The following is a 115,343-nucleotide window of genomic DNA, read 5'->3' as shown; positions in this document are numbered from 1 at the left end:
TACCGATTTTGAAATTGTTACGGCTTCTCTCAGTTTGTGCTCCCCAATATTTATCAGCAGGAACTTTCACTTCACCCATCGTATCTCGTTCGATTCTGTATTCCATGTGTTCTCCTCCTATGTTTGCACTATTCATTGAAGACCTTTTGCAAATGAAATGAATAATGTCGGATTATTCTTTCTCTCCATACATTGTACAAACTTTATTATTTTAAAGCAAAAATATCCCGCTGACCCTTTCCACTTTTTCTGAAAAATCCATGTTCCCTTCATGTTTATATGAAAATTCGATTATTCTTTTTAGACACATAAAGTGTAGACACCGCTAGGCTCCAATTGACCTGGTCATGAACATCAAAGCATTATCACTCCCAAAATGTCCTTGACAGTATTTTGTATATATAGTAAATTCAAAAGAAATTGAATAATCTAAACTCTTATCGAGAGAGGTAGAGGGAATGGCCCGATGACACCTCAGCAACCTTCATTTGTTTCAAACCAATGAAAAGGTGCTAATTCCACAAGTTTGTGAACTTGGAAGATAAGAAGAATGACTCGTCCCTACTTAATCAAAGTCTTCTTCTTAAAGAAGACTTTTTTTTATTTTATATAACTCAAAGGAGCAGTGAAAACCATGTACAAAACTGAAACATATCTTGCTCAATTAGGAAATCGCAGCGAAACGGCGACAGGAACAGTCAATCCGCCGGTATACTTTTCAACAGCTTTTCGTCACGAAGGAATTGGCCAATCGACGGGATTCGACTACACAAGGACAGGTAACCCTACACGCCAGCTATTGGAGCGATCCATCGCCGATCTGGAAAAAGGAGACCAAGGTTATGCCTGCAGTTCAGGAATGGCCGCCATCTCCACTATTCTCGCCCTTTTTAAATCCGGGGATGCATGGATTGTCAGCGAAGATCTTTATGGCGGTACATATCGTCTGTTAGAACAAGGTTTTAAAAAATGGGGATTGCAGTGTGACTATGTAAACACTTGTTGTTTGGAGGATATCGAAAAAGCCATCACTCCTCACACGAAAGCCATCTTCATCGAAACTCCCACTAACCCTCTTATGCAGCAAACGGACATTAGCGCCGTTGCCGCATTGGCCAAACAATATAATTTATTGTTAATCGTTGATAACACTTTTTACACGCCTCTTATTCAACAACCCATCCTGCTTGGAGCGGATATTGTGATTCACAGTGCAACCAAGTATCTCGGTGGTCATAATGATGTGCTCGCCGGACTGATCGTTGCTAGCGGCGCTGAATTATGTGATGCTCTTGCCTTCCATCATAATGGTACTGGCGCTGTCTTGAGCCCATTTGATTCTTGGCTGTTGATGCGCGGAATGAAAACCCTGGCATTGCGGATGGAGCGTCATGAAAAGAATGCCAAGATACTTGTAGATTACTTATCGGAACATGATTGTGTCACTGATGTATTGTATCCCGGCAGAGGCGGCATGATTTCTTTCCGCATCATTGATGAAGCGGCGGTCAACCCATTTTTACAATCGCTCTCATTAATTTCCTTTGCAGAAAGTCTTGGAGGAGTTGAAAGCTTCATCACCTATCCTGCCACACAAACACATGCCGATATACCGCTTGAAGTCAGAACGGCAAATGGGGTTTGTAATCGCCTACTCCGCTTCTCGGTTGGCATCGAGGATAGCGATGATTTGATTGGTGACCTGCAGCAAGCATTCGCACATGTAAAAAGGGAGGCACTACGATGACAGGTCATGATTTTAGCTTTGAAACGAAATTACTTCATAATCAACATAAATTCGATCCCGCAACGGGCGGTGTGAGCGTCCCCATTCAGCATGCATCGACTTTCCATCAAACCGATATCGATCAATTCGGCAAATATGACTACAGCAGAAGCGGGAACCCAACTCGCGAAGCACTTGAAGATATCATTGCCGAACTTGAGGAAGGCACTCACGGCTTTGCCTTTTCATCAGGTATGGCTGCCATTTCAACAGCCTTCCTGCTATTGTCTGCCGGGGACCATATCGTCATTTCCGAAGATGTGTATGGCGGAACGTTCAGGATGGTCACAAGCGTATTGACCCGTTTCAATATTGAGCATACCTTCGTTGACATGACGGACCTTGAAAGCGTCAAAGCGGCCGTTCAGCCAAATACCAGGGCCATATACATTGAAACGCCTTCAAATCCGTTACTTAAAGTGACCGATATTCAAGCTGTATGTGATATCGCAAAAAAAGCCGGTGCCTTAAGTTTTGTTGATAACACATTCTTGACGCCGGCATTGCAAAAACCGTTGAATCTGGGCGCTGATGTTGTCCTTCATAGCGCGACGAAGTTTTTATCCGGACATAGTGATGTGGTAGCTGGGCTTGCGGTCGTGAAAGATCCGGAATTGGCGGCAAGACTCGGTTCGCTCCAAAACTCCTTTGGAGCGGTCCTTGGTGTCCAGGATGCCTGGCTTGTAATGAGAGGTTTGAAAACCTTGTCAGTTAGAATGGAACATTCACAAAAAGGGGCAGAAAAGATTGCAGCCTACTTAAAGGAGCAGCCCTTGGTGAAAAAAGTGTATTATCCCGGCCTAGCCGATCATCCACAGCACGCCATCCAGAAAGGCCAGTCACTTGGAGCAGGTGCGGTCCTATCATTTGAATTGGAAAGTGAGGAAATCTTCCGTTCCTTCGTGAACACTGTCGAGCTCCCTGTTTTTGCCGTAAGCCTGGGAGCGGTCGAATCCATATTATCCTACCCGGCCAAAATGTCCCATGCTGCCATGCCTGCTGATGAAAGGGAAAAGCGCGGTATCACGAACAGCTTGCTCCGCCTTTCTGTCGGACTTGAAAATCCGGACGATATAATCAAGGACTTCGATGCGGCCCTCGTCAATATTGCCAAAGGGGAAGTAATTGCTGCAAAATGATCAAAGAATGGGTGCCTCATATATTATGGGCACCCTTTTTCCTTGCATCATTATTAACTCTATTTCTACCCAGTCATAAAAAAAGGCCATCGATTTCCCGATGGCTTGACTCTCATTTCTTCATATTATATTTATCCAGGAAGCGATCCACCCGTCCGCCTTTTTCAGCAAACTTCTGCTTTCCGGTATAAAAAGGGTGCGTATCCGAGCTGATTTCCACTTTTAATAATGGATATGTTTGGCCGTCTTCCCAAACGATCGTTTCATTGGACGTCTTTGTGGAACCTGTCAAAAATTTATACCCACTGTTGGTATCCATGAATACCACTTGTTGATAATCGGGATGAATTTCTTGTTTCACTATTATCACCTCATCGTCAGTATAGGTATATCTTAAACGTAATGATTACTATTATCAATATTTATGCTTGAAGGTACCAATAGTCGGCACCCTCATTATAGTTTAATCTTGATGATCCACCCTTATTCAATTGGGTTCAGCCAGCCATGCCTTTATGCGGACCAGCCTGCAGTTCATACATTTGATAGTACTTCCCTTTTAGTTCCATTAATTCCTCATGTGTACCTTGCTCAGCAATCCGCCCTTTATCCAGTACAAGAATTTGGTCGGCATTTTTTATCGTGGAAAGTCTATGTGCAATGATGAAGGTCGTTCTTCCTTTTTTCAGCACTTCCATTCCCTCCTGGATAATCGCCTCGGTTTCGGTGTCGATGCTCGCTGTCGCTTCATCCAAAATCAATATGGCCGGATTGAATGCAAGAGCACGGGCAAAAGAGATTAGCTGCCGCTGCCCGGAAGACAGCGTTCCGCCTTTTTCGATCACGGGTTCGTCCAGCCCTAAAGGAAGATGCTTCAGCACTTTGTCCCCCCCGACATCTCTTAATGATTTTTCAACCATTTCCCTAGTAATGCCTTTATGATTCAGACTGATATTGGAGGCGATAGTGCCAGTAAATAAATAGGGATCCTGAAGGACGATTCCCATATGCTCACGAAGCGTCTGATGAGGGATATCCAATATATTCGTGCCATCGATTTTAATTTGGCCTTCACTGCTGTCATAAAAGCGGAACAATAAATTCATTATGGAACTTTTTCCTGACCCAGTATGGCCAACTAAAGCGACCGTTTCCCCTTGTTTAGCGGAGAAGGAAATGTCCCTTAGCACATATTCATTATCCTTATAACCAAAAGAAACATTTTCGAATTGCACGTTTCCTTTGTATCTGGATATGTTTTCATCACTGACTGCCAATCCCTGCTCATCCAATAAACTGAATGCCCGCTCCCCTGCAACAAGCGCCTGTTCAAGATTAGCGAACTGATTGACGATTCCATGAAGCGGATGAAGCAGGCGGCTGATCAAATCAACAATTGCATACATCATCCCTAAGGAAATGGCCGAACTGGCTGTAAGGGAAATCCCGCCGAAATACCAGACGAAGGCCATTAGCGCCAAAACCTTAATGACGCCAATCAAGTTTCCACCCGTCAACGAATTCAAATGGAGCATTTTATTTTGATAGGAATAATGCTCCCGGTTCAGATTTTCAAAAGATTGCTTCGTCTCCTTTTCACGTCCAAATGCCTGAATGATGCTCATTCCAGAAATGGATTCATTGATCATCCCATTAATATCGCTGACCCGTTCCCGAATGATGTGATTATATTTCGAGGCGAATTTACGGTATACCATCGTCCAGATAACGATGATCGGAATAAGTAAAGTGCCAATGGTACCGACTCGTGGATCCAGAATAAACAAAGCAATTAGAACGCCGAAAATATTAATTGTACTCGAGAAGAAGTTGGCGAGCACGGTTACATATAATTCCCGGATCGCTTCCGTATCATTAGTGACCCTGGCTACAACTTTACCCGCTGGCATATTATCGAAATAACGTATCGGCAGACGGGAAATATGCGTAAAAATATCATTTCGCATCTTCTGTATGATTCGGTTCGCCGCTTTCTGTAAATAAAAACTCTGCCCATATTGAAAAATGGAGGAAAGGATGACAAGGCTAAAATAAAAAGCCACAAGCTTAATGATCCGAGGGATTTCCGGTTGGTAAAATCCCATCACTTCCTGACTAGTCAATTTCACTGCTTGCGCACGTTGCTCTTTCCCGTCCTTCCTGATGATCAATGATTGGTCCTCCAAGGTTCTGCGCCCATCGATAGGGACAGCTTCATTTACGAAGACAAATTGATTGCCAACCTGCAGAACATGGACTTCCCTGCCTTTCTTCTCACCTTTTGCAAAGTAATCAGCCCGTTTATACCAATTTCCATCATACTTGACAGCATCTTTTCCTTTACCCGCTTCATACCAGGAAGATTCAATGCCAAGTATATGTGAATCGATGATTTTCTTGGCAACGAAAGGACCCGTTAAATCGGCGGCTACCGAAAGTGCCAGCATGATCAGGGCTCCAATGATCAATTTTTTATAAAGAACAGCATAATTAAAAAGTTTCTTTACGACCTTCATGCCTTCACCTCCGTCCCTTCGTCAACCTGCTGTCGCTCATATTGCTCCTTATACCAGCCATCTTTAAGCAGCAAATCCGCATGAGTCCCCTCTTCGATGATCTCTCCGCTGTCCAACACGATAATCCTGTCCGCGTGCTGAACGGCTGATAAGCGATGGGTTGTGATGATGGTCGTTTTCCCTGCTCGTTCATTTTGGATATTTTCGATGATCGTCGTTTCCGTTTTTGCATCTACAGCGGATAAGGAATCATCCAATATAAGGATTTCCGGATTTTTGATCAGTGCCCTGGCAATCGAGATCCTCTGCTTTTGCCCTCCCGATAGTGCGACACCCTTCTCACCGACGAGTGTCTCAAGACGGTTTGGCAGCATCATTAAGTCCTTCTCAAAATCCGCAAGCCGGATAGCTTCAGCCAGTTCATCTTCCGTTGCATCCATTTTACCGAATAAGATATTTTCCCTAACAGACTTCGAGAATAAAAAATGGTCCTGTGGAACGTAGCCGATCCATTTACGAATATCTTCAAGGGTCAGTTGCTCCAGCGGCATGCCTGCAAAAGCGATTTCACCTTTTCCTAGAGGGTATTCCCGCAGCAATTGCTTCACGAATGTCGTTTTTCCACTACCTGTTTTCCCCACTATCCCCAATGTTTGACCGCGCTCAAGCTGAACGGAAATATTGGATAGATTCACAACCGTTGAGGAAGGGTATATAAAATACACTGAATTGAATTGGATATTTCCCGGATTCGCAATACTCTCCAGCCCCAATGAATTCTTCACATCCGCATCATGTGAAAGGGTATCCTGAACACGATCTAGCGAAGCATTTCCCCTTTGCATGACATTGATCAGTTCACCCACCGCGATCATCGGCCAGATTAACATGCCTAGGTACACATTGAACGAGACAAGTCCGCCAAGCGTTATGGCCTGTTGAAACACAAGATAAGCCCCATAGCCCAACCCGATTAAATAACTGATGCCGATGATGATGCTGATCGTCGGATCAAAGAGGGCGTCGATTCTTGCCACGGCTAGATTTTTGCGATATACATCCTCGGTCATTTCATCAAACTGCTTTTCATCTTCCCGTTCCTGGACATAGGCCCGGATAACACGGACACCTGAAATGGATTCCAGGACCTTGTCATTTAAAGTACCAAAGGCTGCTTGTGCATCCGTAAAACGTTTGTAAATTTTCTTCACGTAAATTTGCATCATGACTGCCATGATCGGAAGCGGCAGCACCGCCGCAATCGTCAACTGCCAGCTGATCGTGGCTCCCATCATGACCACTACCGTAATGGTGAACAGCACCGCGTCAACGAGGGTCAATATCCCGAAACCAGCTGTGAGGGATATTGCCTTTAAATCATTGGTTGCCCTTGCCATTAAATCCCCTGTACGGTTTTTTTCATAAAAGCTGGGCGTCATTTTCAGCAAATGGCCCATAAATCCGGACCTTAGTTTTCGTTCGACCAAGTTTCCGCCGCCGAATAACAGATAACTCCATAAGTAACCAAATAGGTAACTGCCGATCAGTACCATGAGCAAATAAATAACGTATTTCATGACCCCTTCCTGCGTCATGCTGCCATTGTTCATATCATCGATGGCATTCCCGACAAGTTTTGGCGGGATAACCTCCAAGATATTCACTAGACATAGAAATAAAATCGCCAAGGTATAACGCTGCCACTGTTCTTTAAAGAACCAGGACAGCTTTTTAAAAATCGCAAACATGAATTCCCCTCCCTTTTGGTCAAACCTTTCACTCGCTAACCGCTTTCTGGATCTCCCGGCTGCAATAAAATTTCCAATGTCTTTTGTCTCATTTAAATTCCTCCTATCTTTTATATGGAAAGGATGCTAATGCACCTGTATCCCAAATGCCAAAAAGCCCCCGCCAATTAGCGGAAGCTTTTTTAGATGCGTAATAACACATATAAAAGCGCAGGCCGCGAAAATTCCACAACCTGCGCTTTAAAATAATCAATGAACACGTCGGATCCCTTGTCTAGAAAGACAAGGTCTCAGGGCAGGCGGACGTATGATATTCGATTATGACATCACTGTGCTTAACTGATTTAGTCATGACGTTCGCCTCCTTTTTCATTAATTAATGGTAATTTTTAACTTATGTTTAAAGATTACTACGTTTGCATATTTTTGTCAATTGAGACTTTTCTAGATTATTGATGGATATTCCTTTATTCTTATAAGAATGACGTAACCTAAGGAGGTTCAGTATATGCAATGGAGAAAATATATACTCCTGGCGGTTCCCTTTTTATTATCAGCCATTTTCATCTTATTTGCCGTACCGGTCCAATATAGATTTTTATCCTTCATTCCTGTGTTTCTTTTCTGGATAGTCTATTATATATTATTGTACCGGGAAAAGAAGAAGAAAAGATGACATCACCTTGGGGGCGTTGCAAATGCAACGCCCCTTTCTTGACGGCCCTGCATATAATGATCGAAAAACATTCGTGGTGATTGTATGCTCTCCCAATATTTGCAAAAGCTGTTGGGTAAACACCCTGCCAAAACAAAACCCATCATCGATGCTGAAAGATATGGCACGCTAAAATCCCTTTTACAAAAAGAGCTCTTTCAGCCTTTTGATGAGTCAAAAGCTTTTTTCCCTGAGGAAACCGCTCTTATAAAAAGCATTCGAACCGAGACTGCTGCCTTGAACCGGAACAATATCACAAGAACACAAGCATATCTTGCCTTTTACAATCGTAATCCAGAGGTACATTGGGCCTTTTTAGCACATATGGTTTCGAGGAATGGAGGATACCATATGACTGACTTGAAAAGTTCAGCCATGACCCACCTCTTTGACCGAGCGGAACGGCAGAAATTCTTCCTGTTCCTTGAGCGCGCCAATTCAGCCATATTTGCTGATGCCTTCCCCCAGCTTCTTTTATATGAACATTCTAAACAAAAAGAACTTCCGCTAAGAAGGTATTTACCGGTATTCCGCATTTCAAGATTCATGGCCCCGATTTGGGAATCTTTCATTGAAGAGCCCCATTCACCCCTTTTGACAACGGCCCTTATCATTAATGAGCAAAGAATGCTTCAGGAAAGGATATTAAAACGTACCCGCCATGGTGAAATCCTCCGCAGGCTTGATTTTCAGCTGCAGGAATACTTGGGCTTCATGAAAGTGATCTTTCCTTATGCAAACAAGCAAAAAGGACTTCATTCCTTGACAGGCCTTACCGTTGAACGCTTTGCCGACCCGAAACAGCGTATTGAAACGGGGAAATCATTATATGAGCTTCTTTTTCAGCATCCGGTGGTTTTTCGCGGTGTTGGCCAATTTACAAAAGATATTCCCCACACGGGTTCCAGAGAGGATTACTGGGTAAGCATATATACCTCTGATGCATCCATGTCAAAAGATGATAAAGTCTACAGCCCCACTCTTCATGATGCATGGGAAGATCAACTATTCTTTCCTCCCCATTCCTTTGATTGGTTCACGAATGAAAGCTTCATAGAAGATTTACGAAGCTTACCGATCATTAAAAAGGCGGACCTGACCAACGAGGTGCTCGAAAATGTCAAGCATCTCAAAACCCTTAACGGAATGAAAGCCATTTTCTAGCATCAAGCCTCTTACTTTGAATATCCCTTCCCCCATTTGGCAAGAATGGTTAGCAAAAAGAATGGGTGAAGCAAATGAGAGGCATTGTACTATTGAATCCAAATTACAAAATCGGGGATTTACATACGGATGAAAGCTTTGCAATCCAAAAGATCGTGACGGACAAGTATATGGAAGAGAAGAATATTTCCCCGGTCATACTCAATCCGTATCAAATACACCCTTATTACACAATCCCGCATGAGCTTCTATTCAATTTACAAAGTAAAAAAACGGGTCAAATCGATTCCCTTGTGCTTCACTCCCTAGAAACGATCGAACGCTTCAACTATATTTACCCTGAAAAATGGCTTGAGCTATGCGGATATTTCAAAGAGATTATCAGTGTCACGACTCAAACTCCCGTTAGGAAATATGAAGCAAATTAATGCTTATCATGGTACTTAAGTCATTGTGAATGGATTCTAAGGTTTAAAGACATTTTTCATTCATTTACAAAATTTCCTTCCAAGCGCTTTGGCCACAAGAGCGACTCATAAATGCAGCTCTGCTCATGATTGTCGCTTTGCCGCTTCGCCCTCTCTTTATCTATTAAAACCCCCATTGACCTTTATATTTATATCAATTTTCCCAATTATAAGATTACTAGGGATTATATAACTTCAGAACAATCTTTTGGAAATATAGATAAATTTACGGATAAAGCATAGAAAAATAAGTTAATTTTATATATCATTGGAGATAGGAATTTTCTTATTTTTTACTTTTACTAGAAAGGAATGTTAATGATGGCCAAAGAAAAAAAGAAAAAAACCCCAATTCCTTTCCGACTGAACTTTATGTTCTTTTTAATATTCATTTTATTTTCAAGCTTAATAATCCGGCTTGGCATCGTCCAAATCGTGTATGGGGATGATTACCTCCGCGAAGTCGACCGAACGGAAAACGATGTGGCCAATACCCCCGTTCCCCGTGGCAAGATGTATGACCGCAACTTGAATCCGGTCGTTGATAATGAGCCACGCAATGCCATCACCTATACGAAATACCCGAATACAAAAACGGCCGATATGGTGAAGACGGCAGAGGTCCTTGCCACCTTGATAGAAAAAGATACCAAAAAGGTAACCCTGCCGGATAAAAAGGATTTTTGGATTTTAAAACATCCGAAAGAAGCAGAAGCCTTGATTACCAAGGCCGAGAGGAAGAAAGTAGTCGAAAAGAAACTGGAGCAAAAAGATTTATACAAACTTCAAATGGAACGGGTAACCGATGAGGATATCAAGGAATTCACCAAGGATGAAATGGAAGTGATCGCCATCTTCCGGGAATTCAATAGCGGCTATGCCCTTGCACCGTCGATCGTGAAGAATAAAGATGTCACCACTAAGGAATTCGCCAGGGTCAGCGAACATTTGGATGAAATGCCAGGCGTGGATGTAACGACGGATTGGGAAAGGACCTATAAGTATGACGAGACCCTCCGCTCGGTTCTTGGCAAGGTCTCTTCTTCCGAAGAAGGCATTCCCAGTGAAAATATCGACTATTATCTGGCACGAGACTATACCAGGAATGACCGGGTCGGAAAAAGTTATATCGAAAAACAATATGAAGATGTCCTGCGCGGTCAAAAGACGCGGATTGAAAATGTGCTGAGCAAAGGGGAAGTAATCAAAACGAATACCCTCACTGAAGGGCAAAGCGGAAAAGACTTGGTCCTTACAATTGATATGGAGCTGCAGCAGCAGGTTGAAAAAATCATCGAGAGAGAATTGTCGAAATCGAAAGCTAAAGGAAATACCTACTTATTGGATCGTGCCTTTGTCGTTTTAATGGACCCGAATACAGGCGAGGTGCTCACGATGGCCGGCAGGCAATACGGCCGGAACAGTAAAACCGGCTTGACCGAAATGAACGATTTCGCCCTTGGAAACATTACGACATCCTATACGATGGGGTCATCTGTTAAAGGAGCCACTGTCTACACGGGCTTTCAGACAGGAGCCATCGCACCAGGGTCAGCTTTTTTTGACAGAAAACTCCTTTTAGCAGGGGCTAAGAAAGGATCTTATAGTGATTTGGGTTATGTAACCGATGTCTCCGCGTTAAAGAAATCGTCGAATGTCTATATGTTCATGACGGCAATCAAAATTGCCGGCGGTCATTATATCCCTCACCGGCCGTTAGGAATCAACCGGGAAGCTTATTCCATCATGCGGAATCATTATGCCCAATTCGGATTGGGTGTCCGTACCGGCATCGACCTGCCTAATGAATCAGTTGGATTTAAAGGCGTCGACATGTCTACAGATGGATTGCTGCTGGATTTATCGATTGGGCAGTATGATACATATACCCCTATGCAATTGGCACAGTACGTATCGACGATTGCAAATGGCGGAAAAAGGCTTGAACCCCATATGGTCAGGGAAATCAGGAATCCTTCCAACGAACACCAAGAATTGGGCAGCGTTTTTAAAACAATGAGTCCTAAAGTATTAAACGACTTAGGCGGGAAAGACGTTTGGATGCAACGTGTCCAGGAAGGATTCAGACAGGTCGCACAGGAGCCAGGCGGGACGGCATATAAATATTTCGGCGGTAAATCCTACCGTGCGGCAGCAAAAACGGGTACTGCCGAGGCTTTTTACGACGGACCGCGGAGAAATCAATATAGCGCGCCAGTCCCGACTATCAATCTGACGCTTGTAGGTTATGCACCTCACAATAAACCGGAAGTGGCATTTTCTGTCGTCGTGCCATGGGTGTATCAAGGCCAGCCCTCTGATGATATTAACAAACGGATCGGGCGGGACGTAATGGACGCCTACTTTAAATTGAAGGAAAAAAGAGCAAAAGGTGAATCTGATGCAGATAAGTCAGTAGAAAGCACTCAATGATGATTACAAAAAAGGCCTGCTCGTAATCGAGCAGGCCTTTTTATGATGCCCATTTATTCCAGCTTTTGAACGAATTCCTTATAAAGGGCCCTAAGTGCATCTCCCCTGCTGATGATGCCGACAACTTTATCATTTTTATCCACGACGGGGATTTTCTTGAAATGATGCTTGGAAAGGACCTTTATCAATTCATCTAACGGATCTTCGGGGGATAGCTTTGTAATCCTTTTATTTTTAATGATTTGTGAGACTTTATCATTCATTTTGGATGTAACCTTTTCATCCAACTCTTCACCGGGAAGAACCGTAATGTAGGTGAAATATCCCATGATGGCTTCCTCAGCAGGTGTCAAATAACGGAGGATATCCCCGTCCGTCACCATTCCCAATAGCTTATCATGTTCATCCACAACGGGTACCCCGCCCACTTTATTTTCGATTAAGATCCGCAGAATTTCCTTTAATGTAAAATCAGGACGGGCTACGTAGACTTCCCTTATCATGAAATCCTTAACTAACATATTACCACCCCTTTTTTAAGTTTGTACGTTCTGTATTCATCTCTCCTCTATTAATACCCTTACTTACTCTATTTAAAAACCCTTGCCGCCTGAACTGCCTTTTTCCAGCCATTATATAAATCCTTCCGTTCCTGTTCTTCCATCTCGGGTTCGAATTTCTTATCGACTGCCCATAGCTTTGAAATCTCTTCCTGACTTTCCCAATACCCGACAGCAAGCCCAGCTAAATACGCGGCTCCTAACGCTGTCGTTTCACTAATGACCGGCCTTTCAACTGGTACATTCAAGAGGCCGCTTTGAAATTCCATCAAGAAATTGTTTTTGACAACGCCGCCATCGACCCTCAATGCCTTTAGGTTAATCCCTGAATCGACTTCCATGGCCTTAAGGACATCTTTTGTCTGGTAGGCCAGCGCTTCCAATGTTGCCCGGACGAAATGCTCCTTCGATGTCCCCCTTGTCAGTCCGAATACAGCTCCCCTGACATCACTATCCCAATATGGGGTACCTAATCCAACAAATGCGGGAACTACATAGACACCATCGGCTGAAGTAACCCGCAAAGCATACTTTTCACTGTCTTTCGGATCATGCAAGAGTTTCAGCCCATCCCTTAACCATTGTATGGCCGAACCTGCGACAAAAATACTGCCTTCCAAGGCATATTGGACTTTTCCATTCAGCCCCCATGCAATCGTGGTCAACAGTCCATGCTCTGATTTCACTGCCTTTTCACCTGTATTCATCAGCATGAAGCATCCGGTGCCATACGTATTCTTAGCCATTCCTTTTTCAAAGCATTCTTGGCCGAACAAAGCGGCCTGTTGATCTCCCGCTGCTCCGGCGATCGGGATTTCGTGCCCAAAGAAATGGTGTGGCGCTGTTTTCCCGTATATCTCCGATGAAGAACGAACATCCGGGAGCATCGATCCCGGCACTTGCAGGATTTCCAGCAGCTCTTCGTCCCACTTCAGGTCATGAATGTTATACATCAGCGTCCTTGAAGCATTCGAATAATCGGTTACATGTGCTTTACCACCCGAAAGTTTCCATATCAGCCACGTATCGATCGTACCAAACAATAAGTCTCCGTTTTCAGCCTTTTCCCGTGCCCCATCTACATGGTCGAGAATCCATTTCACCTTTGTACCGGAAAAATAAGCATCAATCAATAAACCGGTTTTTTGCAAAAATAAGTCTTCGAGACCTCCATCCTTCAATTGCGTGCAAATTTCGCTTGTCTGCCGGGATTGCCAGACGATGGCGTGATGGATCGGCTGACCTGTTTCCTTATCCCATACCACGGTTGTCTCCCGTTGATTCGTTATGCCAATTCCAGCGATCTGTTCAGGCTTTACATTCATTTCCGATAGACAGGAAGCGATTACCGATAGGATGGAACCCCAAATTTCATTGGCGTTATGCTCCACCCATCCAGGATTCGGGAAATATTGGGTGAATTCCTTTTGGGCAATATGCAAAACTTCCCCGCTTTTATTAAATAAAATGGCCCGGGAACTTGTCGTTCCCTGGTCCAATGATAATATGTAAGTCTCCATGGCTGTCTCCTCCTGCACTTAAGAAAAGGTTCATTCCCGCTTAAGTGTCATGCTGTTTTTCTTCCTACATTTTACTAGATATATCCGTGAAAACAAAAAATATATAAATCACGGCGAAAAATTGAAAAATATTGGCAGGTTAAGAGTTTATCTTTTACAATGAAAATAAGATTGATAGGAGGAATGGAAAATGAATAACCATGAAATAGATTTTAAATTATATGGAGATGACATGCAGTTTGTTGAAGTTGAATTGGATCCTCAGGAAACGGTGATTGCCGAAGCTGGAAGTTTGATGATGATGGAAGATCAAATCAAGATGGAAACCATCTTTGGCGATGGGTCTTCGAATGGTGACAGCGGAATGATGGGTAAGCTATTCGGTGCCGGGAAACGGCTCCTTACTGGTGAGAGTCTTTTCATGACGGCTTTTACGAATGAAGGACGAGATAAAAAACATGTTTCATTCGCCTCGCCTTATCCAGGTAAAATCATTCCGATGGATTTAAGCGAGCTCGGCGGGAAAATCATTTGTCAAAAAGACGCATTCCTGGCGGCAGCGAAAGGCGTTTCAGTCGGAATTGAGTTTCAAAGAAAGATAGGGGCAGGCTTCTTTGGCGGTGAAGGCTTCATCATGCAAAAACTTGAAGGAGATGGAATGACCTTCGTTCATGCCGGCGGCACGATCCATAAAAAAGAATTGGCTGCGGGAGAGATATTACGCGTCGATACAGGATGTTTAGTAGCAATGACTAGCGGGGTAGATTATAATATTGAAACTGTAAAAGGCGTGAAAACCGCTTTATTCGGAGGCGAAGGTTTATTCTTTGCAACATTAAAAGGACCCGGAACCGTCTGGGTGCAATCTTTGCCATTCAGCCGGCTTGCAAGCCGTGTATTTGCTGCAGCGCCGCAAAATGGAGGATCCTCCGAAGAAGGCAGCGTAGCTAGAGGCTTATTCAATTTATTCAACGATAAATAAGAACCGGACCAATGGCTGCCATCATGGCAGTCATTGATCTCTTTTGAAAAGGAAGGGTAGCTACATGCAGCTTGTTAAGTGGTCCTACATGAGACGCTATAATATCAAGGCAATTTTTGATCAATTCCCGAATTCGCCTGTTATTTTCCGAAAAATAAGAGATTACTATTTTGTTTATACCATTCACTGGACAGCTGCCGATGGCCCAATTGGCATAAAAGAGCTTGAAGAAATGGAACAGCTGCTCAACCGTGAACTCGGGACTGAACTGCAATATCTTTATCGGAAAAAATGAGATTACTCCTCGTACATCATTTTTCTTGTCATGCCTCCATCGACGATAAGATCCGCACCCGTAACGAAATCATTTTCCGGTGCCGTCAAATAAAGACAGGCCCTTGCAATATCTTCAGGCTTGCCAACCCGATTGGAAAAATGCTGCTGGTGATCTTTATCCCTCAGCGATTCATAATCTCGCGTTTCAATCCATCCCGGAGAAATCGAATTGACCGTAATGTTCTCTTTGCCTAAAGAAGCGGCAAGTGCATGTGTCAGTGCTTTGATCCCCCCTTTTGTCGCTGCATAGGATTCCGAATCAGGCTCAGACATCATCGCTCTGGTTGATGCCAAATTGATGATTGCACCTCCCTTTTCATTTTTCCGCATCGATTCTGCCGCAGCCCGGGAACAAAGGAAAACACTGCGCAAATTCGTATTCATCATATCGTCCCATTCCTCAATCGTCAGGTCATAAAGCGATTTGAATAATGCCTTTCCTGCATTATTGATTAATATATCAATGGTCTTATATGTTTTTAGAGTTACATCCATCAAATGATGGATGTCAGCTTCCTTGCGTACATCCGTTTTGACGAACATGGCTTCATGACCGTTACTTTTGAGCTCTTCCACATACCGAAGACCTTCCCGCTCGTCCAAATCTGCGAGAACGACTGAAGCGCCGCTTTCTGCATATCCCTTTGCCACGCCTCTCCCTATACCATTCGAAGCGCCTGTTACAATCACCGTTTTATTTTTGAAACCCATTATTCCATCCTCACTTTCACAGATTTGTCCCTATCATAATATCCAATTCGCTTCACTTCAAACAATTTCCTATCATCAATAACCTGCAGGACCCTTATATTTTTCTAGCTGCCCTAAAGTGATGTATGATAGATAGTAACAGCAAGAATGAACCAGAGTGAACTTCATCCGCTATTATCTTTCTTACGGTGTAAAAAACTTATATTGGAGGAATGTAAAAATGGACTTATTAAAAAATGTGTTTTCTTTAGGATTAGGTGCTGCCGCTGCTACAAAAGAGCAAATTGAAAAAGCAGTGGACTCTCTTGTCAAAAAAGGCGATATCAGCAAAGAAGACTCCAAGGTCCTTTTGAAGCAATGGGTCGAAAAAGGGGAACAAGCCCAAAAGCAGCTGGATGATTCCGTCAAGGCCAAAGTCAATCAAGCGCTCAATGGCCTAAACTTGGCAACTAAAGAAGAAGTTCAGGAATTGGAGCGCCGTATCGTAATTTTGGAGAAACAGAACCAAAACTTACAATCGTGACAGGAGGTACTTGAATGTTTCGCAAGCGACTGAAACACGCGCATCGTTACCAGGAAATCATTAATGCCTTCTTGAAAAATGGTTTCGGTTACTTCATCTATCGCCTGGGATTATCCGAGAGCAAAGCGGGATCGAAACTCCAACCCGATGAAAACCTGAACCTCCGCTCAATCGGAGAGCGGCTGCATAAGATATTACAAAGCTTGGGACCAACATTCATTAAACTTGGTCAGATTGCAAGCACGAGGCGTGATTTCGTTCCCGACGAGATCGTCCGCGAACTTGAAAAGCTACAGGACCAAGTGACCCCCTTTCCATTTGATAGGGTTCGCAAAATTGTCGAAGCCGAATTGGGTGATTCTTTGGAAAACATTTTTCTTGAATTTAATGAAACCCCTCTGGCAACCGCTTCAATTGGACAGGTCCATACTGCACGGCTTCCTTCACAGGAAGTTGTAGCAATCAAAGTGCAGCGGCCCGATATTCTGCCGACAGTGGAAACGGATTTGGAAATTCTCGATGATTTGGCAAGACTTATGGAAGCTCGCATATCTTGGGCAAGACGCTACCAAATCAGAAAAATGATTGATGAATTCGCTAAATCACTCCGCGCAGAACTCGATTATAACTCTGAGGGTCGAAACGGGGAAAGAATTGCCAAGCAGTTCATCGATGATCAAGGGTTTAAGGTACCAAGGATCCATTGGGAGTATTCCACAAAAAGGGTCCTGACGATGGATTTCATTCAAGGAATTAAGATCAATCATTATAAACAGCTTGATGATGAAGGTTATGATCGCCGGCAAATCGCGGAAAGATTAGCGAACTCCATGCTTCAGCAAATATTGATCGATGGCTTTTACCACGGCGATCCCCATCCTGGCAATATCATCATTTTGCCGGGAAATGTCGTCGCACTCATGGATTTCGGAATGGTGGGACGTCTGGAGGAGGAAACGAAGTATCAGTTCGCCTCGCTAGTCATCAACCTGAAACGCGGAAGCACCAATGGATTGATCAAGACGCTTTCAGATATGGGCCTCCTGACGGACGAAATCGATATGGCCCCATTAAGGGGGGATATTGATGAACTGCGAAACAAATATTATGATATCCCATTGAGCCAAATCAGTTTAGGCGGAGCAGTCAATGACCTGTTCACTGTTGCCAATCGGCATCAAGTCCAAATCCCTCCCGAATTCACGGTGCTCGGCAAGGCTCTGCTTACCATGGAGGCCATTGTCGAAGGGTTAGATCCGAATTTCAGCATCATGAAGGCAGCTGAACCTTTTGGGGAGAGGCTTTTTAAGGAACGCTACAATCCAAAAAACATTGCGAAAAACGCCTGGAATCAATTCATTGAGTCTGCTGAAGCCATTGCCGAACTGCCCAAGGATATCAAGGAAGTGACAGGTATCATTAAAAAAGGGAAATTGCGGCTCGATATCAACATTCCCGAACTTCAAGTATTTTTACATAAGCTTGATCAAATCTCGAACCGGCTGTCGTTCAGTATTATCCTGCTTGCATTCAGCATAATCATGGTCGGTCTCATTATCGGCTCTGCAATAGGCGGGGAAACCTTGATCCTATGGAAAATACCAGTTATCGAGATTGGATTTGTCGTTGCAACCCTGATGTTCTTACTTATGCTCTACACCATTTTCAGATCCGGAAAAATGTAACCCGAATTTAAAACAAGTCCTTATCCTTTGTATTTTCACTGCAATTCCCACTGGATTGAAGAAATTTGCGACACTCCTGCCGAATAACTGGCTAGCCGAAACCCTACTGACGCTTGCTTAAAGGGAGTGGATTTCTGAAAGCAGGTTTTCCAGCAGTCTTGAAGGGAACCCCTTTAATACAGGGTTCCCTTTTCTTGATTTGATTCATTGGTTATTTATCCGACGTTCATATGAAACGGCATACGCACTATGGCGAAAATGCAAGATCCGGTCTTCCGAGCACTCGATTCCTTCAGGAATATTGGTTGGATCAAACAATAAAGTATCTTTACATACTTCCGATTTTTTGGAGATCATTAAATGCCCTATCGTGATTACCTGTTTATCTTCCGACCAAGCTGTAGTCGGATCGTCAGTCGGGTCATTTTCCCCTCCTATTTGGATGTTCAATTTAAAGCCCACCGGTCCTTCTTTAAGCCTCTTTTCCATTTCTTCATCCAGATACTCCGGCGAATGCTCGGCCACCTCCCCTTTTTCTAACATACTAAGGCCGGCATCTGGCACCCACTCATACTTGATTGCCTGCCGCCTTCCTTCCTTGTTAATGAAATAGAATGCGTGAATGGAGTAATATTGGCACGTTGAAAAACTGGCTGGAGAACGCATTTCTTTAAGCATTTGCAGGCTTGCCTTGCTTTCTGGGTATTTCCACAGGATTTTTGCAAGCTCTTTCAGATTGGGAAAACCTTCCTTTGCAGATTGGAAAAAGCCAGCAATATCAACAAACGCTTGCGGTGTTTTCGCAAAGAATAACGGAATGGTCACAGTAATAAGATCTGACACCTTTCCATTCGGCAAATGAAACTTGACTGCCATGCCCTTTACAGGGGAAATGGCATCAGGATGGCTTGGAATCGGTGAGCTATTTGAAAACCGAATGATCACCGGCACGGCTTCATCCTGAAGATGCGAAGCCACCGTTAATGGGGACGCTTTTCCGTTTGGGGTAAAAACCCCCTCATAAACATATCCCCTTGCATGAACACGCCGATAACCAGGATGTGTTCCTGCTACATTTTCAATCACATTTACTGCTTCCTTGGCCAGTTCAGGTTTATAGTCGTCGGTTCCTTCCATATACCTCACCCCACCTTTTCAGATTATAATCCATTATTACATGTACCCCTTATTCCATTAGCTTATTCTTTCTTGAATCACCGAAAGCATTAATTGCAAAAAAATCACCTGGCGCTGCAAACATATGTCATACCTTTATGGACACGTGATTTTATCCATTAATTCAAGAACAGTTCAAAATGATCGGCATATACAGATCTCTTTTTCTTCCACTATAAAAATACTCATTCCTGTTCCGGCTCCACCTGTGAAAGGATCACATGGGTAACCGTTGCCGCAAAAGGAATGGTCCGATTGATGAATTCCTCCACTTCTTCAAGGCTCCGAGTGTGGATTTTCAGCATAAAGCAAGCCTGCCCGGCAATACGATAACAAAAGTCAACATTCGGCACCTTGGAGATATACTTTTTGAATTTCTCATATTCCCCATTTTTTATCGTAGCTTCCACGATACACTCAATCGGAAAACCGATCTTTTTATGATCAATCTCGGCAACATACCCTTTAATGATCCCGAACGACTCCATTTGCCGTACCCGTTCGGCAACGGTGGGGGCCGAGAGGTTTACTTTCTTTGCCAATTCCCTCATGGAGATTCGGCTATTCAACGTTAATTCGGCAAGGATGCTCTGGTCTTTTTCATCTATTTTCATTTTTAAATTATTCCCCTTCTTCTCTTTACATTCATTCATTATTAAACCGCATTACTTTACAAACGGAATTAAAATTCCAGGATTTTTATATTAGGATTATCTCAAAGGAGAGATGTTCATGACAAGAATAAAAAAATCATCACAGGGCTCCAGTCCATTTCAAAGATTATTTCATTCTGAAGAGATTTCGTATAAATGGTCGGACCTCTCAGATTGCATATCTGCAGATGGGAAACTTTCGGAGAAATTGAAGGAAAACGTCAGAAGGGTGCTGGCATACGGTAATGGCTGCTCATACTGTCAGGCAAAAGGGACTCCACTAAAGCCGGAAGATATGAAAGAAAGCTATGCAATCGCCTTTGCGGAAGTATTTCTCTTGCAACGTGAAAAAACGGAGGAAAAGTTTTTCCAAGTATTGAAGGAAGTGTTCAGTGATGAAGAGATTTCTGAACTATTGGCATTCATTTGTTTTACAACCGCCCAGCAATATTTCGGGGCTTTGATGGATTTACAATAACACCAAAAAAGGAACAGGCCTTCCGCCTCGTTCCTTTCTGTAAAAAACCTAAATTCTACCCTTCATTAGTTTGAACGGTACCGAACCCCTTTACCAGCATCAGTTGAATGACCGCCTAGGATTTCGCACCATGATCCTCCATTTCATTGATCCTTGGAAGAATGGAGCGGGAAGGTACCGGGGATGTCAAAACCACAGATGTATTCAGATGTCCATAGGGTATTAATCGATCTATCAGTAATCTCATGCTGTCCATATCAGCTAAAGCCGCTTTCAAAAAATATCCAACTGTTCCTGTTACACGGTGGCACTCGATAATGTCTAAATCATTTTTCACTAATTGCTCAAAATCGGAAACAGGAACCTTAAGTTCACTCACCTGAATGAACACAAGTACACCCCTTCCTATTGCCAAAGGTGAAACCCTTGCGCTGAACCCCTCAATGATCCCCTTTTCTTGCAGGCGGTACATTCGTTCAGAGATGCTAGGTCGACTGAGAGCCAATTTCTTCGATAGTTCACTAATCGTAATGCGTCCATCTTTTTGTAAAAGTTCCAGTAAACTGACATCTATTTCATCCATGAAGCAACCGCCTTTCATAATGAAGGAATATAAGCATATATTTCTTTAAAATGTTGTATGGATAGCGAAAAATACATTCTCTTTTGTATGTAATTTTAACAGTTAATATTCTATCATTAAAATAATCAAATAGAAAAAGAAAATTCAGAATTTACCAAAGGGAGGAACCTGCATTGACCTTTACGAAAATCCCGGTTCGACAAAACATCGAAAGCATTAGCCCATATGTTTCCGGCAAGCCAATTGAAGAAGTGCAACGTGAACTTGGTCTTGAAACGATCGTTAAATTGGCATCCAATGAGAATCCATACGGTTGCTCAACTCTAGCAAAAGAAGCCATGCTTACCGAAATGGAGCAAACCTCCTTTTATCCTGAAGGTATGGCACCGGCATTAGCTGAAAAGCTGGCAAGGAAATTGAATATCAATAAAGATCATATCATTTTGGGAAATGGTTCTGATGAAGTGATACGTTTGTTAACAAGAACCTATATTCAACAAAATGATGAAGTCATCATGGCTGATGTGACATTTCCACGGTATGAAACGAATGTATTGATTGACGGCGGCACACCTGTAAAGATACCTCTTATTAATGGTGTACATGACCTGCAGGGTATGTATGAGGCCATAACAGAAAAAACAAGAATGATATTTGTCTGTAATCCCAATAATCCAACAGGAACGATCGTTCAAAAAGAAAAGTTGCGCTCTTTTATCGAGAAGGTGCCAAAGCATATTTTGCTGATCGTTGATGAAGCATACTATGAATATGTCGAAGATGGAGAATATTTAGAAACCTTGCCACTCCTAAATATGCATTCAAATCTGGTTATCTTACGCACTTTTTCTAAGATTTATGGCCTGGCTGCATTAAGGATTGGATACGGTTTAATGGATGCTTCCATCATACAAGAGCTAGTTAAAGTGAAGGAACCCTTCAATACCAATCGTTTAGCACAGGCTGCGGCATTCGCTTCCCTCGACGACCATCCATTCGTTGAGAAATGTGTTCGTAAGAATGGGGAAGGAAGAAGATATTTAGAAAACGAACTAAGCAAGATGGGATTAACATTCTTCCCTTCACATGCCAACTTCTTGATGGTCAAATTGAACCAGTCTGGCAGGGACATTTTTGAGAAGTTATTAATTCAGGGTGTCATCATCCGTTCAGGTCATTTGCTAGGCTATGAAAATACTATCCGCGTGACCATCGGCACTCCGCCTGAAAACGAGAGATTCATAGCATCCTTACAACATATAATCAATAAAACGTCTGGTGCATGACCGGTCGAATTGAAGTTGCTGTATATCAATGATCATTAATGAAAGATACGACATGGACGCCTTTGCCCATGCCGTATCTTTTACGTGGATTTATTTAGCAATATCCTTTTCTATTATAGGTGTTTCCTGTGCATCCACACTTTTAAATTTAAAAATCGAAATCGAGATTAATGCAGCCAACACAATCAGGCAAGCAATGATACTGATCCGATTCTGTTCACTGAACACGAACGTGACACAAATGATGCTTAAGGTGATTACGGTAAACAAGGTTACATATGGAAAGCCCCATAATTTAAAACTCGGAGCCTTGGGATATGAATTGCGAAGTTTTAGCTGCGCTAAACAGATGCTGATCCATACAAGTGATACTACAAAACCCGGAAAAGCCATTAATAGAGTAAATGCCTGGTCCTGTGCAACGAAAGTAATCATGGAGCCGACGACCAATACTACTGCACTTAATATCAAACTATACAAGGGAACGCCATTTTTTGATACATAAGAGAACGACTTGGGAGCTTCCCCTTCTGCAGCTAAAGAATGCAGCATTCGGGTACACCCATATATTCCAGAGTTAGCGGCTGATAAGACGGCCGTAATCAAAATGAAATTCATGATATGTGCAGATCCTTGAAAACCTGACATTGACAAAACTTGTACAAACGGACTTGCCTGGTCGCTAATTTCGTTCCACGGAATCAAACCGCAGATTACAAGTATCGGTAAGGTGAAAAATAATACGACTCTCCAAATATAGTTTTTAATGACCTTCGGTAAAATGCGTTCCGCATCCTTTGCTTCCGTTACCGTCACCCCTATTAACTCGGAACCGCCATACGAGAACATGACAATCAGTAATGCCGAAAAGATGGACATCCACCCATTTGGGAAAAACCCTCCATGCCCTGTGAAGTTTTGCAGATAATTAGATCCGCCGCTTGGGATGACTCCAAATAAAATACAGGCCCCCAATATGATGAATAAGATGATCATTGTAATTTTGATGCCAGCAAACCAAAATTCGAATTCACCATAATTTTTGACATTCATCATGTTAATCCCAATGATGAAAGCCGCACACCCTAAACTTAATACCCATAGCGGGATTGCCGGGAGCCAATACTGCAAGAAGCTTCCTGCCACCACTACCTCAATGACACATACGGACAGCCACATGAAACAATACATCCAGCCTACGATGAAGGAAAAGCGCTTGCCGAATGCTTTCTGAACGAAACCCTTCATATTCGTATTTGGATAGACAATCGCCATTTCTGCTATAGCACCCATGACTACAAGCAGTAATAATCCTGCAAAAATATAAGTGAATATGACTCCTGGCCCTGCTAACGATATGGTTTCGGCACTTCCTTTAAAAATCCCAGTACCTATTGCCCCTCCCATTGCCATCATGCTAATATGCCGCGGCAATAATTTCTTTTGCAGTGACCCACCATTTGACTCCATTACATTTGCCTCCTTCATTCCATAATTTTCTCATATAAAAAATTAAACCCATTTCAATCGTTGAATGGCGAATAGATAAGTTATCTCATCAACCGTTATGGTTTAGGAGTGGAAGGATGCAAAGCCTTCTTGAAAACTCTTCTCATACTTCCCCAAAGTAAAAATGATATCAATAAGCCGTTAGTTTTACAAGAGGAATCATTGCAGGCTAATACGGCTCCCGTTTGGTCAAACGCCGGGTCAGATTTTCGAAATGGAGTGACTTGCAGATAGCCCTGCCTTACGGGGACCAATGACCGGGTTTCTGACTCTATTAAAATGAAACATTCTAATCGGGGACTACATTGGTAATCCCCATGATACATATTCCAGTTATGTTATTTATTTACGATATGAATCGCATGTCCCAAAACTGCCTCAGCCGCTTCCATCCACCCCTCGGTCAAAGTTGGATGAGGATGCATGCTGAGGGCTATATCCTCGACCCGAGCCGCCAGCTCAAGGGCAAGGACTCCTTCACCTATAAGGTTGGAAGCATCAGAACCTACCATATGCATCCCGAGCAATATGTGGCTATTAGCATCCACGATCACTTCAGCAAATCCCTCCGTTTCATTCGTTGCAAGCGCCCTTCCGTTGGCACTGAACGGAAATTTGCCGACCTTGACGCTGTATCCCTGCTGTTCAGCTTCTTCACGGCTTAAACCAACACCAGCTATTTGTGGTTCCGAGAAGATTACATAAGGAACATAAGGTGAGTCAACGGCACTTGGCAGCCCCCCTATCACTTCAGCTGCCACGATTCCCTGTTTGGACGCTCGATGGGCAAGAGCCGGACCAGGTGTAGTGTCACCGATGGCAAAGATGTGCGGCACATTTGTACGGCATTCCAAATCCACTGCTATATGGCCTTTCTCGCCAACCGTAACTCCAGCCCGATTCAGGCCAATTTCTTCAGTGTTAGGCATCCTGCCAATTGTAACCATGGTCTTTTCGCTCACGACCACTTCCGTCCCCTGTTCTTCCGAGGACACATGAAGATGTACTTGGCCATCCACTACTGTCGCCTTTTCTACCCTCGAGGAGGTTTTGATATTCATCCCAACCTTCTTGGCATTCCTTGTGACTTCCTTTACCAGGTTTTCAGCAACTTGGGGGAGTATGCGATTGGCCATTTCAATGATGGTCACTTTAGTACCTAGCTTTGCAAATGCCATACCCAATTCGATTCCGATATATCCTCCGCCAATGATTGACAAGCTTGAAGGAACTTCCTGCAGCTGCAAAGATGATGTCGAATCCAATATATATTCTCCATCGACTTTAATGAAGGATGGAATGAAAGGCCTGGACCCCGTCGCAATAATTGCCTGCTCAAACTTATAGGTTTCAAAATCGCCATCGGTTTCGACTCCAATGCGGTCATCAGATAAAAAGGTTGCTTGACCTTTAACCACCGTCACTCCATTTTCCTTACACAAATGGGCAATACCTTGCCTCAATTGAGATGTGATGCCCGCTTTCCAATCCTGCCAAACTCCCAAGTCCATAGTGGTTTTTTCCTGAGGCAGCCGGATTCCCATTTTCCCTAAATCGTTAAGCCTTTGGTATTGATCAGCTGCGTGAATTAATGCCTTTGATGGTATACAGCCCCGATTAAGGCATACCCCGCCCAGCTTATCCTTTTCAACAAGCACGACCGATTTTCCTAACTGGCCGAGACGGATAGCCGCAGCATATCCTCCCGGACCTCCCCCCATGATGACAACATCCGTCTCTACAGCAACTTCCCCAACTACCATTTATCTCATCTCCACAACTAAACGAATTGGATTTTCCAGCAATTCCTTGATTCTATTGGTAAAATGCACCGCTGTTACCCCATCAATCAAACGATGGTCGAAAGAAAGTGACATATTCATCATTAAACGGATAACACCTTCCAAATCGCGAACGACCATGCGATGTTCCATTTTATGCAAAGCTAATATGGCCGCTTCCGGATAGTTAATGATCGGGGTCGCGTGCATCCCTCCGATCGGTCCTACATTGCTGATGGTAAATGTACTGCCTGTGATTTGATCTATGTTCAACTTCCCTTCACGGGCTTGGGCTGCCAATCGCCTGATTTCATCAGCCAGTTGGAAAATGGTTTTTTGATCGGCATTTTTTATGACTGGAACAATGAGACCCTCTTTTGTATTCGTCGCAATCCCAATGTGATAATAATTTTTCAGGATTATTTCATTGGTTCTTTCATCAATTGAAGCGTTTAATGTTTTGAACTCCTTTAAGGCGATGACAATGGCTTTAACGAAAAATGGCAAAAAAGTCAATTTAATATCCTTATCATCGGAGTACTCCTTTAATTGATTTTTAAATTCCTTCAATTGGTCCATTTCCAATTCATCTACATGGGTTACATGAGGAATGGTCGAAACCGACTTTACCATATGCTCAGCGATTTTCTTACGAATGCCTTTAAGCGGAATCCGCTCTTCCCGCTCATCTTCCAAACCTTTTGCCTGGATGGCATCCTTCATCGGGGCCATATCTTGAACAATCCTGTCATCAAGCTGTTTGGCATTTTCCCGTGTAAACGAATTATTTTCTTTAAACTGCTTCAGGTCACTTTCGGTAATTCGCCCAGCTGGACCTGAGCCTTTAACCTTCTCGATATCAATCTTCATTTCCCTCGCCAATTGACGCACGAATGGTGTTGCCAGCGCACGCACTGCCTCATGATGCTGTTTAGTCGTAATATGCTCTGCATTCACTTTTACATCGCTAGATTGCACGACTTGGTTTTCTTCTTCAATAATGCCTGTATCCGGAACTGACATATCGTTCTCTTCCTGAATTGTGAATATTGTGGTTCCCACTTCCACGATATCCCCTTCGGAAAAAAATATCTTCTTGACCACTCCCGCTGCGGGAGCAGTCAATTCCGCATTGACTTTATCCGTTTGCACCTCAACAATAGGTTGATCCTGTTTTACCGCATCCCCTTCTTTGATGAGCCATTGGATAATTTCCCCTTCATGCATCCCTTCCCCTACATCAGGAAGTTTAAATTCCATCATGCGTCATCCTCCTTCTCCCTTAATCACAATTAAAAAGATATCGTTTCGACTATTCCTTGTTTTACACGGTCAACGGTCGGTAAATAATGATCTTCTATTGTAAATGGCGGAACCGGAACATCAAATCCTGTTACACGCTTAATCGGCGCTTTCAGGTAAATAAGAGCTTCATCATTAATGATGGAGATGATCTCCGCACCTAATCCGGCAGTCTTATGGGCTTCATGGACGATTAATGCACGACCTGTCTTTTTAATGGATTGCACGATCGTATCCCTATCCAGAGGGTATAATGTTCGTAGATCGACCACTTCACACTTCCAACCTTTTTCCGCTTCAATCTTTTTCGCGGCATTCAATGCCTCCCTTAGCATGGCCCCCCATGCAAAAATGGTCAGGTCGCTTCCCTCCTGGACCACTTTTGCTTTACCGATGGGTATTCGGTACATTTCGTCGGGAACTTCTTCCTTAAAGGCCCGATACAATTTAGTCGGTTCCAAAAAAATCACCGGATCTGGATCTTCGAGCGCTGAAATGAGCAGCCCTTTTGCGTCATATGGATTACTGGGTGCAACCACCTTTAAACCCGGAGTATGGGCAAAGAAGGTTTCGACACTTTCGGAATGAAGTTCAGGACCCCTGATTCCGGCACCATATGGAGTACGGATTACGAGGGGCACCCCAAATTGCCCACGAGTACGATATCTCATACGGGCAGCATGGGAAACGAGTTGCTCGAATCCCGGATAAATAAAGGCGAGAAACTGGATCTCCACTATGGGCAGCATTCCGTTAAGGGCTAAACCAATGGCAGAGCCGATGATTCCGGATTCAGCTAGTGGCGTATCGACAACTCGATCTTTTCCATACTTCTCATAAAGCCCTTCCGTCGATCGAAAAACCCCGCCATTCACTCCAATATCCTCACCCAAGATCATCACGCGATCATCATGACCCAGCATTTGGTCCAGCGCTTCCGTAATAGCCTGGAGCATCGTTAAATTTTTGCCCATTATTTCTTCCCGCCTTTCCTTAAGATTTGGTTCAATTCCTGCTTCTGTTCCTTTAAATGCCATGACTCCTTTGCATATACATGGTTAAACATTTCGAGCGGGTCGGATTTTGGATACCCTTCGGCTCTTTGAAGGTGGGCATCGATCAGTTCGTTGAATTGTTTTAACACCAATTCCTCCTGCCCTTCATTCCAGTGACCCTCTTTATTCAAATACTTTCTAAGACGTGTTATGGGATCGCGGTTTTCCCTCCAGAACGTTGAAATTTCGTCCTGATCGCGATATATGTTCGGATTGTCTGCAGTAGTATGGGCGCCATAGCGAAAGGTAATGGCTTCGATCAATGTAGGCCCTTCCCCTTTAAGCGCTCTTTCGACAGCCTCCTTTACAGTCAGCCATACTGCGAAAATATCATTTCCATCCACCCGCACCCCATGGATGTCATAAGCAGCAGCCCGCTGGGATATCGTTTTGGATGCCGATTGCTTTTCAAAAGGCACACTGATTGCGTAGCCATTATTTTGGCAGAAAAAGATTGTCGGGGTTTTATAAACGCCAGCAAAATTCAGTGCCTCATGAAAGTCCCCTTCAGAAGTGGCTCCATCACCAAAATAAGCAATGCTAATATTCTTTTCGCCTTTAAGTTTACTTGCCCAAGCCGTGCCAACCGCATGAACCATTTGAGTGGCAATGGGAACACTTGGAGGCATAATCCTTTTTCCTTCTGGACAAATTGTGCCGTCAAAATGTGCCATCCAGTATAGGAAGACACGGTATAATTCCTGCCCATGAATGATTGCCGCTCCATGATCACGGTATGTGGGAAACATCCAATCCCCTGCCGACAACGCTAAAGCGCTTCCTACCTGTGATGCTTCCTGTCCTTCGAAAGGTGCATATGTTCCAATCCTGCCTTGGCGCTGGAGATTAATTGATTTTCGGTCAAATGTTCTGAGCAGGAGCATGCTCTCATACATCTTTAACATAAGTGATTTATCGATTTTTCCATCAATCGTTTCAATGATTTCCCCTTCAGGAGTCAATACACGAAACATTTCCGGCTCAGTTCTGTCTGAATGCGCTTTCATTATTGGGTTTCCCGTCTTTTCCATTTCATTTCTCCCCTTAAGATAGATTTGATTCGCAAACTTACCAAGGTTTTGAACAGTCATGAAATAACAGCCCAAAATGTTTTATTGGTCTCTATGTCTGTGATTAAATGCTGTTTCATAAAATACATTTCCTTATATAAAAGGATAATACATCCAAGTTTTTAATAATATGTTAAATAGAATGAATTTTTCGTATATTACCTTTATTTAGAATATGTTTTCTGATACTTCACCTTCATTTTGAAAATGAGAACCTTAAATAGGGGGATTTCCATTTATCGCCTACAATTATTGATATGCTTGATCGATTCACGACCTCATCCAAAAAGTATCCAGCACAAAAAAAGACCCATTATATAATTATGGGTCTTTTTGCATTTCTAATTGATGGGGGTATTACACGCATCGGGAATATCTCATGCGATAAAAGCAATCCATTCACGGATACCCTACAAACAAAAATGGAGAGCTCTATTTTTCAAATGTTCCTTTCACGACTGCTTCACCATCCTTGACCATGATCTGCCCCATCGCGATAACACTATTTATTTCTAAAGTTTGTTTCTTCATTATGATGATATCGGCGTCCTTACCTGCCGCAAGCTGTCCCTTTGCAGAAAGTTTTAAAATGTTTGCCGGGTTGGCCGTCGCAACTCGTATGGCATCGGCAATTGTCACTCCATCCTCAAGGACCGCATCGACAACACAATCATATAAGGACATGCATGTACCAATGTTCAAACCCCGCAGGTTGCCGCTTCCATCGAAGTCAGGCAGGCTGGCTTGTCCATCTGAAGTTATGGTGATCTGCCCGATTTCAACGCCTTCTTCCAGTGCCCTTTTTATTGCTGTACTTGCTTTGACCTCCCCTTCTTCAAGGAACTTCTCGATCGTACTTGTCGTAAAATCGATATACCCCCCTTTTTTTGCATATTCCACCCCTGCATTGAATAAATGCGGATTTCGGTTTATATGTGTAGGATAGAACTGAGTTATCGGTATTTCCGTTGTCTCGACAACTTCCTCAATTACATGCAAATGATCAAGACTGTCCCCGACATGAATGTTGACGATACCGCTTTTCCCGGACAGCAGACCTCCATTACGCGCCTGAGAGGCCAGTTTAGCCAGCTCAGCTGCAGTCGGCTGCGAGGAACGGTGATCGGCAATGGCTATCTCGCCAACACCGATAATTTTATCCACAAGAATCAAATCATCTTCGATCTTACCGGTTAACGTCTTGACTGGAACTTGATAGGAACTAGTCTGAACGAAGCAGCTAATTCCTTCTTCTTCAAGCGCCCTCGCTTTAGCAAGCAGTGCAGGCATCGTCCTTGTCGTTCCATCTGTTCCGATGACCCCTACCAATGTCGTTATACCCGCTAAAGTGGCATCTGTTAATTGGATTTCAGGAGTCCTCGTTTTAAAGCCCCCTTCCCCGCCTCCGCCGATAATATGTACGTGACCATCTATAAAACCCGGAGCCACGATTTGGCCACTCGCATCAATCACCTCCAATTCAACGAAATTGGCAGGTACCTCAATCTTGTCCTCGATGAAGCCAATTTGCTTTCCAACCAAGAGGATATCTTTTTGGCCCATATATTCGGGACCATATAGCTCCCCATTTTTAATAAGTGTGAGCATTCTCCTTCTCCCTTCAAAAATAGAAATTTTCAAATAGGTTTCAAAATCTTTCACTCGGGTAAATATACAACATGACCCGCTAACAATTACATAAAAAAGACCAAACATACTTGTTCATTTTTTTAAAGTTGTAGCCGAATTGACATCTTGATTATGCTTTTCCAAAAGTATAAAAACAAAAGGAGCAAACGACATGAATAAAGTGATTTCTTCTGACATTAAAACAAATAAAAGATTATCCATGCGACAAATCATGAACCTATATCAAGTTACAAAAGAATTTAAAGGGAATATATATTTTATCTGCAACCATAAATTGGTCGATGCCAAGAAACTTTCGACTTTCGTATCCTTTGTGCTCATTCTTCAAGAGTGTGCAACAATGAAAGTCATCCTTGAAGGCGAGAATGTACATGCCATGCTAGAAAAAGTACAGGCTATTTGTAAAGAAAATGATGAAAGTGCATTCGCTTTCCAATCGAACCAAACCGTTAATATTTAAATGATTCCGACTACGTTATGAAGAAGGTGTATAGAAATGAGAACCATTTTAATGGTGATAGGCGCAATCGTCGTGATTGGCATAATAGCAAATCTAATTTTTTAAAATAAATGAAAAACTGTAGCCAAACGCGAGTTTGCCTGCAGTTTTTTTCTTTTACCTTTTTTGGCGGTTTACAAATTTATTCGCCCCTTCACCGCTCTTTATTCGGCCGTTCACGGATTTATTCGACCTTACCCGCTCTTTATTCGGCCTTACCTCATTATTCAGACTCCGGAGCATTTATTTTAAGGTCCACGTATTAAATCCGCTCCCTTTCGCCGACAAACTGAGACTGTCAAATGATTGACAGTCTCAGTTTGTTAATTTTATTTAATGAGCGTGTGCCATGCTTCCCTTACCTGAGAATCACCACGGAACCTCCCAGTCCCTCCATTTATTCAAACCTTCCCTAATCTCATTTCCTTTATCAATCCAATATTGTCTCCTTTTCTCCTCTTCTTCCTTTGCCTGTTGCTCAGCTATAAGAGCCTGCTGTTCAGCTATTAGCGGTCCGATATCCTGAGCTTTAAAAGATTGAGCCGCTTGATTCTGTAAAGCTTGCGCCATTATTTTTTGGAAGATGAGTGCACTTCCCTGACTGCTGTGTGTCGTTAGATAATGATTTTTGTCCGTCTTATCATATCCAGCCCATACAGCACCGACCAGCGAAGGTGAATAACCGATGAACCATTGATCTTTAACCCCTGATATTCCTTCGATGGGTACTTGTGTGGAACCCGTTTTACCTGCTATTTCATAACCGGAAACTGCCGCGTTTTTCGCTGTGCCATATTCCACTGTTCCAAGTAGCATGGCATTCATTTTATCGACGGCTCCTACAGAGGTCACTTTGGTGCTCTTCTCTTTCCAGGCGGCAACTTCTTTTCCATCGGCATTTTCTATTCTTACAATGGCATGGGTTTCCATCCGTTCACCTTTGTTTGCGAAAGCTGAAAAGGCTCCTGCCATCTGCAGCGGGGACACACCTTTTTCCATCCCTCCTAAAGCGATCGACAGGTTTCGATCATCCTTGTCATATGGAATCCCAAACCGCTTAAGTGAATCAAGCCCCTTATCGATGCCAATCTCATTCAATAGCCAAACCGTTGGTACATTCAAGGAATTCATCACCGCTTCATACATGGGGACTTCTCCTTTATATTCACCACTCAGGTTTGTTGGCTCATATTCACCAAAGCTCATTTTTTCATCCTTTAAAGGGTCAGTGATATCATATCCCTCTTCAACAGCTGGCGTGTAAACGACAAGCGGTTTAATGGATGAACCAGGAGACCTTGTCAGCTGGGTTGCCCGATTATATCCCATGAATTGATGTTCACCTCTCCCGCCGACAAGTGCTTTTATGCCGCCGGTTTCAGGATCAAGGAGGACAGACCCGCTTTGAACCAGTTCTTCTGTACTCGTTCCAACTGGAAAATTAGCTGCATTCTCATACACGGTTTCTGTAGCCTGCTGCATGGATTGGTCCAGAGTCGTGTAAATTTTATAGCCCTTTGAAAGCAGCTCCTCAAGCTTAATTCCATATTTACTCGATGCTTCCGATAAAACATGATCGACATAATAAGGATACTTACCTCTTAATGGATCGGTTTCCTTCTCCCCCATAAGAAGTGTCACCGCATCTTTTTTTGCAGCTGCTTCTTCATCTTTCGTCAAATAACCATGTTCCGCCATTCTCGAAAGAACCAAATCACGCCGCTTCACTGCCCCGTCTAAATTCTTGTATGGATCAAGTTTGGAAGGCAAGTTAATGACTCCCGCCAGCAATGCTCCCTCGGCAACGGTCAATTCAGAGACCTCTTTGGAAAAATAAATATTTGCTGCCTTTTTGATTCCCCATGCTCCATGGCCAAAATAAACTTGATTCAAATACATTTCCAGGATTTCATCTTTTGTATATTGATTTTCAACTTCCTGGGCGAGAAAAAACTCTTCTATCTTCCTCTTCAGTGTTCGATCCGATTCCAGCATCGTGATTTTCACAAGCTGCTGGGTAAGCGTGCTCCCGCCTTCAACAACACTTCCAGCCTTCGCATTTTTAACCAAAGCCCGCATAATCCCTTGATAATCTATGCCGTGATGTTCATAAAAACGGTGATCCTCAATGGAAACCACCGCTTGTTTCATATGTTCCGGTATTTCATCTATCGCAACACCTTCGGATTTATTTGCCGTGATCGTACTGGCAAGATTCCCATCCAGATCATAGATTCCTGTCGGTTGCTGAAGCTTATTTTCAAGATGACTTATATCAGCACCCTGCTTGAAATACAATAGTGAACCGGCGCCTAAAACCACTATCGCCAATATTATAATTAGACCTAATTTCACTAACCCTCTCATTTGTACCCCCATTTTCCCATCTGCGACATGTTTCATTAAAAATATTTTACCCTTTTTATTAAAGAAAACTCGTCGATTGAATAAAAGGCCGAAGCTAGGCGCCCTTTTCTTGTAGTACTATACTCGGATATCGGCACCCTTGATGATATTTCTTCATCGTCTGAGCATGACAACTAACTGAAGGACCAGATTTCATCCTACCATTTTAACTATGCTCGTATCTATCCTTTCCCCATAAATGGCAGTCTATATACAGATTAAAGGCGTGAAGCCATTTAAAAGTGGGTATAACACCTTTAAGGTCTTAAAAAGGGGAGAGATGATATTAATGAGGGACTTAAAACATATTGTCGTCGCTTTTGATGGAAATGAAGAGAGTAAACGGGCCGTCGAATATGGAGCAACATTGAAAAAGGCCTTTCCAAAAGCCGAGTTGACCGTAGTTCATGTCCTAAATGATAAGGTTGAACAGCGTATCATGGGAGACGCCTCTGCTCCAGGGTTCGTACCTGCTGCCGGATTTTATGTAGATCCAGTCCAGACACATCCTGTTTTTGAAGTTGATCAGCCACGAAATCAAAAGGTAAATGACACCCCTTCCGCCGTCGAGAATAGTATTCAGAACGCAGAAAGTAATACGTTGAGATTGTTAAGTGAATGTCAAGTCAAGGGAAAATTCGAACTATTGGAGGGATATGCGCCAGATTGCGTATGTGACTTTGCAGCAAGAACTTCAGCTGATCTTATCGTTGTCGGCAATAGCGCTAAAAGCGGTTTGGAAAAGTTCTTCCTTGGCAGTACAAGTAGTTCCATTGCGAAAAACGCACCCTGTTCGGTATTCATTGCAAAATGAAAATTGAGCCGGTTCACACTAGTTGAAAAAGGCCGGATTCTTTTAGAATCCGGCCTTTTTGTTGGATTTTTCAGTAATACATTGTCAACCAGTATTGCTTGTATCCAAAACCACATCCCTGCACCAGTTCGAACTGTTCACTCTCAGCCTTTTTGGCTCCCCTTTGGAAGTATTTAATTTTCGATCATCGGTTAGAATATTACAATTAAAGAAAATGCACATGTCATCAAAAGTTGCCATTCCCATTTTATGGCGATAATCTTTCATTTATCCAACTTCTTTACAGACCTTCAATACACCTGCTATTAACCAAGTTAGATGGCTAAATACGACAATTTTTCTATAGACTCACTAAGGTTTGATTTGGTATCTTTATTAAGCCTAATTTACATTGGGGAGGGAATGTGGACATGGATAAACATTCGATTTCAGCAGAAAAAGGCGCTTACATAAGCATCGCCGCTTACATATTCTTGTCTGCTCTTAAATTGTCATTTGGTTATTTCGGAGATTCTAAAGGGCTTTGGGCTGATGGTTTAAATAATACAACCGACATCATCGCTTCCATAGCCGTATTGATCGGTTTAAAAATTTCAAAGAGACCTCCTGATGATAATCATTCATATGGTCATTTACGGGCGGAAACCGTAGCCTCGTTGGTAGCTGCCTTCATCATGATCACTGTGGGCCTCCAGGTTGTATTCAGTGCCATTGAATCCTTCTTTCACCAAGATTCAACAACCGTTCCCAGTATGCTGACCGGTTATGTCGCTCTATTTTCTGCAATCTTCATGTACGGAATCTACCGTTATAACTTATCTCTAAGTAAAAAGATCAACAGCTCTTCCATCTATGCCGTAGCACAGGATAATCGATCCGATGCCCTTGTCAGTGTTGGTGCTTTCATTGGAATCATCGGCACCAAGATGGGAATCCCTTGGCTGGATGCGATAGCTGCAGCAGTTGTGGGGGTCATCATCTGCAAAACAGCCTGGGATATCTTTCGTGATGCCTCCATCTCTTTAACTGATGGTTTCGACGAGCAGCTCCTGCAAAAGATCGGACAAACCATTATATTGACAGAAGGTGTTAAAGAAATGAGTGAAATCAAAGCCCGGATGCACGGAAGTGAAATCCTGCTCGAAACTACCGTTCATGTTAACCCTCTTTTGACCGTCATTCAAGGTCATGATATCACGGTTAAAATCGAAGAGAATCTTTTGAAAGAATATAATATCCAGCATGTGATCGTTCACATCGAACCATATGCATTTCATAAAAAAGGTAACCGTCATTAACTTTACGGATACCTTTTTTTGTTATTAATTCCTGTAATTACCGTAATAAAACTGTGTCAAAAAAAGGTATTTATTGATTGATTGCCGAATATTTATCCAATTGACACATGTTAAAAGAACAGTAATCTGTTATCATGAAAACAACATGTAATTTTTTTGATATTTTGTAATTTTATTCTAATAAAGCACTTTCTCAAAAGTAAATTCATTTTCCTACAGTATGGAGGGCAAAATGGTATCTAATCGAGAAATGACCATTCACTTTTTATCTTCTCAAAAAACCAGCATCATTTCCAAATGGAAAGATGAGTTGCTGCATTTACCTGACGGATATCTGGGGTATTTTAAAGGAGAAGTGGAAAATATTTTTAATCTGCTAATGGATCAGCTTGGAAAATCGGATACTGAAATAGGCGATGTACTGAAGGTCGTAGGGGAAAAAATTGCGTCTGATCGAGTTAATAAGCAATTGGATATGGAAAATTTCTTTTCCACTGCAACCATCGGGAGATCCATCATCATTGAGCACGTATTGAATTCCGAAGCATCCAAAGAAGAAATATCGGATCTAATTAAGCAAATAAACGTTTACTTCGATAAACTCATTCATTTTGCATTATCCCATTATACCGAATTGAAAACGATGGAACTTGAAGAACGCTATCAATTCATAAGCCCAAACCATAAAGACCGTTTGACGCTACTTGGCCAAATGACCTCAAGCTTTGTCCATGAATTCAGAAATCCACTGACTTCCATCATGGGATTCATACAATTGTTACAGGCAGAACAGCCTGAGATAAAATACCTTGATATCATTTCAAAGGAATTGGATCAGCTCAATTACCGGATCACACAATTCCTTAATATTTCCAAAAAGGAAACTTCAGCATCACCACCTGATCTATTTTCCATTGCTCAGCTTGTGAATGAGGTAATCGAATTTTTATATCCGAGCATCTTGGAAGTAAATGCTTCCATTACATGTAATATTGCCGAGGATGCCGTAATTTCCGGTTCTAAAGAAGAATTCCGTCAAGTTTTACTTAATATTATTTTAAATGCTCTTGATGTGGTTGCAGGGATGCCTTCCCCATCCATTTACATTTCAGGCTCTGAATCACCACCCGGCATTCTTACTTTAAATATTTCGAACAACGGGCCGAAGATACCTGACGACGTTTTGCCGAATATTTTTGAACCATTCATCACCACCAAAAAAAGGGGAACGGGATTAGGATTATTTGTCTGTAAAGAAATCGTATTAAAGCATCAAGGAACCTTAACCTGCCACTCTACCGATTTCCTAACGACCTTTTCCATACAATTGAAAACTAAATAATGGATAAATAACCTTTTTTACTTAGGTTTTTAGTGTGAAATTTTTGACTGATTGACGTCCAGTTACTTATACTAATAGGTAGGTTCCACTACTAATCGAGGTGAATGATCCTATAGATTGAAAATATAAACCAGCATAATTTTCATACAAGATACACAAGACTTATTTTTCATCTAACATTTTATACACTAAATATCATTTCATTCATTATTGGTTTTGGGAGGTGACTGGGATAATTAAATCGTTTTGGCGATTCAATTAAGTCCCACACTAATTGGACATATTAAGTTTTTTATTCGTCATTATTTTAATCGCTTTAACGGCCTTTTTTGTAGCTTCTGAATTTTCGATCATAAGGGTTCGCAGCTCCAGGATCGATCAATTGATTGAAGAGGGAAATAAAAAAGCCATTGCGGCTAAGAAGGTTACATCCGATCTTGATGAGTACCTATCCGCGACACAGCTTGGTATTACCGTTACTGCCCTTGGATTGGGGTGGCTAGGACAACCGACCGTCCTCAAATTGGTTGGCCCATTATTCAATGCCTTGAATATCCCTCAAGAAGTCACAAGCATTCTGACATTCGTCATTTCATTTTCCCTGATTACGTTCCTGAATGTGGTTGTAGGTGAATTGGCTCCAAAGACGGTTGCCATCCAAAAGGCTGAGCAAGTGGCCTTGGCAATTGCCAGCCCGCTGATATTTTTCCATAAGATAGCCTTTCCCTTCATCTGGGCCTTGAATCATTCTTCCCGATTAGTTGTCGGCTTATTTGGCTTCAAGCCAGCATCCGAAAGCGAAATAGCCCATACGGAAGAAGAATTGCGATTCATCCTATCAGATAGCTATAAAAGCGGAGAGATTAACCAGTCGGAATTTAAATATGTAAACAACATCTTTGAATTCGATGATCGTGTTGCCAAAGAAATCATGGTTCCAAGGACGGAAATCATGACCATATCCAAAGATGATACGGTACAGGAATTCGTCGATGTCGCCAAATTGGAAAAATACACTCGATATCCTGTTGTCGAAGGTGATAAAGACCATGTCATCGGCTTAGTGAATTTAAAGGAAGTTTTCTCGGATCTTATTAAGAATCGGGAAATCCATATCAAAGCGATAGAAAATTACGCTCGTCCGATCATTCGGGTAATGGAAAATATACCGATTCACGATTTGCTGTTAAAAATGCAAAAAGAACGCATTCATATGGCTATTTTGATGGATGAATACGGCGGAACTTCCGGACTTGTCACAGTCGAGGATATCCTCGAGGAAATCGTTGGCGAAATTCGTGATGAATTCGATATCGATGAAGTTGCCTCGATCAGGAAAATTAAAGATGGACATTATATATTAGATTCTAAACTTCTTGTAAAGGAAGTGAATGATTTACTTGGCATTCACTTAGAAGAAGATGATGTCGATACGATAGGCGGATGGGTCCTTACTGAAAATTATGATGTGAAGGTAGGGGACATCATGGAAAAAGACGGCTTCTGCTTTAAAGTGATTGAAATGGAAGATCACGCCATTCGTTCTATCGAGGTGACAAAAAAGGTCGTACAGCTTCCTCTGGAAGAAGACCTTACCCAAGGATAATGATTAAAAACAGCCACGTAAAAGGTGATTTTACGTGGCTGTTTTTTCGATTGTTCATTTATCGGGAAACCGTCCCATTTTTTTGACCGTTACGATTGGAGGTGTACTCTTTTTTTTCCATAAAATATACAGCATGATAATGATAAAGGAAAAACCAACAGCCGGTATTAGATAAGGTTCCGTTATTTCCCGGATTTGCTGCCAATTCTCACCGAGGATCCTTCCTAAGGTCAGGAAAAAGATGGTCCAAGGTATGACAGCCGCAACCGTATAAAATATAAACTTCCATACGGACATCCTCGCAATTCCGGCAGGGATGGAAATGGCATGGCGAACCACTGGAATGAATCGAGCCGTAAAAATCACGCCTACACCATACCTTTGAAACCACTCTTCAGCATGTACAATATGATTTTCTTTAATTAAAATATATTTTCCATACTTCAAGAGAAAGGGCCGTCCTCCATAATAACCAGCCCAATAGAGAAATAGCTGTGCCATCGTTCCGCCTGCCACTCCTGCAAGAACAGCTCCCCAAAAATTCATTTTCCCCAGGCCGACCACATAACCACCGTATCCGAGAACAAGCTCACTCGGGATGATTTCAACCATCAGCCCCAATAAAATCCCCATATACCCCATTTCCGCAAACCAATTCAATATCGTCATAATAAGCTGTGATATCATGCTATCGGACTCCCCTTACCGCTAATTTCAAATTGTTTGTCCTTCTATCCTATTTCAGCTCATGAGGTTCTATTCGATTTTTCATATCCAGCTTCACAATGCATCACATTTGGAATGCACAAAAAAAGACCAGCTGATATGTACTCCGGTCTCATTGCATCAATATTCTTTTAGCTCCCGTTTTTGGGAAAATTGAGAAAAAACAGCTGTGGTGAGTAAGGATGAATCATTTTGTGAAACATTAGTGAAAATCTCCTGGCGTGATTTCGTTTTTTCAATATGAATCCCGAGATTTTTATACTTGTTGATTTTTTGATTATTCATGCTTACCCTCCCTTTCTGCTGTACCGTTATCCTTTAACTTCCCATTTAACGAAGAGATGAAACCTGTTTAAACGATTCATCCAAAAAACAATCAATTGACTTGAATCGTTTGCAGTTGGTGTTCGTGCACTTCGTCTTTTTCAACATGTACCTGCACCTTATAGGTTCCCGATTCTTCGAAAGATACCTTATTTAGATATGTTCCATTTCCATCTTCTTCAGCTTTGGTGAAATGACTCTCTTCGCTGCCTTCCTTCCAGACCTCGAAATTTACATCTGCATTTGTCAGTGGTTTCCCATTCAATTCAACGGTCGCTTCAAAGTTCGAACTGTTTCCTGCCTTTACAGGGTTACTTTGAAACTCGATGGATACATCCGTACTAGGATGAACCGATGCACCTTCACTTTCATGTTCAGGAACGACAACTTCTTTTTCAGGCATTACATGAAGGCCTTTGGCCGTTACATGGGAGACTACAATATATTTGCCTTGTTCTTCAAAAGTATGCATCACTTGATACATGCCACTTCCAGTATTCTTCGCTTCAAGCATTTCCCGTTTATCCTGTCCGGACTTTCTCACTTCAAACAGTACCTCATCAGCTTCATTCACCAATTGGCTTCCCTGTTTCACTGTCGTTTCAAGAATGACTTCTTTTCCAGGCTCCACTTTCCCTTTAATGACAATTGATGCATCCATCGATTCTGGAACAGCACTGTTCACTTCTTTATCCTCTGGCATTTCAGCCTCTTGACACCCAGCCAGCATAACTAACAATGCAGTACACATATAGAGTTTTTTCATATGAACGTCCCTTTACTATTTATTAGACTAAAAATCTGTCCTTTTCATATTGCCCATCCTTTCCATTTTTCAGATTTTCATACATAATTCAACACTAAATGGTTCGCATCACGGTGACTGAAGTCAGCATGGCTACCGCGATGATCGTTAAAAATGAATATAAAAAGATTGAAGTCCCCACAACGCTCAATCCGCAAAGCAATACGCATCCATCAATGAAAAAAATGAGCAGCCCTACATTGAGTCCACTTTTCCTGGAAAGGATCTGTGCCAGCATATCCGTTCCGCCTGTAGAGGTCCCATACCGAAGCATCAAGCCGATTCCAAGCCCAATCAACCCTCCCCCGATTATCGCACTTACATAAATGGGAAGATTCCATCCTGTGACAGCGTCGGAAAAAATGTCGATGCATAAAGAGGAAAAAAGCAAGCCATGCAAGCTGTTCAAAAATAATTTTTTTTCAAAATACCAAGCATATATATATAATGGAATGCTGCTCAAAATCACACCCAGTCCAGTCGGAAGTCCTATATAGTAATGAAAAATCAGCCCAATCCCTATCATGCCACCATCCAATAAATGATAAGGTATCAGAAAAAAATTGATTCCCACTCCTACTAGCATGCTGCCGGCAATGATCGCTGCCATCCTTTCCATGATTTTCATGGCTGCCACCCCCTTTAACCTTCATTTAAAACTTGTCTTGTTTTCTATAGAATATGTTTGTACCACCCAAAAAATAATGAAACTGATCAATTTTTTATGAAACGGCCCTTAGTTTTCTGAATATTCTATAATATGTTACAATAAAGTAGAGAAAACAGTCAAAAACAGCTAATTATTAGCTCAAACTGATCCTTTACAAGCAATTTACCGGATTTAAGGTGCCGTAAGCTGTTTGACTGAATGATTAACTCTTTCTATAATGAAAGTATTTAAATTAATTAGATTGAGGTGATTTGATGGGGCATTAAAGAATGTTCGTTTTGACGGACGGAAGCTGCTTTGCGTAACGGATATGTGCATCCTTTTGGAAAATGGCTGCACTCCTTCAGACAGAATTTCTTCTATTTCCCGTCTACGCATCGCTAATCGGCATATACTATTATTCTCTTCTTCACTAAAAGAAATGGGAGTTCAAGCGGCTGCACATCTATTACCACAGCCATTTTGAAGTAATCCCAAAAATATTCAGCACGGCAAAAAAAATATACTTGTATATTTTAAAAATGTAGGAGGTGTACTCCTTATTCGTCTCGAAGGCGAGTTAAGGGAGACTATTTGGACATAATAAACTTGGTTCTTATTGCCATTTTAATTGCTTTAACAGCATTTTTTGTAGCTACGGAGTTTGCGATTGTTAAAGTGAGAAGCTCGAGGGTCGATCAATTAATTGAAGAAGGAACGAGGAATGCTATTTCAGCAAAGAAGGTCATCTCCAACCTGGATGAATACCTCTCAACTTGTCAGCTCGGAATTACCGTTACAGCTCTAGGGCTTGGATTCCTTGGGGAACCGACAGTTGAAAACATTTTGCGACCACTTTTAAATCAATTAAATCTTCCGGAGTCGGCTTCACATGTACTCTCAGTTGCAATTGCCTTTTCTTTCATTACGTTCATACATGTCGTTGTTGGAGAATTGGCACCGAAAACATTGGCGATTCAAAAAGCGGAGCAAGTAACATTATTGGTTTCGAAACCTTTAATTGCCTTTAACAAAGTCATGTATCCTTTCATTTGGGTACTGAATGGCTCTGCAAGGTCGCTTACAAGAATGCTAGGATTAAAAGCAGTTTCCGAACATGATTTGGCTCATACAGAAGAAGAGCTGCGCATCATTGTTTCCGAAAGCTACAAAAGTGGCGAAATTAACCAATCAGAGTTTAAATATGTGAATAAAATTTTTGAATTCGATGATCGGATTGCAAAAGAAATCATGGTTCCACGTACAGAAATTGCAACGGTATCCAAGGATGATACGATCCAGCAGTTTTTTACCGTTATGGCGGAAGAGAACTTTACACGATATCCTGTCATTGACGGTGATAAGGATCATGTTATCGGAATGGTCAATATCAAAGAGCTATTCACTGAAATGATAGACAAGAACAATCAGGCAGCGTCAACGATCGACCGATATGTTCGTCCGATCATCCGTGTCATTGACAGTATCCCCATTCACGATTTACTTTTAAAAATGCAAAAGGAACGGATTCACATGGCTATCCTCATGGACGAATACGGCGGTACGTCAGGGTTGGTGACCGTTGAAGATATCCTTGAAGAAATCGTTGGCGATATCCGCGATGAGTTCGACCTGGATGAAGTGCCGGATGTCCGTAAATTAAAAGAAGATCACTACATCATCGATGCCAAGGTATTAGTCAGTGAAATGAATGACTTACTTGGATTGGATATCAATGATGAAGATATTGATACGATGGGCGGATGGATCCTTACCGAGAATTACGAGGCCAAACAAGGTGATATCCTGACTTACGGTCCTTATAACTTTAGGATAAAGGAAATGGAAGATCACCATATTCGTTATATTGAAATATATAAACAAGTAAAAGTCGTAAGCGAAGTAAAAGAATTCCCGATCATATCACAAACCGAAATCGTTTCATGATAATAACCCCCGTTCCTAAAAGACAATAGGATCGGGGGTTATTTTTTTCAACTGGTACATGAAATAAAATAAATACATATTATATAAAACCTGCTGCTTTTAACATTGAATGATTACATGAAGTATAGTTCTACCTTAAATGTTTCATACTGTTAAAAAAGCGATACTTTTTGAAGGAGTGAGGAATCATGAAACTCATAACCATTTGCCAGCACTGCAAAGGGAAAGGGAAAACCCGTTATCTGCAATTCTTTTCCCGGGACTGCAATCATTGCAACGGTCAAGGTAAAGCGGTAAAAGATATGTCAAATTTAAGAAATCAGGCAAAAAACATCTAATAATCTTTTATATTTTGAAATTGGTTTTGATGACATTTGCCCTCTTTAACGTATCATAAACAATCAGTATCGAAGGTCCAAGGAAAAGCCCAATGAAGCCAAGCATCTTAAACCCTAAGTAAAGACTGATCAACGATGCCAATGGGCTCAACCCCATATTTGCTGAATAGATTTTTGGTTCGATTGTCCTTCTTATGATGGTAATGGCCAGGAAAAGGATGATGAGGCCAATACCTAGATGATGGTTTCCTTGAGCCCAAACGATTACTGCCCAAGGAACCAGCACAGATCCCGTCCCCAAGATAGGAAGAATGTCCACAACTACTATTAAGAGTGCCAATGGAATTGTATACTTCACATCTAACAACCATAGTCCTCCATAAGCCATGATGAACGTTATTAAACTCAACGTGATTTGTGCCTTGATGAAGCCTACGGCTGCCATACTTAAATCTTGATAAACTAGCGAAATCTTTTGATAGGTGGATGTCTTCATATAAAGGACTGCCTTTTTTCTTAACTTTGGCAATTCAAGACTAAATAAGAATAAAGCGATTAAGTAAATTAAAAAGTCAATGAAAAATCCCGGAATGAGTGTAACGAATTGAACCATATCCTGAACAAAGCCCTCTGTGAACCCTTCCAGAGCCATGACTCCCTTTTCCATCGTTTGTTCTATTGATTGAATGAGATTTGGCGGTAAAGTTTGGGAATACCTTTCCCATTGCCTAATGACTGGCAATATAGCCGTCAAATACACTTCACGTATGAAACCGGGAAATTCTTCCGAATAGACAATGACCTTCTTGATTAATACCGAAAAGGAAAAATAAGTGATGCTCATAAGCCCGCCTACATATAAAACAAATGAAATCAATACTGCCCAAAAACGATGCAGCTTTGCCGTATCACCAATCATGCGGACCAATCCATCCAAAAGAATGGCGGTGAGCAACGCTAAAATCAAAGCCCATGAATAGGGAATGACGATTACTATGACTAAAAGGAGAATCCCCCTCCAAAACCAGCGAAAAAAGACGGCGACATTCACTGAACAAACCCTCCTTGCACTTTCCTGTTCTCCTTATATTTATGAAATGGGATCACATATATTTCGCTTATACGTTTTATTTTCTCAATAAGGGGAAAAAGAGATACAAAGAGATGGAGGGATTGACATTGGATAATAAAGATAAAGAAAAGTATCTTGAGGAGCGTAATGATAAATCCAAGGCCTTCAAGAAAAATCAGGAAAAACAGCTGGAACGTGATCAAGTGGTCATGCCCATTGATGATTTACCAATTGATGAAATTAAATATGAACAACAAGAAGAACGAAATAAAAAAGAAACAAAACACCGCTCCACCAGCGAGAAGTTTTAAACAAAAACCAGCCACTTTAAAGGCTGGTTTTTGTTTGCAGGATAGACTGCATTCAGCTTTCAAGGTAAGTTTTTAACAATTCTCGCCGAGGTCGGACCGCCCTCGGAAAGCGAGTGCCATAAAAACTGTAGGCAAACTCGAATTCTCAAATTTTCTATAGTCTGAAATATCTCCCATCATATATTAGGGTTCTTCTTGTGATTGTGCTTATGCTTCCCCGTTGTTTTTTGATGATTTGGGAAGACTGAGCTTTCCCTCAATTCATTCATATTTGCCAGTATTTTCCCCTTCCCCGCATTGCTTCCAAAATTAAACATTGACTGAAATAAATGATTCTTTACAATAGACTTTTAAGAATTAAAGAATATAATGGACTGGTCGACCATTATAAAGGAGAATCATATGACGAACCCTACTCAATTATTTCATCAATATTTACAAGTATCGAGATCATTAGTAAGCAAAATGAATGAACAAATTACAGCACTTGAAATTTACCATAATCAGTGGACAATCCTGAATTACTTAAAGAACTGTGGCTATTCCACAATCCCCGATATTTGCAGTTACTTGGATGTAGATAGTGTTATCATCACACGTTCGGTCAACAGTATGGAACAGAATAATATGATTAAACAAGTTCCTGGAAAAGATGAACAGGAAAAACGAATCGAACTGACCCCCCGGGGCAAAGAGGTACATACAAAATGTCTTAAGATTGCCGAAAAAATCGAAGGGAAAGCCCTGGAAGGCATTACTGAAGAAGAACAGGAAGTATTTTTCCAGACGGTCCTTAAAATCCTCAATAATATAAGAAACTAAAATGGGTATCTTATATCATTGTTGAATGGAAGCAAGGCCTTTCCTTACTTTCGCACCAAGCTATAGCCATGCCTTTTTTAAAAGCCGGATTCCTGCTTCGATTTCTCTTTCGGTTAAACCACCGTACCCAATCAAAATAGTCGGATCTTTCACATTCTTTGAATGATAAACCGATGTTGGGTGGACTTTAACCCCCACACTGGCAGCCTTCTGGATGAGCTCTGCCTCACTGCTGCCGTTTTCTACTTTTAAAAGAACGTGCAAGCCTGACTTTTCACCGATTACGGCTACACGATCATGGAAGCTCTCTTCAATGGCATTCAGCAGCACCTTATTCTTTTTACGATAAATCGTTCGCATTTTATTCAGATGGCGTTCCCAATGTCCATTTTTCATAAAAAGACAGAGCGTTTCCTGAACCAGTCTGGAAACGGTCTGTTTGTGTCCTATTAACTTCTGCTGATAGCGACTAGCCAACTCCATGGGTAACACCATAAATCCCACCCTGATTGATGGGATGAGCGACTTTGAAAACGTGCCTAGGTAGATGACCCTTCCATTGGTGTCCAACCCCTGCAAGGACGGAATCGGTTTACCAGCATGTCGGAATTCCCCGTCATAATCATCTTCAATAATATAACCCTTTTTTTCCACTGCCCAATTGAGCAATTCCACCCGTCTAGTTATCGGCATGATCATACCGGAAGGAAATTGATGGGAAGGAGTGACATAGGCAACATTCGCTGCACTCTCTTTCAAGGAGTCCACACTCATTCCACTTTCATCCAAGGGTATGTATGCCATATCCGCTCCCTCCAGCCTCAGTACCTCCCTTACCCGATGAAAGCCAGGGTCTTCCAACCCAAATACCCGTTCATTTCCAAGAAGTAACCGCAGCAGATGGATGAAATACTGGGTACCTGCCCCAATGATGATTTGATCAGCCCCGCAGCGAACTCCTCTCGATTGAAATAGATAGGATGAAATCTCAGCCCTGAGCCCCCATTCCCCTTGAGGATCACCGCTCATGAACATTTCCCTTTCCTGAAGATACAAAGTATTGTTCAAGCATTTTTTCCACACGGCATGCGGGAAAGAATCCACGTCCACCCGGCCATGATTGTAATCTATCTCATTTCTTTCATTCGGAGGACACATCATCCCTTCTGTTACAGGCAACGGCTCATTCAAAGCTGAGATCGGTTCTAAATCGGCTACGTAATAACCTTTCCTTAATTGACTTTCCACATATCCTTCTGCCATCAACTGCTGATAAGCCGTATCCACTGTATTCAGGCCTATCCCTAAATGCAAGGCCAGTTTTCGTTTAGAAGGCAGTTTCATTCCGGACTTTATTTGCCCATTCTGGATTTCCTTCATAAAGTATTTATACAATTGGACATATAAAGCTTCTTTATTCGTTTTATCTAAGGTTAGAGTGATTTCAAACATTTGGTCCTCCTTCAAACTGGTTCCATAAATTATATCAGCATTGGTCCTTATTGCAGAACCAGAATATTTTTATAATGAAGATATCAATCAAGAGGAGGAAACTATGGAGCATATCGAATTATACGGGAAACACGTGATACTCACCCCGATGATGGAACATCATATCGAACCGCTTTACGCCGCTTCCCTGCCATCTGAAATATGGGAATGGAGTGCAACAAAAATTTTGTCATATGAAGAGGCGATCTCCTATGTAAAGGAAGGCATTCGAGCAAGGGAACAGGAACTTCATCATCCATTTGTCGTTATCGATCGGACTGATGATTCGATAGTCGGCAGCACGAGCTTAAGAAATATTCAATTTCATAATCAATCCCTGGAAATCGGCGCGACTTGGTATCACCCCGACAAATGGCGAACAGCCATTAACACAGAATGTAAGTACCTGCTATTGCAGCATGCTTTTGAAAAGTGGCAAATGAAACGGGTTGAATTCAGGACTGACGAATGCAACAAAAGATCGCGTGCAGCAATAACCAGGCTCGGCGCCCTTGAAGAAGGCATTTTGAGGATGGAGAAAAAACTGCAAGATGGGAGGATCAGGAACACGGTGGTCTATAGTATTCTCGAGCATGAATGGCCCAGTGTGAAAAGGAATTTGGAAGCCTTTTTGGAAAGGTGAAAATGAGAAAAAGAGTGCCGTTGTTTTTGCACTCTTTTCTCTTGCTGCTATTTTTCATGTGAGTCTTTACGAATTTTCGATAAAGAATCCTTTTGCCTTTTCGTTGATCGAATGAATATGAAAACGCCAATCGCAAATAAAAACGGCATTAGTAAAGCAAAAAGAAGATAAATCATATCACCAAAGAACAAGTTCATTCCCCCTAAGCAATGCGACGCGCACTTCTGTCTGTATAGCTTTTCCGTCAAACTTGGATGATCATTGCTTAGTCTAAGCTTTGTGACAAGCGAATCATATCCTGGCACTGAATCCCATTTTCATAAATGGCCTCGGCATAGTTTCTATTAAAAAAATCCCGATCGACCCCAGTTATTCTAAAACCGCATTTTTGGTAAAGGGCAAGCTGCCCTATCCCCGAATTCCCCGTTCCGATTTCAATCATTTTATATCCCTTTTCCCTTGCATGGCCTTTGGCGTGTTCAATCAATTGCCTGCCGATTCCCCTTCCATGGTGCCGTTCATCCACTGCGATGTTCATTATCTCTATCAGTTCCGGGCCTTTTTGCAGTAAAACATAAACACCGATCATTCGCTTATCACTCTCGGCAACAAAGCACGTTCCGCTCCCCAAATATTCCTCGACCAGTTCCCTTGAAGGATCTGCCAAAAGCAATAAATGCATCGGGGGTGGCTCATCCTTGAATAATTCCCTTATCTCCATCAGCATCCAAACCCTTCTCAGTTTAATTCTTCTACAAGAAGTTCAACCAATTCCGATGCAGGAAGTTCCCTGCTCAACTTATATCCCTGTCCTGCCCACAAAGCCATCAATTCAGGATTGTTTTTTTGTCCAGCCTCTTTTCGCATTTGTTTTGTCATGTGATGGACATAAGGATAAGCGACTGGTGCAACGCTATCATATTCCGTTAAAAAGTGATTCACCAACCCGCGTGCCCTCCGGCCGCTGAAGGCTCGGGTAATAGAGGTCTGAGTAAATCGGGGATTTCCCAGCGCCGCCTTATGGACCGGACTTGCCCCGCTTTCGGGACAACGAAGGAAAGCGGTTCCCAATTGCGCCGCTGTTGCTCCCGCTTCGAGCACGGCCGCGATATCCTTTCCATGCATCAGTCCGCCCGCGGCAATGATCGGTAAGTCCAGTTCATCTTTTATCATCCGTATTAATACTAAAAGACCGTAATCATCTTCTGTGCGGTTATCAAAGCTGGCCCGGTGCCCCCCTGCTTCAAACCCCTGTACACACAGAACATCGGTGCCTGCTCCCGCCGCCTTTTTTGCTTCCTGAAGGTTGGTTACTGTCACGGCTATAAGGGAACCGACATCTTGGAGCTCCCTTATTACATCTTCTGTGGGACATCCAAACGTAAAACTGATGGCAGCGACCCCAGCCTCCTTCAATACAAGTAGTTTATTTCCCCAATCATCGTCATCACTATCGGCTTTTCCAATCTCAGCCCCAACGCTCTCGGCCTCTTTTTGGATCTTTTCACGATAGCCAGATAATATATTTTCATCCACCGCCTCGTTGCCTGGCACAAATACATTCACCCCAAAAGGGTGCTCAGTCAACTGACGGGTCTGCTCTATCTCGTCCTTCATCTCTTCCGCAGTCTTATAGCCAGCTGCGAGAAAGCCCAATCCTCCTGCATTGGATACTGAAGCCGCAAGCTTCGGAGTGGAAGCTCCTCCTGCCATCGGTGCCTGAATGATTGGATATCTCAATAACTCTTTCAACATTCCATACAACTCCTCTTGATTTTTCTTCATGCCCTTATCATTTTTACGTTTTCTTGGTATAATGATTATCTGTAAGAGAAAAGTGTCTAAATGATCACCCTTTATATCTTGCAAATATAAAACATAGGTGGTAAATAAAAAATGGAAACAAAACCATATAGAGTATTACTTTATTATTTGTATGTACCCATCGAGAATCACGAAGAATTCGCAGCCGAGCATCTTGCGGCATGTAAAGCCCTTGAATTGAAAGGCCGTATCTTGGTGGCTTCAGAAGGTATCAACGGAACAGTTTCAGGTACGATCGAACAAACCGACAAATATATGGACATGATGAAAAGCGATCCCCGCTTTGCCGATATCGTGTTTAAAATAGATGAAGCTGAAGGCCATGCTTTCAAAAAAATGCATGTTCGTCCACGCAATGAACTTGTAACGCTTCGCTTGGAAGATGACATCAACCCGAACCAGACGACAGGCAAATACTTGAACCCGAAGGAGTTCTTCGAGCAAATGCAAGATGAAAACACCATCGTCCTTGATGCCAGAAATGACTATGAATTTGATTTAGGACATTTCAGGGGTGCAATCAAGCCAGAAATCACGAATTTCCGTGAACTTCCCGAATGGGTCCGGGAAAATAAAGAAATGTTCGAAGGCAAAAAAATCCTAACGTATTGCACCGGCGGTATCCGCTGTGAGAAATTCTCCGGCTGGCTTGTCGAAGAAGGCTTTGAAGATGTAAGCCAGCTGCATGGCGGCATCGCAACATACGGGAAGGATCCCGAAGTCCAAGGTGAGCTATGGGATGGCCAAATGTATGTTTTCGATGAAAGGATTGCCGTACCTATCAATCAAAAGGAACATGTCATTGTCGGACGCGATATTTATTCCGGCGAACCTTGTGAACGCTATGTCAATTGTGCTAACCCTGAATGCAACAAGAAAATCCTTTGCAGCGAAGAGAACGAACACAAACATATGCGCAGCTGTACTCATGAATGCCGAGTGCATCCGCGTAATCGCTATGTAGTCGAGCATAACCTTTCTGAAGAAGAAGTGGCTGAGAGATTACAGCTAATCGAAGATTCCATTACGGCAAAATGATTTTAGCAAACCCGAATCAGCGGACATGATCCCTATTCGGGTTTTTTTATCGATTCAAACCAAATCTTATTTTCCTATATTAAACCTATGCCTTGGACTTCATTCCACTGCAAGAATTAATTATGATCTTTTTAATACCACTGCTTCTACTGCAATATTACTTACATTCTTACTTCTATATCACAATAGAAAAAACCTTCTTAAATCGTAAAAAGAATGGTTTCAGCTTTAAAGATTTTAGCTGTCAGCAGTCCTACCTTCAATGAAAAAGCGATTCCTCTTTAGAGGAATCGCTCTTACTTCATTAATGTTATTTTGCCTCTGCACTTACAACAATACCGCAAGCTTGCCTATCGCCTGCATCACCAGTTTTCAAAGTATCTGCATCCGGTCCTTTTTCTCCATTGGCTTCATAACGGTCAGGAATATTGGCAAAGTTGTCTGGATTCGCATGAACGATTACAGCCAGCTCTTCTTTCTTCAGTTGGTCTATTGTCATGTTATCCAATGTTGCCGTATATTTTGCTGTCCCATCTTCTTTTACATATAAAGGAGGCATATCACCTGCGTGCTTAGAATGCGTTTCATCAGTTGGATTGAAGTGTCCTCCCGCTGTAGTGAAAGGGCCATCCTTGGCATCCGCCTCACATGCTGCGTTTTCGTGAACATGGAATCCATGATAGCCTGGCTCAAGGCCTTCCAAAGCGGTCTCGATCACTACAGAATTCTCTTCAGCGGTAAAGTTCACCGTCCCAAGTGTTTTACCTTCTACATCTTTAACTTCCGCTTTCACCTGCGGATCAACCTCTGTATCTGTTCCTTGTCCCACTGTAGTCATGTCCTCGGCATTATTATCGGCCTGATTTGAATCATCCGCTGAATTACATCCATACAGTAAAAAGGCAGTACACATAGGCAGTATAAGTTTTTGTTTATAGTTCATGATAAATTCCCTCACTCTCTTATATGTATTTCCTCTTATTACTTTCCACTATTATGGAAGAATAAACAGAAAGCGGGATAAATAGGAAAATAGATTACACCAGTGAGAGTGAATACCTTACTAAATTCACAGACAAGGATTTTACAATATAGCTTAATGGGCTCACATTTTACAAAGTGATGACCCCGAAAGTAATGGCTGCAATCGTCATGATGATGGTTGTCCCAAACGCCCATTTAAACAGGAATTTTTGATGATCCCCAAAATCCACGCCTACAAGGCCAATCAATATGAATGTTGCAGGCACCAATGGCGATAAGGGGAACCCTGCGGTCGAATGACCTAATAAAGCCGCCCTTCCGATTTCTACAGGAGCAATACCGAAGTTCGATGCCGTTTCACTTATTATTGGCAGAATGCCAAAGTAATAGGCATCAGGTGAAAAAATGAACCCCATCGGAATGCTCGTCAGCGCTACCACCAGTGGTAAATGTGCCCCGAGCCACTCCGGAATGACAGTTACGATTGAAGCAGCCATCGAGTCCATCATCTTTGTTTCCGTGAATACACCCGTAAAAATCCCTGCTGCAAAAATGAGTGTACAAATCATCACGAAACTATTGGCATGACTTAAAATCCTTTCCTGCTGTTCTTTTGGGTTCGGAAAGTTAACGAATAGTGCAATCGCAAAAGCTGAGGCAAATAAGATTTGGATCGGCAGCACTTCCATCACCAGCAAAACCATCAGTAAAATCGTCAAGAACCAATTAAACCAAAAAAGCCTGGATGTGCCTTGAGGTGCCGTTTCAACAGCTGCAGCCTGTTCGCCCATACCAGGTTGCATGTTCGTCTCCAGGGAGCCGACTCCCAATCTCTCCCTTTCCTTTTTGCCAAGTACATATGCCGAAAAAAGCGTCCATAAAAGACCGCAAATCATGACCGGAATAAGAGGTATGAATAACTCCGATACTTCCACCTGAAGGCTCGCGGCCGCCCTGACCAAAGGACCTCCCCAAGGAATCATGTTCATGACGCCAGCGGCTAAACCAACGACACAGGCCAATACGAGCCTGTTCATCCCTAATTTGATATAAAGCGGCAGCATGGCCGAAACAGTGATCATGAATGTGGAAGAACCGTCTCCGTCCAAACCTACCAATATGGTTATAATGGCGGTTGCCATGACAACCTTTAGCGGATCTCCTTTTACAAAACTCAGTATTTTAGCGATCATGGGCTCGAATAAACCAACGTCAATCATTAAACCAAAATACAGAATGGCAAAAACGATCATGACTGCTGTCGGTGTCACCTTTAAAATACCCGCAACCATCATATCTCCCATTTCCGAGGCAAACCCGCCAATCAGACCAAAAGCTATCGCCGTGAAGATAAAAGCGACAACCACTGATAAACGTTTAGTGATGACCAAGACCAGAAACGTTAAAATCATACAAAACCCTAAAATCGTCAACATGTTTAAAACTCCTTTAATTGGAAAAATGAATACCTTTTGTTTATTTAATTTTTCTGAAAAATCAGTATTTTCATATTATACCATTTGCCCATTCATTAAAAAACCAGTTAAACAAATTCGTTTAATAAATTAGTTAATTTCTGTATACTATTATTTAGGAACCCGAAGTTTTTTTTCGAAGGAAAGAAGTGTATGTAAAATGAACGCTCATAAAATAGCTAAACGGAATCTTTTCATCATGTGGTTCGCCAATTTCTTCATAGGCGGGAGCATGACGATGGTTCTCCCATTCATATCCTTATACATTGGTACATTCGGAGATTATTCGACTCAATATATCCAGCATTGGTCCGGATGGACTTTTGGAATCACTTTCGTGACTGCCTTTTTATTTTCCCCCATTTGGGGACGGATTGGTGACCGGTATGGCAGAAAGAAAATTTTGATTGCCTGCGCCTTTGGGATGGGCCTGTCCATCTTCCTGATGGGATTCGTCGAAAATGTTTGGCAGCTATTCGTCCTAAGGATGTTCACAGGAATATTCACTGGCTTCATTTCCATGTCCCAGGCCTTCATATCAACGCAGACACCAAAAGAAATTGCCGGACGTGTACTCGGAACCTTACAAACGGGAAATATTACCGGTTCCCTTTTCGGACCATTGCTTGGCGGTGTGCTTGCAGACACACTCGGTTATTCAACCGCCTTTAAATTCACCTCCATCACCATTTTCATCTCTGGTCTTCTTGTTTTTGCAACCAAGGAGTACCGAATGGAGCGGCAGAAGGGAACGAAGTCGAGCTATACAAGCAGGGAGGTTGTCTCACATATCTTAAGGAACCCCATCTTAGTGAATGTCATGCTCATCTCCACGCTTGTCCAAGTTGCCCACTTCAGCATCCAGCCCATTCTTTCTTTATACGTTGGTGAGCTGCATGGAACTTCCAATCTTGGTTTTTATTCAGGAATCGCCTTTTCTGCAGCAGGCCTCGGGAATTTATTGATGGCGCGTCACTGGGGCAAGATAGGTGATCGGCATGGACATGTGAAGATTCTAGTGCTGCTTCTTTTTCTGACAGCTCTTGTCTACTTGCCAGGTGCCTTCATCAATCATTTTTGGCAGCTTGTTTTTGTACGTTTCATACTAGGCATGGCGATAGGCGGCATCATCCCTGTAAGGATTGCCTACATTCGCCAAGAAGCGCCTGTCGCAATGCAGGGGGAAGTGCTTGGGTACAATACGAGCCTGCGCTTTTTAGGCAATATCATCGGACCCGCAATGGGAGGAATGGTTGCTGGTTTCTACGGATTCTCCGCCGTTTTCATAACGACCAGCACGTTACTCCTCATTGCCGGCCTTGTCCTCTATTTCGCGATGCACCGCAATCCGGAGTTGGCCAGAACACATTAATCACACTTTGGCAAGAAAGCCTGCTTCCAGATGGAAGCAGGCTTTCTCATGTTTAATGCTCATCGTTTCGGTCGTATTCCGATACAGGATTGAAAGCTTATAGCCTACCTATACATTTAAATCAAGAATCAGGGTTATTGTAAATGGGGGATTATTGAAGGGAAATCGAGAAAAAGATTTGAAACGGTCACGTTCATGCCTATCCGTAAATTCCATCACCCCTTAGGTCCCACCCATAAACTGATAAGTATTTTTTCTGCACTTCATCACACATTAGATTTTATGTTAAGATTATTTTAGGCAAATTTTATGAAAGTAAAAGACGCAAAGCCACGGGCCTAAACCAACAACTAGTTGTCATGGCAGCCGGGCTGCCAAGATTTTTCTTGAATGGATCACTTTATTATCAATTTCTTGCCCCTTTTTAATTTGCCTAAAATTAAAACAAGGAGGGTTATATATGTTCTTTCCAACCATTTATTCAGCTACTACGGATGAAAGACACATAGTTAAAGATAAAAATACTTGTGCATGCGGCACAAGATATAATGTATTCGCAATGTTGTCCAGAAGCGACCTTCGAAAGATCAGGTTCAAGCATTATAAAGAAGTGACATGTCCTAAATGTAAATCCAGTATCATTGATCAGGAATAGCCTCTTAACTCCGGAGGGTTCCTACTCCCAAAACTTTGAAAGAGCTGGCCTTTTCACCCTCACCACTTCCTTGAATGGAAAAAAGGAAAATATAGTTTTGGTAAAAGACTCTCTTACCTCATGCCCACTTATACTGACACAGTTAATGCACTATCTTTTTTAATTATATGAATAGTAAATGTACGGTCGGCCCTAAAACTTTCTCGATTGATATAAATCATCATGTGGTTTATAAGTAATCATTAGATTCTATCGCGTTTCACTACCTTCTAAAACCCATGTCTGGAATGTCATGAATCGGTTCCAATCGGTGCGCAAAGCGAGTAGTTATGAAATAGATCCCTACCGTTTTACTCCACTACTTTAGCGTGAATCAAAAGCTTGTAGGTCAAAAATGGCCAAGCCATTTTTTCGGCAATCCATTTCGACTGACATTATTATATGCATGGCCTGTATACAGACATAATAAATGATCAGCTTTCTAGTGGTACCGCCTACCTCCATATGATTATCGGCTGTTTACTAAGATAATGATATCTCTCCTCGCAATACGAAGGTACGAGTTTATTTTCCCTTTCAACCGGTAATCTTCATATCATTCCTTTTAGTCATTGATTTTTTTCAGTTTTGGAGACTCTACCGAAGGTTAATAAACAGTTTTCCGATTCATCGTATAGATGAATCGATGCTTCTTCATGATGGCTCAAGCACCTTTTGTATCAATTCTTCCCTCTTTAGGCATTTTACCTTCATTCAGTAAGAAATGAATAGCCCTCGATTTGTCGTTTATATTATCCATATAGATAGAAAGAAGGACTCATGCTATAATTTATTGCGTTAAAAAACACACATATATAAAAGAAAGAAGGAGTGTTTCTTTGAATACATCTGCATACAAACAGGAATGGTTCGGCAACGTTAGAGGAGATGTTCTATCGGGAATTGTCGTTGCCTTGGCATTGATTCCGGAGGCGATTGCCTTTTCGATCATTGCTGGCGTTGACCCAATGGTTGGTCTATATGCCTCATTCTGCATTGCCATTGTCATCTCTTTCGTCGGCGGGAGGCCGGGAATGATATCGGCTGCCACTGGCGCAATGGCACTCGTCATGGTCGACCTTGTTAAAGATCATGGCTTGAACTATTTACTTGCTGCAACAATATTGACTGGTTTGCTGCAAATTTTACTAGGGGTCTTAAAAATCGGGAAATTAATGAAGTTCATCCCGAAGCCGGTCATGACTGGTTTTGTGAATTCTTTAGCCATCTTGATTTTCACGGCACAGCTCACCCATTTCGTGGGCGAAACGTGGATCATGTATGTCATGACAGCCGTTTCATTAGCTATCATTTATCTTTTTCCGCTGATCACGAAAGTCATACCTTCACCACTTGTCGCCATCATATTCATGACGATCGTTGCAGTTACCACGGGGGCTACGGTGCGGACGGTTGGGGATATGGGGCAATTGACCGAAGCGCTTCCGATGTTCATGCTTCCAGACATCCCTTTGACCTTCCAAACTTTGGCCATAATTTTCCCTTATTCCATTGCCCTTGCGTTTGTTGGGCTGCTAGAATCGTTATTGACAGCTCAAATTGTCGATGAGATGACTGACACGGACAGTAATAAAAATAAGGAAGCCAAAGGCCAGGGGATTTCGAATATCATCGCCGGATGTTTTGGAGGCATGGCAGGATGTGCGATGATCGGCCAATCCGGTATCAACATTAAATCAGGTGGAAGGGGCCGGCTCTCGACATTTGTAGCGGGCGCATTCCTTATGGTATTAATCGTGGTATTGAATGATGTCCTTATTAAAATACCGATGGCTGCACTTGTCGCAGTCATGATCATGGTTTCAATCGGGACATTTGACTGGTCTTCCCTAAAGAGGCTCACTAAAGCTCCTAAGTCGGATGCAGCCGTGATGATCGTGACGGTCCTCATTGTTCTTTATACACATGACTTATCAAAAGGGGTATTTGCCGGAGTGCTTTTAAGCATGATTTTCTTCTCGGCTAAAATTTCTAAAGTGGCAGTAGAGAAAACGGAAGACATTCAGGCTAAAAAAATCACTTATCGTATCAGCGGACAAATATTTTTCGCTTCTGTCCAGGACTTTGTTTCGAAGTTCGACTTCAAGGAAAAAGCCGATGCAATCGTCATCGACTTCACCCATTCCAAAATTTGGGATGCTTCAGCAGTCGGTGCTGTTGATACGGTTATCCTTAAATATCAGCTTCTGGGAATACCTGTCCAAGTGCAAGGACTCGATGAAGAGAGTTCGTCATTGCTTGAAAAACTCGCCACCTCAGAAAGTAAAATATCTTGAAGAAGTAACATTCTGCTGAATAGAAACTTTTCAAACCGACAAAATAGATAACATGAATCATTTCCTTTTGAAAGGAGCGAAAAGCATGACACCAGAGCAGGATTATACAGCAGCAAATCTGTCACCGGATTTATTGAATGAACTGAAAAGCTTTGAAAGCAAATTAGGCGAGGAAGCCAATAAAGAATTGATTGTCATCGCCTATGAAAAAGAAAAGGAAGCCTTGAATTAAGAAAAAAGACTCAAACACCCTTAATGGATGGTTGAGTCTTTTTTTTGCATGTACAGAAAAAGGATGCCCAAATTTTTAATGAGCGTCCCTTTTCATTTATTACTTGCTGAATACGTCCGTTAAGACCGGCACGATTTGTTTTTTACGCGATACAACGCCTTCTAAGACGGCGATGTTGTTGTTTAATGACACGTCGTATGCTTTTTCCACTGCATAAGCTGCTTTACCAAGAGCCAAGGCAACAGAATCATTAGTCAAGATATCCGTTACGACGAATAGGAATAAGTCCAATTCCTTCACAGCGATTACCGCTTCAATCGCCGCTTCCAATTCAGCTTGCTTAGCAAGGACTTCGTTCGGATCAACAGCATTGACCTGTGCTATCTCCACTTTAGCCATTCCCATGGAGAATTCCTTTGCATCAAGAGTGATAAGCTGGGCAATCGTTTTGTCGCTCAAGTCAGCTCCCGCCTTCAACATTTCCAAGCCATATGTTTCAGCGTCGACTCCCGCAATGGCAGCCAATTCCATAGCTGCTGCAACGTCTTGCTCCGTGCATGTAGGTGATTTGAACAATAAAGAATCGGAAATGATGGCAGACAGCATAAGACCTGCGATTGCTTTAGGAACTTCAATGCCGTTTTCTTTATAAATTTTATTTAAAATGGTTGCCGTACAGCCAACTGGTTCCGCACGGTAATATAAAGGATCGCTCGTTTCGAAGTTAGCGATACGGTGATGGTCGATAACTTCCAACACACGGACTTGGTCAATATCTTCAGCACTTTGCTGGCGTTCATTATGATCGACCAGGATTACTCCATCAGCTTCCCCTGCAACTTTTTCCACAAGACGGGGAGCTTCGAATTTGAATTGGTCCAATGCATATTGAGTTTCACCATTCACTTCACCCAGACGAACTGGTTCAGCGTTGATACCTAACTGCTTTTTCAGATCTGCATAAGCGATTGCTGAACAGATTGTGTCTGTATCCGGGTTTTTATGTCCAAAAACTAATACTTTTTCCAAGATTTTATCCCCTTTTTCATAAATATTTTTCCGCGAATCCCCTCACCGCAATAAGGGAGAGCCACCTTTACTAGACACTTTATTTTAACACAAAATCCCGTAAAATCAGCGCTTGAATTATCCATTCCTCAATAAAATCTTTCATTCTTTCACTCTCTGCCATCACTTTGTCAATAGATAAGGGTTGGTTTTTTTCAAATATATTAGTTGAATTATCATCGTATATGGCTTACGATAATATAAGCAGAAATACTAGATATTGATTACATAAACAATACCAATAACTATATATAGAATTTTTTATAATCCAAGGTGCCAGTGATGGCTGAAAAGGGAATCCGGTGCAAACCCGGAACTGTCCCCGCAACTGTAAATGTGACGAAATGAGAAACCCACTGTATAGCTCTCTATACGGGAAGGACTCAAAGTAGGATGATCATGAGTCAGGAGACCTGCCTTGAATTTTTCACGTTTCTTATTCTTCGGGGATTGAGATGATGAAACGATAGTATAACGGCTATTTTTTCATGGCTCTTTTATTCTATCGTTTGATCCGCTCAATTCTTTGGGCGGTTTTTTTTATTTTAGCGGAAGTTAACAAGGAGGATTATTAATGACTCAAACATATAACTCTACCATAAGTGAAAATGACACAGAAACGAAATCCATTCAGCTTGAGATGTTATCGAAGGAATTCGAAGGCCGTCTCGATATGGAAAAGTTCAAAAAGCGTTTTACAAAATGGCTTGATCGCAAAAGTGACTCAACCGAAGAACAGGCATCAAAAAAACTGATTCAGCTCGCTCTTGAAGGTGTGGATATCGATGCTCCGGATTGGACATTCGTTGCTGCAGCAGAACTGTTGAATACAATGTATAGGGATGCACAAGCCAATCGAGGTTATGAAGGCAAGAGTTATGGCCCATTCTATGAGCTGATCACAGAACTCTCCCAGCTTTCGGAAGGTCAGCGTTATCCAATTTATAAACCAGAACTGCTATCTTCATATACAAAAGCGGAAATTGAGGAATTGGGTTCGGTGATCGACCCGGAAAAAGATAAATTATTCTCTTACATAGGCATCTACTTATTGAACGACCGCTATCTGGCCCGCCCAAAAAAGGACAAGGTCTACGAACTGCCGCAAGAACGTTTCATGATCATCGCGATGGAAATCATGCGAATGGAAAAAACGGAGCACCGCCTGCAACTTATAAAAGAAGCATACTGGGCCATGTCCAACCTTTATATGACCGTTGCGACTCCTACACTCTCCAATGCAGGTAAAACACATGGACAGTTAAGCTCTTGCTTTATCGACGCAATTGAAGATTCCATTGATGGCATCTATCTATCAAACTACGATGCAGCAAAAGTATCTAAATTCGGCGGCGGTGTCGGCCTTTACGTTGGTAAGGTTCGCTCGCTTGGTTCTGATATCCGGGGTTTCTCTGGAAACAGTTCCGGCACAACGCCCTGGATTCGACTATTCAACCAGACAGCTGTAAGTGTCGATCAATTGGGGCAACGTAAAGGTGCCATAGCGATTTACTTGGATGCCTGGCATAAAGATATCATGAGTTTCCTCGATTTGAAGACACAAAACGGGGATGACAGATTAAAAGCCCATGATATTTTTACAGGCGTATGCATACCGGATTTATTCATGGAGGCTGTACGCGACAGAAAAGAATGGTATCTTTTCGATCCGCATACCGTTAAGCAAACCCTTGGATTTTCACTTGAAGATCTTTATGACGAGAAGAAAGGCGAAGGAAGCTTCAGGAATCATTATGCACTTGCTGTCGAGGCCGCAGAAAATGGCACGCTTCCAAACTATAGCTTTGAAAAAATCAATGCGATGGACATCATGAAAAGCATCATGATTTCTCAATTAGAAGAAGGTGTACCGTATATGTTCTATCGCGATGAAGTGAATCGGAAGAATCCCAATAAACATAAAGGTATGATCTATTGTTCTAACCTTTGCACGGAGATTGCCCAAAACCTAAGCCCTTCGACGATCACGGATGAATATGAAACAGAAGATGGAGATGTTGTTGTGGTTCGTAAAAGCGGCGATTTCGTTGTCTGCAACCTTTCATCCATTAACTTGCCCCGAGCGGTGGGCAGCGATGTTTTGGAAAGATTGATTCCCATTCAGATCCGTATGCTGGACAATGTCATTGATGTGAATAATCTTCCTGTCAAACAAGCATCCATCTCGAACAAACGTTACCGGGCAATTGGTTTAGGAACGTTTGGATGGCATCATTTACTTGCCATACAGAATATTTATTGGGAATCCGATGAGGCTGTTCAATATGCTGATGCTTTATACGAAAAGATCGCTTACTTAACAATCAAGGCATCCAACGAATTGGCCAAGGAAAAAGGATCATACCCATATTTTGAAGGATCTGATTGGCATACAGGGGACTATTTCGAACTGCGTGACTATACAGATCAAAAGTGGATGGATTTAAAAGCAGACGTGCAGGAGCATGGGACCCGTAATGGATATCTAATGGCGATTGCCCCCAATTCATCGACAGCCAAGATCGGTAATTCCACGGATGGGATCGACCCTTTATATGAAATTGAATTTTACGAAGAAAAGAAAAACTTCAAATTCAAGGTGACCGCACCAGGCTTGACGCCAAATACGTATGAATATTATAAAAAGACGCGATTCAATTTGGACCAACTGGAAAGCATCAGGCAAAATGCAGCCCGACAACGCCATATTGACCAAGCAATCAGCTTTAATCTGTATGTACACAATACAATCAAAGCGAAGGTCCTGTTGGATATCCATTTAACGGCATGGGAAAGCGGGTTGAAATCAACGTATTATGTTCGTTCGACTTCTTCCGAATATGACAATGCCTGCGAAAGCTGTTCAAGTTAACGACAATCATGACCCAGTAATCTATTCTTAAAGGAGTTTTCACGAATGACCAATCATATCAAAAAAATTCGGATGCTCGAACCGACGCATCCAACCAAGGCAACCGGTGTTTTCAAAGGAGAAGCTTCAGGCTTCCTCCTTTGGAACGATATTCAGTATGAAAAATTCTATGATACCTATACACAGCTCATCAATAACTTTTGGAAGCCTTCGAGCGTGAACATGATTCAGGATAAAAAGCAGTGGGGCGAATTGGATGAAGATATCCAGGACGCTTTTCTCGATATCCTTACGATGATTGCTGGAATGGACAGTCTCCAAACGCCCACTTTAGTAGAAATCCTTCGGTACATCAAAGATCCGGCGGCAAAAGCTATCCTGGCCAACATGGCCCAGCAGGAATCGATCCATAATGAATCTTATTCCTATATCCTTGCTTCGTTGATTCCGGTAGGCAAGCAAAAACAGCTTTTCGACCGCATCAAAGAACATCCTGAAGTGATTAAGCGTAACCAACCGATCGTTGATGCTTATCAAACGTTCGTGGACGATCCCAGCCCACAGCATTTATTCGAGGCACTGATCCATTCAACAAACCTTGAAGGGATTTACTTCTATCTGGCTTTCGCCTTTTATTATAATTTAGGACGCCAAAATCTAATGACCGGTTCCGCTACGATGATATCCTATATTCATCGCGATGAAATGGTCCATTTCGATTTCATTGGAATGCTCATTCAAATCTTGATGTATGAATATCCTGAGTTAAATAATGAAGAAAACACGAAGTTCATCTATACAACGATTGAAAAAGCAGTCGAACTCGAAAAGGAATGGTCTGAATATATGCTCGAAGATATCCAAACCAAAGCCGATCTCGATTTGGAAGAATTCAATGAGTACATCGAATATATCGCCAACAAACGGTTACGTATGCTAGGCCTTGAAAATTTGTATAAAGAGTATGGCGAGAACCCGATGCCATGGATCAAAACGTTCGATGATGAATCCATCGGACTTACCAAAACCGATTTCTTCGAACAGAAATCAAGGACATACAGTCAAGTAAATGCCAGCAATGGGTTCGATGAGCTGTAAAGTTGCCATTGTCTATCATTCTGCCGGCGGCAATACAAAAGCGCTTGCTGAAGCCCTCGCTTCCTTTTTACCTGAAGCTGGACTATATCGAATGAATGAATTCGATTTACGTACATTGGCGCATTACGATGCATTGATTGTCGGCACCTATACATGGGGCAATGGGGAGCTTCCCGCTAAATCAGCAGCCCTTTATAAAGAACTGGAACAGTTGCCTATTGCTCATCTGAAAACGGGAGTCTTCGGCACTGGTGAAACCAACTATAATCATTTTTGCGGGGCGGTCGATCATTTCCGGGACATGTTATTTGCCAAGAGCCAGTTATTGGTGACATTGAAGATAGAACAGATGTATCAAGAATCAGACTTGCCCAGACTTCAAAAGTTCGCCTCGCGATTCCAGAACTGACTGAAAGGTGATATGCATGTTCGCATATCCCCTTTCAGAGTTTTTTTAAAAAACTTGGCTCCCTCTATCATAGCAGCAGTAAGCATGAAGGATAATGGAAGAAAAAAGGAGATAATATCCAATGACTGAAAATATAACCCAGTTCCTTCCTATCCTTTTTATGCTAGTGCTTGTCGTATTCGTTATATTCATCGTGTTTTTCCTGTCTGGGCATTTTAATCGTTCTAAACGGATCGAAGAAAAATTGGACAAAGCATTAAAGGAAATCTTAGAAAAAAAAGAAAAATAAAAAGACTCCAAAATCGGAGTCTTTTTTTTATATGCGTTCAATTATTTTTGAACGTTAGCTGCTTGTGGTCCACGAGCGCCTTGCTCGATTTCGAAAGAAACTTCTTGGCCTTCTTCAAGCGTTTTGAAGCCTTCGCCTTGGATAGCTGAGAAATGTACGAATACATCGTCTTGGCCTTCAACTTCGATGAAACCGAAACCTTTTTCTGCGTTAAACCATTTTACTTTACCTTGTACCATGATAGTTCCTCCTGTGTTTGGAAAAATCCATTTTATTACTATTTTTGGTTCTGGATAATGTTTCAAGAGGAATCCTATTACAGTAAATCCTTCTATCAAACTTTTCCGAACAAAAATAATTACTCATATTATATCATGGGAAATCCTAAAAAAACAAGATTATCGCAGTAAATCAACCGACAAATTATCCTAAAATTCTACATATTCCTCTTCTTGCTTTGTCGGAAGCCTTCGTCCAATAAGTAGCGCTCCGCCTCTACCGGACTCTCGAAACATTCCTCAAGATTCGACCCTGAATAAACATTCCAAAGCAGGTCTTCCCTTTCAAGTGTAAGCTCTTGCTTTTCAGGGCCAATCCATGCCCCTTCCAACCTAGCGAACTCGTTTTCCTCTTCTTCGAATTCAACCGGAGGTTTTGATAGGTAATCCACGCTTTTTTGGATCAATTCTTTCAAATCCGCTTCATTATAGTCACGTATATTGATAAACCCTTTACGGTCAGTGTCTTTTTTTCTCATATGCCCAGCGTAAACGAACCCGTTTCCATTGGGATGCAAGTGCTGAACGACGATTTTTTTCTCCTGGACGCTTTCTGGATAATGGAAGTTCACACGTCCCAATGAAACGTCTTTTCGCTGTAATTCCGGAAAAGTTTCAATGATGCTCAATTTTTCTTCAAATGTTAACAAATTTCTTCCTCATTTCATTAGTTCATATTGTTTGTCGATTATAACATAGACTGATTAGAAACAATAATCTCCTCTTCCATTATAATGTAATGAAAGGGAGTGATTTGATTGATCATGACAATTCGGGACCTGGACTCCGATTATGGCCGGCAGCTTTTTAAACTTCAGAAAGAAGCCTATAAGGTGGAAGCGGATATGATCGGCTTTGCCGATCTCCCTCCATTATTGGAAACATATGAACAATTCATTCATTGTCATGAAACGTTCTTATGCTTTTTAAAGGGTGATGCCTTAGCGGGTGCAATATCTTATACAAAAGAAAATGGCCAAATACTGATTTGCCGGATGGTCGTCCATCCTGATTATTTCCGGCAGGGTATCGCGGATGCACTGCTGCATGCTCTTCAATTACACGGCAACTGGGAAAAGATATCCGTTTCGACAGGTAAAATGAACCTGCCTGCACGGAACCTTTACGAAAAAAACGGATTCACCCATAAAGAGGACATAGAAGCCGCACCTCTCTTTTTCATAAGCATATTCGAGAAACAGCATTCATTTTATGTATGTCACGATAAAAAGCATAATGAATGAAATGACAATGATTACGGCAACCCATAGCCAGGCTAATGTCATATTCCCGGAGTCCATGGCGATATAAATCGCGGTCGGTATGGTTTGTGTCTGTCCGGGAATGTTTCCGGCAAACATGAGTGTGGCCCCGAATTCCCCCAATGCTCGAGCAGAACTCAAGATGGCACCTGTGACGATGGATTTGACCGCCAATGGAAGGGATACATTCAGGAATAATCTCCACTCGCCGGCCCCGTCAACCCTTGCTGCATTTTCGATTTCTTCATCTATACCTTCAAAGCCCGTTTTAGCGGATTGGTACATAAGCGGAAACGCTACCACGGTAGATGCAATGACCGCCGCCCACCACGTGAACATCAGGGGCTGATTAAAAACCCTTTCAATGAATTGTCCCGGCATTCCACTCTTGCCAAAAATCACAATCAATAAAAACCCCACGACGGAAGGCGGCAAAACAAGCGGCAATAAAAACGCTGTTTCCAACAGGACTCTTCCCCTGAATTTCTTTTTAGCCATCATTCGCGCTAGGATAATTCCTAAAATGAAAACAAGGATACCCGATAGTCCCGCTACTTGTATCGATAGCCTGACTGGTGACCAAAAATCCCCTGTCATGATACCATCCGCACATCACTGTTAAATAACGGCCTATGCAGGTCCTTTTTCGGCATCATTACCAAAACAGTTTCTTTTTCATTAAAGGCAGATTCCATTTCATTTTCTCCCTTTCTTTTTTAAAATAACATTTAAGTTTATTTTTCTTGACATCTTGCTGACACAAAGGAACGTTAAAGTAAGAGTATCACAAATATAAAAATAATTTCATTCCAATAAACTTGAAAACTTTGAAGGAGTCGATTTTAATGGTAACAATTTATACAACCCCAAGCAGTTTAGCCTGTCGTAAAGCAAAAGCTTGGCTTAAGAAGAACGAAATTTCCTTTAATGAACGTAACCTATATTCCCAACCTCTTTCTATAGAAGAAATAAAAGAGATTTTACGTAAAACGGAAGGCGGGACAGATGAAATCATCTCAACCCGTTCCAAAAAATTCAAAAGCCTGAATATCGATATAAATAATACACCACTTAATGATCTTTGCAAGCTTATTCAAGATAACCCGGATTTACTTCGCCGGCCAATCATTTTCGACCATAAGAACTTGCATGCAGGATATAATGAAGAAGAAATGGGACGCTTCCTTCCAAGGAAGGTCCGTCATGTACAATTATGGCGTGCAATCAGCCAATTGGCTTAATCAGTTAACATTCTTCATAATAAGAGGGTTGTCCATTACATCGGACAACCCTTTTTTATATCTTATCCGCTTTCTCTATGACAATCGTGAAGGTGGTACCTTGTTCATCGCTATCCTTAAGCACAAGATCTCCCTTTTGCGCTTTTGCGAGCATCTTACTGAATGGCAGTCCCAAGCCTAACCCACGTACCTTCAGCTTTTTGTTTTCACCTCGATAAAATGGTTCGAACACATATTGCTGTTCATGTTTCGGAATCCCCCGCCCGCTGTCCAGTACATCAATGCAGATCCGTTCTTCATCCTTTTCATAAAGGTGAATCTCTATTTTCCCTTTGCCGTCAAGTGCATGTCTGGCATTATTCAAAAGGTTAATGACGATTTGCTGCATCCGCAATGAATCAATTTGACCAAAGACCGGTTCATCAGGAACTTTTATCTCAAAAGCGAACGCTTGATCATCATCCTGGGTCACCTGCCAGCGATAGGCGATTTCCTTGATGAATATATTGATATTCTCTTTTTGCACCCGGATTTTAAAAGCGCCTGCCGATATGGCATTATAATTGAGTAAATCCTCTATCATACCTTGTAAACGCTGAGTTTCCTTTAAGGAAATATCGAGGAATTCCTTACTTTGCTCTCCCTTAACGACATCGTCCTTAACCGCTTGTATCAGTCCGCTAATGGAAGTGACTGGCGTTTTCAAATCATGGGTTACGCCTGCAAGCAATTCCGCCCGCAACTTCTCCATGACCTTCAATCGATTGGTCATTTCCTTAAATGATTCTATCAGTTCATAAATTTCTTCTTCCTTGATTTCCTCTTCCTCTTTGAAATGGATATCATAGTTGCCTTCACGAACCTGGACAGCGGCGTTAGCTACATCTTGGATGGGGCGCGAAATCTGCCTGGAAAGAAAATAAATGACTCCCGTTCCCAGAATCAGAAGGCCTCCAATCATGATCGCCAACAAGCCATGATCTTGGTTGATTTCCTTCAATGCCCCTTCTTCCTGGGCAATGACCACCCAGCCTCTCGTCTCATCGTTAAACGTAATGGGGGATTTGACGACATATACTTTATTGTCGGAAATCTTGACCTTCTGGACTAACTCCGTATTTTTCATGATGACGTCCGGGAGTTTATTTTCATCCGGATCGATATACAATTGTGGCATCGTATATATGATGGTGGCATCGGGATCGACGATATAGATGATTGGCTGTTGGTTCAGATGGAGGATTTTCTCCCTTTCCTCAACAATTTCCGAAAGGATCGGGCCAACGACAATCTGGCCATTTTCCTTAATCGCGCGATCGGATGTTTCATCAGCTAAGTATTTAAGAAGGCTGAGCCTATATTCCAAAGCCGTTTTTTCCATCCACCATAAGGAAAAAACAGACAATAATATCAAACCGGAAATCAAGGTCAATACGTACCTCTTTGTCCAATAGCGTTGTAAAGTGGTTCTTTTTTTAGTTTTCATAGACACTCAATTGATACCCCAATCCACGCAATGTTTTTATTTCCCCCTCAGTTACAGGCCATGCATCTATCGCCTTCCTGATTCGTTTGATCGCCAGGTCCACCGCACGGTCACTGCCGTCATAATCTATGCCCCACACTTGGTCAAGCAGCTGTTCTCTCGTAAAAATTTGGTTAGGGTGCTTAGCGAAAAAAACGAGCAGCGACAAATCACGCGGCGTCAAGTTTATCTCTTCCCCATTTAAATGCACCATATAAGACAGATCATCGATGATTAAACTCCCAAATTGATGTACATGACCATCTTCCGTAACAACCGATGATGATCTTCTTAAAACGGCATGCACCCGGGCCACGACTTCTTCGGCAACGAAGGGTTTGGAGATGTAATCATCCGCACCTGACTTAAATCCCGATAATCTGTAATCGACATCTGTCAGTGCAGTCAACATGATAACCGGACATGTATCGTCCTCCCGAATTTCCTTCAGTATATCCCAGCCTTCCTTACCAGGCAGCATGACATCAAGCAGGACAAGGTCTGGCTTCGTTTCTTCAAACACCGGAATGGCCTTTAGCCCATCGTAAACTTGGACTACATCAAAACCTTCCCGCTCCAAATATGCTTTCAATACCATCGATATGGCGATTTCATCTTCTACTACAAGAATTTTCTTCATTGACGGATTCCTCCTTCCTGAATTATAGTGGAATCATTTTATATATGCTAACTATTAAAAAGACCAAGCATTTTCCCTCAATCTTACCATTTTTATGTGTCAGGATTATGTTCGCAGTAAAATTAACCGATGTTTTCACATAGTAATCTTGTGTAAGTGATCTCGATTCATTTTAACAGGAATGCTTCTGCATGGTCGTAATAATCATCCAGAAAAAAACTATGGTCCCCTTATACACTCTTAAGAGGCTGGCTCTAAACTGAGCCAGCCCTTTTCAATTACATGTCTCGTGTGGATTCGGACAGCCCGCTTCCTGTCTTTCCACTTGGATCGTGCTATGTTCAATTCCAAACTGATCATGAAGTAGTTTTTGCGCTTCTGCTAAAACTGAATCGTGATTACCGCTCTCATCTATGACAACATGGCAGCTCATTGTCAAAAAGCCAGAGGTGATCGTCCAGATATGGAGATCATGGACATCGGATACACCATCCAATTCCATCAAGGATGCTTTCACTTCATCCATATCGACTTGGTCTGGTGTGCCCTCCATCAAGATATGGAAAGAATCCCTCACTACCCTAAAACCGCTGATAATGATTAAAATCGCGACTATGACGCTCGCAATCGGATCTGCAATTCCCCAATCGAAAAAATAAATCAAAAGTGCGGCCGCAATGGCACCCACAGATCCAAGCATATCACCAATAACATGTAAAAAAGCACTCCGTACATTCAGATTGTCTTCCTTATCTCCGCTCATTAAAATCCAGGCCGCAATGATATTAACAAGTAAGCCGATGATTGAAATCATTAGCATTCCCAAGCTTTGCACCTCAGGGGGATCCAGGGACCTCTTAATTGCCTCTATGAAAATGAATACGGATATGACGATCAAGGTCAATCCATTCAAACAAGCAGCAATGATTTCAAACCGTTTATATCCAAACGATTTGGACGATGTCGCTTTCCTTTCCCCCAACCTTATCGCTGTATAACTAAGCCCTAAAGCTGCCGCATCGCTAAGCATGTGACCTGCATCCGACAGTAAAGCCAGACTATTTGTCAAGAATCCGCCAATGACCTCGACGATCATGAATGTGGAGATTAATAAGAAAGATGCCAACAAGGCTTTTTTATTATTAGAATGGTGGTGGTGTCCGTGCCCATGATCATGGGAGTGACCATGATGATGTCCCATGCCATCCCTCCTCTCGGATTTGAAACTTATATATAGTATGGGATAAATCCAGAATGGTTTCAAATGATTCACTTCCGGGATTCACTGGCTGTAAAAAGAGTGATGGAATCAGGCAGGACGTGATCTTTTACGAAAATCCAAAATTCTGGCTTCAGCCATTTCAAAGTAAAAATAAACGCTACAGACATTATCTGCAGCGTTTTTCCCGTTTATCCTTCCTCTTGCATCGTATCATCGACAATGGCGTACAGATCCTTATTAAACAATTCATCATTACAGACAAGACTGTGCATTTCCATCTCTTCCTGCTCTTGATTTACTACCTGTTCCTTTTCCTTCATGACCTACCTCCAGCTTCGTTGAGTTTGCCTATTATCGTATCCACAGGCATGTACCTTTATGCTCAACATTTTTCCATTCTTCATCTTTTTAAACGCCCTAGACCTGCTGGCCGCCATGGAAGGCACGTATAATGAATTCATGCTCTGGGACTTGTAAGCTTTGATACGATGACAGGAACGATGTATTATCATAGGCAACTTTTTCAAGCTTAACCTGAATACCGGTATTTTCAATCGCAACAATGGCATAAGGAGCAACTGGTTCACCATTACAGCCAAGAGAACCAGGATTCAGGAATATCGTTCGGTCATTTTTAAAAAGGTGGATAGGATGATGATGTCCAAATCCTATTAAATCGTGATGCTGATCTTTGAAAAGCGTTTCTAAGTTATTTAAACTCGGTTCAACGATTTTACTAAATGGATTTTGGCTTATGTGCTCATCCAATTTCTTCGATTCCATGTGATAATGGGTGAAGTAAACGGAGTGATCATTAATGATATGATGTATAGTTCGAGGCAATTTTTCCAATTTATTTATGAATTTCCAATGCATCCTTTCAGCTATCCATTCATGATGCTCCTTAACATGAATATGACCGTCCGGATGCGGCTCCCCGTTAATGATGGCCAGGACAGCTTCATCATGATTTCCAGTTATCATCGATACATCATTTCTTGAAAATAAAAGTTCAAGGACTTCATTAGTATCCGGGCCAATCCCGACCATATCTCCCAAACAATAGAGACGATCTATATCTTCCCTTTGATCAACATCCCTAAGAACGGCATTCAACGCTGAAGCATTACCATGCACATCCGTTATAATGGCAACTTTCATGAGTTAGTTCAGCTCCCTTCCCCCACAATCCACATGGTATATTATAACATTTAAAACAAAATCAAAAAAATATTCGGGCTTATTCCCTTGATTTTGCCCACGCCCATTTTTTATGAATAAGCAAACACTTCGGCCTAGAATACATAGTATGAAGTATTCCCGGTAAAGATGTTTTGCTAGGTATGTAATTCATAATATGTATGAGGAGGAAATCAAATGGGTGGAAATGGTAACGAATGTTGTGGCAGCCACGGCGGTTTCGATAACGGATTCGCATTGCTGATCGTATTATTCATCTTGTTGATCATCATTGGATGCAGTTGGGGATTCGGCGGCGGCTTCGGTGGATGCTGCTAATAATGACATAAATCAAAAAGGCGCCTGATCATGGCGCCTTCTTTGTTATGAATTGACTATTAGTGTTTGTCTTTGTATTCCATAGAATTTTCCTTATTACATATAATCCATTAGAAATGAATATCGGTACCCTTAGTTCTCAAATCATAAAAGGGGCAGAGAGTCTCCTCAATCCATCTTCCATATGTTTTTTTGCATCTTTCATCATGCCATCAAGTAATTCCTTTACCGTGGGTATATCGTCAATCAATCCGGCAACCTGGCCGCTGTTCATAAAACCATTGTTAACATCCCCGTTCATCGCCCCATTAATATGATGGACTTCAGAGGTCATTTCACGATAATTCACAGGAGACAGTCCCTGTTTTTCCAAATCCAGGACCTTCTCGGTATATGGGTCCTTCAATACTCTTCTGACCTGGCCAAATGTTCTGCCCAAAATTACCGTATCATTGCCCATCGCTTCGATCAGTTTCTGCTTATATGACGGATGGAACGGTGCTTCTTGTGTAGCGATCAGCCTCGTTCCTAATTGGACTCCTGAAGCCCCCAGCATCAATGCAGCTGCCAACCCCTGTCCATTGCCTATTCCGCCAGCTGCCAAAACTGGAAGCGTCACATGCTTGCTGATTTGCGGAATGAGTGTAAAGGTCGTCATTTCCAGGTTCGAATTGATGCCGGCAGCTTCAAACCCTTCTGCGACCAACACATCAGCCCCTGCCGCTTGCGCTTTTTGCGCGTGCTTGACCGACGCAACGATGGCAATCACTTTTATATTCTTTTTTTGCAATAGCGGAATGAAAGGGGCAGGATTTCCTGCTGATAAGGAAACTACAGGTATTTCATGCTTCAGGACAAGACTCACTAACTCATCTGTATATGGACTAACATTTATTGGAATGTTCAACGCGAAATTGTTATTGGTTTTATCTTTGGTCTCGAGAATGATGGCTTCCACCTGTTCAGGATTCATGGTACCGCACCCTATTGTCCCCAGTCCTCCTGCATTGGAAACTGCAGCCGCAAGACTTGCATTGCTTATATTCCCCATGCCGCCTTGTATAATGGGATATTTTATCGCAAAAAGTTCACAAATACATTTCACTTTCATCCCTCCCTGTCAATTTAATGTTATACTATATTCATCAGAAAAACAATTCTGACTTTTCAAAAAGGAGCGAGACTATGATTATTCCGTACAATAATAAAAAACCATCCATTGATGATACTGTTTTCGTGGCACCCGGCGCTCATTTAATCGGTGATATTTCGATTGGGAAAGACTCGACCATTTGGTTTAATTCCGTACTGCGCGGTGATGAAGATTCAATTACAATAGGAGAAAAATGCAGTATACAAGATAATTCCACCATTCATTTATTTGAAGGATGCCCAGTTGTCATTGAAGACGAAGTGACGGTTGGTCACAATGTCATCCTGCATGGCTGTAAAATAGGCAAACGCTCCATTATCGGTATGGGATCAACGATATTGGATAATGTAGAAATCGGCGAAGAATGCATCGTCGGAGCGAACACATTGATTTCCTCTGGCAAAATCATACCTCCACGTTCACTGGTTATTGGTTCCCCTGGGAAAGTGGTTCGCAGATTGAATGATAAAGATCTTGAATTGATCCAACTTTCAATCGATACATATGTTCAAAAAGGAAAAGACTTCAAAGGGATACTTGATTAATTAAAAGCAAGAGTCGAAAATGATAATGTGAAAAGAGCCTCGGCAAGTCGTCATTAGCGACTGGCTGAAGCTCTTTTTTACTTAATGATCAGTGGATGTTCCTTGGCATCATAGGTTTCGTCTTTCCGGCATAAATCATTGTTTTCTTGAAATACGCTTTCAAAGAAACGGCTTGCTGGTTCAGCCAAGACTTGATAATATTGGCTAAATAAAAGAGCAGCATGATTGCCATTCCACTTTAAAGGCAGAAGTGCCTTTGGCAGGCCCGGATCGATAAATAAAAATTTACGGTATTCATGCACCAAGTTCGTTCGTTCCACAAAACAATCAGCATCAGACATTTCGCCCCTGCTAATGATGCTTTGATGAACGATGAATTGTTTGCTATATTTCTCGATGAATTCTTCATATTTATTTTCAATCTCTTCTAAATGCCAGCTCTTCTCGACAAGTGATTGGTTTTCCTTTGGGCCTTTGTACTCCGATATGAAAAAATCAACATATTCATCTATGTCATATTTCTCGATCAAGCGATTGATTTGTTTCTCCAAATCATTAGGGGAAATCCAGCAACCACTTGAAAAACTGCCAAACCCGCTCCATAATAATTCTTTACGGAGATCATCCCGTAATTGCCGCTTATCTTCAGGGATCGTGTACATTAAGATACGCCATTTACCGTCCCATTCATTCGGTTTCATCTTATATATGCGATTGGCCGCTTCATCCATTCTCTGCACACCGCGATCAGTCAAAAAGTAATAGCTTTTATTTCCCTGCTTCTCTGATTGAATCCAACCTTGCTTGACCATTCGTGAAACGGCTACACGAACGCCCTGCTCATTATGGCCGAATTCCTTTAACAAACGAATTAAACTGCCTATCCAGATTTTACTTCCATAGTTACGGATATAATCGCCGTATATCGTAAAAATCATGGATTGTGTATTAGTACCTATCTTTCTCACCTCGTCCTAACATTGTTACTATTTTCACACGGAAGACATAATAATTATTATATCTTTTTTAAATGAAAGCGCAATATTATTCACCAGTAAATCGTGCTTTTCTCCGTTCACTAAATGCCAGGAGCGCTTCCAATCTGTCTTGAGTCGGGATGGTCAATTCATAGGCTTTTCCTTCTATTGCCATTCCGGTTTGCAAGTCCGTATTCATTCCTTGGTCAATCGCATATTTGGCTTGTTTGACTGCAATCGGCCCGTTTTTCATGATATTTGCTGCCAATTCCCCACAAGCTGACATTAGTTGATCCCTTGGCACGACCTTCAAAAGGATCCCTAATTGATATGCCTCTTCTGCAGTCAATTTTTTAGCGGTGAAGATCAATTCCTTCGCTTTCATTTCTCCAATCAATCTCGGCAGCCGCTGTGTCCCGCCTGCCCCAGGAATAATGGCCCAGCTAGTTTCAGTGAGCCCCAAAGAAACACCTTCGGCAGCAATTGCAAAGTCACATGAAAGCAGCCATTCAAATCCTCCCCCCAATGCATATCCATTGACGGCAGCTATGGTTGGCTGCGGAAGCCCTGCGATACTATTAAAAACATCACGAATCGCTTTAACGTTCCTTCTTACTTCCGCATCATTCAAAGACTTTCTTTCTTTCAAATCCGCTCCCGCGCTGAATGCTTTTTCCCCAGCACCGGTGAAAATGACGACACGGATATCGCCGTCATAATAAACTGCATCGATGACTTCCTGAAGTTCACAAAGTGTCTCATAGTCGAAGCAGTTCAATACGTCAGGCCGATTCACTGTTACATAGCCGATTTGATTTATCACTTCATAAATAACCTTGGACATGAGTCTCCTCCCCTTAATTTGTTTCAATATTTTCTATAATGGCCGATATGCCTTGGCCAACGCCTACACACATCGTCGCAAGACCATAGCGTACTTTCCGCTTTTTCATTTCGTGGACAAGTGTTGTTAAAATACGCGCCCCGCTTGCACCGAGGGGATGGCCAAACGCTATTGCCCCGCCGTTGACATTCACTTTCTCCTGATCCAATTTCAACTGGCGTATGCACTCCAAGGATTGGGAAGCGAATGCTTCATTCAATTCCACTAGCCCGATATCTTCAATCGTCAAACTTGCCCTCTCCAATGCCTTTTTAGTGGCATGAATCGGACCAAGGCCCATAATGGACGGTTCTAAGCCCGCTACCGCCCCTACAACATATTTGGCCAGAGGCTTCAATCCAAGCTCCCGTGCTTTTTCTGCACTCATCAAAAGTAATGCCGAGGCTCCATCATTTACACCTGAAGCATTACCGGCCGTTACGGTGCCGCCTTTAAAGATCGGTTTGAGTTTTTCCAACTTTTCGATGGTCGTGTCAGGACGAGGGTGTTCATCCTTCTCGATAATGAACTCATTCCCTTTACGATCCGTATATCGAACAGGTACGATTTCATTAATGAAACGCTCATTTTCCACTGCTTTTTTCGCTCTTTGCTGGCTTTGATACGCGAATTGATCTTGGTCCTCCCTTGAAACCGAAAAACGCAGGGCGACGTTTTCAGCCGTTTGAGGCATGGAATCCGCGCCATACATTTCTTGAAGTTTCTCATTCGTGAAACGCCATCCGATCGTTGTATCCTGAAGCTCCATTGACCCCCGAGGAAATTCACTATCAGGTTTGGCCATGACGTACGGCGCCCTTGTCATGCTTTCAGTACCGCCTGCGATATATATATCGCCTTCACCTACAGCAATGGAGCGTGCAGCATACATGACGGCATCCAGTCCGGAGCCACATAAACGATTTATTGTCGTTCCAGCTACGTTTACCGGAAGACCAGCTAAAAGGGCGGACATCCGGGCCACATCACGATTATCCTCTCCAGCTTGATTTGCATTCCCGAAGATGACATCCTCAATTTGATCTGGCGGCAGCTCTGGATTGCGATCGGTCAGCGCCTTGATTACAATTGCACCGAGGTCATCCGGGCGAACGCTTTTCAGTGCGCCTTTATATCTTCCGATTGGTGTTCTCACAGCATCAATGATCACAACATCCTTCATTTCCTCACCAGCTCGCCGTCTTTTGTATAATCGTACACACCTTTACCTGATTTACGGCCGAGCCTGCCAGCTTTAACATACTGTTCAAGGAGGGGAGCCGGGCGGTATTTCTCACCAAGCTTACTATGTAAGTATTTTAAATTATTCAAACGGGCATCCAGTCCCACCAAATCACCTAGCTCAAATGGTCCCATTGGGTAATTCAGCCCTAACTTGATTGCCTTATCGATTTCCTCCGGTGTGCCTAAACCTTCTTGAAGCATATAGAACGCTTCATTACCAACCAAACAGCTGATCCTGCTGGTAACAAACCCAGGGAATTCATTTATGACCACGGTTTCTTTTCCCATTTTTCCGGCTACCTCTTTTATTACGGCTGCCGTTTCATCGCTGGTTTCAAGCCCACGTACAATTTCAACGAGCGGCATCTTTTGTACAGGATTGAAAAAATGCATAGCAATCGTTTTTTCGGGACGTTTTCCATAAGAACCAATTTCCGTCGGGCTCATCGTGGACGTATTGGTTGCAAAATAACAGTCTTCTTTTGCATGGACTTCAATCGTTTCAAAGACTGCCCTCTTAATTTCCGCCTTTTCCGGAACTGCCTCTATGATCAAGTCGGCATATGCTGCTGATTCTTTCAAATTGGAAGAATAGGAAAATCTGCTTTTTGCAGCTGCCGCTTCTTCCTGGGTGATTTTTTGGTAGCGCACACCCTTCTCAAAAATGGCATCTATCTCGTTTCTTGCACTTTCCAAAGCATCCTGATTCACATCCACCAGTACTACATTAAAGCCACCTGTTGCTCCTACATAAGCTATTCCCCTGCCCATGACACCAGATCCGACAATCACTAGATTTCTAATCATTCGTTCATTCCTCCTTCAAAAATAAATAGAGCTGGCTGCGGATGAATCAGATCAGCATTCATTCATACCTGAATTACTTTTCCGACATACCGTTCAGCCAGCCGCCTATTTTATGTTTTATTAAATTCCAAAGGGATTTAAGGGACGGCTTCCATGATAGGAAATGATGCTTTTCGTTTCTGTATAAAGATCAAGTGTCTCAATACAAAGTTCCCTGCCGAATCCTGATTGCTTATACCCTCCGAAAGGTGTTCCAGGAAATGCGGAGAATGGGCAATTCACCATGACGATTCCCGCTTCTATTTGATTGGCCACTCTAGTCGCACGCCCGCCGTCTTTTGTCCAGAGGGCTGAACCCAAACCGAATTCCGTATCATTCGCGAGTCTCACGGCTTCTTTTTCATCTTTGAATTTCATTATGACAACGACCGGCCCGAATATTTCCTCTTTCACAACATCCATATCATGATTGACATTCGCTATGACTGTCGGCTCATACCAAAAACCGTTTTCGAAATCTTTGATGACCGCTGGCTTTCCTCCTGTGAGGATTTTCGCTCCATCAGTAATGGCAGATTGTACATAATTGTCGATGACATCCAATTGCCCTTGATCTATGACTGCACCGACGTGTGTTTCTTTATCGAGCGGATTGCCCAATTTCAATTTTTTCGTTTTTTCTACGAATCTGGCAACGAACTCATCATATATGTCTTCGTGAACGTATAAACGGGATCTAGCTTCGCAAGACTGCCCAGTATTGTAGAAAATTCCATATAATGATCCATCGATAGCCGCTTCAAGGTCTGCATCCTCAAAAACAATATTAGGGGACTTACCGCCAAGCTCCAATGTCACCCTTTTTAATGTCTGTGAAGCTTTGCCCATGAGATCCCTGCCGATTGGCGTAGAACCCGTGAAGGCCACCTTATTCACTTTTGGATGTTCGACAAGGTAATTCCCTACGTCAGATCCAGGTCCTGGAATGATATTGACCACGCCGGAAGGAACACCAGCTTCTAAACAGATTTCCCCTAATACAATGGCAGTCAGCGGCGTTAACGAAGCTGGTTTAACTATGACCGAACAGCCGACTGCGATTGCAGGTGCAATCTTCCACGCAGCCATCATCATAGGGTAATTCCAAGGGATGATTTGAGCACAAACACCTACTGGCTCTTTTTCCGTATAGTTATGGAATTGACCAGGAACATTATTGACAGATCCGCGATGTGCAACTATAGCTCCTGCATAAAACTCGAAATCTTCAATTGCCTGCATGACTTGGCCTTGCGCTGCAGAGATGGATTTGCCGCTGTTCAGGACCTCCAATTCAACCAATTCATTAAAGCGTGAACGCATGATCGCTGCAATTTTGTTCAAAACACGAGACCGTTTGTTAATCGGAGTCCTCTTCCATTTCCCGTTATCAAATGCTTCACGTGCAGCTTGAACAGCCTTTTCTGCATCTTCCTTGGTCGCCTTTGCAACCTTGGCAATGATTTCACCAGTTGCAGGATTATACGCATCAATCGTGGAACCATCCGAGCTTTCCACTCTTTCTCCATTAATGATCAGATGATAATAATCACGCTTCATTTCCGCTTTTTCAAATGCCGCCTCTTGTACTCTAACCATTTAATCCCACTCCCTTTTCTATATTACTTGCCTATGAATTGAGCTTTCCTTTTTTCAGTGAATGCTGCCACACCTTCTGCATAATCCTTCGTTAAGCCAGCAATTCGCTGACCCTCCGCTTCTTCTTTTAAGTATTCTTCCAATGAAAGGTGGTAGGACGCCTCTAAGTATCTCTTGATTAAACCTATCGCTTTCGTTGGTTTGTTTGCGATATTCTCTGCAAAGGCTTTCAATTCCTCGTTCCATTCCTCCAAACCGATCACTTTTGTAGCGAGTCCGATATTTTTCGCCTCGCTAGCCGTAACCTTTTCCCCCAATAAAGATAATTCCAAGGCTTTCGCATGACCAACGATCCGCGAAAGGTAATACAGATTCCCCGAATCAGGAATCAACCCGATATTGACAAAAGCATTTAAAAAACTGGCTTTTTCAGAAACAAGCCGGAAATCGCATGCCAGCGCCAGACTGAAGCCAGCACCTGCAGCCACTCCATTGACTGCGGCAATGATCGGTTTTTCACAGTTTGCTATTTGCTGCATCATCGGACCGTAGTCTTCGCGCAGCTTCTGGCCTAAATTCATGCCCTCATCAACATCCGATAAATCCTGCCCCGAACAAAAGGCCCTGCCTTCCCCAGTAATGATAATGGCCCTTACTTCATCTGACCCCGCAGATATTTTTATCGCTTTCTGTATTTCCTTATTCATTTGGGACGTAAAGGCATTAAGTTTATCAGGACGGTTCAAAGTAAGCCATGCCACTCCATTTTCAACCCTATATTTGATGGTTTCGTACATAGAGCACCCCTTATCCGCCTGTAAAATCCGGCTCTCTTTTTTCTACAAATGCTTTCATTCCTTCTTTTTGGTCCTCTGATGCAAAAAGAATATAGAAGTTCTTCCGTTCAAATTGCATGCCCTCATATAAGGGGTAATCAACGGCTTTATTGACGGATTCTTTAATCAGCCTTACAGCTAACGGGGGTTGCTTTGCTATCTTCCTGGCAAAATCAACAGTTTCTTCCATTAACAATTCAGGTGCCACGATCTTATTAATGAAACCATATTGGAGAGCTGTCTTTGCCTTTATCCTTTCAGCCGTCAACATCCATTCAAGTGCCTTTGTCTTGCCTACCAATTTCGTCAACCTTTGGGTTCCTCCCGCACCAGGCATGACCCCTAGCGTCACTTCCGGGAAGGAAAACTGGGTATCGCTGGCGGCAATCAGGAAATCACAGGATAAAGCAAGTTCAAAACCACCGCCGAATACAAAACTTTTCACCGCACCAATCACAGGCTTCTTGACTAGGCTTATTCGGTCCCAATCGGCAAATTGGTTCGTTAACTCCATACTGATTGGATTTTCGTTCACCATCTCGTCAATATCTGCTCCAGCGGAAAATGCTTTTCCATTGCCCGATAGCAAGATCACCTTCACTTGTGGGTCCCGGTCGAATTCTTCCATTGTTGAAACTATTTCCCTCACCATTTTCCTGTTAAGGGCATTCAGTTGCTTCGGCCGATTTAAAGAGATATAACCAATGCCATCCGCGATTGACGTTTCAATGAATTGAAGCGCATTCATTTTATTTCTTCGCCGATCATCATCGTTACAAGTTTCCCGGCAAAGCCCATTAGGTCTTTCCCTGATGCCTTTCCTTCCGGGGAACGCATTCCTTGTTGCAATGCATCGTGGTCTTCATAATACATTTCACAAAGGATGTAATACTCAGAGTCTTTGCCCATTGGGGTCCCTACAATTTTAGTGACCTCCATTTTTTGAAGTCTAGGAATTTTTTCCGTTATCGGACCATGTACATTGAAATAGTGCTCATCGAACTCTTCCTTGTTTTCAGGTTGTTTGTATAGGGCGATTAACTTTACCATTTTATAGAACCTCCATTTTATTAGATTATTTTTATCATTGGTTTCATCGCTTCGAACGGATTTTTGCATGCCTTACAATATAAAATGCTGCGGCAGGCCGTTGGACCGAAGATATTTTCCATCGTGACATATGTCGATTCACAATATGGGCAATCCACATGCCATGATCCATCACTTTTCATTTGTCGAGGAGGAGGGGAGATTCCGAAAACCTTCAATCCAGCTTTCCCCTTTTCCGTAATTCGATCGGATGTCCATGAAGGGGAACGTAAAAATTCCACACTTACATTTTTTACGGCAGGCAGCTGTCGAAGGGCTGTTTCCACATTTTTTTGAATGATCGACAATGCCGGGCACCCAAGAAAAGTTGGCAGCATTTTTACCGAAACGTCCTGGCCCGAAACCGTCACGTCTTCAACCATCCCTAAATCCAGAATACTTACTGTATCGATTTCGGGATCTTTAACGTCTTCCAGGAGCTTATATATTTCTTCTGTGTTTAACTGTACGGTCGCCATGGTACCCCTCCCCTTTCTATTGATTCACCATGAAGCTGCTTTATCGCTTGCGTATACTTCACTTAGCGTTTCTAGCGCCTTTTCCAAATCTTCCGTATGCTGGCCATTACGACCATCACCTCTTGCCATCCCTATTTGAATCGTTGTTGCCAAGCCGACACTTTCAAAAATTGGTGTGATGGCCTCGATCCATTTTTTCTGTAAGACAGCTTCGCCCTCTATCAAGCCGAGCTCAACCATTTCCTCTCCATATTGTCCAAGTGAAAATACTCCAGCAAAATCGGGCATCGTTTTCCCGATCGCCGCTTTCATTCTCGAAACCGCTTCCAAGTGACCAGATCCCAGCAATTGGACGAACCATGTTTTCCAGTGCATCAAATGATAGTAAAGTTCCATCTGTACCTTTTGGGCCACTTCAGCAAGCGGTTCATATGAACATGAATGAAGGGATTGAACCTTAATCGCTTTGGCTTGGGTATAAAAATAATTCCGCACTACCGCAAACGCCCAATCATAATCCGGGTCTTTCATATAGTAACCAGGACCATTGACCAATTCGAGAATGATTGCATTGCGCCGTTCCTTGGCGGGACGGTCGTGAGCCAGCTTATCAGCATCCCCTTCACCGAGTTCTTCAAGTAATTTATAATATATGGCTGCATGCCCCATCGTGTCTTGAGATATCGAAGCGGATGCAACATCTTCTTCGATATGCGGTGCGAGTCCCAACCATTCTGCTCCGCGGTATGAATGGATGAAGTCATCGTCAGCCAGTTGAAGCAGCAATTCCTTGATTGCGATGTCCTTCAATGATTCATTCTTCATTTTTCACACCTCCAGCCCAAGACATTATCTCTTTTTCATCGAGCATTCCCTGCTCATACTTCCTCCATTTTTTCTTTAAATACCCGTATCCTTTTGTGGTCCTGTAGTCTTTATTATCGATACGTTGAAGCGTTTTCTTTTCCTCGGCCGTCATTTTCCGTATATTCTGTCTTTTCACGACCCAGATATCATCAACCGCTTCACGTCTCATGAAGTTTTCTTGTGCCATCATGATGGCGATATCCTCATTCGGGGCCAGCAGGCTGAAGTGGTATTGAACGGGTGATGATTGCGTTTTACGGCTAAATACTTCAAATTCTTCAAAGTAATTTCCTTGTCTAGTTTCCATATCGTCCTTCCCCCTCCCTTAGATGACCTTTGGCGCCAATGCCTCACGTACCCATTTATTATTTTCATAAGAAATTCTCCGAAGACTTAAGCGATCCTGCGAACGGGGACCTTCATTCCTTGCGAATACCTTCAATTTCCCCCAATCGGGTTGTTGGTAAATCCAGGTTTCAGATGCTTTGTCAAACCTAAGCGTTTCATCGGGAATGCTAAATCCGAGTGAAAGGATCCGCTTCACATATTTAGAAAAAAAGGCTTGTCGAAGCTCTTCGTTCGTACTGGTTCTGATTCTGTACTTAATCGTTATATCCTGTTTGGATGTGCCCACTTCATTCTTGCTGGGAGGTCCAAAAAAGAGTAATAAAGATTCCCACCAATAATTGATGGAGTCTTGAACCAATTTCCTTTGTTCTTCCGTCCCTTCAGCCAAAGCCATGATTATCGCTTCACCATGCTGGGCATGGAAAACTTCTTCCGCGCAAATCCTCTGTAATGCCCGGGCATAAGGTCCGTATGAGGCGCCTAGCATGTTCGTCTGTGAAATGATGGCAGCACCATCAACCAGCCAGCCAATCAATCCAGCATCGCCCCAGGATTTTGCTTCCATATGGAAAACATTATGAAACTTTAAATCTCCTTTAAATAAATCTTGCATAAGGTCATCCCGTTTTTTACTGTACGGCTTTAGCAAATCCTCGGCGACTCGAAGCAATAATTGCCCATGTCCCATTTCATCCTGCACCTTTGCCATGATTCCAAGTTTTCTGTTTAAGGTCGGGGCTTTAGGTACCCATTCCTTTTCTGGAAGCGCCCCCATGATTTCACTGATTCCATGCATCGATATTAACTTGATTAACGTTCCCCGGTATTCTTCCGGCATCCAATCATCCGCTTCTATCTTTTCTCCTGCTTCGATTCTGGCAATGAATTGATTTAGCTTTTCTTCTCCTGCCATATCATTTAAAAGAACGTTCATTCAAATCACCTCTTTTTTTATAATATAACGTTTATATAACGTTATTATATTTTATTGTTATACTTAATGCAAGATTATTCTGTCTTTTTTCGAGATTAAAGGAAATTATCAGGAAATTTCACGAATCTTTTAATCCACTAAAACTTTAATGGGCGAAGTTGCCACTTTAATTGAATCTGTCGGACAGCCCTCCACTGCATCATCCAGATCATCAAATAAATCTTCCTCGACCTCTGCTGTTCCTTCATTTTCATCCAGGATAACGAATGCCACTCCCTCATCATTGTAATCAAAGATTTCCGGTGCAGCAGCACCGCACGCGCCGCATGCGATGCAAGTTTCTTGATCCACAACTGTATACTTAACCAAGATCCCCTCCTCCTACTCTATTGCATGATTGGCTCCATCTTCTCTTCCTTTAACTGATGACCCCGCTTTATGTATCGCGTTTTCTTGTTTGGTTTCTCCAGCTCCACGTATCGCAATCGGGACATAAGCAGGCAAATACTAAACGATTAGAATCGTACGGTTTCAACGCTATGTTTCATGAGCACGGAATTTATAAACGAATGACTTCATCCTTCCGCTTATCAACGACACGAATGGCTTTTCCTTCTGAACGAGGAATGCTTTTTGGGATGTTGACAACAATATCCATCGTTACAAGACATGCGGATTTCAAATGATGCTGAATCGTTTTCCTTAATATTTCTACATTTCCATGCGTTAAGTCTTCTTCAATCTCCCTGTAGAAACCGCTTTCAATTTCAATGTGCAGTTCAACACCGTCCATTTTTCCCTTCTTAACGAGATGAATCTGATAATGAGGGACAATTCCCTCCATTTGGAATAACACACGCTCTATTTCAGATGGAAATACATTCACTCCCCTGACAATGATCATATCATCCGTTCTGCCTTTAACACGGGACATTCTAGTTGTCGTACGCCCGCATTTACACGGTTCATGAGTAATTGAGGCGATATCACCTGTACGATAACGAATGATTGGCAGCGCTTCCTTTGTAAGGCTGGTAAAGACAAGTTCCCCATCTACGCCGTCCTCAACTGGTTCAAGCGTGTCCGGGTTAATGACCTCGACAAGAAAATGGTCTTCTGCAATATGCAGTCCATCCTGTGCTTCATGGCATTCTATCGCAACTCCGGGCCCCATGATTTCACTCAATCCGTAAATATCGATGGCTTTCAAGTTCAGTTTCCTCTCAAGTGTTGCCCTCATTGCCTCTGACCATGGTTCAGCTCCGAAAATCCCATACTCAAGACCATTATCAGCAGGATCAATTCCCATCTCTTCCATCTTTTCAGCGATATTCAAAATATAAGTAGGCGTTCCACAAATGCCGCGCGGTTTAAAATCATTGATGATCGTTATCTGCCTATCGGTATTCCCCCCTGAAATGGGTACTGTCGCAACTCCTAGCTTTTCTGCACCGCAATGCAGACCCAGGCCCCCTGTAAACAGACCATATCCATATGCGTTATGGAAAATATCTGACTTGCGACCTCCTGCAGCTACAATTCCACGTGCGACAATTGTTGCCCAGTTTTCCAAATCATTTTTCGTATACCCGACAATTGTAGGCTTTCCGCTTGTTCCGGATGAACCATGAATGCGTGTGACATCCTCCATCGGAACGGCGAATAAACCGAATGGATACTGATCACGAAGAGTCTGTTTTTTTGTAAAGGGAAGCTTTATCACATCGTTTAGAGTTTGAATAGCTTCTGGTTCCAGGCCCATCTCTCTAAATTTTTCTCTGTAATAAGGTACATTTTCATATATATGGCTTATCGTTTTTTTTAGGCGTGCCATTTGTAAACTTTCCATTTCAGCACGCGAAGCCGTTTCAACTTCCGGATTGTACATTTTTTCAGTCCCCCTCAATTTTACTATTGTCCCACCGACATGCATAACGGTAATAAAACGGAGATTTAATTATTGTTATGATTCACTTCAAGATTAATACGTCATTTCTACGTTGTCAATAATGTTTTTTATAATTCTACAAAAAATGACAGAATAAACAAAAAAATCATTTTTTAATTTACTAAATATTCTGACTATGTTAACTTAATAGTGATGTATCACTTTTTCAACGGACGTTTAAAAAATGTACTATAACAAAAAAGGGGGATTATTATGGATTCACCGGTTAAAACAGGGCATAAACCAGCAAGTCATGACAGCGGAAACGAGTATCGTCAATTAATTGAAACGAAGGAATTCAAGGAACTAATCCAAAAGAAAAAAGCTTTCATCGTACCTGTCACTCTCTTCTTTCTTGCTTTTTATTTTGTTCTGCCAATTTTAGCTGCTTATAGCGAAGTGTTGAAAGGCGAAGCCTTCTTCCATATTACTTGGGCTTGGGTATACGCACTCCTCCAATTTGCCGTCGTATGGATAGGGGGAATCGTCTATATAAAAAAAGCAGCGAAGTACGACAAGATGGCTAAAAATATCTTGAATAAATATGAGAAGGAGCTTGGCGAATGAGCATTTTATCCCTCACGCTTTTTTTGGGCATCATTGTGTTAACGCTTACTATAACCTATTACTCTTCTAAGAAGACGAAAAATGCCAGTGATTTTTATACGGCCGGCGGCGGATTGACAGCATGGCAGAATGGATTGGCCGTGGCAGGTGACTTTATGTCAGCCGCATCTTTCCTCGGAATTACGGGTGCAATCGCACTGATTGGTTTTGATGGCTTTTACATGAGCATCGGGAACCTTGTTGCCTTTCTTGTCTTATTGTATCTTGTGTCGGAACCACTTCGCAATTTAGGTAAGTTTACGCTGGCAGACATGATTTCAGCACGATTCAAATCAAAAAAAGTCCGTGGGATAGCTGCGGCTAACACACTTGTCATTTCAATCTTTTACATGATTGCACAACTTGTCGGTGCAGGAGGTTTAATTAAACTGCTGCTCGGCATCGATTATTGGCTATCCGTTCTGCTTGTCGGTGTACTGATGACGATTTATGTAATTTTCGGCGGGATGACAGCGACAAGCTGGGTGCAGATCACCAAAGCGGTTCTCTTACTAGGCGGTTCTGCTGTGTTGACGTTCATCGTATTTTCGCGTTTTAATTTCAACATTTCAGAGATGTTCCATCATGTCCAAACTGCAACACCGCTTGGAAAGGAATTTTTGAATCCAGGAAATAAATACACCGATGGACTCGACATGATTTCATTTAATATGTCGCTTGTCCTTGGGGCAGCCGGCCTTCCGCATTTACTCGTCCGCTTCTTTACAGTAAAGGACGCAGCTACTGCAAGGAAGTCCGTCGTATATTCCACATGGTTTATAGGGATATTTTTCATCATGACTATTTTCCTTGGTTTCGGCGCTGCATCTTTCGTCGGGTTTGATCGGATCGTCGAAGCAAACCCTGCTGGAAACATGGCCGCACCCCTTCTTGCATTAACCATGGGCGGTGAATTTTTATTCGCATTCGTTTCTGCTGTAGCATTTGCCACGATTTTAGCGGTTGTATCCGGTCTTGTTTTAACGTCGGCATCCGCTTTTGCACATGATATATACGGTGAAATCATCAAGGATGGAAATATTACGGGAAAACAGCAAGTACTCGTTGCCCGATTGGCTTCTGTCTGCGTAGCGGTCATTTCGATTCTACTTGCTTTATTCGCACAATCAATGAATGTCGCTTTTCTTTCAGTCCTCGCGCTTGGAATTGCTGCCAGTGCCAATTTACCGATTATCCTTTGCACAATATATTGGAAACGCTTCAACTCAACCGGAGCGATCACAGGAATGTTATTCGGGTTACTCAGCTCCATCATACTGGTCATGCTCAGCCCCAATGTATGGAATCCGGAACCTGGAATGGGGATTTTCACGGGCGATCCCCTCTTCACGATGAGCAACCCGACCATTTTCACCGTGCCGCTCGGCTTTATTGGAGCTTATTTAGGCACAATCTTGTCAAAGGCAAAAGATGAGGAAAACAGTTTTGCTGAAGTACTGTTCAAATCAAACACCGGATATGGGATAAGTTCAGCAAAAGACCATTAAGAAGGGGGATTTCCATGACCACACATTTAGATCAGGATATTCACGAATTGCATTACGATCAAATCAAACAAGTTCTGGCCGACGAACCATATGCTTCTTTTCTAGGGATGAGATTGACGAAACTCGGTCCCGGCACAGCGGAAGCAGAATTGATTCCAAGTGACCACATGCTAAATAGCCACGGAACGGTTCATGGTGCCATTATCTTTTCACTTGCTGATTACGTGTTCGCAGCAGCCAGCAATTCATATGGCAAAATTGCGGTTGGCGTTTCAAACAACATCAACTTCTTATCAGCTGGCAAACGGGGTGAGACTTTAACTGCCAGAGCGGAAGAGATAAAGAAAAACCATAAACTGGCATGGTATAAAATAGACGTGTTAAATGAAAGGGAATTGATTGCAACCATGGAAGCGATGGTATACAGGAAAAATCAATATTTTGTCGACCAAGTTGAATAAGTAACGCTTGAAACCGGACAAGCAATCCACTTGTCCGGTTTCTTTTCCCCTTGATTTGCCCATGATACATACGCAGAGCTAATAAAAAGGAGATTCCCGATTTGGAATCCCCCTCCCTTATTTTACAACCCTTCTTCCTAGCTATTGACCGCAATACTGGAATCTATCACTTTTAGCCACTCCCCACGCTCCCTTTCACTGATTACATCAGTCTCGTAAACTATTTTCCCTCTATTAATGGTAGCCGTGATTTGGCAAGGAAAGGTATGGCCCATATAAACGCTTTGCTTATGTTTCGCGAAGAAATTCGTTTCCGAAACTTCATGCGTACCATTAAGTGAAACGATGGCAAGGTCTGCATCCTTCCCTACCTTAATTTGTCCTTTTCTAGAGGAGAGACCGAACCTTTTTGCCGGGGCTGAAGCTGTCCACTCAGCGACTTTATGAAGCGGGATACCTTGTAAAACAGCCAATTCTATCATCGACATCAGCGAAAATTGCCCCCCGCTTATTCCGCCCCACGCTTCAAAAATATTATGTATGGCAGGATCTTTCAGCTCATAAGGGCATGGTGAGTGGTCGGAAGAAATCATATCGAATTTCCCTTCCATTAAACGGGTAATCAATCTTTCTTGTTCTTCTCTTTCCCTTAGCGGGGGAGCACATTTTGCAACCGCGCCTTTTTCTATTAAATCATCCTGATTGAATAATAAATAATGCGGACACGTCTCGACCGTCACATCCAGCCCCTTTTGTTTGGCCGATTCAATTTTTTCGATGGCCAAACTACTGCTAATATGGACAAAGTGCAGCGGACAGCCCGTTAACTCTGCATATGTAATGGCACGTTCCACAGCCTCCGCTTCCGCTTGCACAGGTCTTGTAGCTGCATAATCATTCGCACTGAATAGTCCATCCTTCTCTTTTTCCCGCTTGAACCACTGAGTGATCGGATCACTTTCCGCATGAAGGGCCAAGACCTTTCCCAATTCCGCTATTTTCTTCATTCCATGTAAAAGGGTGAAATCATCTGCCCGTTCAAACTCCTCATTTCCCGTCGCTGAAAGAAATGCCTTAAATCCGATGACTCCGGATTTGGCGAGATACTCTAAATCATCGATATTTCCCGGGACCAGTCCTCCCCATAATCCAAAGTCTACAACCGACTTCATCTCACCGAGCTTGCCCTTTTCAAGGAGAGCCTTTCGATCAATCGTTGAAGGGATTCCATTCAATGGCATATCGAAATATGTGGTGCAGCCTCCCGCCGCCATCATTTGCGATCCTGTTTCAAAGCCTTCCCAATGAGCACGGCCAGGTTCGCTAAAATGCACATGGACATCAATCATACCAGGAAAGATATGCTGGCCATCCGCTTCATACTCTACATCACCTTTACCATCCAGGATATCCCCAATCTTAACAATCACCCCAACCTGGATGGCAAGATCAGCTTTCTTCACTCCATCAGGAAAAACTACATATCCATTGCGGATAATAAGATCATATATTGACATACGGACCACTCCTCCAAAATAGTTTTATAATTAAAGAGATCCCTTTGATGCAGCCACTCTCTCCGTCTTTCCCACATACACATCCAGAGCAGCCTGCAAAGCCTCTCCCCGATTAACTTGGAACCCTTGGCGCAAAAGGACAGCTTCCAAGGAAGCCAATACAAAGAGGATGTTTTCTTTCCTGCAACTGAATCCCATGGTCCCGATCCTCCAGATTTTCCCGTGAAGCGGACCAAACGAGGAAGCGATTTCGATACCAAATTCATTCAACAGCATGGCTCTTACAGCTTCACCGTCGATTCCTTTTGGAATTTCGATGCAAGTTACACACGGAAGTTTGTTTTTCCCATCCCCGAATAACGTTAGCCCCATTGCCTTGATCCCTTCAACGAGAGCAGCTTCGTGGAGTTCATGACGGGCAAAGCGCGTTTCCAGACCTTCTTCAAGCACAAGGCGCAATCCTTCACGTAACGCATAAATCATGGAAGTAGCTTCTGTATGGTGATTCAAGCGGCGCGGTCCCCAATAATCCTGCAGCATGCTTAAATCGAAATAATTACTGGTGATCGGACGGCGGAGCGAAACCTTTTGGTTGTCTTCATCCGTCGCAATACCACGTTCCACCTTTTTGCGGGACTGGATGATTTCTTCTATTCTCTCATTATACGTAATCGGTGCCATACCTGAAGGAACCGACAAGCATTTTTGTGTCCCTCCTATCAACCCATCAATACACCATTCATCCACCTTAACATCGGTGCCCCCGATGGAGGCAACCGCATCCACCACAAGCAGGACACCCAATTCACGGCAGGCCAACCCGATTTCCTTCAAAGGCTGCATACAACCAGTGGAAGTTTCCCCATGAACGATTGCTGTTATTTTAGGGGAGACTTTCTTGATTTCCGCGATGACAGCTTGCGGTTCGAACACCTCTCCCCAAGGACATTCCATCGTATGGACTTCAGCTCCGTATCGCTCACAGATTTCGACCAACAAATGACCGAATCTACCGAATATGGGAACCAGAACCTTATCTCCCGGCTCAATGATGCTGCATAGAATCGCTTCATTACCCGATCTTGAGGTGCCATCGACCGGGAATGCCCATTTATTTTTCGTTTGAAAAACCAAACGCAGCATTTCCATCACTTCATTCATGATTGTAGTGAATGCAGGATCGAATTGCCCTAATATCGGTGTACTCATCGCCCTTAAAACACGCGGGTCCACTTCGACCGGTCCTGGTGTCATGATCGTTCTCATCGGTGCATTCAATTCTGAATATGCCATTTTCCCCAACTCCTTTAATAGGCTAATTTATATAGTATTTCACTTAAAACGTCGATTCCCTTTTCCATATCCGCAACACTCGTAAACTCCTTAGGCGAATGGCTGATCCCCCCCTTACTTGGAACGAACAGCAAGCAAGTCGGACAAAACGAACCAAATACCTGCGCATCATGGCCGGCTCCGCTGACCATATCTTGGTATGGTATATTTTTATCTTCAGCTATCTTTCGGACAAGGCGATTCATTTCCCGATCCATCGCAACAGGTTTGACATCCATCCATTGTGAAACTTCCAGCTTCATTTCAGCTTTCTTTGCCAAGGAATCGAAAGTCGAAAAGATTTCCTTACAAAACCTTTCAAGAACCTCTTCCTCGTGATGCCTGATATCGAGACTGAGCTCCACTTCACCAGCAATGACATTCGGAACATTAGGTTTAACATCAATTCTGCCAACCGTCGCAACTAAACCCGGGTCCATCCCCTTCGCTTTTTTCGTTAAAAAAGAAATGAATTCCGAAGCAAAACCGACAGCATCCTTCCTGTATGACATGGGAGTGGTGCCCGCATGATCACTCTCACCCATGATTTTAACCGTATAACGGCGCTGCCCGACAATATGGCTGACGACCCCAATTGCATTCTCATTCTTTTCAAGCACCAGCCCCTGTTCTATATGAATTTCGACGAACCGTTCAATATCTTCGCGGACCGGGGTTTTATAGGCTTCAGGTTCAAACCCTGACTCTTTCATGGCTTCCAAAAAAGGAATTCCTTCTGTATCTTTTAAATCCCTGACATGCTCAAGACCATAGATTCCTTTAATATTCCTCGACCCCCAAAACGTTAAGGGAAATCTGCTTCCTTCCTCCTCACAAAAGGAAACGACTTCAATCGTCTTTCGCGGCGGCCCATAGGCTTTATACAACCTCTTAACTGCTAGGAAACTAGCGATGACCCCATATGCGCCGTCATATTTCCCCCCATCCTTGACCGTGTCTATATGAGAACCGGTAAGAATGATTCCACCGGAGAGATCCGTTCCCTCAAGCCTGCCAAACAAGTTGCCTACACTATCAAAATATGTAATGAGGTTTTCTTTTTCCATCTCAGCTTTCATTGCCTGCTGAGCGCTCATCCATTCCTTGGAATATAATAACCGGGTCACCCCATTACTCTCCGTTGCCCCGAAAGATGCCAACCATTCTATCATCGACGCAACATCATCCTTTTCATCTATGAATTTTTCGATTTGAATGCCCATCACATCGCTTCCCTTCTCAATATCCATTCATGTTATGAATATTCACAAATTTATGTTATCTATTATTTTACTTACTTTCGCATTTAACTTCATTGACAATTCTGTTAGTATTTCGGTGTTTTTTTGTGCAAAATAACCAACTGAAAGCAAGCCAATAAAAGAAGAGAGCGCCCATTAAACCGGACACCCTCTTTTTATCAACTTGTATAATTTGAGCCTAAGCCTAATTCCCTCAATAGCTGACGATAAGCGATCGACGTCTTATCTGCCGCGATATGCGCTTCCGCTTGCAAATCGAGAGGCAGCTCCTCCGGCTTTTGATTTTCCACCATTTCCTTATCTTCATTGAAAATCTGCAAATTGAATTCATAAGTATCTTCAACCGGGGCATCTAAATCAAAGTTACGGGCCATCGGCGAAAACATTCTTGTCTTTCGTGCCGAAACCGGACTGGCACAATTCAGGATGTGAAGTTTTCCATCCTCCGGGAAATGGACAGTAAGCCTGGCCGCCAGCGGTGGATAGATATCAAAAATACGCAGCCACTCAAAGTTGTCAGGTTCTAAATGCCGCATGCCTTTTCCGTAATTACTGACGGAACTTAAGTATTCCACATGCAGGCCATACTCCGTTTTTTCCACCTTATAACTAGGAACGATAGGATTGTTACGATCAGCAAAGCTTTCCGAATGAACCCAAGCAAAGTGGGACACATCCAAAAAACCTTCCATCTGCCGACCGGCTGAACCGGCAATATCTATGGATGGCGGCAGGATGTTCAAATATTCCTCATCATCCCAGGCCGGTAACTTCGGAATATCCTCTTTATCGCTCGCAATCGAAGTCCAAACCAAGCCGTAGCGCTCTATCGCGGGATAAATATTAATGCAAAGACGCGGGGATATTTTAGCGTTGGGATGCGCAGGTATCCCCGTACAATTCCCTTCCGGACCATATCTAAAACCGTGGTAAGGGCATACGATATCATCACCATCCACCCACCCCATGCTTAATGGCACACCGCGATGCAGACAAAGGTCCCTCGCAACGATAATCTTCCCATTGGCCCGATAAAGGACAAGGTGCACATCCAGAAGTTTAATGCCTATCGGTTTTTCCGATACTTCCTCGACTGCAGCCACAGGAAACCAATATTGCGATAATACATCCCAGTCCCCTTTGCTGAATGTGCATTCTTTTGGAAACGGCGTTACTCTTTTTTTCTTACTGGAAGCAACTGTGCCTTCACTCATTTTATCGTCTCCCTTATCCTCACGTTAATTTTTTATAAATATTAACAAAATCAAGATAATATGTCACCAACAATGTCACAAAACCTAACATACAAATACATTTTTATTTACCCGGCAATCCAAACAATGAAATTTGTAGGATATGCCAAAGGGTTTGTATGATATGATAATGAAAATCCGCAAAGCACGTTAGTAAACGGAGGGATTCAGACTAATATCAGTAACATGCACTAATTTAAAACCGATTCATTTCCCCTGTATTTATAAACTTACACTCAATACTCTAATTTTCCAAAACGAGGTGTTTCAGATGAAGGTAGCCGAACTTTTAACATTACCAGCATTAACCGGCATGCATTTAATTGCCGGAGAAACAGGGATCGAACGGGAAGTCCGCACAGTCAATATGATGGACGCTCCGGATATCATCAACTTTTTAAAACCAAATGAATTCCTTGTAACGACTGCTTATCACATAAAGGACAAGCCGCATCTCTTGTCATCACTCGTCGAAGCGATGGCAAGCCAAGGCTGCGCAGCCCTAGGAATAAAGACAAGGAGGTACCTAAAGGAAATACCTGAGGAGGCACTGGTTCTTGCCAATGATTTATCCTTTCCAATCATTGAACTCCCGGCCGAATTGTCACTCGGGGAAATCATCAACCATACATTACGGGGGATTTTGGATCAACGTGCAGCGGAATTGACTTTTGCCATGGAAACACATAAGCAATTTACAAACTTAATCATGCGCGGCAAAGGGATTCAAAAGCTGCTTGATCATTTATCGGATATGATTGGATACCCCATCTTATTAGTTGACCAGTACCTAAAACCAATATTCCAACCAATCTCAACAGCCGGAATTATTCCAATAATCAAAAAAATGAGCGAAGAGGGATTCCGATTCCACAAAACCAAAACGTCTTTCTTTTCATTTTCGTCCCTTTCCAATAAACAGCCCTATACCGTCTTCCCCATCTTTATGAATGAAGAAAAATTTGGTTATTTGACGATATCAGGAGAAATCAAGACTAGCGATAACCTCATAACATTGACGATAGAACAGGCAACTAATGTCATTTCTTTTGCCTTGATGAAAGAACACGCCCTTAAACAGCATGATCGGAATATCCGAAATGATTTCTTCCTTCATTTTCTTGATGGCAGTTTCTCCTCACAAGAGGAAATCATAAATCGGGCAAAGGAGTTTTCCTTACACAATGAACAAACCTATATATGCGCAGTCGGAAAGATCGATGAATCCGATTCGGACATAAGTTACACACAGCTGCAACGAAGGGCTGATTCGATATACGAGTTTTTGGAAGATGAACTTTGCCTATCACCCAATCCCATTCATCTCTTTACCAAAGGCAAGAAATGCATTCTTTTATATGAAGTGAATGAAGTCTCTGCCGACGTTCTCCAAACTGTCGAAACCTCGCTAAAATCATTGCAAAGGATAACAGCCAGCCAGTTCGGCTGCACGATTTCTTTCGGAGTGAGCCATTTGAGCAAGAGTTTTTTACAGACCAAGAACTCTTACAAAGAAGCGAACGACTCCCTTCTCGAAGGAGGTCTTTCGAAAAGGACCGAATACATCCAAATATTCCGAACGAAGGATATTATGGAATTATTGAGGATCATCCCCGAAGAAGACCTCATGAATTTTCACCATTATGCACTACAGGGATTTTCAAAGGTTTTCACCGAGGAGGAGCAATCCTTATTACAGACATTATCCGTCTATCTCGAAACTCATTGTCAAATATCCGAAACTGCCAAAAGGTTATTCGTACATCGAAACACAGTTGTATACAGACTCGAGAAATGCGAAGAGCTGCTCGGCAAAAGCCTGAAAGATTCGGAGACCACACTCCAGATACGGCTTGCCCTTCGCATTAAATCCTTACTTAAAATATAAAAACAAAAGCCTCCCATCACTTTATGCAAGTTGTCTATATCCACAACCAAAAATTGTCTAATCTAACTAATGACAATTTTCTGATTTTTTATTATGATGATATTAATCATAACGAAATCACGTGATATAAAATGACATGCTATTGTAGAAGGGAGTTTTTTTTATGAATGACAGAATTAACAAGTCCAAGGCCTTCTCGTTAGGTCTTCAGCACGTTCTTGCCATGTATGCTGGTGCCATATTGGTGCCGATCATCGTCGGCGGAGCATTGGGATTCAATTCTCAACAGTTAGCCTACCTTATTGCCATTGATCTATTGACCTGCGGGATCGCTACATTATTGCAATATTGGAAAAATAAATACTTTGGCATTGGCCTCCCGATAGTTTTGGGAACTTCTTTCGTAGCAGTCACCCCCATGATATCCATCGGCAGCAATTATGGCATTTCCGCTATCTATGGATCAATCATCGCCGCTGGATTATTCATCATTTTTTTCTCCAACATATTTGGTAAACTGCTTAAATTATTCCCGCCTGTCGTAACCGGTACCGTCGTCATCATCATTGGATTATCCTTAGTGCCCACCGGCATAAAGAATATGGCTGGCGGTTCCGGCAGCAAAGACTTTGGATCAGCCGAGAACTTGATGCTTTCTTTAGGAGTCCTCGCCGTTATTCTGTTAATCAATCGCTGCTTCACTGGATTCATTCGCTCCATTTCCGTTCTGATTGGCATCATAGCAGGAACGATCGCTTCAACGTTTTTTGGGAAGATGGACTTTACCACCGTTGCCGAGGCTTCTTGGTTCCATATCCCCGCTCCTTTGTACTTCGGTACTCCCAGCTTTGAAATAGCACCCATACTTACGATGATGTTGGTTGGCACAGTCATCCTTGTCGAATCCACTGGCGCATTCCTTGCTCTAGGAAAAATAACCGGCAGGGAATTGAGTGAAAAAGATATAGTCAAGGGCTACCGGGCAGAAGGCCTTGCCTTCACTTTAGGCGGGATTTTCAATGCCTTTCCTTATAGTACATTCGCCCAGAATGTAGGCCTCGTTCAATTATCCGGTGTGAAAAAAAGAACAATCACCATTGTAGCCGGCTTCATTTTAATCGGGCTTGGACTTGTACCAAAAATCGCAGCACTCGCTACACTGATTCCTACTGCCGTTCTCGGGGGTGCTACCGTCGTCATGTTCGGAATGGTCGTTTCATCAGGAATTAAAATGTTGAATGACGTCGATTTCTCGGATAATGCTAATTTATTGGTCATTGCTTGTTCCGTCTCACTCGGACTGGGGGCCACCGTCGTTCCCGAGTTATTCTCAAGCCTGCCGGAAACAATCCGTATCGTTGTCGGTGATGGAATCATCACAGGAAGCCTGACAGCCATCATCCTGAATGTGATCTTGACTCCTCGAAGGAAAAAGGCGGCAGATAGAACCATCGCGGATGCAGATCAGTTCATGGCAAAAAGCATTTAAAAAGGAGCCCTTAGAATGATTACTATTAAGTCACTAAATGCAATTAGCGAAAAGGAGTTCACGATGTTCCTTGGTGATACTTTCGAACATTCACCTTGGATTGCAGAAAAGGCGGCAGCCAATAGACCATTTTCATCCATAATCAATCTGCATCGATGCATGGTGGACATTGTAAGCAATTCGTCAAAGGAAGAAAAGTTAACATTAATCAGGAAGCACCCGAACCTAGGGGACAAAGTTGAAATGAGTGATGATTCGACTAAGGAACAGCATGGCGCCGGTTTAAAGGACCTTACTGCCGATGAATATGAAAATTTCATATCATTGAACCGGCAATATATGAATAAATTCGGCTTTCCATTTATCCTGGCTGTACGCGGCAAGGATAAAAATGACATATATCAATCGATGAAAACAAGGATTCACCATTCAGAAACAATAGAGTTCGATAAGGCACTATCTGAAATTCATAAAATTGCCCTATTTCGTTTACAGGATAAAATCAAAATCGAAGGAGAGAATTCAATGAAAAATAAATCAGCCGCACAAACACTAAGTTATGGAAAAGGAAATGTTTTTGCCTATAGGACCTATTCAAAGCCTTTAACCGGAATCAAACAAATACCAGAATCCACTTTTTCAGGCAGAGATCATATCATTTTTGGCACCAATGTAAAAGTTTCCGTTGGCGGCTCCTCTTTTCTTCCCTCCTTCACGGAAGGAGACAATTCCATGGTCGTCGCTACAGATTCGATGAAAAACTTCATCCAACGGCATTTAGCCACATTCAAAGGAGCAACATTAGAAGGATTTGCTTCATATGTGTCAGAAGCCTTCCTTAACAAATATCCTCAAATCGATACTGTTAAATTGATTGCCGAGGATATCCCTTTCGAAGCTGTGACTGAAGCGACGGATCTTCAATTGAAACCGAGTGACCTTGTATTCAAAAAGTCCCGCAACGAACGGGCCAAGGCAGCCGTCGAAATCATCCGCGGGGAAAACGGCAGCGAAATCGTTCAGCAAAGCAGTTCCATCCTTGACCTCCAATTAATCAAAGTAAGCGGGAACTCTTTTGTCGGTTTTGTCCGTGATGAGTATACCACGCTTCCCGAAGATGGAAATCGTCCGCTTTTCATCTATTTGAATCTCCACTGGGTCTATGAGGATCAAAAGGATACATTCGGCGTGGAACCCTCTAAATACGTGGCTGCTGAACAGATAATCGATATCGCTACATCCGTTTTCCATGAAATGGAGACTCCTTCGATCCAAAATCTGATTTATGAAATCGGCTGCCGTATTTTAACTAGATTCCCTCAGCTTCTTGAAGTTACATTCGAATCCCAAAACCACACATGGGATACAGTCGTTTCCGAAATCCCGGAATCCAAAGGAAAAGTATATACAGAGCCGCGCCCGCCATATGGCTTTCAGGTCTTCACCGTTAAAAAAGAAAATCTCGAAAATAACAAAATCCTGGCTGCTGCTGAAGAAAACATCGGTTAAGGAGTATTTATGCCTGGTATAACAACACATATATTGGATTTAATGCATGGCCAGCCTGCCGAAAACGTGACGATTGAATTATACTTTTCCGAATCATCCATTGCTGACTGGCAGCTGCTCCAGTCAGCTGTCACAAATACAGACGGGAGGCTCGATGCCCCGCTACTAAACGCAGAAAACACTAAAAGGGGAAACTACGAAATCATTTTTCATATCGGGGATTACTTCCGGAATAAGTCCATCGAGCTTCCTGATCCGCCCTTTTTGGACCAGGTACCCGTCCGTTTCGGACTATCTTCCCCAACCTCTCATTATCATGTGCCACTGCTCGTTTCCCCATGGGGCTATCAAGTGTATCGGGGAAGTTAAAAGAAACTGCCGGAGAAGACCTTCTCCGGCAGTTTCTTTTTTGATCGATTACAGTCTGGATTATAAAACACATAACAAAACCCCACCTGTTCCCAATAGCAACTGGTGGGGTTTCTAACTGGCTTCTACATCTACATCAACCGGGAGGTCCATCTTGTTCAATCACGTCCTTTCATTTAAACGGCTAATTTACTGTATTCATCCAACTGATCTTTAGTTAAATTTTTGATGAAGCGGTCGAAGTTTATCGACTCGATTTCATACCTTTCACAAATCTTTAAATAACTTTCATAGGCTTTATCCTGAATGTTCATCATCTTGACTCCTCCTTCTGTTATATAACAATAAATTTATCTTATTAATAATATATAACAACTATATTTTCCCGTCAATGTATTTTCTGAAAATTCGGTAATATTTTCATTCTCTTAGTATTTCCCATATTGTTCTTCGCTAACCGTCTCACTTAACAAAAAAAGGAGTACGCTAAGTGTTAAATCCCTCCTCTTTTTAAATACAGCTTTTTTTCTCCAAAAGAAAAGAAGCTGCTGATCAGCTTCCGGTAATGACTTTCATTATGGATTTACCTAAACATTAAAGGCTATAAATGTTTCCACTTTTTGATAAATAATGTTAGGTTGAGCAAATATTAAGAGTGTGTAAATTAATTGTTGGAATTAGAAACTAAATATTTATAAATAGTATACTTCAATATAGATAATCGATTTTGGTCTTTGGATGTTCGAAGAACTAAAATGACATGGATAAACCGTAAATTCAGGTACTTTATACACAATGAAATCTGATGGACTTTTAATAAATGAGGAACGAAACGTCGATGGGAAAATAAGGAAATTATTTATTCGACCACTGAAAAAGGAAATATTTATGGAAGCCAGCAAGAAAGCTTATGAACTTAAATAATAGGAGGAATACTTTAGTGGATCAAAACAAAACAAACAGAAGTTTTAAGTCACTAATTGAAATACTATTGGTTTCAACAAGGCTTGGTTTAACATCGTTTGGTGGGCCAATAGCACATTTAGGTTACTTTCATGAGGAGTATGTTAGACGAAGAAAATGGATGGATGAAAAAAGCTATGCTGATTTAGTTGCTTTGTGTCAATTCTTGCCTGGTCCAGCTAGCAGTCAGGTTGGAATTGGAGTCGGAGTTATGCGGGGAGGTTTCTTCGGTGGAATTTTAGCTTTCCTTGGTTTTACACTGCCTTCGGTGATAGCGTTAGTAATATTAGCATTATTTTTCAAAGGAATGGATGTTTCAAATGCAGGCTGGATCCACGGATTAAAAATAGTAGCAGTAGCCGTAGTTGCACACGCCATTTTGGGGATGTCAAAAAATTTAACTCCAGATATAAAGAGAAAAACAATTGCATTAATAGCCTTGGTTGGGACCTTGATTTGGCAGACTGCCTATGTGCAAGTTGGTATTATTATACTGGCCGCATTGATTGGTTTTCTAATTTATAAACAACACGACGAAAGTTATGAATCTAACGTTCATTTTCCGATTTCGCGTGGTGTCGGTTTTGTTAGTTTAGCTTTATTTTTCGGATTACTGTTTCTACTTCCAATTTTACGAGAGGTTACTCCATCAAATTGGATTGCTCTGTTTGATAGCTTTTATCGGTCTGGTTCTTTAGTGTTTGGTGGTGGACATGTAGTCTTGCCATTGCTTGAACGTGAATTTGTCCCTACTGGATGGCTAGACAAAGAGGCATTTCTTGCTGGGTATGGTGCAACACAAGCTGTACCAGGACCATTATTTACGTTTGCAGCGTACATAGGTGCCGTGATAAATGGATGGCAAGGTGGCTTATTAGCAACAATTGCTATTTTCTTACCTGCATTTCTTCTTATTCTAGGGACCTTGCCATTTTGGGACACATTACGCCGTAATTCTAAAGTAAAAGGGGCATTAATGGGAGTAAATGCAGCAGTTGTAGGCATCTTGATTGCGGCTTTTTATAATCCCATTTGGACCAGCTCCATCTTAGCTCCTATAGACTTTGCTTTTGCTGCCATCTTATTTAGTATGCTTGTATACTGGAAATTGCCTGCTTGGTTTATAGTGATAACCGGTGCTACTGGCGGCTCTCTTATGACGTTAATATGAATCGAGGTATTTTATTCATTTATCGTTTCACATTTTCATCTTATTCATTCTATATTTCCTATGGAACTAACCTGCACCGTTAGTTCCAAGGCTCCCCTAGCACAACCCTATTATTGAAATAAAAACCCCATTAGTTGCATTAGAAAAAGCTACGACAATGAAAGCTACAATCTTCATTTAAAGCTACAGCTGAACAAAATAACCGCCCCCTTTAAAGGGCAGTCTTCGAGAATTGTGCTAAATTAATCTTTCTATAAACGCAATAATTGGCATTTAGATGCTTAATTTGACATTAAAAAAAAGCAGTGTGATGAAACAGAACATCAGTCCAGATTTCAAACTATGCTGCAGATTTTGAATCAGTTTGATAATTTCTTCCTGTTCGAGCAACTTTATTCCAGTCTTTGTTAAAGAAATAAGCAATGCTACCATACATAACAATATACAAAGTTACAAATCGATAGACAAATATATCAAAAATAATTGTAATAAATAATCGATATCTATCCTTCTTCTGAAACGAAAACCCGTAATGCTTACCCATACCAATTGCCACCAAGTCATACGTTAAACTAAATAAAAAAATGTAAGACAAATAGGTAAATATATAATAAGGAGAGAAAGTAAGAGGGTTTAAGGTACTATTTATCACAAAAATACCTGTCGTAACATAAGTACCGATGGTCCCTACTAAAAAAGATTCGGCTATGTAGAAAAAGGAAACCGGCTTAGTGAAAAACGTTTTCCAAAAAAAGGATCTAAAATGGATAAAACAATCAATAAATGCTTTTTGCCATCGTATGCGTTGCTTGATAAAATCCTTCCAGTTCTCAGGTAATTCTGTATAACAAACAGCTTCCGGTACAAAAACAATCTTCTTTTTTTTCTGTCCCGATATGTACCTATGAATGCGCAGTGTTATATCAATATCTTCTCCTATTGTTGTACGATATCCTCCTACATCAACAAGAGCTTGTTTTGTAAAAATACCAAATGCTCCGGATATGATAGCTAATGCACGAAAGCGTGCAAGAGATACTTTAGTAATATAGAATGCTTTTAGGAAATCCAACATTTGGACACGAACTAGCATATTTGTATGAAATAAAGACAAGTCTCTCAAAGGATTAGATGTTTTTGTTTGCAAAACGTGCACCATACCACCTGCAGCAACTACATCCTTATCCTCAAATGTGTTGTTAACAATTGATAAGGCCTGTTCTGTCAATATGGTGTCAGCATCTAATGTTACAATCAAACTTTGGCTAGAATATTCAATACCCGCATTTAAGGAATCAGCTTTTCCCCCATTCTTTTTATCTATAACGTAGATATTAGGATAAAGTTTGGATTGATAAAAATTTTCTACTTTCTTATGGGAAAGCTTTCTAAGTGCAGATTTTGAACATGGTTTTAACTTTAGAAATTTATGAAAGAGATTCATAGTCTTATCATTTGAACCGTCATTGATATAAATGACCTCAAACTGTGAATAAGATAATGATTTCATACTCTTAATGGAGGTTTCTATAATTCCCTGTTCATTGTAACAAGGGACTAGAATACTAATTCCTTTTTCCTTTTCAAGAATTTGTTTTATCCCTTCGCTTTGTCCACGAAACCAAGGTAAACAATGGAACAAATGAAGTAAAGAAAAAACAATAGATAAACAGAACAAAAATACGATAAAAATACCCAATAAAACAATCCTCCTTAAAATAAGAATAGCAAAATAATATTGCTTTCTCCCAATATAATTCAAGAGGAATCTGGCTTTTTTGAGGGTAAATAAGAAAAAGTATATATACTCCACGTATTTCAGGGAAATCTAAAAACACGACTGTATTTGCCAGACCTTTTAGCGGTACCCCTATAAGAAAATCCCTGTCCTGGAATTATCTTAAAATATAAAAAAGTACACCTATTAGTCATGTATAATAAACTAATAACTCCACCTAAAATTTTTATTTCCTCAGAATTTATTTCCTTGTTTTTATACTTATACACCTGTTTATTTTAAATTTTGATAAAACTGCTTGTATAAACAAAAACGCTATACCTTTTAAGGCATAGCTCTCAGTTAGCAAAAAAGAAATAACAGGTAGTCCCATCTGCTATTTCTTTTAAATATATTTCGCTATAATCGACTGAACCAATTATACCTCCATTGTATAATTTATTACGCATTTAAGCATATGTGTTATTCAGGAGCAGTGAAGATGATTTTACCGTCCATGACGGTCATTTCACTTTCGTTTCAGGTATCTCCTCAAACGGAACCGCAAAAAGATCACGGTCGAGGACAACGTTATCAGCAAGCTTCCCCACTTCCAATGTCCCTTATTCAAGCTCTTAAAATTACCTTTATAAAGTAAACATTAGATGGCAAAGTTAGCAGAGACGGTTATTATTTTGGACCTCCTAAGAGAAAACAACTGCATTATTTTTTAATGATTAACTAAACAGCGCTTTGTTTATTCCCTTTTTTGAAGGGGATGGGGTTGGGAGTATTTCTTTTTGTAAAATAGGGCCGTATGTATCGACACGACGGTCTCTAAAGAATTGCAGAATTTTTCTAGTCTCTTCTATTTCTTTTAAATCAATTTCTTGCACAATAATTCCTTCTTCATCATCAAGTGAAGCTAGAATATTCCCGAAGGTATCGCTAATGAATGAACCGCCATAAAAATTCATGTCCTTTTCCTGGCCCACTCGATTTGTCGCAGCAACGAATACACCATTAGAAATGCCATGAGCGGAAATTGCCTTTTCCCAGGATGATCTTGTTGATATCTCGGGATGATCTGGCTCTGAACCAATAGCGGAAGGATAGAATAATATTTCTGCACCTTGTAAGCTCAAAATTCGAGCAACTTCTGGATACCACTCGTCCCAACAAATCCCGACTCCTATTTTTCCATAAGCCGTTTCATAGACAGGATATCCAGTATTGCCTGGAACGAAATAATATTTTTCATGATACTGGGGACCATCCGGAATATGATTTTTTCTTGTAATCCCTAAACATTCTCCATCAGCATCAAATACAGCTGCACTATTAAAATAAATTCCAGCACCTGCTCTTTCGTAAAAAGGGACAATCAAGACAATTGCTAATTCCTTTGCTAATTCACCCATTTCGGCTAATGTACCGCTATCTACATCTTCAGCTAAATCATAATTTTTCACACTGACCGTTTGCGGAAAATATTGTGAAGAAAATAATTCCTGTAAGCAAACGATTTGTGCACCTTTATTTACTGTTTCTTTTATTTTCTCTATCGTTTTTTGGATATTTTGCTCAATGAATTCTCCGCAATGAATTTGAATAAGACTAACTTTTACTTTTGACATTTTCTCACTACCTACCTTTTAATTTTTTTCTTATACCTTTTGGACGACCTGGTTTTCATATACTATCTTTCCATCCATAATCGTCATCTTCACTTCTGTTTCAAGAATTTCCTCTGTTGATATGCTAAATAAATTTTTATTTAATACTGCGATATCCGCTATCTTCCCTGCTTCCAATGTGCCTAATTCTTTATCTCTGAAAGATCCGAATGCCGGTGTAGCCGTGTAATATTTTAACGCTTGTGCTAATGTTATTCCTTCCGACTCTTGCCACGCCTTCCCGGTTAAATCTTTTCTGGTGATTGCCTGATAAATACCCATCATGGGATTTAGGGGCACTACAGGAAAATCTGTACCAAAGGCAATTTTAGCACCAGTATCCAATAGTGTTTTGATAGGATAATAGAGAGGTTGTTGTATTTCACTGATTCTAGCTGTATATGCCTCACTTTCCATTAATTCGATATGTTTAGGTTGAAATGAAGCGATTACATCTAATTCCTTAAAGCGTTGAACATCGTCTGGATGCAATACCTCCACATGTTCAATGACATGTCTAGCATCTCTTTGTCCATTTACGTTTCTCGCTTCTTCAAATGCATCCAATGCTAAGCGGACAGCACCGTTACCAATAGCATGGAAACGAATTTGAAAATTTTCCTTATCTGCCTTTTTTACTAATTGTTTAATTGTTTCAGCTGGATAAGTGGTTCCGCCTTTTGTTTCAGGACGGTCTTTGTAATGATCCAATAAAAAAGCAGTATGACTTGTCACAACACCATCTATAAATTGTTTTAATCCAGAAAAGGTAAGCTTGTCTGACTGATAATTTTTTTGTAATTCCTTTGCGGCAGCTAAATCCATTTTTAACTCAGGCGAAAAGTGAATTCTAGTAGTTAGTAACCCTTCTCTCTCAAATTCCTTAAAAATTTCAAGATCGTCTAATGGATTTGGCGCAATTTTAGCTCCGTATAAATCATTAACGGATGTGATTCCCAATCTTTTTGTTTCATTAAGAAAACCTTGGAAAAGGTTTACACGTTTTTCTTTCGGTAATTTGTATGCATGTTCTGATGCATACCCAATTGCCTGTTCAAATAGAAGGCCTGTCAGTTCCCCATTTTCATCTTTTCCAATTTCTCCATATTCCGGATCTGGTGTATCCTTCGTTAATTGAATCATTTCCATTGCTTTACTATTGATCCATGCGTAATGCACTTCTGCATTGAATAATAAAACAGGACGATCACAAATATATTTATCTAGTGTTGTTCTATGTGGCAGCACTTTGTTCTTCCAATTGGTATGATCCCAGCCAACACCAAATATCCACTCATCATTTGGTCTCATTTCTGCAAATTCACCTACTATTTTGGCTGCATCTTCTTCTGAAGCTGCATCAAATAATTTGGCACTATCCTTCTGTAAAATGCTTCCCATCATAATGTGCATATGAAAATCATGAAATCCCGGTATAATTAGTCCCTCTTCCATGTCATATACTTTTGTTTGATCTCCAAGGAATGACATTATATCTTCTTTAGAACCGATTTTAATAATTTTATTATCTTTAATGGCGATAGCTGCTTTTATTGGCTCATCTTGTAACCCAGTAAAAACATGTTGACCAGAAAGAATGATGTCTGCACTTACCATTTTTATCCTCCTTGATGAATATAGCTTTTATGCCTGAATTTCTTTTTCAATCGCACTATCAATAGAAAGCTCTGGCGGCCGCTTACTAAACATTTTCGTATTTGAAAGCAGCATGATGAAACCAATTCCAAACCATCCCAGTCCGAGTAAAAGTGCCTTTGAATCAAGACTGGTCCATAACCAAATTGTGAAACCAGTGCCAATCAGCGGCAATATTAGGTATTTTAGTGTGTTCATGCCGTTTCGCTGTTTTTCTCTAATATAATAATGGGAAATAACCGAAAGATTAACAAATGTAAAGGCAACAAGCGCCCCAAAGTTAATAAAGGATGATGCTGTCACTAAATCAACAAATAAAGCAGATAAAGCAAAAATACCCACTAAGATGATGTTGTGTGTTGGAGTTTGAAATTTTGTATTAATATGACCAAATATTTTCTTTGGAAGAACTCCATCTCTCCCCATCGCATACAAAAGTCGCGAAACACTTGCATGAGCTGATAAACCAGATGCCAGCCCCCCGGTAATATATCCTGCTAGAAAAAAAGATTGAAATAAATTCCCCCCTATGTACATGGCAATTTCCAAGGAAGCGGAATCCGGATCTTTAAAAGCTTGGAAATTAGGGTAAACAAGGTGACTGATGTATGAGATGGTGACAAACAGACCTCCCCCTATTAATGCGACGAGGAAAATGGCCTTTGGTATTATTTTTTTCGGATTAATGGTCTCCTCTGAAAGTGTGGTAACAGCATCAAATCCTAAAAAAGATAAACATAAAACAGAAGATCCTGCTAATACTAAAGATAGTGGTATATCTCCATTCACAAATGGAGAACTCATGAATAATGTTCCTGAACCCATTCCGTTAAGTAACCCTTTAATCGAGAGGAATGTAAATATAACTATTATTAGAAATTGACAGGCAACTAATAAAACATTTATTTTTGTTGCTATTTTCACTCCAATTATATTTACAGTGGTGATTAAAATGACAAAGGCAATTAACCAGACGGAAAAAGGAACGGATGGAAAATATGCGTTTAAGTAAATGGCGATCAGTAATCCATTGATCATTGGCAAAAATAAATAGTCCAATAGGATAACCCAGCCCACTAAGAACCCAAGGTGAGGATTAAGAGCCTTTTGAGTAAATGTATATGCAGAACCGGCAACAGGGTAGGCCTTAACCATTTGGCCATAACTATAGGCTGTAAACAACATACCAGCCAAAGCTATGATATAGGCAGCAGGTACCATCCCTTTCGTTATTTCCGCAACAACCCCATAAGTAGAAAAAACTGTTGTAGGTGCCATATAAGCCAATCCAAATAGCACTAAAGGAAATACTGTTAACGAACGTCTTAATTTTGCATTCTCCATGTATCACTCCACCCTTATTCGTGATTAATTAATTTATATGCAAATACCATACCAAGTGGGGATTAATGGTATTTTGCCAACAATTGCAATATACAGATTATTTAATGAATTAATAGGTTTATGCAATTCTACATCAATTATTTAATATTGCATAATTAGTCGTCAGGAACGGAAGTTAATACCAGTTCGACTACTTCTTGAATGCCCCTTTTTATTCCATAAGAAAAAGAGCTGCCAAAGCAACTCCTTTGAAAGAGTAAATTAACAATAGTCGAAGATATTTGTAGGTTTTATAAAATGTTTCTCTAAAACTTCTTTAAAGACAGTTCCGATCTTAAGCTAACGCACCCCTTGTTTAAGTGCATTTTTCACGTTCCGTTTGTCGACAAAAGGGAGTTTGGAAAGTTTGCGTATTAATGCTATCTTGTTTCAATCGCTATACGCAAGTTCGAGATGACTCCAAGAAGCAATATTAACGAACAAACCATTTTTTCAAAAGCTGTTCCAAATAATTGCAGGATAAACCCAAATGACCAAAGCACAACAAAAAACCAACATATCACGGTTATTCCTTTAAATAATATATTTCTGCCAACAAACAGTGTGAAAAAACCTCCAATTATAGAAATAGTGGTATTCATAATAGAAATTGGTAGCTGAGCAGCCAGAGATTCAGACCTTCCACCATTAACCCATGTCAATGGAATAATGCCGTTAATAATAAGAACATGGATTAAGATAGTCAAAGAGTAAAAGCTAATCCCCATAAATACAGCTGTTTTCATATCAATTTTTCTAAGTCTTTCTAACATACAATCACCTCATTTCTCCCCGTTACCATATTATTTAATTTAGTGATGTTCTATTCATATATCTACCGTCGTATGACACGTTACCCCTTTGCTCAAAAACCCTCCGAATATTTATTCTTCCTTTATTGGTAGTAAGATTTCGGGAGATGTATCAAATATCATCTTTATTCATTTACTACAATCATCAACGAATCAAGGTAAAATTAAAAGGCATGAGCCCGGTAGATTACCGGGTTCATGCCCTCAAGGCTGCCTAAGTAAATAAAGTGTCTAACTTTTTGGGTTCACTTCATTAAGGCAGCTCTTTCTTATGCAGCTATAGGGCAGTTTACAGGAGTGCATTTTGATCTTTGTTCAAGGCTCTTTTCATAATGCTTGTTGATTTTAAGTAACATGAGGGGTAATTTACTTTTTATGGTATTGTATATGCAAGGACTTATTCAGCTAAATAGCAGTTATCCGAACGTTTAGCTGAAACGAATGAATGTGCTTTCTTAAAGGGGGGATTAGCATAAATCGTTCACGGACAAATATGTTTCTCTTATTTTTGGCAATCTTATTTTTCGCAGGTATTATTCTTTTTTCATATAGGTTGTTTGTTTGGGGATTATTGCCACTCATATTCTTGCTTATTCTTTACATCTCAACTAATAAATACCGTTCATCAGTTTCCTTGTTTATTTTCTTCTTATTAGGTACATTGGTGTATCAACTCGGAAGCAGCTATATCAATGAATGGAACATATCCAAAGAAATGAAAATCATAATAAACAGATGTTTACTTATGTTTATTATGATTGGAACAATGATTTCACTAATGTTGTCTAAGCAGAAGATATTTTTCTACGCACTATTACCAGATTGGCACAGGCGTATCACAATGCCGTTTCATACAATTAAATTACCGTATTTTTTACTTATTGGGCTAATGGTTTCGAGCACAATACTTATACCATTATTTAGTCAAGAAATGAGCGATTTAAAGACAGTATTACTTTTCGGTATATTGTTTGCCATCATAAACGCTACACTTGAAGAAGTAATTTGGAGAGGTATTATGTTATCTAGTTTAAAAAGAAATGTTTCCACCTTTTATGCTGTCGTAATAACCAGTATCGGATTCGGGCTACTACATATATCAATTGGAATTCCTGTAATAATAAGCTTACTTTTTTCTTTTGGGGGGCTTTTTTATGCAATCGTAGTTTTAAAGACCGATAGTATATATCCATCCATAGTTTTTCACATTGTTATCAACTTGGGTATGGTTTTCAATGGATGGATAATTTGAACTTATTCCATACAGGGGTTCTTAATGAACGAACGGGTGCTTTAGCTGAAAAATAGGAGCTGTCTTTAAGGCAGCTTTTTCTTTTTGCAACTTCGGGGCAGATTAAGATATATCCATCTGTTTAATTGAGTGCCAGCTCATGTTATAATGAATAGCTTACGATAATTACTGTTTCTGAACGGATGCCAGCAAAGCCTCCGCATAGCGATAAAATATGGAGGTGTAAGAGAATGAATAAACAATGGACGATTGGTAAAATTAAAGAGTTTGTTGAGAACAATTCGGAAAGTAAGTTGCTGACGACTGAATATCACGGTTTTTCTCAAAAGTTACTATTTAAATGTACATGTGGTAGCAACTTTGAAAAAACATTCAAGAAATTCAAAAATAATAACCAACGTAAATGTGATGTGTGCCAACCGCCTAAAGCGGCACGATAACATATAGTGAATAAACCGAAGTGCTAATTTCTATTAAAGAGAAGTTGGCACTATTTTTATTTTGGGAAATAAAAGTGGTTTTCACTAAAGGGGAGTTTTGACGAATATTCCTTCTGGAACTAACGGGTGCTTTTACGGAAGATCGGAGCATGCAACTAAATGCCCAGGAAAGTTGAGAAGCATGTTACAATACGGTCTGTGGAAAGTTTTTCTAATAATAGTTTTAAAGAAGCGGGATCAGTTATTAGTGAGGTGCGGAATGAAAAGTTCGAAAAAGAGAAAAAAACAATCCGAAAAAATATTAAAGACCCTAAAGGTACCAATAAATAAACATTTACCCTTAACGGAAAATGAAGAAGAAGTTTCCCTTAGAACAAAGGAAGAAATTATAAACAGAATTATTTCATTAGCAATAGTCTCAGCAAAAGCCATGGAGGCTCCGCCAGAAAAAATTGAGGAATTTATTGAAAGGTATAATGCTAATGAATTATTCACAAAAGAAGAACAACAGTTTTTAAAGAAAAAACATCCTAATCAGAACGAGCTGATCCAATACTCTTGGAAGGTAGAATGTATTTGGCTTCTGCTTTGGTCTGTAAATCTAATATCCGATATAGATGTTCCAGCCGATACGTGCAATGCTGAATATATTTTTGAGACGGTTTTTTCTTTTCATTCTAAACAAGAGTTGCTTGATGAATCCACTTTAAAACCAACTAGTGATATATTAGATAGTCTTGATTTTATTTATAGGGCACATTGGGCGGTACGAGAAGCCCAAATAAATCATTTGGAAGTTCCATCAACTCTAGATGAAGGCGTTGTATATGAAAGGCACTACACCCTTAATTGGCTAGTAAATTATATGGATCAAGAATGGGAGGAAATAAGTACAGATACATAAAAGCTGCAACACATACTTTTATGCTCCTATATCAGGGTTAAATGTGAAGTTATCCAATTAATCTAACAGGTAGGAAGGTTGCTGAGGCAGCCTTTTTCTTATGGCACTACCGAGGCAGGTTAGCTGAATAAGGGACGAATTACCAGTACAAAAATTTTGATATTTTGAGATAATCAATAAGCACAGATTGGCTTGGTTTTAGATATATATAAAATTATGTAAACATTTCATGGGGAATGTTTACTAGGTGTACCAATCGGAATATTTATTGCGGCCTTTATAAGGCAATACACAGATAAAATTACATATAAATTGTAGGTTCCATAAAATAAATAGTTAAATAACTTAAGTTTAATTAACTATAGGTCGGTTTAGTTGAAGAGTGAGTCGCGACGAGAGCTCTTTTTTCACGTAAAAGAACAGGCATGTTATAGTATAGGAGAACCGGATTTTATATGATCTGTGGTAATCTTAATCATCAAAGGAGTTTATTCATAATGCATGTGCTACAAAAAACACAAAAAATAGTTCGCTATCAGAATCAACAGGGCAAAATACATTACGGTATTGTTGAGGATGACATGATATTACAACTGTCTAGCAGTTTTGCTGAACTTGTCAACAAGGAAATAAAGTATGACGGGGTCGAGCTAAAATATAGTGACGTGAAAATCTTGGAACCTGTAAAACCTTCGAAAGTGGTTAATTTCGGCTGGACATATGCAGGTCATGCGAAGGAAACGGGTGGAGAGGCAAACCTTGTTGAACCATTTCTATTTTTAAAGCCATTATCTTCGCTTATTGCAGACAAGGAGAATATTATCCTTCCTCCAAACGAGCTATCCAATCAAGTGGAACTTGAAGGGGAAGTGGCCCTTGTCATTGGAAAGCGCGGAAAAAATATTAAAGAAGAAGATGCGCTTGATTATGTATTTGGGTGCACGATATTTAATGACGTCACAGCAAGAGATCTAACAAAAAAAGATCCACAATTTACGCGGGGCAAAGGATTTGATACATTCGGACCTTTGGGACCGTGCATCGTTACCGGGGTGGATCCTACAAATTTAAGGATTGTGACCACTTTAAACGGCCGTGTTGTCCAAGACGGAAATACCAATGAAATGTCTCTAAGCATTCCGTTTCTAATCAGCTGGCTTTCACAGGTAATGACACTGGAGCCCGGTGACATTTTGGCCACGGGTTCACCATCTGGCAGCTGCACGATCAAGTCGGGGGATGAAGTCGTTGTTGAAGTCGAGAATATCGGTCGGTTATGTAATGGTGTCCAGTAAGATTTGCTGGAATTCTTAATAAAAAGTTAACAAAGATCAGAGCTGCCTTTAAGGCAGCTTTTTCTTTTTTGGGGAATATGGCTGTATATAGAATCCATCTGTTTCTGACCATTCTCCATATAGGATATCCTCTATTGTTGTATAATTTTTTTTCTGAAGCCCTTCCAGAAGCCATTCTTTTGATTTTTTCACGGATTGAAGTTCTTCCTCTTTTATTTGGCCTTCCTCAATTACTAAGATAGAAGGGGCTTCATCCACAGGATTGAGGCCAAGCATATCCGGTGTGACGCTTCCTGCCTTAGTATGAAGCTTTACACTGATGTCCCCGCCAGGCTCAAGATATAAATCACGCACTTCCCGGAGAGTAAACACACCCTGTTTCCGCAGCATGGTTCGAACCTGTTCAAGATCCAGATGATTTTTTTTCATTTGTTTAATATCCAATTCGCCATTACGAATAATCAAAGAAGGTTGTCCTTTGAGCAATTTTTTCATGCGATCACTTTTTTGAGCGCAGACCTCTATGATATAAACGGAAGTTCCCCAAAGGCAAATTGCAAATAGAATCTTCCAAATCGACACTTTTTCATCGTAAATGCCTTCTTCTAGAATGCCGCCTAATACTAAAGCGTAAATAAAATCAAAAGGGGTCACTTGAGACATTTCTTTTTTGCCAAGAAGTCTTGTCACTGCCAGGAGTCCAACCAGCCCAATCCCAAGCTTCATTGCTATTTCCAGATAAATCATTTTATCACCTCATCTTTTTTTCCTTTTCTCCCTTTTAACTATCATTTAAACCAAATAGTACCTGGTATTTATTCCACACTCAGATGAAGTAAAGGTTTCCATGCTTAGCGCACCGATTTCACCTTTCTTTCTGTAAAATAAAGAGTACCCAGCATCAGAAGCGGTATTAAAAGTCGGCAAAAGTAAACTTCTTAAGAACTAAATGAATTTTTCTTGAAGTATAGATCAGTGGAATAAAATAAAAGCAGACGATACAGTGAGGATCTATAGAGATTCTCACTGTACCTCTGCTTTTGAATGAACATTGAAAATAAAATTACCAATTATTTTTCAAAACAACTTTTCCTATCGCTTTGCCTGACTCCAAGTACTCATGGGCTTTTGAGACTTCTTCAAACGTAAACATGTTTGGGTCCACAAGCGGGCGCAGCTTACCTTCCTCAACCACACTGGCAACCTTCTTCAAAATTTCTCCATATTGCTTATGCATGTCCTTATTTAATATCTTCAACAACATAAAGGTAACATGTAGGGAGAGTCCCTTTGAATGCACGGGGGAGAGGTCATGAGTGGAACGAGCAGCAATGGCTGCTACTGTTCCATGTACCGCGGCTGCCTCAAAAGAGCGATCAAGGTTTTCTCCACCTACCGTGTCAAACACAACGTCAAAACCTTTTCCGTCTGTATATTTTTGTACATAATCGTGTACGCTTTCTTCTCGATAATTAATAGTTACATCTGCACCAAGACGCGTGCCAATCTCCAGCTTCTCTTGCGAAGAGGCAGTTGTATAGACTGTCGCGCCTCCCCATTTGGCTAGCTGAATGGCAATGTGTCCTACACCGCCGGTGGCTGCATGGATCAGTATATCTTGTCCAGGGACAAGATTTGCCCGATTAAATAAAGCTTCCCATGCGGTAATGGCAACTAGTGGTAAAGCAGCGGCTTCTTCCATCGTCAAATTTTTCGGCTTGTGAGCAAGTAAATCAGCATCTGCCAGCATAAACTCCGCAAGTGCACCGCCAGTCCCTTTAAAACCACCCGCGCATCCAAACACTTCGTCGCCAACTTTAAACTCAGTCACTCCTTCACCCACTGCAGATACCAAACCTGCGACATCCCCATGTAAAACTGCTGGAAACTCGGGGGCAACGGCCGGAACTGCACCAGCACGGACTTTCGTATCAATAGGATTTACACTTGAAGCCTTGACTTGAATAAGTACATGTCCAGGTATTAATTCGGGTTTTGAAACCTCTTTAAATTGAAATACGGATGGATCACCAAATGATTGAATAATTTGTGCTTTCACTCAAATCACTCCTATTTATTTTTTTATGGGAAAATGTCTCGTCACTATTCATGGTTAGGATGAATTAAAGCAAGCAGATTTTTTGATATTGCCACACCAGAAACATAAGCATCCGATTAGTAACATCTTTAAAATGGTATGAAAAGTACGAATATTTAGTCTTTGCTTGCAAAATCAATGATACTTTATATAATATAAAATTAAAAGTACGCACATTTTTGTTGAATAGGATTAAATTTGTAATATAGTATACAATTTGATACTTAAAAAGATTGGGGTGTCAATATGAAGGAATTTAAAACGGAAAAGTGTCCCGATACCACTGCTTGTCCTGTTGCAGTTACAGTAGATGTGATAGGAGGCAAATGGAAAGGGATCATATTATATAACTTAATTTCCGGCCCTAAACGTTTTAACGAATTAGGGAGACTTATGCCCTATACCACAAAACGTATGATAACGTTGCAACTTCGGGAATTGGAACAAGATGGTATTGTCCATCGTGAAATATATCGCGAGATTCCTCCAAAAGTTGAATATTCCCTTACTGCTTTTGGAGAAACATTAAAACCTATTATTTACCTAATGCGAGATTGGGGAGATATGTACGAAAATGAGGTTTTAATGAAACGAACAATCTCAGAAAATAGGTAACATCAAATGATGTTCTCGAACCAACTAAACCAAAGCAATACCTTCAACTCCTCAGGTATGATTTCTAAATTTTATAACAAAGTTGATTGGAGAGGAAGGTGCGAGACTCTTGCGGGAAAAGCGCGTCTAAGGGAGACCCCGCAGGCGCAAGCCGAGGAGGCTCCCTGACCGCCCGCGGAAAGCGAGTGCCTGGAATGGAAATCAGCGTCAAAATTGTACAAACCATAAAGAATCTGTAGACAAACTCGATTTTCATCTAGTTTGTCTACAGTCTGGGAGTTGTTTTGGCAACTCTTTTTTTAATGCAACTTAAGGGACATGTTAACATGGAAAGGTATAATGAAGGAACTTAACGAGGTGCAAACATGCTTTTAAACGATTTTATGAATGAGAATTTTCCAAACTTAGAACTTAGACCACCCTTGTTTAATAGTTGGAAAACTGGTATCCGGTTTGAATTAGGTGTGGACTATGATAGTGATTATGCTTATGAAAATAGCCCCTATTTACAAGGAGTATATAAAAGGGTTATCACATTATTCAAGTCCTTGCATTCTCATAACGATGATATTTATATCGTAATTGACGTAAACGATTATGGAGATGGTTTTAAACATAAATCAAATACTTTTTCACGGTATATTAAAGAGAAGTCGATCTTATACGGTTAAAACAAAAGACAACTTTTCATGACGATGAAGAAGAAGGAACCTATAAAACACATAGATTTACATTAAAATGTAAAGTGTCTGACTTCAAATACATTCCTATGTTAAAAGCAATCTGCAATCAAGATATGGGAATAAGGCCAAGTATTTTTAATAGAGTCTATTTTATAAACATCAACAGGAAAACTATATTTTACGTTTATGATGACAGGGGTTGTGATTTATTGGCGACTTCGCCCGAAACAATAAGAGATGTTTATGATAAATACATCGATTGGATATTAGATTACGACAGAAATGAAATAGACGAGGTATTTAAATAAAGGATGTCCCCTTAACAGGTGCATTAGCAAAGATCAGAGCTGCCTTTAAGGCAGCTTTTTCTTTATGCATCGGGGCAGCATTCCTGTTAGGAGGATGTTCGAAGTCTTGAAAGAAAAAGAGCCCTCTTGTATGATGCATGAGTGTCAACGACCATTGACTCAGCATCA

The 115,343-nt window shown here is 41.6% G+C and carries 114 protein-coding genes, 2 pseudogenes and 3 riboswitches (1 of these 119 running past the window's edge); of the genes and pseudogenes, 49 read left to right on the top strand and 67 right to left on the bottom strand.

Annotation, left to right across the window (positions count from 1 at the left end):
* Nucleotides 1–106, bottom strand: partial view of a class II fumarate hydratase gene (fumC, locus tag V3595_RS09845; protein WP_101224213.1) — the start only. Its footprint begins 1,277 nt before the window's first position; the window shows 106 of its 1,383 coding nt (coding positions 1–106); its start codon is at nt 104–106; the stop codon falls past the left edge of the window.
* Nucleotides 107–434: 328 nt separating this feature from the next.
* A riboswitch (SAM riboswitch) is annotated at nt 435–548 on the top strand.
* An 86-nt stretch (nt 549–634) separates the two neighbouring features.
* Here fumC and V3595_RS09840 point away from each other — a divergent pair.
* The gene (locus V3595_RS09840) at nt 635–1,747 is read left to right on the top strand and encodes a methionine biosynthesis PLP-dependent protein (RefSeq protein WP_137017027.1); all 1,113 of its coding nucleotides are present in this window, start codon (nt 635–637) and stop codon (nt 1,745–1,747) included.
* Complete coding sequence (gene metC, locus V3595_RS09835; RefSeq protein ID WP_485906944.1) at nt 1,744–2,925, top strand: cystathionine beta-lyase; 1,182 nt, start codon at nt 1,744–1,746, stop codon at nt 2,923–2,925. Before V3595_RS09840 ends, metC begins: the two co-directional genes overlap by 4 nt.
* 112 nt (nt 2,926–3,037) lie before the next feature.
* Here metC and V3595_RS09830 read toward each other — a convergent pair whose 3' ends face one another.
* The 3 genes from V3595_RS09830 to V3595_RS09820 all read right to left on the bottom strand — a co-directional run bounded on the left by V3595_RS09830 (nt 3,038) and on the right by V3595_RS09820 (nt 7,189).
* Complete coding sequence (locus V3595_RS09830) at nt 3,038–3,286, bottom strand: type B 50S ribosomal protein L31 (protein WP_134782924.1); 249 nt, start codon at nt 3,284–3,286, stop codon at nt 3,038–3,040.
* Between the two features lie 136 nt (nt 3,287–3,422).
* Nucleotides 3,423–5,441 (bottom strand): ABC transporter ATP-binding protein, encoded by a 2,019-nt coding sequence (locus V3595_RS09825; RefSeq protein WP_485906941.1) that lies wholly within the window; start codon nt 5,439–5,441, stop codon nt 3,423–3,425.
* Nucleotides 5,438–7,189, bottom strand: a complete 1,752-nt coding sequence (locus V3595_RS09820) for an ABC transporter ATP-binding protein (RefSeq protein ID WP_485906939.1) — start codon at nt 7,187–7,189, stop codon at nt 5,438–5,440. The genes V3595_RS09825 and V3595_RS09820 overlap by 4 nt, the downstream gene beginning before the upstream one ends.
* 508 nt (nt 7,190–7,697) lie before the next feature.
* Here V3595_RS09820 and V3595_RS09815 point away from each other — a divergent pair.
* The 4 genes from V3595_RS09815 to V3595_RS09800 all read left to right on the top strand — a co-directional run bounded on the left by V3595_RS09815 (nt 7,698) and on the right by V3595_RS09800 (nt 11,968).
* Complete coding sequence (locus tag V3595_RS09815; RefSeq protein ID WP_153246154.1) at nt 7,698–7,865, top strand: hypothetical protein; 168 nt, start codon at nt 7,698–7,700, stop codon at nt 7,863–7,865.
* Nucleotides 7,866–7,964: 99 nt separating this feature from the next.
* Nucleotides 7,965–9,068: a DUF2515 family protein gene (locus V3595_RS09810; protein WP_485906937.1), complete on the top strand. Its 1,104-nt coding sequence runs from the start codon at nt 7,965–7,967 to the stop codon at nt 9,066–9,068.
* A gap of 74 nt (nt 9,069–9,142) precedes the next feature.
* Nucleotides 9,143–9,496, top strand: coding sequence for a hypothetical protein (locus tag V3595_RS09805; RefSeq protein WP_137017019.1), 354 nt, complete (start codon nt 9,143–9,145; stop codon nt 9,494–9,496).
* A 360-nt stretch (nt 9,497–9,856) separates the two neighbouring features.
* A complete protein-coding gene (locus V3595_RS09800) occupies nt 9,857–11,968 on the top strand; it encodes a peptidoglycan D,D-transpeptidase FtsI family protein (RefSeq protein ID WP_485906936.1) in 2,112 nt (703 codons plus the stop codon).
* 53 nt (nt 11,969–12,021) lie between these two features.
* Here the strand turns inward: V3595_RS09800 and V3595_RS09795 are convergent, their stop codons facing one another.
* Nucleotides 12,022–12,489 (bottom strand): CBS domain-containing protein, encoded by a 468-nt coding sequence (locus V3595_RS09795; RefSeq protein WP_101224222.1) that lies wholly within the window; start codon nt 12,487–12,489, stop codon nt 12,022–12,024.
* A 68-nt stretch (nt 12,490–12,557) separates the two neighbouring features.
* Nucleotides 12,558–14,048, bottom strand: a complete 1,491-nt coding sequence (gene glpK, locus V3595_RS09790) for a glycerol kinase GlpK (protein WP_485906935.1) — start codon at nt 14,046–14,048, stop codon at nt 12,558–12,560.
* Between the two features lie 190 nt (nt 14,049–14,238).
* On the opposite strand from glpK, the gene V3595_RS09785 reads away from it, so the two are divergent.
* Together V3595_RS09785 and V3595_RS09780 are read left to right on the top strand one after the other, a co-directional pair.
* A complete protein-coding gene (locus tag V3595_RS09785) occupies nt 14,239–15,030 on the top strand; it encodes a TIGR00266 family protein (RefSeq protein ID WP_048687434.1) in 792 nt (263 codons plus the stop codon).
* Between the two features lie 88 nt (nt 15,031–15,118).
* Complete coding sequence (locus tag V3595_RS09780) at nt 15,119–15,325, top strand: hypothetical protein (protein ID WP_241663311.1); 207 nt, start codon at nt 15,119–15,121, stop codon at nt 15,323–15,325.
* A gap of 2 nt (nt 15,326–15,327) precedes the next feature.
* On the opposite strand, the gene V3595_RS09775 is transcribed toward V3595_RS09780, so the two are convergent.
* Nucleotides 15,328–16,077, bottom strand: a complete 750-nt coding sequence (locus V3595_RS09775) for an SDR family NAD(P)-dependent oxidoreductase (RefSeq protein ID WP_485906934.1) — start codon at nt 16,075–16,077, stop codon at nt 15,328–15,330.
* A 220-nt stretch (nt 16,078–16,297) separates the two neighbouring features.
* Here V3595_RS09775 and V3595_RS09770 point away from each other — a divergent pair, with 220 nt between their 5' ends.
* Both V3595_RS09770 and V3595_RS09765 read left to right on the top strand, forming a co-directional pair.
* Nucleotides 16,298–16,600 (top strand): phasin family protein, encoded by a 303-nt coding sequence (locus V3595_RS09770; RefSeq protein ID WP_063232312.1) that lies wholly within the window; start codon nt 16,298–16,300, stop codon nt 16,598–16,600.
* A gap of 14 nt (nt 16,601–16,614) precedes the next feature.
* On the top strand, nt 16,615–18,285 hold the full coding sequence (locus V3595_RS09765) for an ABC1 kinase family protein (protein WP_485906933.1): 1,671 nt from the start codon (nt 16,615–16,617) through the stop codon (nt 18,283–18,285).
* 204 nt (nt 18,286–18,489) lie between these two features.
* Here V3595_RS09765 and V3595_RS09760 read toward each other — a convergent pair whose 3' ends face one another.
* Both V3595_RS09760 and V3595_RS09755 read right to left on the bottom strand, forming a co-directional pair.
* Nucleotides 18,490–19,422: a catalase family peroxidase gene (locus V3595_RS09760; protein WP_485906932.1), complete on the bottom strand. Its 933-nt coding sequence runs from the start codon at nt 19,420–19,422 to the stop codon at nt 18,490–18,492.
* A gap of 224 nt (nt 19,423–19,646) precedes the next feature.
* On the bottom strand, nt 19,647–20,075 hold the full coding sequence (locus tag V3595_RS09755; protein ID WP_485906931.1) for an Lrp/AsnC family transcriptional regulator: 429 nt from the start codon (nt 20,073–20,075) through the stop codon (nt 19,647–19,649).
* A 118-nt stretch (nt 20,076–20,193) separates the two neighbouring features.
* Here V3595_RS09755 and V3595_RS09750 point away from each other — a divergent pair, with 118 nt between their 5' ends.
* Entirely contained in the window at nt 20,194–20,592 is a 399-nt protein-coding gene (locus V3595_RS09750) for a carboxymuconolactone decarboxylase family protein (RefSeq protein ID WP_485906930.1), read from the top strand.
* Nucleotides 20,593–20,707: 115 nt separating this feature from the next.
* On the opposite strand, the gene V3595_RS09745 is transcribed toward V3595_RS09750, so the two are convergent.
* Nucleotides 20,708–21,175 (bottom strand): Lrp/AsnC family transcriptional regulator, encoded by a 468-nt coding sequence (locus V3595_RS09745; RefSeq protein ID WP_034314805.1) that lies wholly within the window; start codon nt 21,173–21,175, stop codon nt 20,708–20,710.
* A gap of 173 nt (nt 21,176–21,348) precedes the next feature.
* On the opposite strand from V3595_RS09745, the gene hisC reads away from it, so the two are divergent.
* Nucleotides 21,349–22,461 carry a histidinol-phosphate transaminase gene (hisC, locus tag V3595_RS09740; RefSeq protein ID WP_485906927.1) on the top strand — a complete coding sequence of 371 codons (1,113 nt, stop codon included), beginning with the start codon at nt 21,349–21,351 and terminating at the stop codon, nt 22,459–22,461.
* Nucleotides 22,462–22,551: 90 nt separating this feature from the next.
* Here the strand turns inward: hisC and V3595_RS09735 are convergent, their stop codons facing one another.
* From V3595_RS09735 to iadA, 6 genes are all read right to left on the bottom strand, one after another.
* Nucleotides 22,552–23,931, bottom strand: a complete 1,380-nt coding sequence (locus V3595_RS09735; protein ID WP_101224231.1) for an amino acid permease — start codon at nt 23,929–23,931, stop codon at nt 22,552–22,554.
* A gap of 377 nt (nt 23,932–24,308) precedes the next feature.
* Nucleotides 24,309–25,733: a dihydrolipoyl dehydrogenase gene (gene lpdA, locus V3595_RS09730; RefSeq protein WP_485906925.1), complete on the bottom strand. Its 1,425-nt coding sequence runs from the start codon at nt 25,731–25,733 to the stop codon at nt 24,309–24,311.
* Nucleotides 25,734–27,014, bottom strand: coding sequence for a dihydrolipoamide acetyltransferase family protein (locus V3595_RS09725; protein ID WP_485906924.1), 1,281 nt, complete (start codon nt 27,012–27,014; stop codon nt 25,734–25,736).
* Between the two features lie 29 nt (nt 27,015–27,043).
* Complete coding sequence (locus tag V3595_RS09720) at nt 27,044–28,027, bottom strand: alpha-ketoacid dehydrogenase subunit beta (RefSeq protein WP_485906922.1); 984 nt, start codon at nt 28,025–28,027, stop codon at nt 27,044–27,046.
* On the bottom strand, nt 28,027–29,139 hold the full coding sequence (gene pdhA / locus V3595_RS09715) for a pyruvate dehydrogenase (acetyl-transferring) E1 component subunit alpha (RefSeq protein ID WP_485906920.1): 1,113 nt from the start codon (nt 29,137–29,139) through the stop codon (nt 28,027–28,029). Before pdhA ends, V3595_RS09720 begins: the two co-directional genes overlap by 1 nt.
* Before the next feature lie 471 nt (nt 29,140–29,610).
* Complete coding sequence (gene iadA / locus V3595_RS09710; RefSeq protein ID WP_485906918.1) at nt 29,611–30,786, bottom strand: beta-aspartyl-peptidase; 1,176 nt, start codon at nt 30,784–30,786, stop codon at nt 29,611–29,613.
* 193 nt (nt 30,787–30,979) lie between these two features.
* On the opposite strand from iadA, the gene V3595_RS09705 reads away from it, so the two are divergent.
* On the top strand, nt 30,980–31,288 hold the full coding sequence (locus V3595_RS09705) for a hypothetical protein (protein WP_241590726.1): 309 nt from the start codon (nt 30,980–30,982) through the stop codon (nt 31,286–31,288).
* 408 nt (nt 31,289–31,696) lie between these two features.
* On the opposite strand, the gene V3595_RS09700 is transcribed toward V3595_RS09705, so the two are convergent.
* Complete coding sequence (locus tag V3595_RS09700) at nt 31,697–33,730, bottom strand: transglycosylase domain-containing protein (protein ID WP_485906916.1); 2,034 nt, start codon at nt 33,728–33,730, stop codon at nt 31,697–31,699.
* Nucleotides 33,731–34,022: 292 nt separating this feature from the next.
* On the opposite strand from V3595_RS09700, the gene V3595_RS09695 reads away from it, so the two are divergent.
* Nucleotides 34,023–34,547, top strand: coding sequence for a universal stress protein (locus V3595_RS09695; protein WP_485906914.1), 525 nt, complete (start codon nt 34,023–34,025; stop codon nt 34,545–34,547).
* Between the two features lie 84 nt (nt 34,548–34,631).
* Here the strand turns inward: V3595_RS09695 and V3595_RS09690 are convergent, their stop codons facing one another.
* Nucleotides 34,632–34,814: a hypothetical protein gene (locus V3595_RS09690; protein WP_485906912.1), complete on the bottom strand. Its 183-nt coding sequence runs from the start codon at nt 34,812–34,814 to the stop codon at nt 34,632–34,634.
* Nucleotides 34,815–34,957: 143 nt separating this feature from the next.
* On the opposite strand from V3595_RS09690, the gene V3595_RS09685 reads away from it, so the two are divergent.
* The 3 genes from V3595_RS09685 (at nt 34,958) to V3595_RS09675 (ending at nt 38,793) form a co-directional block, all read left to right on the top strand.
* Entirely contained in the window at nt 34,958–35,845 is an 888-nt protein-coding gene (locus tag V3595_RS09685) for a cation diffusion facilitator family transporter (RefSeq protein WP_137019418.1), read from the top strand.
* A gap of 232 nt (nt 35,846–36,077) precedes the next feature.
* Nucleotides 36,078–37,187 (top strand): histidine kinase N-terminal domain-containing protein, encoded by a 1,110-nt coding sequence (locus V3595_RS09680; protein ID WP_485906910.1) that lies wholly within the window; start codon nt 36,078–36,080, stop codon nt 37,185–37,187.
* Nucleotides 37,188–37,461: 274 nt separating this feature from the next.
* A complete protein-coding gene (locus tag V3595_RS09675) occupies nt 37,462–38,793 on the top strand; it encodes a hemolysin family protein (protein ID WP_137019416.1) in 1,332 nt (443 codons plus the stop codon).
* A 54-nt stretch (nt 38,794–38,847) separates the two neighbouring features.
* Here V3595_RS09675 and uptA read toward each other — a convergent pair whose 3' ends face one another.
* From uptA to V3595_RS09655, 4 genes are all read right to left on the bottom strand, one after another.
* Nucleotides 38,848–39,477, bottom strand: a complete 630-nt coding sequence (uptA, locus tag V3595_RS09670) for an undecaprenyl phosphate transporter UptA (protein ID WP_485907576.1) — start codon at nt 39,475–39,477, stop codon at nt 38,848–38,850.
* Between the two features lie 162 nt (nt 39,478–39,639).
* Complete coding sequence (locus V3595_RS09665; protein WP_157831095.1) at nt 39,640–39,804, bottom strand: hypothetical protein; 165 nt, start codon at nt 39,802–39,804, stop codon at nt 39,640–39,642.
* A gap of 91 nt (nt 39,805–39,895) precedes the next feature.
* Nucleotides 39,896–40,609: a FixH family protein gene (locus V3595_RS09660; RefSeq protein WP_485906908.1), complete on the bottom strand. Its 714-nt coding sequence runs from the start codon at nt 40,607–40,609 to the stop codon at nt 39,896–39,898.
* A gap of 94 nt (nt 40,610–40,703) precedes the next feature.
* The gene (locus tag V3595_RS09655) at nt 40,704–41,276 is read right to left on the bottom strand and encodes a YitT family protein (protein WP_048678063.1); all 573 of its coding nucleotides are present in this window, start codon (nt 41,274–41,276) and stop codon (nt 40,704–40,706) included.
* 615 nt (nt 41,277–41,891) lie between these two features.
* Here V3595_RS09655 and V3595_RS09650 point away from each other — a divergent pair.
* On the top strand, nt 41,892–43,244 hold the full coding sequence (locus V3595_RS09650) for a hemolysin family protein (protein WP_485906906.1): 1,353 nt from the start codon (nt 41,892–41,894) through the stop codon (nt 43,242–43,244).
* A gap of 345 nt (nt 43,245–43,589) precedes the next feature.
* Here V3595_RS09650 and ytvI read toward each other — a convergent pair whose 3' ends face one another.
* Nucleotides 43,590–44,633 carry a sporulation integral membrane protein YtvI gene (gene ytvI / locus V3595_RS09645; protein WP_485906904.1) on the bottom strand — a complete coding sequence of 348 codons (1,044 nt, stop codon included), beginning with the start codon at nt 44,631–44,633 and terminating at the stop codon, nt 43,590–43,592.
* A gap of 128 nt (nt 44,634–44,761) precedes the next feature.
* On the opposite strand from ytvI, the gene V3595_RS09640 reads away from it, so the two are divergent.
* On the top strand, nt 44,762–44,965 hold the full coding sequence (locus tag V3595_RS09640) for a hypothetical protein (protein ID WP_137019412.1): 204 nt from the start codon (nt 44,762–44,764) through the stop codon (nt 44,963–44,965).
* A 402-nt stretch (nt 44,966–45,367) separates the two neighbouring features.
* Nucleotides 45,368–45,787 carry a MarR family winged helix-turn-helix transcriptional regulator gene (locus V3595_RS09635; protein WP_034314851.1) on the top strand — a complete coding sequence of 140 codons (420 nt, stop codon included), beginning with the start codon at nt 45,368–45,370 and terminating at the stop codon, nt 45,785–45,787.
* A gap of 60 nt (nt 45,788–45,847) precedes the next feature.
* On the opposite strand, the gene pdxR is transcribed toward V3595_RS09635, so the two are convergent.
* Complete coding sequence (gene pdxR, locus V3595_RS09630) at nt 45,848–47,239, bottom strand: MocR-like pyridoxine biosynthesis transcription factor PdxR (protein WP_485906903.1); 1,392 nt, start codon at nt 47,237–47,239, stop codon at nt 45,848–45,850.
* A 103-nt stretch (nt 47,240–47,342) separates the two neighbouring features.
* Here pdxR and V3595_RS09625 point away from each other — a divergent pair, with 103 nt between their 5' ends.
* Nucleotides 47,343–47,921 (top strand): GNAT family N-acetyltransferase, encoded by a 579-nt coding sequence (locus V3595_RS09625; RefSeq protein WP_485906901.1) that lies wholly within the window; start codon nt 47,343–47,345, stop codon nt 47,919–47,921.
* Nucleotides 47,922–47,968: 47 nt separating this feature from the next.
* On the opposite strand, the gene V3595_RS09620 is transcribed toward V3595_RS09625, so the two are convergent.
* The 3 genes from V3595_RS09620 to V3595_RS09610 all read right to left on the bottom strand — a co-directional run bounded on the left by V3595_RS09620 (nt 47,969) and on the right by V3595_RS09610 (nt 49,673).
* The gene (locus V3595_RS09620; protein WP_161922753.1) at nt 47,969–48,112 is read right to left on the bottom strand and encodes a hypothetical protein; all 144 of its coding nucleotides are present in this window, start codon (nt 48,110–48,112) and stop codon (nt 47,969–47,971) included.
* Nucleotides 48,113–48,186: 74 nt separating this feature from the next.
* Entirely contained in the window at nt 48,187–48,642 is a 456-nt protein-coding gene (locus V3595_RS09615; RefSeq protein ID WP_485907575.1) for a GNAT family N-acetyltransferase, read from the bottom strand.
* Nucleotides 48,643–48,659: 17 nt separating this feature from the next.
* Nucleotides 48,660–49,673, bottom strand: coding sequence for a nitronate monooxygenase (locus V3595_RS09610; RefSeq protein WP_485907574.1), 1,014 nt, complete (start codon nt 49,671–49,673; stop codon nt 48,660–48,662).
* Between the two features lie 144 nt (nt 49,674–49,817).
* On the opposite strand from V3595_RS09610, the gene trhO reads away from it, so the two are divergent.
* The gene (trhO, locus tag V3595_RS09605; RefSeq protein WP_485906900.1) at nt 49,818–50,783 is read left to right on the top strand and encodes an oxygen-dependent tRNA uridine(34) hydroxylase TrhO; all 966 of its coding nucleotides are present in this window, start codon (nt 49,818–49,820) and stop codon (nt 50,781–50,783) included.
* Nucleotides 50,784–51,093: 310 nt separating this feature from the next.
* On the opposite strand, the gene V3595_RS09600 is transcribed toward trhO, so the two are convergent.
* Both V3595_RS09600 and V3595_RS09595 read right to left on the bottom strand, forming a co-directional pair.
* A complete protein-coding gene (locus tag V3595_RS09600; RefSeq protein ID WP_485906898.1) occupies nt 51,094–51,726 on the bottom strand; it encodes a superoxide dismutase family protein in 633 nt (210 codons plus the stop codon).
* 169 nt (nt 51,727–51,895) lie between these two features.
* Complete coding sequence (locus tag V3595_RS09595) at nt 51,896–53,203, bottom strand: CitMHS family transporter (RefSeq protein WP_048678050.1); 1,308 nt, start codon at nt 53,201–53,203, stop codon at nt 51,896–51,898.
* A 199-nt stretch (nt 53,204–53,402) separates the two neighbouring features.
* On the opposite strand from V3595_RS09595, the gene V3595_RS09590 reads away from it, so the two are divergent.
* Entirely contained in the window at nt 53,403–54,614 is a 1,212-nt protein-coding gene (locus tag V3595_RS09590; protein ID WP_485906895.1) for an MFS transporter, read from the top strand.
* A gap of 289 nt (nt 54,615–54,903) precedes the next feature.
* Nucleotides 54,904–54,993, top strand: a riboswitch (cyclic di-GMP riboswitch).
* Nucleotides 54,994–55,632: 639 nt separating this feature from the next.
* Here the strand turns inward: V3595_RS09590 and V3595_RS09585 are convergent.
* Nucleotides 55,633–55,773, bottom strand: coding sequence for a hypothetical protein (locus V3595_RS09585; protein ID WP_485906893.1), 141 nt, complete (start codon nt 55,771–55,773; stop codon nt 55,633–55,635).
* A gap of 374 nt (nt 55,774–56,147) precedes the next feature.
* Here V3595_RS09585 and V3595_RS09580 point away from each other — a divergent pair, with 374 nt between their 5' ends.
* Together V3595_RS09580 and V3595_RS09575 are read left to right on the top strand one after the other, a co-directional pair.
* A complete protein-coding gene (locus V3595_RS09580; RefSeq protein ID WP_485906892.1) occupies nt 56,148–57,605 on the top strand; it encodes a SulP family inorganic anion transporter in 1,458 nt (485 codons plus the stop codon).
* Between the two features lie 85 nt (nt 57,606–57,690).
* A complete protein-coding gene (locus tag V3595_RS09575; protein ID WP_155726446.1) occupies nt 57,691–57,837 on the top strand; it encodes a hypothetical protein in 147 nt (48 codons plus the stop codon).
* A gap of 99 nt (nt 57,838–57,936) precedes the next feature.
* Here V3595_RS09575 and V3595_RS09570 read toward each other — a convergent pair whose 3' ends face one another.
* Nucleotides 57,937–58,866: a manganese-dependent inorganic pyrophosphatase gene (locus tag V3595_RS09570; protein ID WP_214743462.1), complete on the bottom strand. Its 930-nt coding sequence runs from the start codon at nt 58,864–58,866 to the stop codon at nt 57,937–57,939.
* Nucleotides 58,867–59,159: 293 nt separating this feature from the next.
* A riboswitch (cobalamin riboswitch) is annotated at nt 59,160–59,340 on the top strand.
* A gap of 139 nt (nt 59,341–59,479) precedes the next feature.
* Between V3595_RS09570 and V3595_RS09565 the strand changes: the two genes are divergently transcribed.
* The 4 genes from V3595_RS09565 to V3595_RS09550 all read left to right on the top strand — a co-directional run bounded on the left by V3595_RS09565 (nt 59,480) and on the right by V3595_RS09550 (nt 63,573).
* The gene (locus tag V3595_RS09565; RefSeq protein ID WP_485906889.1) at nt 59,480–61,777 is read left to right on the top strand and encodes a ribonucleoside-diphosphate reductase subunit alpha; all 2,298 of its coding nucleotides are present in this window, start codon (nt 59,480–59,482) and stop codon (nt 61,775–61,777) included.
* 45 nt (nt 61,778–61,822) lie between these two features.
* Nucleotides 61,823–62,875, top strand: coding sequence for a ribonucleotide-diphosphate reductase subunit beta (locus tag V3595_RS09560; protein WP_137023613.1), 1,053 nt, complete (start codon nt 61,823–61,825; stop codon nt 62,873–62,875).
* Entirely contained in the window at nt 62,856–63,284 is a 429-nt protein-coding gene (locus V3595_RS09555) for a flavodoxin domain-containing protein (protein WP_485906888.1), read from the top strand. Before V3595_RS09560 ends, V3595_RS09555 begins: the two co-directional genes overlap by 20 nt.
* Before the next feature lie 121 nt (nt 63,285–63,405).
* A complete protein-coding gene (locus V3595_RS09550; RefSeq protein WP_485906886.1) occupies nt 63,406–63,573 on the top strand; it encodes a hypothetical protein in 168 nt (55 codons plus the stop codon).
* A gap of 41 nt (nt 63,574–63,614) precedes the next feature.
* On the opposite strand, the gene V3595_RS09545 is transcribed toward V3595_RS09550, so the two are convergent.
* Nucleotides 63,615–63,812 carry a cold-shock protein gene (locus V3595_RS09545; protein WP_028393295.1) on the bottom strand — a complete coding sequence of 66 codons (198 nt, stop codon included), beginning with the start codon at nt 63,810–63,812 and terminating at the stop codon, nt 63,615–63,617.
* A gap of 197 nt (nt 63,813–64,009) precedes the next feature.
* Entirely contained in the window at nt 64,010–64,501 is a 492-nt protein-coding gene (locus V3595_RS09540; RefSeq protein WP_402901496.1) for a hypothetical protein, read from the bottom strand.
* Nucleotides 64,502–64,615: 114 nt separating this feature from the next.
* Between V3595_RS09540 and V3595_RS09535 the strand changes: the two genes are divergently transcribed.
* Entirely contained in the window at nt 64,616–65,095 is a 480-nt protein-coding gene (locus V3595_RS09535) for a GNAT family N-acetyltransferase (protein ID WP_485906884.1), read from the top strand.
* On the opposite strand, the gene modB is transcribed toward V3595_RS09535, so the two are convergent.
* Nucleotides 65,057–65,710 (bottom strand): molybdate ABC transporter permease subunit, encoded by a 654-nt coding sequence (gene modB / locus V3595_RS09530; RefSeq protein WP_402901502.1) that lies wholly within the window; start codon nt 65,708–65,710, stop codon nt 65,057–65,059. The two genes, V3595_RS09535 and modB, sit on opposite strands and share 39 nt — an antisense overlap.
* A gap of 248 nt (nt 65,711–65,958) precedes the next feature.
* On the opposite strand from modB, the gene spx reads away from it, so the two are divergent.
* Nucleotides 65,959–66,354 carry a transcriptional regulator Spx gene (gene spx / locus V3595_RS09525; protein ID WP_034314875.1) on the top strand — a complete coding sequence of 132 codons (396 nt, stop codon included), beginning with the start codon at nt 65,959–65,961 and terminating at the stop codon, nt 66,352–66,354.
* Nucleotides 66,355–66,409: 55 nt separating this feature from the next.
* Here the strand turns inward: spx and V3595_RS09520 are convergent, their stop codons facing one another.
* From V3595_RS09520 to V3595_RS09500, 5 genes are all read right to left on the bottom strand, one after another.
* Complete coding sequence (locus V3595_RS09520; RefSeq protein WP_485906881.1) at nt 66,410–67,840, bottom strand: HAMP domain-containing sensor histidine kinase; 1,431 nt, start codon at nt 67,838–67,840, stop codon at nt 66,410–66,412.
* Nucleotides 67,830–68,519 carry a response regulator transcription factor gene (locus V3595_RS09515; RefSeq protein ID WP_485906879.1) on the bottom strand — a complete coding sequence of 230 codons (690 nt, stop codon included), beginning with the start codon at nt 68,517–68,519 and terminating at the stop codon, nt 67,830–67,832. The genes V3595_RS09520 and V3595_RS09515 overlap by 11 nt, the downstream gene beginning before the upstream one ends.
* Nucleotides 68,520–68,793: 274 nt before the next feature.
* On the bottom strand, nt 68,794–69,720 hold the full coding sequence (locus V3595_RS09510) for a cation diffusion facilitator family transporter (RefSeq protein WP_485906877.1): 927 nt from the start codon (nt 69,718–69,720) through the stop codon (nt 68,794–68,796).
* Nucleotides 69,721–69,929: 209 nt separating this feature from the next.
* On the bottom strand, nt 69,930–70,061 hold the full coding sequence (locus V3595_RS09505; protein WP_485906875.1) for a hypothetical protein: 132 nt from the start codon (nt 70,059–70,061) through the stop codon (nt 69,930–69,932).
* A gap of 97 nt (nt 70,062–70,158) precedes the next feature.
* Complete coding sequence (locus tag V3595_RS09500; protein ID WP_485906874.1) at nt 70,159–70,902, bottom strand: metallophosphoesterase family protein; 744 nt, start codon at nt 70,900–70,902, stop codon at nt 70,159–70,161.
* A 216-nt stretch (nt 70,903–71,118) separates the two neighbouring features.
* On the opposite strand from V3595_RS09500, the gene V3595_RS09495 reads away from it, so the two are divergent.
* Nucleotides 71,119–71,259 (top strand): YjcZ family sporulation protein, encoded by a 141-nt coding sequence (locus V3595_RS09495; RefSeq protein WP_402901516.1) that lies wholly within the window; start codon nt 71,119–71,121, stop codon nt 71,257–71,259.
* Between the two features lie 139 nt (nt 71,260–71,398).
* Here the strand turns inward: V3595_RS09495 and V3595_RS09490 are convergent, their stop codons facing one another.
* Entirely contained in the window at nt 71,399–72,364 is a 966-nt protein-coding gene (locus V3595_RS09490) for an NAD(P)H-dependent flavin oxidoreductase (RefSeq protein WP_485906871.1), read from the bottom strand.
* 80 nt (nt 72,365–72,444) lie between these two features.
* On the opposite strand from V3595_RS09490, the gene V3595_RS09485 reads away from it, so the two are divergent.
* Nucleotides 72,445–72,957 carry a gamma carbonic anhydrase family protein gene (locus V3595_RS09485; RefSeq protein ID WP_241593642.1) on the top strand — a complete coding sequence of 171 codons (513 nt, stop codon included), beginning with the start codon at nt 72,445–72,447 and terminating at the stop codon, nt 72,955–72,957.
* A 77-nt stretch (nt 72,958–73,034) separates the two neighbouring features.
* Here V3595_RS09485 and paaX read toward each other — a convergent pair whose 3' ends face one another.
* The 15 genes from paaX to V3595_RS09410 all read right to left on the bottom strand — a co-directional run bounded on the left by paaX (nt 73,035) and on the right by V3595_RS09410 (nt 84,948).
* Nucleotides 73,035–73,916 (bottom strand): phenylacetic acid degradation operon negative regulatory protein PaaX, encoded by an 882-nt coding sequence (gene paaX, locus V3595_RS09480; protein ID WP_485907573.1) that lies wholly within the window; start codon nt 73,914–73,916, stop codon nt 73,035–73,037.
* An 85-nt stretch (nt 73,917–74,001) separates the two neighbouring features.
* Nucleotides 74,002–74,778, bottom strand: coding sequence for an enoyl-CoA hydratase-related protein (locus V3595_RS09475; protein ID WP_402901526.1), 777 nt, complete (start codon nt 74,776–74,778; stop codon nt 74,002–74,004).
* Nucleotides 74,779–74,791: 13 nt separating this feature from the next.
* Nucleotides 74,792–76,000 carry an acetyl-CoA C-acyltransferase gene (locus tag V3595_RS09470; protein ID WP_485906869.1) on the bottom strand — a complete coding sequence of 403 codons (1,209 nt, stop codon included), beginning with the start codon at nt 75,998–76,000 and terminating at the stop codon, nt 74,792–74,794.
* On the bottom strand, nt 75,997–76,869 hold the full coding sequence (locus V3595_RS09465) for a 3-hydroxyacyl-CoA dehydrogenase (RefSeq protein WP_402901532.1): 873 nt from the start codon (nt 76,867–76,869) through the stop codon (nt 75,997–75,999). Before V3595_RS09465 ends, V3595_RS09470 begins: the two co-directional genes overlap by 4 nt.
* Nucleotides 76,870–76,989: 120 nt before the next feature.
* A complete protein-coding gene (locus V3595_RS09460) occupies nt 76,990–78,507 on the bottom strand; it encodes an aldehyde dehydrogenase family protein (protein WP_485906867.1) in 1,518 nt (505 codons plus the stop codon).
* Between the two features lie 23 nt (nt 78,508–78,530).
* Nucleotides 78,531–79,304, bottom strand: coding sequence for an enoyl-CoA hydratase-related protein (locus V3595_RS09455; protein ID WP_485906865.1), 774 nt, complete (start codon nt 79,302–79,304; stop codon nt 78,531–78,533).
* A gap of 10 nt (nt 79,305–79,314) precedes the next feature.
* The gene (locus tag V3595_RS09450) at nt 79,315–80,091 is read right to left on the bottom strand and encodes an enoyl-CoA hydratase/isomerase family protein (RefSeq protein WP_402901540.1); all 777 of its coding nucleotides are present in this window, start codon (nt 80,089–80,091) and stop codon (nt 79,315–79,317) included.
* Nucleotides 80,088–80,393 carry an EthD family reductase gene (locus V3595_RS09445; protein ID WP_485906863.1) on the bottom strand — a complete coding sequence of 102 codons (306 nt, stop codon included), beginning with the start codon at nt 80,391–80,393 and terminating at the stop codon, nt 80,088–80,090. Before V3595_RS09445 ends, V3595_RS09450 begins: the two co-directional genes overlap by 4 nt.
* 20 nt (nt 80,394–80,413) lie before the next feature.
* Nucleotides 80,414–80,911: a 1,2-phenylacetyl-CoA epoxidase subunit PaaD gene (paaD, locus tag V3595_RS09440; RefSeq protein WP_252280041.1), complete on the bottom strand. Its 498-nt coding sequence runs from the start codon at nt 80,909–80,911 to the stop codon at nt 80,414–80,416.
* Between the two features lie 24 nt (nt 80,912–80,935).
* Nucleotides 80,936–81,736 carry a 1,2-phenylacetyl-CoA epoxidase subunit PaaC gene (paaC, locus tag V3595_RS09435; RefSeq protein WP_402901545.1) on the bottom strand — a complete coding sequence of 267 codons (801 nt, stop codon included), beginning with the start codon at nt 81,734–81,736 and terminating at the stop codon, nt 80,936–80,938.
* The gene (gene paaB, locus V3595_RS09430; RefSeq protein WP_101224273.1) at nt 81,726–82,085 is read right to left on the bottom strand and encodes a 1,2-phenylacetyl-CoA epoxidase subunit PaaB; all 360 of its coding nucleotides are present in this window, start codon (nt 82,083–82,085) and stop codon (nt 81,726–81,728) included. The genes paaC and paaB overlap by 11 nt, the downstream gene beginning before the upstream one ends.
* Nucleotides 82,086–82,103: 18 nt before the next feature.
* Nucleotides 82,104–83,060 carry a 1,2-phenylacetyl-CoA epoxidase subunit PaaA gene (gene paaA / locus V3595_RS09425; protein ID WP_402901551.1) on the bottom strand — a complete coding sequence of 319 codons (957 nt, stop codon included), beginning with the start codon at nt 83,058–83,060 and terminating at the stop codon, nt 82,104–82,106.
* A 129-nt stretch (nt 83,061–83,189) separates the two neighbouring features.
* Nucleotides 83,190–83,429 (bottom strand): ferredoxin, encoded by a 240-nt coding sequence (locus tag V3595_RS09420; protein ID WP_485906860.1) that lies wholly within the window; start codon nt 83,427–83,429, stop codon nt 83,190–83,192.
* A 12-nt stretch (nt 83,430–83,441) separates the two neighbouring features.
* Complete coding sequence (locus V3595_RS09415) at nt 83,442–83,564, bottom strand: hypothetical protein (RefSeq protein ID WP_485906858.1); 123 nt, start codon at nt 83,562–83,564, stop codon at nt 83,442–83,444.
* A 55-nt stretch (nt 83,565–83,619) separates the two neighbouring features.
* Nucleotides 83,620–84,948 (bottom strand): phenylacetate--CoA ligase family protein, encoded by a 1,329-nt coding sequence (locus V3595_RS09410; RefSeq protein WP_485906857.1) that lies wholly within the window; start codon nt 84,946–84,948, stop codon nt 83,620–83,622.
* 273 nt (nt 84,949–85,221) lie between these two features.
* On the opposite strand from V3595_RS09410, the gene V3595_RS09405 reads away from it, so the two are divergent.
* Genes V3595_RS09405 through V3595_RS09395 form a run of 3 tightly spaced genes read left to right on the top strand, consistent with a single transcriptional unit; the run spans nt 85,222 to nt 87,583 of the window.
* The gene (locus V3595_RS09405) at nt 85,222–85,575 is read left to right on the top strand and encodes a DUF485 domain-containing protein (protein WP_485906855.1); all 354 of its coding nucleotides are present in this window, start codon (nt 85,222–85,224) and stop codon (nt 85,573–85,575) included.
* Nucleotides 85,572–87,122: a solute symporter family protein gene (locus tag V3595_RS09400; RefSeq protein ID WP_485906853.1), complete on the top strand. Its 1,551-nt coding sequence runs from the start codon at nt 85,572–85,574 to the stop codon at nt 87,120–87,122. The genes V3595_RS09405 and V3595_RS09400 overlap by 4 nt, the downstream gene beginning before the upstream one ends.
* Before the next feature lie 14 nt (nt 87,123–87,136).
* Complete coding sequence (locus tag V3595_RS09395; RefSeq protein ID WP_054397372.1) at nt 87,137–87,583, top strand: PaaI family thioesterase; 447 nt, start codon at nt 87,137–87,139, stop codon at nt 87,581–87,583.
* Nucleotides 87,584–87,720: 137 nt separating this feature from the next.
* Here V3595_RS09395 and V3595_RS09390 read toward each other — a convergent pair whose 3' ends face one another.
* The 4 genes from V3595_RS09390 to V3595_RS09375 all read right to left on the bottom strand — a co-directional run bounded on the left by V3595_RS09390 (nt 87,721) and on the right by V3595_RS09375 (nt 92,908).
* Nucleotides 87,721–89,100, bottom strand: a complete 1,380-nt coding sequence (locus V3595_RS09390) for an allantoinase (protein ID WP_485906851.1) — start codon at nt 89,098–89,100, stop codon at nt 87,721–87,723.
* Between the two features lie 30 nt (nt 89,101–89,130).
* Nucleotides 89,131–90,393 carry a pyridoxal-phosphate-dependent aminotransferase family protein gene (locus tag V3595_RS09385; protein WP_485906850.1) on the bottom strand — a complete coding sequence of 421 codons (1,263 nt, stop codon included), beginning with the start codon at nt 90,391–90,393 and terminating at the stop codon, nt 89,131–89,133.
* 14 nt (nt 90,394–90,407) lie between these two features.
* Nucleotides 90,408–91,655 (bottom strand): allantoate deiminase, encoded by a 1,248-nt coding sequence (gene allC, locus V3595_RS09380; RefSeq protein WP_485907571.1) that lies wholly within the window; start codon nt 91,653–91,655, stop codon nt 90,408–90,410.
* Nucleotides 91,656–91,852: 197 nt separating this feature from the next.
* The gene (locus V3595_RS09375) at nt 91,853–92,908 is read right to left on the bottom strand and encodes a Rieske 2Fe-2S domain-containing protein (RefSeq protein ID WP_485906848.1); all 1,056 of its coding nucleotides are present in this window, start codon (nt 92,906–92,908) and stop codon (nt 91,853–91,855) included.
* Between the two features lie 310 nt (nt 92,909–93,218).
* On the opposite strand from V3595_RS09375, the gene V3595_RS09370 reads away from it, so the two are divergent.
* From V3595_RS09370 to uraH, 4 genes are all read left to right on the top strand, one after another.
* Nucleotides 93,219–94,835 carry a PucR family transcriptional regulator gene (locus V3595_RS09370; RefSeq protein ID WP_485906846.1) on the top strand — a complete coding sequence of 539 codons (1,617 nt, stop codon included), beginning with the start codon at nt 93,219–93,221 and terminating at the stop codon, nt 94,833–94,835.
* Nucleotides 94,836–94,998: 163 nt separating this feature from the next.
* The gene (locus V3595_RS09365; RefSeq protein WP_485906844.1) at nt 94,999–96,324 is read left to right on the top strand and encodes a nucleobase:cation symporter-2 family protein; all 1,326 of its coding nucleotides are present in this window, start codon (nt 94,999–95,001) and stop codon (nt 96,322–96,324) included.
* A gap of 15 nt (nt 96,325–96,339) precedes the next feature.
* Complete coding sequence (pucL, locus tag V3595_RS09360) at nt 96,340–97,833, top strand: factor-independent urate hydroxylase (protein ID WP_485906843.1); 1,494 nt, start codon at nt 96,340–96,342, stop codon at nt 97,831–97,833.
* A gap of 9 nt (nt 97,834–97,842) precedes the next feature.
* Nucleotides 97,843–98,202, top strand: coding sequence for a hydroxyisourate hydrolase (gene uraH, locus V3595_RS09355; RefSeq protein WP_485906841.1), 360 nt, complete (start codon nt 97,843–97,845; stop codon nt 98,200–98,202).
* Between the two features lie 176 nt (nt 98,203–98,378).
* Here uraH and V3595_RS09350 read toward each other — a convergent pair whose 3' ends face one another.
* Entirely contained in the window at nt 98,379–98,519 is a 141-nt protein-coding gene (locus V3595_RS09350; RefSeq protein WP_157831099.1) for a hypothetical protein, read from the bottom strand.
* Nucleotides 98,520–99,142: 623 nt separating this feature from the next.
* On the opposite strand from V3595_RS09350, the gene V3595_RS09345 reads away from it, so the two are divergent.
* Nucleotides 99,143–100,336, top strand: a complete 1,194-nt coding sequence (locus V3595_RS09345) for a chromate transporter (protein ID WP_485906839.1) — start codon at nt 99,143–99,145, stop codon at nt 100,334–100,336.
* Between the two features lie 340 nt (nt 100,337–100,676).
* Here the strand turns inward: V3595_RS09345 and V3595_RS09340 are convergent, their stop codons facing one another.
* A complete protein-coding gene (locus tag V3595_RS09340; RefSeq protein WP_485906837.1) occupies nt 100,677–102,035 on the bottom strand; it encodes a glycosyltransferase family 2 protein in 1,359 nt (452 codons plus the stop codon).
* 520 nt (nt 102,036–102,555) lie between these two features.
* Here V3595_RS09340 and V3595_RS09335 point away from each other — a divergent pair.
* Nucleotides 102,556–102,711 carry a hypothetical protein gene (locus tag V3595_RS09335; RefSeq protein ID WP_485906835.1) on the top strand — a complete coding sequence of 52 codons (156 nt, stop codon included), beginning with the start codon at nt 102,556–102,558 and terminating at the stop codon, nt 102,709–102,711.
* 79 nt (nt 102,712–102,790) lie between these two features.
* Here V3595_RS09335 and V3595_RS09330 read toward each other — a convergent pair whose 3' ends face one another.
* The 4 genes from V3595_RS09330 to V3595_RS09315 form a co-directional block, all read right to left on the bottom strand.
* On the bottom strand, nt 102,791–103,690 hold the full coding sequence (locus V3595_RS09330; RefSeq protein ID WP_485906833.1) for a carbon-nitrogen hydrolase: 900 nt from the start codon (nt 103,688–103,690) through the stop codon (nt 102,791–102,793).
* A 30-nt stretch (nt 103,691–103,720) separates the two neighbouring features.
* Entirely contained in the window at nt 103,721–105,346 is a 1,626-nt protein-coding gene (locus V3595_RS09325) for an amidohydrolase (RefSeq protein WP_485906831.1), read from the bottom strand.
* Between the two features lie 27 nt (nt 105,347–105,373).
* Nucleotides 105,374–106,729 carry an APC family permease gene (locus V3595_RS09320; RefSeq protein WP_485906829.1) on the bottom strand — a complete coding sequence of 452 codons (1,356 nt, stop codon included), beginning with the start codon at nt 106,727–106,729 and terminating at the stop codon, nt 105,374–105,376.
* 419 nt (nt 106,730–107,148) lie between these two features.
* On the bottom strand, nt 107,149–107,541 hold the full coding sequence (locus V3595_RS09315; protein WP_485906827.1) for a hypothetical protein: 393 nt from the start codon (nt 107,539–107,541) through the stop codon (nt 107,149–107,151).
* Between the two features lie 170 nt (nt 107,542–107,711).
* Here V3595_RS09315 and V3595_RS09310 point away from each other — a divergent pair.
* The 5 genes and pseudogenes from V3595_RS09310 to V3595_RS09290 all read left to right on the top strand — a co-directional run.
* Nucleotides 107,712–107,798: pseudogene (locus tag V3595_RS09310) on the top strand (IS3 family transposase); the annotation flags it as partial.
* A 227-nt stretch (nt 107,799–108,025) separates the two neighbouring features.
* On the top strand, nt 108,026–108,832 hold the full coding sequence (locus V3595_RS09305) for a CPBP family intramembrane glutamic endopeptidase (protein WP_485906825.1): 807 nt from the start codon (nt 108,026–108,028) through the stop codon (nt 108,830–108,832).
* A 230-nt stretch (nt 108,833–109,062) separates the two neighbouring features.
* Nucleotides 109,063–109,272 (top strand): hypothetical protein, encoded by a 210-nt coding sequence (locus V3595_RS09300; protein WP_063235826.1) that lies wholly within the window; start codon nt 109,063–109,065, stop codon nt 109,270–109,272.
* A 97-nt stretch (nt 109,273–109,369) separates the two neighbouring features.
* Complete coding sequence (locus V3595_RS09295) at nt 109,370–110,176, top strand: DUF4272 domain-containing protein (protein ID WP_485906823.1); 807 nt, start codon at nt 109,370–109,372, stop codon at nt 110,174–110,176.
* 497 nt (nt 110,177–110,673) lie between these two features.
* Nucleotides 110,674–111,471: a fumarylacetoacetate hydrolase family protein gene (locus V3595_RS09290; protein WP_101226022.1), complete on the top strand. Its 798-nt coding sequence runs from the start codon at nt 110,674–110,676 to the stop codon at nt 111,469–111,471.
* Between the two features lie 48 nt (nt 111,472–111,519).
* Here the strand turns inward: V3595_RS09290 and V3595_RS09285 are convergent, their stop codons facing one another.
* Nucleotides 111,520–112,218, bottom strand: a complete 699-nt coding sequence (locus tag V3595_RS09285) for a DUF421 domain-containing protein (protein ID WP_485906821.1) — start codon at nt 112,216–112,218, stop codon at nt 111,520–111,522.
* Nucleotides 112,219–112,534: 316 nt separating this feature from the next.
* Nucleotides 112,535–113,530, bottom strand: coding sequence for a zinc-dependent alcohol dehydrogenase family protein (locus tag V3595_RS09280; protein WP_485906819.1), 996 nt, complete (start codon nt 113,528–113,530; stop codon nt 112,535–112,537).
* A gap of 285 nt (nt 113,531–113,815) precedes the next feature.
* Between V3595_RS09280 and V3595_RS09275 the strand changes: the two genes are divergently transcribed.
* Nucleotides 113,816–114,184 (top strand): winged helix-turn-helix transcriptional regulator, encoded by a 369-nt coding sequence (locus V3595_RS09275; protein WP_485906817.1) that lies wholly within the window; start codon nt 113,816–113,818, stop codon nt 114,182–114,184.
* Nucleotides 114,185–114,567: 383 nt separating this feature from the next.
* A pseudogene (locus V3595_RS09270) lies at nt 114,568–115,175 on the top strand (DUF3885 domain-containing protein).
* The last annotated feature ends 168 nt before the right edge of the window (nt 115,176–115,343 follow it).

It is taken from the genome of Bacillus sp. CFBP9009 (assembly GCF_036541465.1).
Taxonomy (GTDB): domain Bacteria; phylum Bacillota; class Bacilli; order Bacillales; family DSM-1321; genus Peribacillus.
Note: the sequence above shows the minus strand (reverse complement) of the source record. Positions and strands in the feature narration are given on the sequence as shown.

What these genes read in the sequence shown, in the direction of transcription:
- V3595_RS09840 (WP_137017027.1), top strand. Translation starts at nt 635, where the DNA reads ATGTACAAAACTGAAACATATCTTGCTCAATTAGGAAATCGCAGCGAA.
- metC (WP_485906944.1), top strand. Translation starts at nt 1,744, where the DNA reads ATGACAGGTCATGATTTTAGCTTTGAAACGAAATTACTTCATAATCAA.
- V3595_RS09825 (WP_485906941.1), bottom strand. Translation starts at nt 5,441, where the DNA reads ATGAAGGTCGTAAAGAAACTTTTTAATTATGCTGTTCTTTATAAAAAA.
- V3595_RS09820 (WP_485906939.1), bottom strand. Translation starts at nt 7,189, where the DNA reads ATGTTTGCGATTTTTAAAAAGCTGTCCTGGTTCTTTAAAGAACAGTGG.
- V3595_RS09815 (WP_153246154.1), top strand. Translation starts at nt 7,698, where the DNA reads ATGCAATGGAGAAAATATATACTCCTGGCGGTTCCCTTTTTATTATCA.
- V3595_RS09805 (WP_137017019.1), top strand. Translation starts at nt 9,143, where the DNA reads ATGAGAGGCATTGTACTATTGAATCCAAATTACAAAATCGGGGATTTA.
- V3595_RS09800 (WP_485906936.1), top strand. Translation starts at nt 9,857, where the DNA reads ATGGCCAAAGAAAAAAAGAAAAAAACCCCAATTCCTTTCCGACTGAAC.
- V3595_RS09795 (WP_101224222.1), bottom strand. Translation starts at nt 12,489, where the DNA reads ATGTTAGTTAAGGATTTCATGATAAGGGAAGTCTACGTAGCCCGTCCT.
- glpK (WP_485906935.1), bottom strand. Translation starts at nt 14,048, where the DNA reads ATGGAGACTTACATATTATCATTGGACCAGGGAACGACAAGTTCCCGG.
- V3595_RS09785 (WP_048687434.1), top strand. Translation starts at nt 14,239, where the DNA reads ATGAATAACCATGAAATAGATTTTAAATTATATGGAGATGACATGCAG.
- V3595_RS09780 (WP_241663311.1), top strand. Translation starts at nt 15,119, where the DNA reads ATGAGACGCTATAATATCAAGGCAATTTTTGATCAATTCCCGAATTCG.
- V3595_RS09775 (WP_485906934.1), bottom strand. Translation starts at nt 16,077, where the DNA reads ATGGGTTTCAAAAATAAAACGGTGATTGTAACAGGCGCTTCGAATGGT.
- V3595_RS09770 (WP_063232312.1), top strand. Translation starts at nt 16,298, where the DNA reads ATGGACTTATTAAAAAATGTGTTTTCTTTAGGATTAGGTGCTGCCGCT.
- V3595_RS09765 (WP_485906933.1), top strand. Translation starts at nt 16,615, where the DNA reads ATGTTTCGCAAGCGACTGAAACACGCGCATCGTTACCAGGAAATCATT.
- V3595_RS09760 (WP_485906932.1), bottom strand. Translation starts at nt 19,422, where the DNA reads ATGGAAGGAACCGACGACTATAAACCTGAACTGGCCAAGGAAGCAGTA.
- V3595_RS09755 (WP_485906931.1), bottom strand. Translation starts at nt 20,075, where the DNA reads ATGAAAATAGATGAAAAAGACCAGAGCATCCTTGCCGAATTAACGTTG.
- V3595_RS09750 (WP_485906930.1), top strand. Translation starts at nt 20,194, where the DNA reads ATGACAAGAATAAAAAAATCATCACAGGGCTCCAGTCCATTTCAAAGA.
- V3595_RS09745 (WP_034314805.1), bottom strand. Translation starts at nt 21,175, where the DNA reads ATGGATGAAATAGATGTCAGTTTACTGGAACTTTTACAAAAAGATGGA.
- V3595_RS09735 (WP_101224231.1), bottom strand. Translation starts at nt 23,931, where the DNA reads ATGGAGTCAAATGGTGGGTCACTGCAAAAGAAATTATTGCCGCGGCAT.
- lpdA (WP_485906925.1), bottom strand. Translation starts at nt 25,733, where the DNA reads ATGGTAGTTGGGGAAGTTGCTGTAGAGACGGATGTTGTCATCATGGGG.
- V3595_RS09725 (WP_485906924.1), bottom strand. Translation starts at nt 27,014, where the DNA reads ATGATGGAATTTAAACTTCCTGATGTAGGGGAAGGGATGCATGAAGGG.
- V3595_RS09720 (WP_485906922.1), bottom strand. Translation starts at nt 28,027, where the DNA reads ATGGGCAAAAATTTAACGATGCTCCAGGCTATTACGGAAGCGCTGGAC.
- pdhA (WP_485906920.1), bottom strand. Translation starts at nt 29,139, where the DNA reads ATGGAAAAGACGGGAAACCCAATAATGAAAGCGCATTCAGACAGAACT.
- iadA (WP_485906918.1), bottom strand. Translation starts at nt 30,786, where the DNA reads ATGCTCACACTTATTAAAAATGGGGAGCTATATGGTCCCGAATATATG.
- V3595_RS09705 (WP_241590726.1), top strand. Translation starts at nt 30,980, where the DNA reads ATGAATAAAGTGATTTCTTCTGACATTAAAACAAATAAAAGATTATCC.
- V3595_RS09700 (WP_485906916.1), bottom strand. Translation starts at nt 33,730, where the DNA reads ATGAAACATGTCGCAGATGGGAAAATGGGGGTACAAATGAGAGGGTTA.
- V3595_RS09695 (WP_485906914.1), top strand. Translation starts at nt 34,023, where the DNA reads ATGAGGGACTTAAAACATATTGTCGTCGCTTTTGATGGAAATGAAGAG.
- V3595_RS09690 (WP_485906912.1), bottom strand. Translation starts at nt 34,814, where the DNA reads ATGAAAGATTATCGCCATAAAATGGGAATGGCAACTTTTGATGACATG.
- V3595_RS09685 (WP_137019418.1), top strand. Translation starts at nt 34,958, where the DNA reads ATGGATAAACATTCGATTTCAGCAGAAAAAGGCGCTTACATAAGCATC.
- V3595_RS09680 (WP_485906910.1), top strand. Translation starts at nt 36,078, where the DNA reads ATGGTATCTAATCGAGAAATGACCATTCACTTTTTATCTTCTCAAAAA.
- V3595_RS09665 (WP_157831095.1), bottom strand. Translation starts at nt 39,804, where the DNA reads ATGAATAATCAAAAAATCAACAAGTATAAAAATCTCGGGATTCATATT.
- V3595_RS09660 (WP_485906908.1), bottom strand. Translation starts at nt 40,609, where the DNA reads ATGAAAAAACTCTATATGTGTACTGCATTGTTAGTTATGCTGGCTGGG.
- V3595_RS09655 (WP_048678063.1), bottom strand. Translation starts at nt 41,276, where the DNA reads ATGAAAATCATGGAAAGGATGGCAGCGATCATTGCCGGCAGCATGCTA.
- V3595_RS09635 (WP_034314851.1), top strand. Translation starts at nt 45,368, where the DNA reads ATGACGAACCCTACTCAATTATTTCATCAATATTTACAAGTATCGAGA.
- pdxR (WP_485906903.1), bottom strand. Translation starts at nt 47,239, where the DNA reads ATGTTTGAAATCACTCTAACCTTAGATAAAACGAATAAAGAAGCTTTA.
- V3595_RS09625 (WP_485906901.1), top strand. Translation starts at nt 47,343, where the DNA reads ATGGAGCATATCGAATTATACGGGAAACACGTGATACTCACCCCGATG.
- V3595_RS09615 (WP_485907575.1), bottom strand. Translation starts at nt 48,642, where the DNA reads ATGGAGATAAGGGAATTATTCAAGGATGAGCCACCCCCGATGCATTTA.
- trhO (WP_485906900.1), top strand. Translation starts at nt 49,818, where the DNA reads ATGGAAACAAAACCATATAGAGTATTACTTTATTATTTGTATGTACCC.
- V3595_RS09600 (WP_485906898.1), bottom strand. Translation starts at nt 51,726, where the DNA reads ATGAACTATAAACAAAAACTTATACTGCCTATGTGTACTGCCTTTTTA.
- V3595_RS09595 (WP_048678050.1), bottom strand. Translation starts at nt 53,203, where the DNA reads ATGTTGACGATTTTAGGGTTTTGTATGATTTTAACGTTTCTGGTCTTG.
- V3595_RS09590 (WP_485906895.1), top strand. Translation starts at nt 53,403, where the DNA reads ATGAACGCTCATAAAATAGCTAAACGGAATCTTTTCATCATGTGGTTC.
- V3595_RS09585 (WP_485906893.1), bottom strand. Translation starts at nt 55,773, where the DNA reads ATGGAGGTAGGCGGTACCACTAGAAAGCTGATCATTTATTATGTCTGT.
- V3595_RS09575 (WP_155726446.1), top strand. Translation starts at nt 57,691, where the DNA reads ATGACACCAGAGCAGGATTATACAGCAGCAAATCTGTCACCGGATTTA.
- V3595_RS09565 (WP_485906889.1), top strand. Translation starts at nt 59,480, where the DNA reads ATGACTCAAACATATAACTCTACCATAAGTGAAAATGACACAGAAACG.
- V3595_RS09560 (WP_137023613.1), top strand. Translation starts at nt 61,823, where the DNA reads ATGACCAATCATATCAAAAAAATTCGGATGCTCGAACCGACGCATCCA.
- V3595_RS09555 (WP_485906888.1), top strand. Translation starts at nt 62,856, where the DNA reads ATGGGTTCGATGAGCTGTAAAGTTGCCATTGTCTATCATTCTGCCGGC.
- V3595_RS09550 (WP_485906886.1), top strand. Translation starts at nt 63,406, where the DNA reads ATGACTGAAAATATAACCCAGTTCCTTCCTATCCTTTTTATGCTAGTG.
- V3595_RS09545 (WP_028393295.1), bottom strand. Translation starts at nt 63,812, where the DNA reads ATGGTACAAGGTAAAGTAAAATGGTTTAACGCAGAAAAAGGTTTCGGT.
- V3595_RS09535 (WP_485906884.1), top strand. Translation starts at nt 64,616, where the DNA reads ATGACAATTCGGGACCTGGACTCCGATTATGGCCGGCAGCTTTTTAAA.
- modB (WP_402901502.1), bottom strand. Translation starts at nt 65,710, where the DNA reads ATGACAGGGGATTTTTGGTCACCAGTCAGGCTATCGATACAAGTAGCG.
- spx (WP_034314875.1), top strand. Translation starts at nt 65,959, where the DNA reads ATGGTAACAATTTATACAACCCCAAGCAGTTTAGCCTGTCGTAAAGCA.
- V3595_RS09520 (WP_485906881.1), bottom strand. Translation starts at nt 67,840, where the DNA reads ATGAAAACTAAAAAAAGAACCACTTTACAACGCTATTGGACAAAGAGG.
- V3595_RS09515 (WP_485906879.1), bottom strand. Translation starts at nt 68,519, where the DNA reads ATGAAGAAAATTCTTGTAGTAGAAGATGAAATCGCCATATCGATGGTA.
- V3595_RS09510 (WP_485906877.1), bottom strand. Translation starts at nt 69,720, where the DNA reads ATGGGACATCATCATGGTCACTCCCATGATCATGGGCACGGACACCAC.
- V3595_RS09505 (WP_485906875.1), bottom strand. Translation starts at nt 70,061, where the DNA reads ATGAAGGAAAAGGAACAGGTAGTAAATCAAGAGCAGGAAGAGATGGAA.
- V3595_RS09500 (WP_485906874.1), bottom strand. Translation starts at nt 70,902, where the DNA reads ATGAAAGTTGCCATTATAACGGATGTGCATGGTAATGCTTCAGCGTTG.
- V3595_RS09495 (WP_402901516.1), top strand. Translation starts at nt 71,119, where the DNA reads ATGGGTGGAAATGGTAACGAATGTTGTGGCAGCCACGGCGGTTTCGAT.
- V3595_RS09485 (WP_241593642.1), top strand. Translation starts at nt 72,445, where the DNA reads ATGATTATTCCGTACAATAATAAAAAACCATCCATTGATGATACTGTT.
- V3595_RS09475 (WP_402901526.1), bottom strand. Translation starts at nt 74,778, where the DNA reads ATGTCCAAGGTTATTTATGAAGTGATAAATCAAATCGGCTATGTAACA.
- V3595_RS09470 (WP_485906869.1), bottom strand. Translation starts at nt 76,000, where the DNA reads ATGAAGGATGTTGTGATCATTGATGCTGTGAGAACACCAATCGGAAGA.
- V3595_RS09465 (WP_402901532.1), bottom strand. Translation starts at nt 76,869, where the DNA reads ATGATTAGAAATCTAGTGATTGTCGGATCTGGTGTCATGGGCAGGGGA.
- V3595_RS09460 (WP_485906867.1), bottom strand. Translation starts at nt 78,507, where the DNA reads ATGGTTAGAGTACAAGAGGCGGCATTTGAAAAAGCGGAAATGAAGCGT.
- V3595_RS09455 (WP_485906865.1), bottom strand. Translation starts at nt 79,304, where the DNA reads ATGTACGAAACCATCAAATATAGGGTTGAAAATGGAGTGGCATGGCTT.
- V3595_RS09450 (WP_402901540.1), bottom strand. Translation starts at nt 80,091, where the DNA reads ATGAATGCGCTTCAATTCATTGAAACGTCAATCGCGGATGGCATTGGT.
- V3595_RS09445 (WP_485906863.1), bottom strand. Translation starts at nt 80,393, where the DNA reads ATGGTAAAGTTAATCGCCCTATACAAACAACCTGAAAACAAGGAAGAG.
- paaD (WP_252280041.1), bottom strand. Translation starts at nt 80,911, where the DNA reads ATGGCGACCGTACAGTTAAACACAGAAGAAATATATAAGCTCCTGGAA.
- paaC (WP_402901545.1), bottom strand. Translation starts at nt 81,736, where the DNA reads ATGAAGAATGAATCATTGAAGGACATCGCAATCAAGGAATTGCTGCTT.
- paaB (WP_101224273.1), bottom strand. Translation starts at nt 82,085, where the DNA reads ATGGAAACTAGACAAGGAAATTACTTTGAAGAATTTGAAGTATTTAGC.
- paaA (WP_402901551.1), bottom strand. Translation starts at nt 83,060, where the DNA reads ATGAACGTTCTTTTAAATGATATGGCAGGAGAAGAAAAGCTAAATCAA.
- V3595_RS09410 (WP_485906857.1), bottom strand. Translation starts at nt 84,948, where the DNA reads ATGTACAATCCGGAAGTTGAAACGGCTTCGCGTGCTGAAATGGAAAGT.
- V3595_RS09405 (WP_485906855.1), top strand. Translation starts at nt 85,222, where the DNA reads ATGGATTCACCGGTTAAAACAGGGCATAAACCAGCAAGTCATGACAGC.
- V3595_RS09400 (WP_485906853.1), top strand. Translation starts at nt 85,572, where the DNA reads ATGAGCATTTTATCCCTCACGCTTTTTTTGGGCATCATTGTGTTAACG.
- V3595_RS09395 (WP_054397372.1), top strand. Translation starts at nt 87,137, where the DNA reads ATGACCACACATTTAGATCAGGATATTCACGAATTGCATTACGATCAA.
- V3595_RS09390 (WP_485906851.1), bottom strand. Translation starts at nt 89,100, where the DNA reads ATGTCAATATATGATCTTATTATCCGCAATGGATATGTAGTTTTTCCT.
- V3595_RS09385 (WP_485906850.1), bottom strand. Translation starts at nt 90,393, where the DNA reads ATGGCATATTCAGAATTGAATGCACCGATGAGAACGATCATGACACCA.
- allC (WP_485907571.1), bottom strand. Translation starts at nt 91,655, where the DNA reads ATGGGCATTCAAATCGAAAAATTCATAGATGAAAAGGATGATGTTGCG.
- V3595_RS09375 (WP_485906848.1), bottom strand. Translation starts at nt 92,908, where the DNA reads ATGAGTGAAGGCACAGTTGCTTCCAGTAAGAAAAAAAGAGTAACGCCG.
- V3595_RS09370 (WP_485906846.1), top strand. Translation starts at nt 93,219, where the DNA reads ATGAAGGTAGCCGAACTTTTAACATTACCAGCATTAACCGGCATGCAT.
- V3595_RS09365 (WP_485906844.1), top strand. Translation starts at nt 94,999, where the DNA reads ATGAATGACAGAATTAACAAGTCCAAGGCCTTCTCGTTAGGTCTTCAG.
- pucL (WP_485906843.1), top strand. Translation starts at nt 96,340, where the DNA reads ATGATTACTATTAAGTCACTAAATGCAATTAGCGAAAAGGAGTTCACG.
- uraH (WP_485906841.1), top strand. Translation starts at nt 97,843, where the DNA reads ATGCCTGGTATAACAACACATATATTGGATTTAATGCATGGCCAGCCT.
- V3595_RS09350 (WP_157831099.1), bottom strand. Translation starts at nt 98,519, where the DNA reads ATGATGAACATTCAGGATAAAGCCTATGAAAGTTATTTAAAGATTTGT.
- V3595_RS09335 (WP_485906835.1), top strand. Translation starts at nt 102,556, where the DNA reads ATGATTTTACCGTCCATGACGGTCATTTCACTTTCGTTTCAGGTATCT.
- V3595_RS09330 (WP_485906833.1), bottom strand. Translation starts at nt 103,690, where the DNA reads ATGTCAAAAGTAAAAGTTAGTCTTATTCAAATTCATTGCGGAGAATTC.
- V3595_RS09325 (WP_485906831.1), bottom strand. Translation starts at nt 105,346, where the DNA reads ATGGTAAGTGCAGACATCATTCTTTCTGGTCAACATGTTTTTACTGGG.
- V3595_RS09320 (WP_485906829.1), bottom strand. Translation starts at nt 106,729, where the DNA reads ATGGAGAATGCAAAATTAAGACGTTCGTTAACAGTATTTCCTTTAGTG.
- V3595_RS09315 (WP_485906827.1), bottom strand. Translation starts at nt 107,541, where the DNA reads ATGTTAGAAAGACTTAGAAAAATTGATATGAAAACAGCTGTATTTATG.
- V3595_RS09305 (WP_485906825.1), top strand. Translation starts at nt 108,026, where the DNA reads ATGTGCTTTCTTAAAGGGGGGATTAGCATAAATCGTTCACGGACAAAT.
- V3595_RS09300 (WP_063235826.1), top strand. Translation starts at nt 109,063, where the DNA reads ATGAATAAACAATGGACGATTGGTAAAATTAAAGAGTTTGTTGAGAAC.
- V3595_RS09290 (WP_101226022.1), top strand. Translation starts at nt 110,674, where the DNA reads ATGCATGTGCTACAAAAAACACAAAAAATAGTTCGCTATCAGAATCAA.
- V3595_RS09285 (WP_485906821.1), bottom strand. Translation starts at nt 112,218, where the DNA reads ATGATTTATCTGGAAATAGCAATGAAGCTTGGGATTGGGCTGGTTGGA.
- V3595_RS09275 (WP_485906817.1), top strand. Translation starts at nt 113,816, where the DNA reads ATGAAGGAATTTAAAACGGAAAAGTGTCCCGATACCACTGCTTGTCCT.